Origin of the sequence: Thioalkalivibrio sp. ALgr1, from assembly GCF_000378285.1 — a bacterium.
Classification (GTDB): Bacteria; Pseudomonadota; Gammaproteobacteria; order Ectothiorhodospirales; family Ectothiorhodospiraceae; genus Thioalkalivibrio.
In genome coordinates, this window is record NZ_KB905135.1 from 1 (window position 1) to 111743 (window position 111743).

General features: G+C 67.3%; 114 protein-coding genes and 1 pseudogene (1 of these 115 running past the window's edge). 50 read left to right on the forward strand and 65 right to left on the reverse strand.

The window, feature by feature from the left end; genetic code table 11:
* From F466_RS0109365 to F466_RS0109395, 7 genes are all read right to left on the reverse strand, one after another.
* The coding region (locus tag F466_RS0109365; protein ID WP_018993975.1) for an IS3 family transposase at nt 1-297 on the reverse strand (297 nt) is incomplete at its 3' end.
* Entirely contained in the window at nt 297-587 is a 291-nt protein-coding gene (locus F466_RS0109370) for an IS3 family transposase (RefSeq protein WP_018993976.1), read from the reverse strand. The genes F466_RS0109365 and F466_RS0109370, both read right to left, overlap by 1 nt.
* A gap of 411 nt (nt 588-998) precedes the next feature.
* Nucleotides 999-1685: an SMC-Scp complex subunit ScpB gene (gene scpB / locus F466_RS0109375; protein WP_018993977.1), complete on the reverse strand. Its 687-nt coding sequence runs from the start codon at nt 1683-1685 to the stop codon at nt 999-1001.
* Nucleotides 1682-2539, reverse strand: coding sequence for a ScpA family protein (locus F466_RS0109380; RefSeq protein WP_012983092.1), 858 nt, complete (start codon nt 2537-2539; stop codon nt 1682-1684). The genes scpB and F466_RS0109380 overlap by 4 nt, the downstream gene beginning before the upstream one ends.
* A 32-nt stretch (nt 2540-2571) precedes the next feature.
* Nucleotides 2572-3792 (reverse strand): tryptophan--tRNA ligase, encoded by a 1221-nt coding sequence (locus F466_RS0109385; protein ID WP_018174099.1) that lies wholly within the window; start codon nt 3790-3792, stop codon nt 2572-2574.
* A gap of 44 nt (nt 3793-3836) precedes the next feature.
* Nucleotides 3837-5198 carry a DUF945 family protein gene (locus F466_RS0109390; RefSeq protein WP_018993978.1) on the reverse strand — a complete coding sequence of 454 codons (1362 nt, stop codon included), beginning with the start codon at nt 5196-5198 and terminating at the stop codon, nt 3837-3839.
* 30 nt (nt 5199-5228) lie between these two features.
* Nucleotides 5229-5843, reverse strand: a complete 615-nt coding sequence (locus F466_RS0109395) for an L-threonylcarbamoyladenylate synthase (protein ID WP_018174101.1) — start codon at nt 5841-5843, stop codon at nt 5229-5231.
* Nucleotides 5844-5954: 111 nt separating this feature from the next.
* On the opposite strand from F466_RS0109395, the gene F466_RS0109400 reads away from it, so the two are divergent.
* Nucleotides 5955-6251 carry a YciI family protein gene (locus tag F466_RS0109400; RefSeq protein ID WP_018174102.1) on the forward strand — a complete coding sequence of 99 codons (297 nt, stop codon included), beginning with the start codon at nt 5955-5957 and terminating at the stop codon, nt 6249-6251.
* Nucleotides 6252-6253: 2 nt separating this feature from the next.
* Nucleotides 6254-7123 carry a peptidylprolyl isomerase gene (locus F466_RS0109405; RefSeq protein ID WP_018993979.1) on the forward strand — a complete coding sequence of 290 codons (870 nt, stop codon included), beginning with the start codon at nt 6254-6256 and terminating at the stop codon, nt 7121-7123.
* 23 nt (nt 7124-7146) lie between these two features.
* Here F466_RS0109405 and F466_RS0109410 read toward each other — a convergent pair whose 3' ends face one another.
* Nucleotides 7147-7695, reverse strand: coding sequence for a copper chaperone PCu(A)C (locus F466_RS0109410; RefSeq protein WP_018993980.1), 549 nt, complete (start codon nt 7693-7695; stop codon nt 7147-7149).
* A gap of 167 nt (nt 7696-7862) precedes the next feature.
* Between F466_RS0109410 and F466_RS0109415 the strand changes: the two genes are divergently transcribed.
* The 5 genes from F466_RS0109415 (at nt 7863) to F466_RS0109435 (ending at nt 14066) form a co-directional block, all read left to right on the forward strand.
* Nucleotides 7863-9182 (forward strand): efflux RND transporter periplasmic adaptor subunit, encoded by a 1320-nt coding sequence (locus F466_RS0109415; RefSeq protein WP_018993981.1) that lies wholly within the window; start codon nt 7863-7865, stop codon nt 9180-9182.
* Nucleotides 9175-12369, forward strand: a complete 3195-nt coding sequence (locus F466_RS0109420) for an efflux RND transporter permease subunit (RefSeq protein ID WP_018993982.1) — start codon at nt 9175-9177, stop codon at nt 12367-12369. The genes F466_RS0109415 and F466_RS0109420 overlap by 8 nt, the downstream gene beginning before the upstream one ends.
* A 91-nt stretch (nt 12370-12460) precedes the next feature.
* On the forward strand, nt 12461-12898 hold the full coding sequence (locus tag F466_RS0109425; RefSeq protein WP_018993983.1) for a hypothetical protein: 438 nt from the start codon (nt 12461-12463) through the stop codon (nt 12896-12898).
* Nucleotides 12899-12965: 67 nt separating this feature from the next.
* On the forward strand, nt 12966-13613 hold the full coding sequence (nth, locus tag F466_RS0109430) for an endonuclease III (protein WP_018993984.1): 648 nt from the start codon (nt 12966-12968) through the stop codon (nt 13611-13613).
* 27 nt (nt 13614-13640) lie between these two features.
* Nucleotides 13641-14066 carry a DUF1841 family protein gene (locus F466_RS0109435; protein ID WP_018174105.1) on the forward strand — a complete coding sequence of 142 codons (426 nt, stop codon included), beginning with the start codon at nt 13641-13643 and terminating at the stop codon, nt 14064-14066.
* Between the two features lies 1 nt (nt 14067).
* Here the strand turns inward: F466_RS0109435 and F466_RS0109440 are convergent, their stop codons facing one another.
* From F466_RS0109440 to F466_RS0109450, 3 genes are read right to left on the reverse strand one after another with little or no spacing between them, the layout of a single operon-like run.
* A complete protein-coding gene (locus F466_RS0109440; RefSeq protein ID WP_018993985.1) occupies nt 14068-17208 on the reverse strand; it encodes an efflux RND transporter permease subunit in 3141 nt (1046 codons plus the stop codon).
* The gene (locus F466_RS0109445) at nt 17205-18332 is read right to left on the reverse strand and encodes an efflux RND transporter periplasmic adaptor subunit (RefSeq protein WP_018993986.1); all 1128 of its coding nucleotides are present in this window, start codon (nt 18330-18332) and stop codon (nt 17205-17207) included. The genes F466_RS0109440 and F466_RS0109445 overlap by 4 nt, the downstream gene beginning before the upstream one ends.
* A 30-nt stretch (nt 18333-18362) precedes the next feature.
* Nucleotides 18363-18815 (reverse strand): hypothetical protein, encoded by a 453-nt coding sequence (locus tag F466_RS0109450; RefSeq protein WP_018174108.1) that lies wholly within the window; start codon nt 18813-18815, stop codon nt 18363-18365.
* A 122-nt stretch (nt 18816-18937) separates the two neighbouring features.
* Between F466_RS0109450 and F466_RS0109455 the strand changes: the two genes are divergently transcribed.
* Complete coding sequence (locus F466_RS0109455; RefSeq protein ID WP_018137756.1) at nt 18938-19372, forward strand: SRPBCC family protein; 435 nt, start codon at nt 18938-18940, stop codon at nt 19370-19372.
* A gap of 18 nt (nt 19373-19390) precedes the next feature.
* On the opposite strand, the gene F466_RS0109460 is transcribed toward F466_RS0109455, so the two are convergent.
* Nucleotides 19391-20548 carry an MFS transporter gene (locus F466_RS0109460; RefSeq protein WP_018993987.1) on the reverse strand — a complete coding sequence of 386 codons (1158 nt, stop codon included), beginning with the start codon at nt 20546-20548 and terminating at the stop codon, nt 19391-19393.
* A 45-nt stretch (nt 20549-20593) separates the two neighbouring features.
* Nucleotides 20594-21700 (reverse strand): chorismate synthase, encoded by a 1107-nt coding sequence (gene aroC, locus F466_RS0109465; protein ID WP_018137754.1) that lies wholly within the window; start codon nt 21698-21700, stop codon nt 20594-20596.
* Nucleotides 21701-21824: 124 nt separating this feature from the next.
* Between aroC and F466_RS0109470 the strand changes: the two genes are divergently transcribed.
* Together F466_RS0109470 and F466_RS0109475 are read left to right on the forward strand one after the other, a co-directional pair.
* The gene (locus tag F466_RS0109470) at nt 21825-22331 is read left to right on the forward strand and encodes a heme-binding protein (RefSeq protein ID WP_018137753.1); all 507 of its coding nucleotides are present in this window, start codon (nt 21825-21827) and stop codon (nt 22329-22331) included.
* 68 nt (nt 22332-22399) lie between these two features.
* Nucleotides 22400-22855 carry a rhodanese-like domain-containing protein gene (locus F466_RS0109475; protein ID WP_018137752.1) on the forward strand — a complete coding sequence of 152 codons (456 nt, stop codon included), beginning with the start codon at nt 22400-22402 and terminating at the stop codon, nt 22853-22855.
* A gap of 30 nt (nt 22856-22885) precedes the next feature.
* Here the strand turns inward: F466_RS0109475 and rnk are convergent, their stop codons facing one another.
* The 5 genes from rnk to F466_RS0109500 all read right to left on the reverse strand — a co-directional run bounded on the left by rnk (nt 22886) and on the right by F466_RS0109500 (nt 25381).
* On the reverse strand, nt 22886-23296 hold the full coding sequence (rnk, locus tag F466_RS0109480; protein WP_018993988.1) for a nucleoside diphosphate kinase regulator: 411 nt from the start codon (nt 23294-23296) through the stop codon (nt 22886-22888).
* A 146-nt stretch (nt 23297-23442) separates the two neighbouring features.
* A complete protein-coding gene (locus F466_RS0109485; RefSeq protein ID WP_018993989.1) occupies nt 23443-23787 on the reverse strand; it encodes a rhodanese-like domain-containing protein in 345 nt (114 codons plus the stop codon).
* Nucleotides 23788-23849: 62 nt separating this feature from the next.
* A complete protein-coding gene (locus F466_RS0109490; protein ID WP_018993990.1) occupies nt 23850-24518 on the reverse strand; it encodes a thioredoxin family protein in 669 nt (222 codons plus the stop codon).
* A gap of 12 nt (nt 24519-24530) precedes the next feature.
* A complete protein-coding gene (locus F466_RS0109495; RefSeq protein WP_018993991.1) occupies nt 24531-24983 on the reverse strand; it encodes a glycine cleavage system protein H in 453 nt (150 codons plus the stop codon).
* Nucleotides 24983-25381 carry a hypothetical protein gene (locus tag F466_RS0109500; protein WP_018993992.1) on the reverse strand — a complete coding sequence of 133 codons (399 nt, stop codon included), beginning with the start codon at nt 25379-25381 and terminating at the stop codon, nt 24983-24985. Before F466_RS0109500 ends, F466_RS0109495 begins: the two co-directional genes overlap by 1 nt.
* A 167-nt stretch (nt 25382-25548) precedes the next feature.
* Here F466_RS0109500 and F466_RS0109505 point away from each other — a divergent pair, with 167 nt between their 5' ends.
* The 3 genes from F466_RS0109505 to F466_RS0109515 all read left to right on the forward strand — a co-directional run bounded on the left by F466_RS0109505 (nt 25549) and on the right by F466_RS0109515 (nt 29624).
* Nucleotides 25549-26106, forward strand: coding sequence for a hemerythrin domain-containing protein (locus F466_RS0109505; protein ID WP_018137747.1), 558 nt, complete (start codon nt 25549-25551; stop codon nt 26104-26106).
* A complete protein-coding gene (locus tag F466_RS0109510) occupies nt 26099-26815 on the forward strand; it encodes a hemerythrin domain-containing protein (RefSeq protein WP_018993993.1) in 717 nt (238 codons plus the stop codon). Before F466_RS0109505 ends, F466_RS0109510 begins: the two co-directional genes overlap by 8 nt.
* Before the next feature lie 154 nt (nt 26816-26969).
* Nucleotides 26970-29624 (forward strand): diguanylate cyclase, encoded by a 2655-nt coding sequence (locus tag F466_RS0109515; protein ID WP_018993994.1) that lies wholly within the window; start codon nt 26970-26972, stop codon nt 29622-29624.
* A gap of 24 nt (nt 29625-29648) precedes the next feature.
* Here F466_RS0109515 and F466_RS0109520 read toward each other — a convergent pair whose 3' ends face one another.
* The 3 genes from F466_RS0109520 to rluB are packed head-to-tail and all read right to left on the reverse strand — an operon-like array spanning nt 29649 to nt 32466.
* A complete protein-coding gene (locus tag F466_RS0109520) occupies nt 29649-30854 on the reverse strand; it encodes an MFS transporter (RefSeq protein ID WP_018993995.1) in 1206 nt (401 codons plus the stop codon).
* Nucleotides 30855-30859: 5 nt separating this feature from the next.
* Nucleotides 30860-31510 carry an endonuclease III domain-containing protein gene (locus tag F466_RS0109525; protein WP_018993996.1) on the reverse strand — a complete coding sequence of 217 codons (651 nt, stop codon included), beginning with the start codon at nt 31508-31510 and terminating at the stop codon, nt 30860-30862.
* Nucleotides 31510-32466 (reverse strand): 23S rRNA pseudouridine(2605) synthase RluB, encoded by a 957-nt coding sequence (gene rluB / locus F466_RS0109530; protein ID WP_018138420.1) that lies wholly within the window; start codon nt 32464-32466, stop codon nt 31510-31512. Before rluB ends, F466_RS0109525 begins: the two co-directional genes overlap by 1 nt.
* Before the next feature lie 98 nt (nt 32467-32564).
* Between rluB and moaB the strand changes: the two genes are divergently transcribed.
* Complete coding sequence (gene moaB, locus F466_RS0109535; protein WP_018993997.1) at nt 32565-33101, forward strand: molybdenum cofactor biosynthesis protein B; 537 nt, start codon at nt 32565-32567, stop codon at nt 33099-33101.
* 4 nt (nt 33102-33105) lie between these two features.
* Here moaB and F466_RS13175 read toward each other — a convergent pair.
* From F466_RS13175 to F466_RS0109555, 4 genes and pseudogenes are all read right to left on the reverse strand, one after another.
* Nucleotides 33106-33533 (reverse strand): annotated as a pseudogene (locus tag F466_RS13175) (DUF488 domain-containing protein).
* Between the two features lie 7 nt (nt 33534-33540).
* Nucleotides 33541-35325, reverse strand: coding sequence for an N-acetylglutaminylglutamine amidotransferase (locus tag F466_RS0109545; RefSeq protein ID WP_018993999.1), 1785 nt, complete (start codon nt 35323-35325; stop codon nt 33541-33543).
* Nucleotides 35326-35414: 89 nt separating this feature from the next.
* The gene (locus tag F466_RS0109550) at nt 35415-36317 is read right to left on the reverse strand and encodes a LysR family transcriptional regulator (protein ID WP_255349444.1); all 903 of its coding nucleotides are present in this window, start codon (nt 36315-36317) and stop codon (nt 35415-35417) included.
* Nucleotides 36318-36446: 129 nt separating this feature from the next.
* On the reverse strand, nt 36447-36836 hold the full coding sequence (locus tag F466_RS0109555; protein ID WP_018994001.1) for a hypothetical protein: 390 nt from the start codon (nt 36834-36836) through the stop codon (nt 36447-36449).
* 50 nt (nt 36837-36886) lie between these two features.
* On the opposite strand from F466_RS0109555, the gene sohB reads away from it, so the two are divergent.
* From sohB to F466_RS0109570, 3 genes are all read left to right on the forward strand, one after another.
* Nucleotides 36887-37969: a protease SohB gene (gene sohB / locus F466_RS0109560; protein ID WP_018994002.1), complete on the forward strand. Its 1083-nt coding sequence runs from the start codon at nt 36887-36889 to the stop codon at nt 37967-37969.
* Between the two features lie 62 nt (nt 37970-38031).
* On the forward strand, nt 38032-38532 hold the full coding sequence (locus tag F466_RS0109565) for a DsrE family protein (protein WP_018138414.1): 501 nt from the start codon (nt 38032-38034) through the stop codon (nt 38530-38532).
* A gap of 118 nt (nt 38533-38650) precedes the next feature.
* The gene (locus F466_RS0109570; RefSeq protein WP_018994003.1) at nt 38651-39982 is read left to right on the forward strand and encodes an ethylbenzene dehydrogenase-related protein; all 1332 of its coding nucleotides are present in this window, start codon (nt 38651-38653) and stop codon (nt 39980-39982) included.
* Between the two features lie 29 nt (nt 39983-40011).
* Here the strand turns inward: F466_RS0109570 and F466_RS0109575 are convergent, their stop codons facing one another.
* Nucleotides 40012-40986, reverse strand: coding sequence for an arsenic resistance protein (locus F466_RS0109575; RefSeq protein WP_018138412.1), 975 nt, complete (start codon nt 40984-40986; stop codon nt 40012-40014).
* A gap of 114 nt (nt 40987-41100) precedes the next feature.
* On the opposite strand from F466_RS0109575, the gene arsS reads away from it, so the two are divergent.
* From arsS to F466_RS0109605, 6 genes are all read left to right on the forward strand, one after another.
* On the forward strand, nt 41101-42060 hold the full coding sequence (arsS, locus tag F466_RS0109580) for an arsenosugar biosynthesis radical SAM (seleno)protein ArsS (RefSeq protein ID WP_018994004.1): 960 nt from the start codon (nt 41101-41103) through the stop codon (nt 42058-42060).
* A gap of 118 nt (nt 42061-42178) precedes the next feature.
* Nucleotides 42179-42574: a DUF302 domain-containing protein gene (locus F466_RS0109585; RefSeq protein WP_018994005.1), complete on the forward strand. Its 396-nt coding sequence runs from the start codon at nt 42179-42181 to the stop codon at nt 42572-42574.
* A gap of 62 nt (nt 42575-42636) precedes the next feature.
* Nucleotides 42637-43134, forward strand: a complete 498-nt coding sequence (locus F466_RS0109590; RefSeq protein ID WP_018994006.1) for an ATP-dependent zinc protease — start codon at nt 42637-42639, stop codon at nt 43132-43134.
* The gene (rimK, locus tag F466_RS0109595; RefSeq protein ID WP_018994007.1) at nt 43131-44036 is read left to right on the forward strand and encodes a 30S ribosomal protein S6--L-glutamate ligase; all 906 of its coding nucleotides are present in this window, start codon (nt 43131-43133) and stop codon (nt 44034-44036) included. The genes F466_RS0109590 and rimK overlap by 4 nt, the downstream gene beginning before the upstream one ends.
* Complete coding sequence (locus F466_RS0109600) at nt 44036-45106, forward strand: succinylglutamate desuccinylase/aspartoacylase family protein (protein ID WP_018994008.1); 1071 nt, start codon at nt 44036-44038, stop codon at nt 45104-45106. The genes rimK and F466_RS0109600 overlap by 1 nt, the downstream gene beginning before the upstream one ends.
* Nucleotides 45107-45182: 76 nt before the next feature.
* Nucleotides 45183-46523: a TlpA disulfide reductase family protein gene (locus tag F466_RS0109605; RefSeq protein WP_018994009.1), complete on the forward strand. Its 1341-nt coding sequence runs from the start codon at nt 45183-45185 to the stop codon at nt 46521-46523.
* On the opposite strand, the gene F466_RS0109610 is transcribed toward F466_RS0109605, so the two are convergent.
* Both F466_RS0109610 and F466_RS0109615 read right to left on the reverse strand, forming a co-directional pair.
* Nucleotides 46520-48115 (reverse strand): hypothetical protein, encoded by a 1596-nt coding sequence (locus F466_RS0109610; protein ID WP_019592698.1) that lies wholly within the window; start codon nt 48113-48115, stop codon nt 46520-46522. The genes F466_RS0109605 and F466_RS0109610 overlap by 4 nt on opposite strands.
* A 28-nt stretch (nt 48116-48143) precedes the next feature.
* Nucleotides 48144-48737 (reverse strand): cytochrome b, encoded by a 594-nt coding sequence (locus F466_RS0109615; protein ID WP_018994011.1) that lies wholly within the window; start codon nt 48735-48737, stop codon nt 48144-48146.
* A 113-nt stretch (nt 48738-48850) separates the two neighbouring features.
* Between F466_RS0109615 and F466_RS0109620 the strand changes: the two genes are divergently transcribed.
* Complete coding sequence (locus F466_RS0109620; protein WP_018994012.1) at nt 48851-49576, forward strand: HAD family hydrolase; 726 nt, start codon at nt 48851-48853, stop codon at nt 49574-49576.
* Nucleotides 49577-49602: 26 nt separating this feature from the next.
* On the opposite strand, the gene arfB is transcribed toward F466_RS0109620, so the two are convergent.
* From arfB to apbC, 15 genes are all read right to left on the reverse strand, one after another.
* On the reverse strand, nt 49603-50022 hold the full coding sequence (arfB, locus tag F466_RS0109625; RefSeq protein ID WP_018138403.1) for an alternative ribosome rescue aminoacyl-tRNA hydrolase ArfB: 420 nt from the start codon (nt 50020-50022) through the stop codon (nt 49603-49605).
* A 13-nt stretch (nt 50023-50035) separates the two neighbouring features.
* Complete coding sequence (locus F466_RS0109630) at nt 50036-50308, reverse strand: hypothetical protein (RefSeq protein ID WP_018138402.1); 273 nt, start codon at nt 50306-50308, stop codon at nt 50036-50038.
* Between the two features lie 204 nt (nt 50309-50512).
* On the reverse strand, nt 50513-52105 hold the full coding sequence (locus F466_RS0109635) for a peptide chain release factor 3 (RefSeq protein WP_018994013.1): 1593 nt from the start codon (nt 52103-52105) through the stop codon (nt 50513-50515).
* Between the two features lie 142 nt (nt 52106-52247).
* The gene (locus F466_RS0109640) at nt 52248-53051 is read right to left on the reverse strand and encodes a tetratricopeptide repeat protein (RefSeq protein ID WP_018994014.1); all 804 of its coding nucleotides are present in this window, start codon (nt 53049-53051) and stop codon (nt 52248-52250) included.
* 156 nt (nt 53052-53207) lie between these two features.
* On the reverse strand, nt 53208-53687 hold the full coding sequence (gene rimI, locus F466_RS0109645; RefSeq protein ID WP_026182202.1) for a ribosomal protein S18-alanine N-acetyltransferase: 480 nt from the start codon (nt 53685-53687) through the stop codon (nt 53208-53210).
* 94 nt (nt 53688-53781) lie between these two features.
* Complete coding sequence (locus F466_RS13180) at nt 53782-54585, reverse strand: uracil-DNA glycosylase family protein (protein ID WP_026296445.1); 804 nt, start codon at nt 54583-54585, stop codon at nt 53782-53784.
* A 3-nt stretch (nt 54586-54588) separates the two neighbouring features.
* A complete protein-coding gene (pssA, locus tag F466_RS0109655; protein ID WP_018138397.1) occupies nt 54589-55398 on the reverse strand; it encodes a CDP-diacylglycerol--serine O-phosphatidyltransferase in 810 nt (269 codons plus the stop codon).
* A complete protein-coding gene (locus F466_RS0109660) occupies nt 55395-56063 on the reverse strand; it encodes a phosphatidylserine decarboxylase (RefSeq protein ID WP_018138396.1) in 669 nt (222 codons plus the stop codon). The genes pssA and F466_RS0109660 overlap by 4 nt, the downstream gene beginning before the upstream one ends.
* 63 nt (nt 56064-56126) lie before the next feature.
* Entirely contained in the window at nt 56127-57143 is a 1017-nt protein-coding gene (gene ilvC, locus F466_RS0109665) for a ketol-acid reductoisomerase (RefSeq protein WP_018138395.1), read from the reverse strand.
* A gap of 91 nt (nt 57144-57234) precedes the next feature.
* Nucleotides 57235-57729, reverse strand: coding sequence for an acetolactate synthase small subunit (gene ilvN, locus F466_RS0109670; protein ID WP_018138394.1), 495 nt, complete (start codon nt 57727-57729; stop codon nt 57235-57237).
* A gap of 22 nt (nt 57730-57751) precedes the next feature.
* The gene (gene ilvB, locus F466_RS0109675) at nt 57752-59470 is read right to left on the reverse strand and encodes a biosynthetic-type acetolactate synthase large subunit (RefSeq protein WP_018138393.1); all 1719 of its coding nucleotides are present in this window, start codon (nt 59468-59470) and stop codon (nt 57752-57754) included.
* A 165-nt stretch (nt 59471-59635) separates the two neighbouring features.
* Complete coding sequence (locus F466_RS0109680; RefSeq protein WP_018138392.1) at nt 59636-59845, reverse strand: fimbrillin family protein; 210 nt, start codon at nt 59843-59845, stop codon at nt 59636-59638.
* A gap of 110 nt (nt 59846-59955) precedes the next feature.
* Complete coding sequence (locus tag F466_RS0109685) at nt 59956-60861, reverse strand: carbamate kinase (protein ID WP_018138391.1); 906 nt, start codon at nt 60859-60861, stop codon at nt 59956-59958.
* Between the two features lie 30 nt (nt 60862-60891).
* Nucleotides 60892-61458, reverse strand: coding sequence for a dCTP deaminase (gene dcd, locus F466_RS0109690; RefSeq protein ID WP_018138390.1), 567 nt, complete (start codon nt 61456-61458; stop codon nt 60892-60894).
* 29 nt (nt 61459-61487) lie between these two features.
* Nucleotides 61488-62579, reverse strand: a complete 1092-nt coding sequence (apbC, locus tag F466_RS0109695) for an iron-sulfur cluster carrier protein ApbC (protein ID WP_018138389.1) — start codon at nt 62577-62579, stop codon at nt 61488-61490.
* Nucleotides 62580-63040: 461 nt separating this feature from the next.
* On the opposite strand from apbC, the gene metG reads away from it, so the two are divergent.
* The 9 genes from metG to F466_RS0109740 all read left to right on the forward strand — a co-directional run bounded on the left by metG (nt 63041) and on the right by F466_RS0109740 (nt 71868).
* Nucleotides 63041-65077, forward strand: a complete 2037-nt coding sequence (gene metG / locus F466_RS0109700) for a methionine--tRNA ligase (protein ID WP_018994016.1) — start codon at nt 63041-63043, stop codon at nt 65075-65077.
* Nucleotides 65078-65146: 69 nt separating this feature from the next.
* Nucleotides 65147-65767, forward strand: coding sequence for a methylthioribulose 1-phosphate dehydratase (gene mtnB, locus F466_RS0109705; RefSeq protein ID WP_018174132.1), 621 nt, complete (start codon nt 65147-65149; stop codon nt 65765-65767).
* Nucleotides 65764-66459: a hypothetical protein gene (locus F466_RS0109710; RefSeq protein ID WP_018174133.1), complete on the forward strand. Its 696-nt coding sequence runs from the start codon at nt 65764-65766 to the stop codon at nt 66457-66459. Before mtnB ends, F466_RS0109710 begins: the two co-directional genes overlap by 4 nt.
* Before the next feature lie 171 nt (nt 66460-66630).
* Nucleotides 66631-67209 (forward strand): electron transport complex subunit RsxA, encoded by a 579-nt coding sequence (gene rsxA / locus F466_RS0109715; RefSeq protein ID WP_017925285.1) that lies wholly within the window; start codon nt 66631-66633, stop codon nt 67207-67209.
* Nucleotides 67206-67790: an electron transport complex subunit RsxB gene (rsxB, locus tag F466_RS0109720; protein ID WP_018138385.1), complete on the forward strand. Its 585-nt coding sequence runs from the start codon at nt 67206-67208 to the stop codon at nt 67788-67790. Before rsxA ends, rsxB begins: the two co-directional genes overlap by 4 nt.
* A gap of 32 nt (nt 67791-67822) precedes the next feature.
* Complete coding sequence (rsxC, locus tag F466_RS0109725) at nt 67823-69448, forward strand: electron transport complex subunit RsxC (RefSeq protein WP_018994017.1); 1626 nt, start codon at nt 67823-67825, stop codon at nt 69446-69448.
* Complete coding sequence (rsxD, locus tag F466_RS0109730; protein ID WP_018994018.1) at nt 69448-70509, forward strand: electron transport complex subunit RsxD; 1062 nt, start codon at nt 69448-69450, stop codon at nt 70507-70509. The genes rsxC and rsxD overlap by 1 nt, the downstream gene beginning before the upstream one ends.
* Nucleotides 70502-71179: an electron transport complex subunit RsxG gene (gene rsxG / locus F466_RS0109735; RefSeq protein WP_018994019.1), complete on the forward strand. Its 678-nt coding sequence runs from the start codon at nt 70502-70504 to the stop codon at nt 71177-71179. The genes rsxD and rsxG overlap by 8 nt, the downstream gene beginning before the upstream one ends.
* Nucleotides 71176-71868 (forward strand): electron transport complex subunit E, encoded by a 693-nt coding sequence (locus tag F466_RS0109740; protein ID WP_018174137.1) that lies wholly within the window; start codon nt 71176-71178, stop codon nt 71866-71868. Before rsxG ends, F466_RS0109740 begins: the two co-directional genes overlap by 4 nt.
* A 108-nt stretch (nt 71869-71976) precedes the next feature.
* Here the strand turns inward: F466_RS0109740 and F466_RS0109745 are convergent, their stop codons facing one another.
* Complete coding sequence (locus F466_RS0109745) at nt 71977-72189, reverse strand: YjfB family protein (protein ID WP_018174138.1); 213 nt, start codon at nt 72187-72189, stop codon at nt 71977-71979.
* 92 nt (nt 72190-72281) lie between these two features.
* The gene (locus F466_RS0109750; protein WP_018994020.1) at nt 72282-72890 is read right to left on the reverse strand and encodes a class I SAM-dependent methyltransferase; all 609 of its coding nucleotides are present in this window, start codon (nt 72888-72890) and stop codon (nt 72282-72284) included.
* A 325-nt stretch (nt 72891-73215) separates the two neighbouring features.
* Between F466_RS0109750 and F466_RS0109755 the strand changes: the two genes are divergently transcribed.
* On the forward strand, nt 73216-74958 hold the full coding sequence (locus tag F466_RS0109755) for a uracil-xanthine permease family protein (RefSeq protein WP_018138379.1): 1743 nt from the start codon (nt 73216-73218) through the stop codon (nt 74956-74958).
* Between the two features lie 45 nt (nt 74959-75003).
* Here the strand turns inward: F466_RS0109755 and folE are convergent, their stop codons facing one another.
* Together folE and F466_RS0109765 are read right to left on the reverse strand one after the other, a co-directional pair.
* A complete protein-coding gene (folE, locus tag F466_RS0109760; RefSeq protein WP_018138378.1) occupies nt 75004-75657 on the reverse strand; it encodes a GTP cyclohydrolase I FolE in 654 nt (217 codons plus the stop codon).
* Nucleotides 75658-75687: 30 nt separating this feature from the next.
* Nucleotides 75688-76503: a DUF3429 domain-containing protein gene (locus F466_RS0109765; protein ID WP_018174141.1), complete on the reverse strand. Its 816-nt coding sequence runs from the start codon at nt 76501-76503 to the stop codon at nt 75688-75690.
* Between the two features lie 230 nt (nt 76504-76733).
* Between F466_RS0109765 and F466_RS0109770 the strand changes: the two genes are divergently transcribed.
* The 6 genes from F466_RS0109770 to F466_RS0109795 all read left to right on the forward strand — a co-directional run bounded on the left by F466_RS0109770 (nt 76734) and on the right by F466_RS0109795 (nt 82274).
* Nucleotides 76734-78107 carry an NAD(P)/FAD-dependent oxidoreductase gene (locus tag F466_RS0109770; protein ID WP_018994022.1) on the forward strand — a complete coding sequence of 458 codons (1374 nt, stop codon included), beginning with the start codon at nt 76734-76736 and terminating at the stop codon, nt 78105-78107.
* Nucleotides 78108-78116: 9 nt separating this feature from the next.
* Nucleotides 78117-78887, forward strand: a complete 771-nt coding sequence (locus F466_RS0109775; protein WP_018994023.1) for a DUF1365 domain-containing protein — start codon at nt 78117-78119, stop codon at nt 78885-78887.
* The gene (locus F466_RS0109780; RefSeq protein ID WP_018994024.1) at nt 78887-80140 is read left to right on the forward strand and encodes a cyclopropane-fatty-acyl-phospholipid synthase family protein; all 1254 of its coding nucleotides are present in this window, start codon (nt 78887-78889) and stop codon (nt 80138-80140) included. Before F466_RS0109775 ends, F466_RS0109780 begins: the two co-directional genes overlap by 1 nt.
* A gap of 191 nt (nt 80141-80331) precedes the next feature.
* Entirely contained in the window at nt 80332-80784 is a 453-nt protein-coding gene (locus F466_RS0109785; RefSeq protein ID WP_018174145.1) for a GNAT family N-acetyltransferase, read from the forward strand.
* A gap of 205 nt (nt 80785-80989) precedes the next feature.
* Nucleotides 80990-81472 carry a hypothetical protein gene (locus tag F466_RS0109790; protein WP_018174146.1) on the forward strand — a complete coding sequence of 161 codons (483 nt, stop codon included), beginning with the start codon at nt 80990-80992 and terminating at the stop codon, nt 81470-81472.
* 61 nt (nt 81473-81533) lie between these two features.
* Nucleotides 81534-82274: a secretin N-terminal domain-containing protein gene (locus F466_RS0109795; RefSeq protein WP_018994025.1), complete on the forward strand. Its 741-nt coding sequence runs from the start codon at nt 81534-81536 to the stop codon at nt 82272-82274.
* Nucleotides 82275-82674: 400 nt separating this feature from the next.
* Here F466_RS0109795 and F466_RS0109800 read toward each other — a convergent pair whose 3' ends face one another.
* The 6 genes from F466_RS0109800 to F466_RS0109825 form a co-directional block, all read right to left on the reverse strand.
* Entirely contained in the window at nt 82675-83766 is a 1092-nt protein-coding gene (locus tag F466_RS0109800) for a porin (protein WP_018994026.1), read from the reverse strand.
* A 592-nt stretch (nt 83767-84358) separates the two neighbouring features.
* Nucleotides 84359-85549, reverse strand: a complete 1191-nt coding sequence (locus F466_RS0109805) for an FAD-dependent monooxygenase (protein ID WP_018994027.1) — start codon at nt 85547-85549, stop codon at nt 84359-84361.
* Nucleotides 85546-86805, reverse strand: a complete 1260-nt coding sequence (locus F466_RS0109810) for an FAD-dependent monooxygenase (protein ID WP_018994028.1) — start codon at nt 86803-86805, stop codon at nt 85546-85548. Before F466_RS0109810 ends, F466_RS0109805 begins: the two co-directional genes overlap by 4 nt.
* A gap of 204 nt (nt 86806-87009) precedes the next feature.
* A complete protein-coding gene (pepP, locus tag F466_RS0109815; protein ID WP_018994029.1) occupies nt 87010-88374 on the reverse strand; it encodes a Xaa-Pro aminopeptidase in 1365 nt (454 codons plus the stop codon).
* Nucleotides 88371-88973: a UPF0149 family protein gene (locus F466_RS0109820; protein ID WP_018994030.1), complete on the reverse strand. Its 603-nt coding sequence runs from the start codon at nt 88971-88973 to the stop codon at nt 88371-88373. Before F466_RS0109820 ends, pepP begins: the two co-directional genes overlap by 4 nt.
* The gene (locus F466_RS0109825) at nt 88973-89260 is read right to left on the reverse strand and encodes a hypothetical protein (protein ID WP_018175511.1); all 288 of its coding nucleotides are present in this window, start codon (nt 89258-89260) and stop codon (nt 88973-88975) included. The genes F466_RS0109820 and F466_RS0109825 overlap by 1 nt, the downstream gene beginning before the upstream one ends.
* A gap of 245 nt (nt 89261-89505) precedes the next feature.
* Here F466_RS0109825 and zapB point away from each other — a divergent pair, with 245 nt between their 5' ends.
* Both zapB and F466_RS0109835 read left to right on the forward strand, forming a co-directional pair.
* Nucleotides 89506-89730 carry a cell division protein ZapB gene (gene zapB / locus F466_RS0109830; protein ID WP_018138362.1) on the forward strand — a complete coding sequence of 75 codons (225 nt, stop codon included), beginning with the start codon at nt 89506-89508 and terminating at the stop codon, nt 89728-89730.
* On the forward strand, nt 89727-90029 hold the full coding sequence (locus F466_RS0109835) for a cell division protein ZapA (protein ID WP_018175510.1): 303 nt from the start codon (nt 89727-89729) through the stop codon (nt 90027-90029). Before zapB ends, F466_RS0109835 begins: the two co-directional genes overlap by 4 nt.
* Nucleotides 90030-90216: 187 nt before the next feature.
* Here F466_RS0109835 and lolA read toward each other — a convergent pair whose 3' ends face one another.
* The 4 genes from lolA to F466_RS0109855 form a co-directional block, all read right to left on the reverse strand.
* The gene (lolA, locus tag F466_RS0109840) at nt 90217-90876 is read right to left on the reverse strand and encodes an outer membrane lipoprotein chaperone LolA (RefSeq protein ID WP_018994031.1); all 660 of its coding nucleotides are present in this window, start codon (nt 90874-90876) and stop codon (nt 90217-90219) included.
* Between the two features lie 388 nt (nt 90877-91264).
* Nucleotides 91265-93634, reverse strand: a complete 2370-nt coding sequence (locus F466_RS0109845) for a DNA translocase FtsK (RefSeq protein WP_018994032.1) — start codon at nt 93632-93634, stop codon at nt 91265-91267.
* 25 nt (nt 93635-93659) lie between these two features.
* A complete protein-coding gene (locus tag F466_RS0109850) occupies nt 93660-94415 on the reverse strand; it encodes a DUF429 domain-containing protein (protein ID WP_026296446.1) in 756 nt (251 codons plus the stop codon).
* Complete coding sequence (locus F466_RS0109855; RefSeq protein ID WP_018994034.1) at nt 94412-95650, reverse strand: methyltransferase domain-containing protein; 1239 nt, start codon at nt 95648-95650, stop codon at nt 94412-94414. The genes F466_RS0109850 and F466_RS0109855 overlap by 4 nt, the downstream gene beginning before the upstream one ends.
* Before the next feature lie 63 nt (nt 95651-95713).
* Between F466_RS0109855 and F466_RS0109860 the strand changes: the two genes are divergently transcribed.
* From F466_RS0109860 to F466_RS0109885, 6 genes are all read left to right on the forward strand, one after another.
* A complete protein-coding gene (locus F466_RS0109860; protein WP_018994035.1) occupies nt 95714-96832 on the forward strand; it encodes a transporter substrate-binding domain-containing protein in 1119 nt (372 codons plus the stop codon).
* A 26-nt stretch (nt 96833-96858) separates the two neighbouring features.
* A complete protein-coding gene (locus F466_RS0109865) occupies nt 96859-97185 on the forward strand; it encodes a hypothetical protein (RefSeq protein ID WP_018994036.1) in 327 nt (108 codons plus the stop codon).
* A gap of 288 nt (nt 97186-97473) precedes the next feature.
* A complete protein-coding gene (locus tag F466_RS0109870; RefSeq protein WP_018994037.1) occupies nt 97474-97824 on the forward strand; it encodes a hypothetical protein in 351 nt (116 codons plus the stop codon).
* Nucleotides 97825-97918: 94 nt separating this feature from the next.
* Complete coding sequence (gene lexA / locus F466_RS0109875; RefSeq protein WP_018994038.1) at nt 97919-98536, forward strand: transcriptional repressor LexA; 618 nt, start codon at nt 97919-97921, stop codon at nt 98534-98536.
* A 4-nt stretch (nt 98537-98540) separates the two neighbouring features.
* The gene (imuA, locus tag F466_RS0109880; protein WP_018994039.1) at nt 98541-99164 is read left to right on the forward strand and encodes a translesion DNA synthesis-associated protein ImuA; all 624 of its coding nucleotides are present in this window, start codon (nt 98541-98543) and stop codon (nt 99162-99164) included.
* A gap of 169 nt (nt 99165-99333) precedes the next feature.
* Nucleotides 99334-100800: a DNA polymerase Y family protein gene (locus F466_RS0109885; RefSeq protein WP_018994040.1), complete on the forward strand. Its 1467-nt coding sequence runs from the start codon at nt 99334-99336 to the stop codon at nt 100798-100800.
* A gap of 30 nt (nt 100801-100830) precedes the next feature.
* Here the strand turns inward: F466_RS0109885 and F466_RS0109890 are convergent, their stop codons facing one another.
* From F466_RS0109890 to F466_RS0109920, 7 genes are all read right to left on the reverse strand, one after another.
* The gene (locus F466_RS0109890) at nt 100831-101838 is read right to left on the reverse strand and encodes an NAD-dependent epimerase (RefSeq protein WP_018994041.1); all 1008 of its coding nucleotides are present in this window, start codon (nt 101836-101838) and stop codon (nt 100831-100833) included.
* A 151-nt stretch (nt 101839-101989) separates the two neighbouring features.
* Nucleotides 101990-102247 carry a cell division topological specificity factor MinE gene (minE, locus tag F466_RS0109895; RefSeq protein WP_018994042.1) on the reverse strand — a complete coding sequence of 86 codons (258 nt, stop codon included), beginning with the start codon at nt 102245-102247 and terminating at the stop codon, nt 101990-101992.
* Between the two features lie 2 nt (nt 102248-102249).
* On the reverse strand, nt 102250-103059 hold the full coding sequence (minD, locus tag F466_RS0109900) for a septum site-determining protein MinD (RefSeq protein ID WP_018994043.1): 810 nt from the start codon (nt 103057-103059) through the stop codon (nt 102250-102252).
* A 68-nt stretch (nt 103060-103127) separates the two neighbouring features.
* Entirely contained in the window at nt 103128-103907 is a 780-nt protein-coding gene (minC, locus tag F466_RS0109905) for a septum site-determining protein MinC (RefSeq protein ID WP_051074786.1), read from the reverse strand.
* Between the two features lie 150 nt (nt 103908-104057).
* On the reverse strand, nt 104058-104831 hold the full coding sequence (locus F466_RS0109910) for a DUF1295 domain-containing protein (protein ID WP_018994044.1): 774 nt from the start codon (nt 104829-104831) through the stop codon (nt 104058-104060).
* A 5-nt stretch (nt 104832-104836) separates the two neighbouring features.
* Entirely contained in the window at nt 104837-105874 is a 1038-nt protein-coding gene (locus tag F466_RS0109915) for a cyclopropane-fatty-acyl-phospholipid synthase family protein (protein WP_018649316.1), read from the reverse strand.
* Nucleotides 105875-105939: 65 nt separating this feature from the next.
* Nucleotides 105940-109617 carry a hydantoinase B/oxoprolinase family protein gene (locus F466_RS0109920; RefSeq protein ID WP_026296447.1) on the reverse strand — a complete coding sequence of 1226 codons (3678 nt, stop codon included), beginning with the start codon at nt 109615-109617 and terminating at the stop codon, nt 105940-105942.
* A 93-nt stretch (nt 109618-109710) separates the two neighbouring features.
* On the opposite strand from F466_RS0109920, the gene F466_RS0109925 reads away from it, so the two are divergent.
* Together F466_RS0109925 and F466_RS0109930 are read left to right on the forward strand one after the other, a co-directional pair.
* Complete coding sequence (locus F466_RS0109925; protein ID WP_018994046.1) at nt 109711-110838, forward strand: metal-dependent hydrolase; 1128 nt, start codon at nt 109711-109713, stop codon at nt 110836-110838.
* Nucleotides 110839-110852: 14 nt separating this feature from the next.
* Nucleotides 110853-111170 carry a hypothetical protein gene (locus F466_RS0109930; protein ID WP_018175493.1) on the forward strand — a complete coding sequence of 106 codons (318 nt, stop codon included), beginning with the start codon at nt 110853-110855 and terminating at the stop codon, nt 111168-111170.
* Between the two features lie 296 nt (nt 111171-111466).
* Here the strand turns inward: F466_RS0109930 and dapB are convergent, their stop codons facing one another.
* Nucleotides 111467-111743: the 3' portion of a 4-hydroxy-tetrahydrodipicolinate reductase gene (gene dapB / locus F466_RS0109935; protein WP_018994048.1), read on the reverse strand. 518 nt of this gene lie beyond the right edge of the window; only the last 277 of its 795 coding nucleotides appear in the window; its start codon lies off the right edge, out of view; it ends in the stop codon at nt 111467-111469.

The window sequence follows — 111743 nt, forward strand, 5'->3', positions numbered from 1 at the left end:
GACCACGAACGCCCGCTTCCAGACCGGGCGCAGCCCCTGCTCCCGCATCAGACGGCGGACCCGGTAGCGGCCGACCTCAACGCCATCCGACCGCAGCGCCGCCTGCACACGGCGGCTGCCGTAGGTCCACTCCGACTGTTCGAACGCCTCCTTGACCCGCTGTCCCAGCGCACAAGGCCGGCGCAGTCGCCGGCCGCGCGTCTGCGCCGCGTAGTAGCCCGAACGGCTCGCCTCCAGCAGATCGCAGACCCGCTGCACCGAAGCCTTCTCCGTCAGGGTCGTGATGCAGCGATGCATCACTTCAGTTCCCGGGCGAAGAAGGCGGAGGCCTTTTTTAGGATGGCCTTGTCTTCCCGCAGCCGACGGTTCTCTTCCTCCAGCTCCCGGATTCGCCGCTGCTCCGGCGTCAGGGGCCGGCCGTCGCCGGCTTCTCCAGCGCGATCCGCCTTGAGCTGCTCGACCCAGCGTCGAACGGCCGTCTCGCCGACCCCGGTGTCCCGCACCACTTGCGGCACATTCTGGCCCTCATCCACCACCATCCGGGCCACCCGAAGCTTGTACTCCGGATCAAAATTCCTGCGTCCCATATCGTCTCCTCGATCAGATCCCAATCATTCCACCGATCGAGGTGTCCACGAAAATTAGACCAGCACACCATCCATAAGCACAATCGCCGGGACAGCTGTTGCCTTGACCTTCACCCCCGTTGTCGTCGCGCCGAGTGGAGAGGGTTTTCGCGGGAAGAGAGGCGCTGACTGTCTGAGCGGAGCGTAGCGCAGCGAGTTTCAGCGCCGCCCGCGAAAACCCTCGGAGCGAGGGAAACCCCGGCCCGCACAGCGGGCCGGGGTCGCGGCAGTCGGGCGTGTTTCTTGGGTACTTCTTTGCACGAGCAAAGAAGTACCTCGCGGCACGCTCGCGAGTGAGCGCACGGCAGTATGCGGACCGAAGGCACATAAACACCGGACGCCGAACCAGGGCCAGCCTTGAAGCGCCGACGGCTAGCGGGTGTCGTCGTCGGATTCGGGGGCGGGCTCGAGGCGGAGCTGGCCATTGGCGTCGTCCTCGGGCGGTGCCAGGGTGAAGCCCGCGTCGGAGGCGACGTCCGCCAGGTCGCGGATCGCGTCCAGCGGCGGCAGCTCCTCCAGCCGCTTCAGGCCCAGGTCGTCGAGGAACGTCCGCGTCGTCGCATACAGCGCAGGCCGACCGGGCACCTCCTTGTGCCCTACCACGCGTACCCATTCGCGCTCCTGCAGGGTACGCATGATGCCGGAGCTGACTGCCACGCCGCGTACCGCCTCGATCTCGGCGCGCGTCACCGGCTGGCGATAGGCAATGATCGCGAGCGTCTCCAGCAGCGCGCGCGACAGCCGCGCGGGGCGTTCGGGCTGCGCCGCCTGCACCGTGGCCGAGAAGCGGGCCCGCACCCGGAAGCGGTAGCCGCCAGCGGTGCGCACCAGCTCGATGGCGCGATCCGAATAGCGCTCCTGCAGCCGGCCAATCGCCTGGTCCAGGGTCGGCTGATCGATCTCGCCAAGGTCCTCGCAGGCGGCCTTCAGGTCGCGCGGCGCGACCGGCTCGGCGGCGGCAAACAGGACCGCCTCGATCGCGAGTTCGATGGCACCGAGCGTGTCGGTGTCGATCTCGGTAGCGGCTTGCGGGGCCTCAGGGCTGGTGACGTCGTTCATGCATCCTCCGTGTCCGGCCGGCCACCCCGACGGCGCAGGCGAATCGGGCTGTAGGGTTCGCTCTGGCCCCACTCCACCAGGCCGGACTTGGTCAGCTCCAGCACGGCGAGAAACGAAACCACCACGCCCTGGCGCCCTTCAGAGGCGAGCAGGAGCGTGACGAAGTCGGTAAAGCGCTCCGGGTGCAGGACCTCGAGGATACTGCTCATGCGCTCGCGCACCGACAACTGCTCGGTGGAGATGTGATGGTGTGCGGAGAGGCTGGCCCGATGCATCACGGCGGCCAGGGCCTCCATCAACTCGTCCATCGTGGGGGCCGGGGGTGGCGGCCCCTCCAGTGCCTCGACGCTGGCAGCGGCGGCGTACACGTCGCGGTCCATGCGCGGGATCTCGTCCAGCCGTTCGGCCGCGGTCTTGAACTGTTCGTATTCCTGCAGCTGCCGGATCAGCGCCATGCGCGGATCCGTGTCCTCGTCCGCGTCAGCCTGCACCGGGCGCGGGAGCAGCATGCGCGACTTGATCTCGGCAAGCAGCGCCGCCATCACCAGATACTCGCCGGCCAGCTCCAGGCGCAGCGCGCGCATGACCTCGATATACGCCATGTACTGACGGGTGATCTCGGCGATCGGGATGGCGAGGATGTCGAGGTTCTGCCGGCGGATCAGGTACAGCAACAGGTCCAGCGGACCTTCGAACGATTCGAGGAAGACCTCCAGTGCATCCGGGGGGATATACAGATCGGCCGGCAGCTCGGCCACCGGCTCGCCATGCACGCGATAGACAAACTCGCCTTCCGCTCCGGTCTCGACCGTCGCGGAGTTCTCCAGGTCCGTCAGCTCATCGCGCGGGTCCATGGCTCATCTCGGTGGGAGCTTCCCGAATGGGGTCATCGCAGGTAATCCAGGCCCATCACGCGGCGTACCTCTTCCAGGGTCTCGCGCGCCTCTTCGCGCGCGGCCTCGGAGCCCTCGACGATGATCGAGCGCACCAGGGCCGGGTCCTCGGCATACTCCTTGGCGCGCTGCTGGATCGGCTCCAGTTCCGCCTGCACCTCTTCGATCAGCGGGCGCTTGCAGTCGATGCAGCCGATCCCGGCCGAGGTGCAGCCCTCGTGCAGCTCGGCACGGCTGGCCTCGTCGGTATAGACCAGGTGCAGGTCCCAGACCGGACACTTCTCCGGCGTGCCGGGATCAGTACGGCGCACGCGCGCCGGGTCGGTCGGCATGGTGCGGATCAGTTTTTCCACCTCGGCCGGCTCGGTGCGCAGGCTGATGGTGTTGCCATAGCTCTTGGACATCTTGCGCCCGTCCAGCCCCGGCATCTTCGCAGTGGGCGTGAGCTTGGCCTGGGGCTCCGGCAGGATGATCTTGCCACCACCTTCAAGGTAGCCGAACAGGCGTTCACGATCCCCCAGCGAGATGTTCTGCTGCGACTCGAGCATGGCCCGGGCCACTTCCAGCGCCTCGTCCTCGCCGTGCTCCTGGAAACGCTTGCGCAGGTCGCGGTAACGCTTGGCGGCCTTTTTGCCCATCTTGTCGACCGCGGCCTCGGCCTTCTCCGCAAACCCCGGCTCGCGGCCATAGAGATGGTTGAAGCGGCGCGCGATCTCGCGCGTGACTTCCAGATGCGATACCTGATCCTCGCCAACCGGGACCATGCCGGCGCGGTAGGCGAGCACATCCGCGCTCTGCAGCACGGGGTACCCCAGAAAGCCGTAGGTCGCCAGATCCTTCTCGCGCAGCTGTTCCTGCTGGTCCTTGTACGTGGGCACGCGCTCCAGCCAGCCGAGCGGGGTAATCATCGACAGCAGCAGGTGCAGCTCCGCATGCTCCGGCACGCGCGACTGCACGAACAGCGTGGCGGAGCCGGGACTCACCCCGGCCGCCAGCCAGTCGATCACCATCTCGGTGACATGCTGTTGCAGATCACCCGGGTCTTCGTAGTGCGTGGTCAGCGCGTGCCAGTCGGCGACGAAGAAGAAGCACTCGTAGTTGTGCTGCAGCTCGATCCAGTTTTTCAGGACGCCGTGATAATGGCCCAGATGCAGGTGCCCGGTCGGGCGCATGCCCGAGATCACGCGCTGGTTCGTTCCCTGGTTGCTGGTCACGAGTGGTTCCTTCTCCGTTATTCGTGGGGTTCGTTGGGCACGATTCAGAACATACCGCCCGACAAGGCAAACAGCATGCCCAACAGGGCCGCCGTACGATCGCGTTCGTTCACGTACACCCGACCGTCTTCCATATTCAGGTGCCCGCGCCAGAGCTCGGCATCGGCGTCGCGCTGCAGCCAGCCCTGCGCCGCCAGGGCATGGAGACGCTCGTCCAGCTCCGCGTCGGGATAGGCCGCGTCGAACTCGCGGACCCATTCCAGCCCGAGCCGCAGCTCGCTGTCCAGTACCAGGGTCTCCAGTGGCCGGGTGCGGAAGCCGCGCGCATCACCGCGCAGGCCCAGTTCGGTCTCCAGGGCCACCTGATGCGCGGGGGATTCATTGAACGAGGCCTTCAGCTCGACCGCCGGCCGATGCTCGATCATGCGTTCGATCGCATCGGTGATCACCGACCCGCCGAGCGCCAGACGCTGCCCGCGTTCGAGGTCACGCTCCTGCAACACCTCCAGGTCCTGGATCATCTGCAGCAGTGCCGGGCGATCCCAGCGCAGCATCGCAAACTGGAGATCGACAGTCTCGAGTTCCAGCACGTCGGCGTCCGCCTCGCGCAGGCGGACCTCGTCGATCTCCAGGCGCAGGCGGCTGTCCAGGCGATCGTTATTGGTCTTCTGGAAGGCATTCACCCGCGGCCGGGTCAGCTCCATCTCGCCCTGCTCGTCGCGAAAGCGCAGCTGCGCGGCCGCCAGGCCGCCCTCGTAATCGGGCAGGCGGCCGTAGATGCCATCCTCGTCTGGTTCAAACACGGTCGCAAAACGGCCCTGCTCCACTCGCAGGTCCGCCTCGTCGTCATTCAGACGCAGTGCGGGCAGGTCCAGGCTCAGCAGCAGCTGCTCCGCCGACCAGGCAAAGCGCCCCTGGCCCGCATCCAGCTCGAGCCACAACGGCCCTTCGCCATCAACACGGTCGGCCACATCCGGGACCTCCATCAGGTCCAGCGTCAGGGGCTCGAACTGCACACGCGTAGTCAGACGACCACCCATGCCGGCGTGCGTCTGCACGACCAGATCGAGCTCGTGCAGCAGATGGGCCGCGAGCGAGCCCTCCGGGGCCTCGAGGGCACCCAGGTCCACGTTCGATTCGCCGCGGGCGCCGAGCACGCCGTGGCGTACCCGATGTTCCAGCGGAATGACCAGTTCGGTCTCGCCGTCATTGAGCGTCAGCTCGCTGCGAGCGGTCGCGGTGCGATAGCTGCGCCGGTATTCGACCATCTCGTGGCGCAGATCCACCTCGCCGATGCGTGCCTGCTGGGCCTCGGTCACGTTGCGCTCGACCTGCCCACCGACAAACACCGGCCAGGCGGCGACCACGATCAGCAACACCAGTACCAGCACGATCCATTTACGCATCACGCATCTCCCCGGGCCTCCATGCCCCTGCTATTCCTCAAGAAACGCCACGTCGCCGACACCGTGACGGATGATCTCCGGTACGTCACCGGTCAGGTCGATCACGCTCGTCGGCTCCAGGGTGCCGGCCCCGCCATCGACGACTTCGTCCACGACCTTTGACAGCCGCTCGTCGATCACCCAGGGCTCGCTCAGCGGCAGATCCTCGCCCGGCAGTTGCAGCGTCGCGGTCATCAGCGGCGATCCCAGTTCCTCCAGCAGCGCCGAGACGATGCGGCTGTCCGGAACGCGCAGGCCAATGGTGCGCCGCTTGGGGTGCTGCAGGCGGCGCGGCACCTCGCGCGTGGCCGGCAGGATGAAGGTATAGGGCCCGGGCGTCAGGCCTTTCATCAGGCGAAAGGCCGTGTTGTCGACCTTGGCATAGACGCCAAGCTCCGAGAGATCCCGGCACAGCAGCGTGAGGTGATGGGTCTCGTCGACCTGGCGAATGCGGCGGATACGGTCGGCGCCGGCCTTGTCGCCCGGCAAACAGGCCAGGGCATAGCAGGCATCGGTCGGGATCGCGATCACGGCGCCCTCGTGCAGCCGATCCAGGACCTGCCGGACCAACCGGGGCTGCGGGTTTTCGGGGTGTATCGCGATCATGAAGTCGGGCCACTGATGACAAGGCGCGCAGTGTAGCGCATGGTGGGCGCCGCTTATAAGGCGGTCTGGCTGCGTTAGAATTTACGTCCCAACCCACGGAGACGCCGATCAATGCTCTACATGATCCAGGGCCAGGACGCGCCCGACTCGCTGGATGCCCGCCTCGCCGCGCGGCCGGAACACGTCGCCCGCCTGCAGGCGCTGCACGACGCCGGTCGCCTGGTCCTGGCCGGTCCGCTGCCGGCGATTGACAGCAACGACCCGGGCCCCGCCGGGTTCACCGGCAGCCTGATCGTGGCCGAGTTTCCGTCGCTGGAGGCCGCCCACGACTGGGCCAACGCCGACCCCTATGTCGCCGCGGGGGTCTATACCTCGGTGGACGTTCGTCCTTTCAAGCAGGTGTTTTGATCATGCGTACCCGTCCCGCCGCGCTCGTTGCCACTCTCGCCCTCGCGGGCCTTCTGGCCGCCTGCGGGAATGGCGACGAGGGTCTGCCGCTGCCCGACGAAGAGGCTAGCGAGCTCGACACGGTCATCACCGATACCGATGACGAGGACACGGTGGCCATCGTTAACGATCGTGCGATCACCCGCGCCGACCTGTTCACCTATGCCGGCATGGACGAGGATCCGGGGTTGGCCACGCAGGGCGAAGGTGTGCTGGACGAGGTCATCAGCCTGGAGCTGCTACGCCAGGAGGCGTTGAAGCGCGGGCTGGGCGACGACCCCGAGATCCAGCGCATCCTGAAGATGGTCGAGACCAATCTGCTGGCTTCGATGCTGATGGAGCGCATCGCCGAGGAGCTCGAGATCAGCGAAGAGGACGTGGAAGCGGAATACGAGCGCCAGGTCGAATACCTGCGCGGCACGGAGTACCGCGCGCGTCACATCCTGGTCGAGGACGAAGACAGCGCGCGCGAGCTGCTGGCACAACTGGACGACGGGACGGATTTTGCGGAGCTGGCCGAGGAGCACTCCATCGACCCGGGATCCGCCGCTCGGGGCGGAGACCTGGGCTGGTTCACGCCCGATGGCATGGTGCCGGAATTCGCCGCCGCCACCGAGGCCCTGGAGCGCGGCGAGACCACCGATGCGCCCGTGCAGTCCCAGTTTGGCTGGCACCTGATCCGTCTGGACGACACCCGCGAGGTGGAAGTCCCGCCGCTGGACGAGGTGCGCGCCGAGATCATCGAGATCCTGGAAAGCCGCGCCATTCAGGAAAAGCTGGAGGCCCTGCGCGCCGAGGCGACGATCGAGATCCCGAACCGGCCGGAGAACTGATTCGGCCCGTTCGGGCGGGCGCGTCAGTGCCCGTGACCGCCGTGCCCGTGACCCGCGTCATCGTGTTCCATGTGATCGTGCCCGGCACCCCCCTCGGCCTCGCCGCGGCGGACCTGCATGTGCAGATCCATGGTCTCGCCGTCCTCAAAGGTCACACGTACGGCGACCCAGTCACCGGCCGTCAGCGGCTCGTGCAGACCGATGAACATCAGGTGCAGGCCGCCCGGCTCCAGCACCAGGGCCTCGCCCGCGGGCAGATCCAGGTGTTCGACCTCGCGCATGCGCATCACGCCATCCTCGTGGGTGTGCTCGTGCAATTCGGTAGTCTCGGCGATCGGCGACTCGGCGGCCACGATGCGGCGATCGGACCCGCCGGTATTGCGCAGCTCCAGGTAGCCGGCGGTGGTATCCCCCGGTACCAGGCGCACCCATGGCGTGCCTTCCATCTCCAGCCCTTCCAGGCATTCGCACGCCTCCGGGGCCTCCTCGGCCATCGTGGTACCACCGCCCACACCGAGGCCAAGGACCAGGGCGACGGCCCCGAGATTTCGTAATACGCCGAGTTTCATCATCGCGCTCTCCAGATTTGTGGCTGGCCGCATACTAACCCAGCGAGGATCATCGAGGAGGCGGGGTCGCGCACACAGACAATTCGCTTAGAATAACGCGCCGGGAAGGAACCCTCCGACCCTTTAGTGCCTCCAACCGACCGGCCCTGCCCCATCCGACCGAGAACACCATGCCGCGCCTTCTTCGACGTGCCCTGCCCCCCTTGCTGATCCTCGCCGCTGCGATCGTGGGCTTCCTCGTATTGCGTGCGACGGGCCCCGAGGCGCCTGCGCCGGAGGCCACCGAGCGCACCTGGCCGGTGCAGGGGCTGGTGGCCGAGTTGGGCGAACACCACCCAGGCATCCTGCTGAACGGGCGCAGCGCGTCGGCCCAGACGGCCACCCTGCGCGCAGCCGTGGAGGGCGAAATCGAAGCCGTCCCAGCCCGGATCGGGGCGCGCATGGAGGCTGGCGAAACCCTGTTGCGCATCGACCCGCGCGAGGCGGAACTGCTGCTCGTCCAGCGCACGGCCGAACGCCGTGAGCTCGAGGGCGCAAAAGAGAGCGAGGAGATCCGCGCCCGCTTCGATCGCGAGGCCCTGGTGCGCGAACGCGAACTCCTGGAGATCGCCGAGCGTGGGCTGCGCCGGGCGCAGAACCTGCGCGAACGCGATCTCGGCTCCGAGACCGACGTGGACACAGCCCGGGAGGCCCTGGAACAGGCCAGCCTGACGTTGGACAACCGCGAGCAGGCGATTGCCGATGCCCCGATGCGCATGGCCCAGGCAGAGGCCCGCCTGGAGCGCGCGCGGGCTGCCGAGGATCAGGCGCGCATCGATCTCGAGCGCACCACGATCACCGCACCCTTCGATGCCCGGATAGTCGAAGTCGAGGTGGCCGTCGGCGAGCGTGCACGCCCGGGCGACCCGCTGGTGCGCCTGTTCGCGCTCGACGACCTGGAGATTCGCGCCAGCATCCCGGCCTACATCCTGCCGCGCATCGAGGAACTGCTGGACGCGGGCGAGGAGCTGACTGCCCATGCCCGGGTGGGCGGGCGCACGGTGCGCACGGAACTGGCACGCCTGGAAGGCGAGACGCGCGCGGGCGAAGCCGGGACGCGCGGCGTCTTCGAGGTACGCGAGGGTCATTCGGCGCTGAACCTAAACCGCTTCGTCGAGCTGACGCTGCGGCTACCGGCCGAGGCCGACAGCGTGGCCGTGCCCTACGAGGCCCTGTATGGCCGAGACCAGGTCTTCCGCGTCGTCGATGGCCGCATGCAGTCGTTGCGGATCGAGCGCCTCGGCGAGTTCGTGACCGACGCCGGGGACGTCCGGGCGCTAATCCGTCACCCGGATCTGGAGACGGGCGACATCCTGGTCGCCACCCGCCTGCCAAATGCCGTGGACGGGCTGAAGGTCGAGGTCGAGGAGCCCGGCGAACGCCCGGACCGCGATGCCGCGATCCCGCGCGCCTCCGACAGCAACGGGGAACAGGACCCGAACGATGACTGACGCCGATCCCGGCCAGCGCGCCGGCGACGGCCCGAACGAGCGCCCGATGCCCGGCGGGGGATCGCGCGACAACGGCCAGCCACCGCGTGGTCCGATTCAGCTGTTCCTGGAACACCGCCTGGCCGCGAATCTGCTGATTGCGCTGATGCTGCTGGCCGGGGCGTTCGCACTGACCAAGCTGAACACCCAGTTCTTCCCGAACTTCGAACTGGACTTCATGGTCGTGGAAGTGGTCTGGAGCGGCGCCAGCGCGGAGGACGTGGAACAGGCGATCATCGATCCCCTGGAGCAGGACCTGCGCACCGTGGACGGCCTGCGCAACATGACCTCGACCTCTGCGCTGGGCGTTGGCGTGGTCACGCTGGAGTTCGAGGCGGGCACCGACATGACGCGGGCCGCCGAGCAGGTCAACGACCGCGTCGACCAGCAGCGCAATCTGCCGGAAGACGCGGAAACCCCGGTGGTCAAACGGATCATCCGCTACGAGCCCGTGGCGCGGCTGCTGATCACCGGCCCGGAAGACCCGCAGCAGCTGCGCCGGCTGGCCCGGCAGTTCGAACGTGAACTGCTAGATGCCGGGATCGCCCAGATCGAGTTCACCGGGCTGACTGAAGACGAGATGGCCATCCAGGTGCCGGCGCGCGAGCTCTATCGACTGGACATGACGCTGGACCAGATCGGTGCGCAGATCCGCGAGATGGCGCAGGACTTCCCCGCCGGCTCGGTCGGGCGCGACGATACCGCGCGCCAGATTCGCAGCCTGGAGCAGGCCCGCGATGTTGTCGGCTTCGAGCGGCTGATCCTGCGCGGCGACACCGATCTGGGGCGGATCAGGCTGGGCGATATCGCCGACATCGAACTGCGCCCGCGCGATGGCGAGGTACGCACCCGTGCCAACGGCAAGCCCGCTATCGAGATGCAGCTGCTGCGCTCGGAGACGGGTGACTCGCTGGAGGCCGCGCGCGTCCTCGAAGACTGGCTGGAGGAGACCAAACCCGCCCTGCCCCCGGGCGTGGATCTCCAGGTGATGGATGCCTTCTGGGAACTGCTGGCCGAGCGCATCAACCTGCTGCTGAAAAACGGCCTCGGCGGCCTGATGCTGGTGCTGGGGATTCTGTTTTTGTTCCTCAACCGGCATGTCGCGCTACGCGTGGCGCTGGGCATCCCCATCGCGTTCACCGCCGCGTTTGTCGTGCTGTGGCTGGTGGGCGGCTCGATCAACATGATCTCGCTGTTCGGCTTCATCATGTCGCTGGGGATCATCGTCGACAACGCGATCGTGGTCTCGGAGCATGCCTACAGCCTGCACCAGCGCGGGCTGGACGCGGGCCGGGCCGCACGCGACGGCGCCCGGCGCATGGTCGGTCCGGTGATCGCAGCCTCGCTGACCACGGTCGCCGCTTTCATGCCGCTGATGCTGATCGGCGGGGTAATCGGAAACATCCTGTTCGACATCCCGCTGGTGGTGATCTGCGTGATCGTGGCAACCCTGCTGATTGCGTTCCTGATCCTGCCGGCCCACCTGAAGGGTGTGATGCATCGGCTCAAGGAGCCCGCCCCGAACAGCCTGCGGGCACGCTTCGACGCCGGCTTCGAACGGCTGAGAAATGGCCCGTTCCGCCGCGCTGTTACGCACTCGGTGGACCACGCGGGCGTCACCCTGGCACTGGCCGTGGGCGCGCTGATCCTGGCCATTGGTCTGGCCGCCAGTGGCCGCATCGGCTTCACCTTCTTCCCCTCGCCCGAGGGCACCATCGTCAACGCCGGGGTGAACTTCGTCGCCGGCACCCCGCCGGAGCGGGTGGAGTCGTTCCTGATCCACGCCGAGCGCGCTCTTGAGGAGACCGAGGAGGCATTGGGCGGCAACCTCGTGCGCACCTCCGTGACCCGCCTCGGCAAGGGGATCGACCCGGGCGATGGCAATGCGCCCAAGGGGGAGCAGTTCGGCAACATCCAGGTGGAACTGGTCTCGCCGGAAGAACGGACCGTGCGCAATCGCGAGTTCATCCGCGAATGGGAGGACCGCATCCGCCAGGCCCCGGGAATCGAGAACTTCTCCATCGACGAGCGCCAGACCGGTCCGCCCGGGCGTGACCTCGATATCCGCCTGACCGGGGACGACCCGCATGTACTGAAGGAGGCGGCGCTGGAACTGGCCGACATGCTGGACGACTTCCCCGGGACGTTCGCCACCAGCGACGACACCCCGTTCGGGCGCGAGCAGTTCGTATTCCAGCTGAAGCCCGAGGGCCGCGCGGTCGGGCTGACGACCGAATCGGTCGGGTTGCAGCTGCGCAACGCCTTTGATGGCTACCTCGCCCAGCTCTATCAGGACGGGCTGGAGGAAGTGGAGGTGCGCGTACGACTGCCGGATGGCGAGCGCCACCGCAGCGAGAGCCTGGAGCGGCTGAACCTGCGCCTGCCGGACGGGGCCTTCGTGCCACTGGACGACGTCGTGGAACTGCGTTCACGCCAGGGGTTCGAGACCCTGCGCCACGCCGATACGCGGCTGGCCATTCAGGTCTCGACCGAGGTGGATCGGGCGGTGAACAACGCCGCCCGTATCCGGGCGGCACTCGAGGACGGGCCGCTGGACGAGCTGGCTGCCCGCTATGGCGTCGAGTACTCCTTCGAAGGGCGCGCGGCCGACCAGGAAGAGACCTTTGCCGACATGCGGATGGGCCTGCTGCTGGCGCTGGGGCTGATGTACATCGTGCTGGCCTGGGTGTTCGCCTCCTGGGGCTGGCCGCTGATCGTGATGGCAATCATCCCGTTCGGGATTCTCGGCGCACTGTTCGGGCACTGGGTGATGGGTGTGGAGCTCACCATCCTGTCACTGTTCGGCCTGTTTGGACTGACCGGGATCGTGGTCAACAACTCGATCATCCTGGTCAGCTTCTACCAGGGGCTGCGGGAGACCGGACTCGCTCTGCGCGAGGCGATCGTAGAGGCCGCCTGTCAGCGCCTGCGCGCGGTCATCCTGACCTCGGTCACCACGATCGCCGGGCTTACACCCCTGCTGTTCGAGCGCTCGGTGCAGGCCCAGTTCCTGATCCCGATGGCGATCTCGATCGTGTTCGGACTGGCCTTCGCGACCCTGCTGGTGCTGTTCGTGATCCCCGCCCTGCTGCGCCTGTACGAGGGGCGCTTCGGGCGCGCGGAGGCCACCGAGACACCTGTTTCTTGATTCTCGCTCGCCAGCGAGTAAACTTCCGGCGCCACGAATTCCGTTTCACCGGGGCCTGGCCCCGGCAATCCAAACGTCCCAGGAGATAGGCATGGCTGGACATTTCCCGTTTGCTGGTAAGCGCGGCACGCGCTACGGCCTCGCCCCGCGCGGCACCATCGCCGCCTTTTTCGAAAACCACGGGTTCAACGAGGACCTGCAGGAGAAGTACTACAAGTGGTGGTACGACTGGGCCAAGGACTTCGTCGAGAAGGACGCCGACCTCTCCTACACCATGATCACCAAGTTCGACAGCTATCCGATGGGCACCCATGCCCACCACGCGTTCCATCTGAACGGCAAGTACTGGCCGAGCTGCCTGGACGAGCTGGGCTCGTTCATTCGCGACGTCATCTTCCCGAAGATGGACGAAAAGGCGATGCACGATCTCGAAGAGAAGCACGCCAAGATGATCAAGGACCTGGAGAAGGAAGCCGAGTCCAACCCGCGCGAAGCGGCCCCGGACGTCGGTCTGTTCCGCCACGTCTGATCGGCAGCCTTGCCGCAGCATCCGGCCCCGCCCTGCGGGGCCGGTTTGTTTAGGGAAACACTGATTAATGAACGCCGCGAAGCGTGAAGCCATCTTCGAACGCCTGAAGGCGGCGAACCCCGAGCCGACCACCGAGCTCGAATACAACACGCCCTTCGAACTTTTGATCGCAGTCATCCTGTCGGCCCAGGCCACGGATGTCGGCGTGAACAAGGCCACCCGCCGCCTCTACCCCGCCGCCAACACGCCCGAGGCGATCCTCGCGCTGGGGCTGGACGGGTTAAAGGAACACATCAAGACCATCGGCCTGTACAACGCCAAGGCCGAGAACGTGATCAAGACCTGCCGCATCCTGGTCGACCAGCACGGCGGCGAGGTTCCGCGCGACCGCAAGTCGCTGGAGGCCCTGCCGGGGGTGGGCCGCAAGACCGCGAACGTCGTCCTGAATACCGCCTTCGGCGTACCCACCATCGCGGTGGACACCCACATCTTCCGGGTCGCCAACCGCACCGGACTGGCGCCCGGCAAGAACGTGCTGGAGGTCGAGAAGCGGCTGATGCGGCTGACGCCAAAGCCCTATTTGCAGGACGCCCACCACTGGCTGATCCTGCACGGACGCTATGTCTGCAAGGCGCGCAAGCCCGAATGCTGGCGTTGCCCGATCGAGGACCTGTGCGAGTACAAGGCGAAGACGCCACCCCCAGCCGGGGCCTGACCGCCCCCATACCTTCGAGGAACCCCCATGTACGGCAACCGCGACCAGATCCGCACCCAGTTCGTCGACGCCTGGCACAAGGCGCAGGCCGGCGAGACGCTGACCGACCTGGAACAGCAGCTGGTGGACGTGATCTCGGAACACCCCGAGTACCACGAATTCATCAAGGACCGCGAGACCGCGCTGACTGGCGAATTCCCGCCGGAGCTGGGCACCTCCAACCCGTTCCTGCACATGGCGATGCACCTGAGCCTGCGCGACCAGGCCCGCACCGACCGCCCAGAGGGTATCCACGCCCTGCACCAGGGCCTGTGCGCCCGCTTCGGGGTGATGGACGCCGAGCACCGGATGATGGAGTGCCTGGGCCAGGCCCTGTGGGAGGCGCAGCGCAACAACGTGGCGCCAGACCAGAACGCCTACATGGAGTGCCTGCGCCAGCTCGCCGGGCGCTGACTCAGGCGCGCTGCGGCTCTGGCGCGGGCCGCCGGTCCAGCCCCAGCCGATCCAGCAGCACCAGCATCGCAGGCGTGAACAGCAACGTCAGCGGCGTGGCGACAAACAGGCCACCGGCGATCGCGGTCGCGAGCTGCACCCAGAAGCCGGTCACCGGCGCCCCGACGTAGAAATCCCTTCCGGCGAAATCCACGGTCCAGGCCAGCACCATCGGCATCAGGCCGAGGATGGTGGTGATCGCGGTCAGCAGCACCGGCCGCATGCGCTGGGCCGCCGCGCGCAGGGCCGCCTCCAGGGCATCCAGCCCGCGTCGACGCTGCTCGTTGTAGGTGTCGATCAGCACGATGTTGTTGTTCACCACGATCCCGGCCAGTGCCAGCACCCCGATCCCGCTCATCACGATGCCGAATGGCTCGCCGCGCAGCAGCAGGGCCAGCAACACCCCGGCGGTGGAGAACACGATCGCCGACATCACCAGCAGCGCCTGCGAGAACCGGTTGAACTGGGTAACCATCATCGCGAGCATCAGGAACAGCGACAGCGCGAAGGCCGCGAGCAGGAAGCGCGCCGCCTCGGCCTGCTCCTCGGCCTGGCCGCGAAACCGCAGCTGCACGTCCGGGTCCAGGTCCATCCCGGCGATGCGCGCCTCCAGCGCGCGCTGACGCTCGTCCACCAGAAAGCCGCTGGCCGCATCCGCCTCCAGGGTGTAGGCGCGGTCACCGTCGCGGCGCTTGATCAGGCCGGTGGCCGGAACCGGCACCAGTTCCGCGAAATGCGCCAGCGGCACCAGCCCGGTCGCGCCGGGAAGGTTCAGGGTGGCCAGCTGCTGCAGGTGGCGCTGCTCCGCCGGCAGGCGCAGGCGGATATCGACCTCCTCGTCGCTGTAGTCCGGGCGGTAGCTGCCGAGCTGGATGCCGCGGGTCAGCAACTGCACGCCCTCGCCCAGCAACGGCACGTCCACGCCGAAGCGCGCCGCCTGCGTGCGATCGAAGCGCACCTCCAGTTCCACCCCGGGCAGCGGCAGGTCGTCGGTCACGTCCTCGAAGCCGCCCAGCTCGTCCATCGCACTGCGGATCTCGCGGATCACCGGCGCAATGCGATCGGCGTGGCGACTGGAGGCCTCGACCACGATCGGCCGACCCTCTCGTGGCCCTCGTTCCTGGGCACGAAACTGCAGGCGGATGCCCGGCAGGTCGGCGGTACGCTGGCGCAGGTCCTCGATGATCGCGGCCGCCGGCGGGCGCTCGCGCCAGGCGATCAATTCCAGCTGGATCAGCCCGACCAGGTCTTCCGGGTAGTCGCCCTGCAGCCGCCCGAGCTGGGTACCGATGGTCCGCGCATAGACATGCTGGATCTGCGGCACCCCCTGCAGGCGCCCCTCCACCTGCCGCACCAGTGCGTCCGCCTCCCACACCGACAGGTCGCCGCGCGCCTGTACCTGCACCTGCACGAAGTCTGGTTCCACCTGCGGGAAGAACTCCACCCCGCGCCCCTGCTGGGCGTACAGCGCATAGGCGGCGGCCACCAGCGCCAGCGTGGCCGCGAGCGTCCAGACGGGGCGGCGCACCAGCGGCTGCAGCAGGCGGATGTAGGCGCGGGTCAGGCCCTGCAGTTCGTCATAGCGGCCGTCCTCGGCCGCGCGCACGTAGCGCGTCTGGGCCGCGTTGATCGGCCGGCTCTGGCCGATCACGGCCCCCAGCGCCGGGATAAACACCAGCGCCATCGCCAGCGAGGCGATCAGGGTCACGATCACCGTGGCCGGCAGATAGACGATGAACTCGCCGACCATACCGGGCCACAGCAGCATCGGCGCGAACACCGCCAGCGTGGTCCCGATCGCGGTGGTGATCGGCCAGGACATACGCTGCGCCGCGGCGCGGAAGGCATCCCGCCGCGGCATGCCTTCGGCCACATAGCGGTCGGCCAGCTCCACCACCACGACCGCACCGTCCACCAGCATGCCGACCACCAGGATCAGCCCGAACAGCACCACCACATTGAGCGTGAAGCCCATCAGATAGATCGCCAGGATGCCACCGAGGAAGGCCCCGGGGATGGCCACCCCCACCAGCAGCGCCGCGCGCGCCCCCATCATCGCCAGGATCACCAGCGCCACGATCAGCACCGCAGCGATCACGCTGTTCTCGAGATCGCCCAGCAAGTCGTCGACATCGCGCGCCATGTCCTGCAGGTAGGTGACCTCGACCGTCTCCGGCCAGTCGGCACGCGCCGCCTCGATGGTCGCGCGCGCGGCCGCCACCACCTCCAGGATGTTGGCCTCCGAGGCCTTGCGGATCTCCAGCGACACCGAGGGCTGGCCGTCGATGCGGGTGAAGCCTTCCGGGTCCAGATAGCTCTGGCGGACCTCGGCGACATCGCGCACCCGCACCACCGCGTCGCCCTCCACCCGGATCGCGGTATCCAGCACGTCGTCGACATCGTCGATGGTGCCCGGCACCCGCAGCGGGATGCGCCCGGCCCCGGTGTCCAGCGCCCCAGCCGCGACCAGACGGTTATTGCGTTCGATCGCCCGGGTCAGCTCGTCGAACGACAGCTCGAAGGTCTCCAGCACCAGCGGATCGACCAGCACCTCCATCTGCTCCTCGCGGTCGCCGCCGACATCCGCCTCCAGCACCCCGGGGATCGCCTCCACGCGGTCGCGCAGGTCGCGCGCCAGACGCACCAGCGTGCGCTCGTCCAGCGGCCCGGACAGGTTCAGCGTGAGCACCGGGAACAGCGACAGGTCGACCTCGGAGACGCTCGGGTCCTCGGCCCCGGCGGGCAGTTCCGGGCGCACCTGGTCGACCTCCTCGCGCAGGTCCGACAGGGCCCGGCGGTTGTCCCAGCCGGGCTCGAAGTCCAGCCGCACCAGGGCAAAGCCCTCGCCGGCCCAGGACTGCATCTCGTCCACCCCGGGCAGGGTCTGCAGTTCGCGCTCCAGCGGGCGCAGCATCAGGCGCTCGGCATCCTCCGGACTGACCCCCGGATACGGCACGGACACGAAGAAGATGGGGATGTCGATCTCGGGGGCCGCCTCCTTGGGCACCACCTGGTAGGCGGTCGCGCCCAGTACCAGGATCAGCAGCAGGAACAGCAGCACCGTCCGGGCGTGTTCTACCGCCCAGGCGATCAGGGCCTTCACGGCAGCGCCCCGCCCACCGGTTCCGGCCCGGCCGCGCCCGTCGATGCCTCGGTGGACCGGGGCCGGACGGTCTCGCCCGGGGTCACGAAGCCGTGGCCGATGGTGATCACCCGTGCGCGCTCCGGCAACCCGGTGACCCAGACGCCATCGGTGGCGGCGCGGATCACCTCGACTGCGTGGAAGACCACCCGGTCGTCGTCATCCACTGTCTTCACCCCGACCCGGCCGTTGTCGTCCAGTCCCATCCAGGCCGGCGAGAGCTTGTGCGCCGCGACCGTCTCGGTCGGGATCTCAACCCCGGCGCTGATCCCGGAGGGCAGCGCCTCGTCGGCATTCGGGACCTCGACCTCCACGCGGAAGGTCTGGGTGCCGACCTCGGCCACCCGCGAGACGAACCGGACCTCGCCCTCGGCGCGGCGCCCGTCCAGGAAGCGGATGCGCGCCGCCTGGCCCGGCTCCACGCGCCCGATCTGGTGCTGCGGCACATGCACCACCGCCAGCAGCGGGTCGTTGTCCACGATCTCCGCCACCGGGTCGCCACGTGCCACGAAGTCGCCCCGCTCCGCCAGGCGCTGATTCACCACCCCGTCCACCGGGGCGATAATGCGCGTGTTGCGGATATCCAGCTCGATCGCCTCCAGCTCCGCCCGGGCGGCCTCGCGCTCGGCCTCGCGGGCCTCCAGCTGGGTGCGAGATACATGGCCCTGATCGTGCAGCCGCTGGGCGGCCTCGTATTCGCTCTCGGCCCCGCGCAGCCGCGCGATCGCCTGGCGCCGGCGCGCCTCGCGGTCGTCCATGCGCAGTCGCGCCAGGGGTACGTCGGCGGCCACGCGTGCCCCGCGGGCCACCTCCCACTCGGCCACCTGGCCGGCGGTCTCGGCGCGCACCATCACGCGCAAATCCGGCTCTACTCGCCCCTGCAGCACCAGCAGGCGCTCCACCGGGTCCGCCTCCAGCGTGGTCACGGCCACCGCCATCGGCTGCGGCTCGGCCGCCCGTGGCGCCTCGTCGGCCTCGCGCCCGAACATCCCGGAGGCGATCCAGACGATCACCAGCAGCAGGATGCCCAGCGCGAACAGCACGCGCCCCTGCCCGCGCAGGCGCTGCCACCAGGAATCAGCCATCGCCCCGTCTCCCCTGTGTGCCGGCTGTACTCATTTTGCCCCACCGAACAGGCGCTGCCACCAGCGCCGGCGGCTGCCGGTCGGCGGCATCGCTGCCTGCAGATCCACGGGCGGGACCCGCGAGAGTACCCAGCCGGGCAGTATCCTCAGCCCCGAGGACCCGCAACTGGCCCCCAAGTGGTTCGGGTCGAAGATCTTCACGAAGCTTGGGGCATCACGATCGTCGACATAGACGATGCCGCAGTAATCTTCGTCGTGGTCCTGCCGCAGCAAGTGATCGACCTCCTCCAGGAAGCGCCGGAAATCATCCGCCGGCACTGGCGCCTGGGGCACTGCATCGCCCACGGCATAGATATACCAGTGGTCGTCCGCCCGTTCGCGCAGCCGCGCCCACAAGGCTTCCAGGTCAGTCCAGTGCAGCACGCCGGTGCTGCCCGCCTGGAAGCGCTTGAGAAACTCGGGTTCGGCGGACGGGGCGGACATCGCGGTAACCGGTGGGGGGTGAACCGTCATCGTAGCCCGCCGCAGACTCGCTTGCATGGAACCCACGGCCTGCGCGAGCCTCTGATCAGCAAGTACCGCTCAACCTTCCCGGCAGCCGGACGATGCGTCAGCTCACCCACAACACCTCTCTCCACGCGGAACCGGAGCAGGTCTTCGACCTGTTGAGCCATGTGCCCAACTTTGTCGATCTGTGCGACAACGTCGAGCATATCGAGCCGCTGGGGGGCGCGCGCTACCGCTGGACCATCCGCGCGGCGGGGATGAAGCTGCACTTCGATGTGGAGGTCTGCGAGGCGGCGCGCCCGGAGTATTTTGCCTGGCGCTCGATCCGCGGTATCCAGAATCGGGGCAGCTACCGGCTGAGTCCGGGCGAACCCGGCCACACGCAGGTGGAGTTCGAGCTGCAATACCGCCTGGGCAGCCCGCTGCTGGAGGCCGCGGTGCGCCGTGCCGCGAACTCGCTGGTCGAACGCGTCTCCGGTCAGTTGATGACCCGTGTGCAACGCCGGCTCGATGCCGAGAACGGGCGCGCCTGACGCTTCAAGCGGCGCGGCCTATGGCGTGCGTACTGGCGTCTTGTGTCGCCACTCCCCGTATACCGAGGCCAGCACGCCAGCCGCCGCCAGAAACGCCGCGAACACATAGACCGAGGCGGGGCTGATGCCATCCCAGAGGTAGCCCGCGACCAGGCTTCCGCTGGCACCACCCATCCCGAATGCCAGGGAAGAGTACAGGGCCTGCCCGCGCCCTTGTAGGCGCCCGGGAAAGAAGTAATGGATCAGCGAGATGGCGGCCGCGTGATAAACGCCATAACTCGCCGCATGCAGGGCCTGGATAAACAGCAGCATGGGCAGCGAGTCAGGTATGGCGGCCAGAAGCCCCCAGCGCAGGGTGGTCAGCACCAGTGCCACCGACACCAGGAACCAGGCGCCGAAGCGCAGGATCAGCCTCGGCATCAGCAGGAACAGGACCACCTCCGCCGCGACCCCGAGCGCCCACAGCTGGCCGGCCACCGCGCGCGAGAACCCGGCCTCCTCCAGATACAGCGTGAAAAACGCGTAGTACGGGCCGTGGCTCGCCTGCATGAAAAAACAGGCCACAAACAGCGCGATCACCTCGGGCCGCTTGAGTACTGCCACCAGCGCCGGGACGTTGTTGTCCTGATCCAGGTCGCGCACCGGCTCGCGCACCCAGAGGGTCGTCAGCCAGAGGGTGGCGAAGATCCCGAGGACGATCCAGGGCAGCCAGGCGATGTCGATCTGGTCGAACGCCCAGCCCAGCAGCGCGACCGCCACGATAAACCCGACCGACCCCCACAACCGGACCAGCGCGTAGCGATGGGCATCGCGACCCAGCGTACGCATGGTGGTCGCCTCGAACTGCGGGAGGATCGCATTCCAGAAAAAACTGAAGGCGGCCATTACCACGGCCAGCCACCAGTAGCCGGTGTACAGCAGCACCCCGGCAAAGGCGACCACACCGCCAAAGGCCCCCCAGCGGGTGATCGGCATGTGCGCGCCGGCGCGATCCGCGAGCCAGCCCCAGACGTTGGGTGCAATGATCTTGGTGGCGAGCACGATCGCCATCAACTCGCCGATCTGCGATCCGCTAAAGCCGGCCTCGGACAGATACGGGCCCCAGAACGGCATGAACGCGCCGAGGCTCGCGAAATAGAAGAAGTAGACCGTGGACAGGCGTGCGCTGGGGATCACCGGAGCGGACCCCCGGCGATGCGGGCACGACGGAGCGCGCCCATATCAGTCGTGCGGCAGGTCGCGCAGTTCCGGCAGACCGGTGTCACCGACGTCGGCGTTTTGTCCGCGATGGCGCAGGGCATGGTCCATCAGCACGAGTGCCATCATCGCCTCCGCGATCGGGGTCGCGCGGATGCCTACGCAGGGGTCATGGCGGCCCTTGGTGACCACCTCCACCGGTTCGCCGGCGGTGTTGATGCTGCGTCCGGGCAGACGGATGCTCGAGGTCGGCTTGAGCGCGATGCTCGCACGCACGGCCTGGCCGGTGCTGATCCCGCCCAGCACGCCGCCGGCGTGGTTCGACAGGAAGCCGTCGGGGGTGATTTCGTCACGGTGCTCGGTACCCCGCTGGGTCACCGACTCGAAGCCGGCCCCGATCTCCACACCCTTGACCGCATTGATGCTCATCAGCGCATGCGCCAGTTCCGCATCCAGGCGATCGAACACCGGCTCGCCCCAGCCTGCCGGCACACCGACAGCCTCGACGGTCACCCGCGCGCCAATCGAATCGCCGGACTTGCGCAGGGCATCCATGTATTCCTCCAGCTCTGCGACCTTGTCCGGGTCGGGGCAGAAGAACGGATTGTCGTTGACGATCTCCGGCTGCTTCGCCTCCAGCTCGATCGGGCCCAGCTGTGACAGCCAGCCACGGATCTCGATCCCGTAGCGCTGCTGGAGGTAGCGCCGGGCGATGCCACCCGCCGCGACACGCAGCGCGGTCTCGCGCGCGGAGCTGCGCCCGCCGCCGCGGTAATCGCGCGAGCCGTATTTGCGGTGATAGGTGTAGTCCGCATGCCCCGGGCGGAAGCGATCCATGATCTCGCTGTAGTCCTTGGAGCGCTGATCGACGTTCTCGATCAGCAGGCCGATCGGGGTGCCGGTCGTTCGGCCCTCGAACACCCCGGACAGAATGCGCACCTGGTCCGGCTCGCGGCGCTGGGTGGTGTGGCGCGACTGTCCCGGCCGGCGGCGATCCAGATCAAACTGCAGGTCCGCCTCGCAAAGCTCCAGACCAGGCGGACAGCCGTCCACCACCGCGCCCAGGGCCGGCCCGTGACTCTCACCAAAGGTACTGACGACGAACAGTCGCCCAAAGCTGTTTCCCGACATGCGCGATAGTGTATCCGCGCCGCGCGGTGCTGTCGCCTGTCGCGAGCCCGACCGGGCAGCAAAGCCAAGATGTTTCTGCCATGATCGGCAGCGCAGCACCCATAACAAAAGACAGGAGATGGATATGTCGCGTTCGATCAAGCGTCTGGCCGCCGGTACCGCCGCCGCGGCCTGTCTGGGACTGGCCAGCGTGGCCCAGGCCGACGTGTTCAACCAGCGCATGATGAGCATGGAACTGGCCAACGACATCGCCGAGGCCGCGGTGCTGGCCTGCCGCGAGAAGGGACACCAGACCAGCGCCGTGGTCGTTGACCGCGCCGGGAACGATCGCTCCGTAATGCGCGACAATCTGGCGGCCGTGCAGACTATCCAGATTGCCGGCGACAAGGCCCGCGCCACAGTCATGTCCGGCACCAGTTCCGGCAGCTTCCGCGACAACCGCGAAGAAATCCGCATGGAGATGAACCACGTGGACGGCATCATCATGCTGGCCGGCGGGCTGCCGATCGAGGTGGCCGGCAGCATGATCGGCGCGGTGGGCGTGTCCGGTGCTCCCGGTGGTGATCTGGATGAAGAATGTGCCCAGGCCGCGCTAGACTCGGTCCAGGAACGACTCGACTTCGCGATGTAATGCCATTGCAACCCCAGGGATCGGGGCGCGCGGCCAGGGATGGCCGCCCACCCGCGTCCGGAGCTTGAATGGAAGACCCTCTCGCCAATCAGAAGACGGTTCCCGCGCCCGGCGTACGCCGGATCCGCCCGCAGGAGGCGCATCAGCGGCTGCAGGAGCGCCCGCGCGACCTGCTGATCGACATCCGCTCCACGATGGAATTCCTGTTCGTCGGGCACCCGCAGGGCGCCATCCATATCCCGTGGATCGACGAACCGGACTGGACCGTGAATCCTCACTTCGTGCCCCAGGTACGCAAGCTGCTGCTGGGCGGGGCCGAGGATCACAGCGAGGATGCCCCCGCGCTCTACCTGATCTGCCGCAGCGGCAAGCGCACGCTGGCCGCTGGCCAGGCCCTGGTCGATGCCGGTATCGAGAACGTGTACTCGGTGGAAGAAGGTTTTGAAGGACCGCTGGACGAACACCACCAGCGTTCCACCCGCGGCGGCTGGCGCTACCACGGGCTGCCCTGGGAACAGTGCTGAGCGAGTCAGCGCCTGACGCAACTGAACTCGCTAGCGGTGATACTCGCCGGCGCGCTCCGGCTGGTACTCGACGGCCTCGATGCGCACATGCATCTTCCCGCCACCCGGGCGCGGCCATTCGATCTCGTCCCCCTCGGACAGCCCCAGCAGCGCACTGCCCACCGGCGCCAGAATCGACAACGTGCCGCCGCTCTCGTCCACGTCACGCGGATAGACCAGCGTCAGCGAGAACTCCTCGCCGGACTCGATCACCCGGAAACGGACCCTGGAATTCATCGTGACCACCGAACCCGGGATCTGGCGCGAATCAACGACATCCGCGCGGTCCAGCTCGGCCTCCAGGTCGGCCTTGCCGGGAAAGCTGTCGTCCGGCAGCGATTCCAGCAGCTTGTCCAGGCGCTCCATGTCCGTGTTGGAGACGACGATCTTCGGATTACTCACCTTTACACACTCCAATAAAGCAGAACGCGCCCCCACCGGAGGCGCGCTGAATAAAACGGGGACAAATCCCAAATCGGAGAATCAGACCCGAGAGTAGCCAAGCCCCGGCCAAAAAGCCATATCAGCCGCGACTGGCATTCCTGCGATCAAGTCTGCGTGTCACGCCACGCCGAGTAGCCACCACGCAGGACCCGGGCATCCATTCCCATCGCGCGCAGACTGTCCGCCACCAGCTGGGACCGGCCACGGCCCCCGCAGAACACCACGACGGGCTGCTGGGGGTCCTGCATGTGGGATTCGATGCTGGCCTCCAGCTTGGGCCGGGGGATATTCACCGCGCCTTCAATACTGCCTTCGGCCGCCTCCTCCTGCTGGCGCACATCCACTAGCAGAAAGGACCGCCCAGTTTGGCGCCAGTCGACCAGTTCCGCGGGGTCCAGATGCGGCAGCTCTTCTTCCAGTTCGGCGATGCGTTTGTCGAAAAGACTCACTGTCAGCGGCTCCGTTGAAGGCCCATGTGCAGCATTCTACCGCCTCGGCAGAAGCAGGACCCTCACAGGGACGGGCGCAGCAGGAGCGGCGCGATGCGCAGCGTAAACAGCAGTAGCGCGACGAACGCGGCTAGCGCACCGACCGCGGTCAGCATTGGCACGCCCAGCAGCCAGCCGAAGCCCATACCCAGCACAGCCAGATGTACCAGAATCTGCGGTGTCCAGGCCCACAGCCAGCCACCCGCAATCGGGTGCCCGGTAAAGCGCGGCAGCATGTGCTCGCCCAGCCCCATGATCAGCAGCAGCAGGAACCCGAGGGTAAAGCCGTGCAATGCGGCGGGACGCGCGGCCCCATCCAGAAAGAAGCCGCCCAGCGGCAAGGCGGCACCCGCGATCAGCAGCCAGATCATGGCGCCCAGTACCGAGGCACGGCTGGAGGCCGAAAGCCCCAGCCCGACATGACGTGCAGCCTTCTGCGTGCGCTCCGGCGCCTCGGCGACCAGCGCGGTCGCGGCCGTGCGGTCCAGCAGCCCGATGTGCTTGAGTTCGCCGTCCACGACCACGGCCGGGATGGAACGTATGCGCAACCGGGTCGCCAGTTGACGCCCCTCCGGCTGCCCCATGTCGACGACTGCGAAATCGATCTGTTTCTTCTCCGCCACCTCGCGCCAGATGCGCTCGGCATCGTGACAGGAGGCACACCATTCGGACACCAGCAGTTCCACCTTCATGAGTCCGTCTCCTCAGTCCGCGCAGCGCATGCAGTGGATGTCGTAGCGGTCGATCCACTGCTTGAGCCCGTCGACGGCTTCGGGCCCTGTATGCAGCCGCTCCAGCGCCTTTTGCGGGTCGTCCGGGCGCATCACCACCACCCAGGCATCGGTATAGGGGGCCACATTCACCAGCCCGGGGTCGGCCTCCACGGCCGGGTTGATGCGCTCAATGGTGCCGTCGAAGGGCGTGGGGATGCCCCCCGCCCACTTGCCGGACTCCAGCCGCGCGACCGGCTTGCCCGCGGCCCGATGCGAACCGGGCTTGCGAAAGCGGAAGTACTGTACGCGGCCCGCCATGGTCTGGGCGGGATCGGTGATCCCCAGGGTGAAGGTCCCGTCGCCCTCCGGGCGGACCCAGACATAGTCGAGGTCGTAGAACAGGTCGTCCGGCAACTCGCAGCCGTTGTATTCGGTATGGCTCATCACGCCCCCTTCGGGCCGTAGTGGCGCACGGTGAGTGCGATATTCAGCGCGAACAGGATCATCGCCCCCCAGGCCATCGCCCCGCCGACCGCAACAGTCGGGTTATGGAACATCATCCAGCCGGCGATCATCACCCAGAGACCGAGATTGGCCAGCACGAACTGCGCATGCCCCAGCCGTTCCGAGAACAGCGAACGCCCGGAGAAGCGCGGTAGTACGTGGAGCCCTACGCCGTAGATCATCATGGTGACAAAGCCGAGCAGCATCAGGTGACCATGGATGCGTGGCACATTGCCGGGGATCAGCCCCGGATGGGCCAGCCAGACGATGCTGATGAGTCCACCCAGCAGCGCATAGGCCAGCGCGGCCAGGATGAACATCCGGTTGCGTGGATGCATGTCGCGTTTGCTCCCTTTTTTGTTTGTTCTGCAGCGAGGCTAGACTACGATAAGATACATCGTAAATGCATTGATCGAGATCAACACGGACGCTTGCGCATTCAGTGACAGTACGCCCCACATGTGCGCTGAGCACACGCCGATTGCCCCGCCATCCGAGCCTATTGATGAAACTGCACCTCCAAGAACCCGCGCCCGGCTTCCACCGCCCGATCGAGCTCCTGCGGGCCTGTCATCGGCGGATCACGAACTGCCTCGACACAATGGAGCGGCTGTCGGGACACATCGAGCAGCACGGGGCCGACGCGGAGGCCCAATCCGCGGCTCGCCGTGTGCTGGCCTATTTCGAGCAGGCCGCCCCGCAACATCACGCCGACGAGGACCAGGATCTGTTCCCGATCCTGCAGGCGTACCGCGACCACCCCGAGGCCCATCCACAACTGGGTGAGTGGATGGATCGCCTGAGCGCGGAGCACCCCCAGCTAGAGGCTGGCTGGGACGCCCTGGAGCCTGCGCTGCAAAACATTGCGGCCGGGCACGCAGATCCGCTGGAAGGCGCGACTGACTGGATCCAGCGCTACCGGGCCCACCTCGAGCTGGAGGAACAAGCCGTACTGCCGCTGGCTGAACACCTGCTCAACGCCGAGGAACGCGCCCGTATCGGACGCTCCATGGCGCACCGGCGCGGCATCCCGGATGCGTACACGGAACCCGCCGATGAGTGACTTCCTGCTGGACCTGCGGGGGCTGGCCGACCACGCGCACACCCGCGCCTACTACACGCTGCGCGAACTGCAACCGGGTCAGGTCTTCGACGTCTGGCTGGATCAGGAGCCACAGCTGCTGATGGATGCGGTCAGCCTGCAGTTGCGCCACGCCATCCACTGGCAGGTGCAGGAGAACGGCCCGCCCCTGTGGAAGCTGCGCGTCCAGCGGCGCGAGGACGTCGCGCCCGTGGACCTTGTCGATCTGCTGCAGCGCGACCACCTGCGCATCGACCGGCTGTTCGCCAGCGCCCTGCACAAGGTCAATGCCGGCGATCTCGAGGGTGCAGCACCCGACTTCCAGGCCTACGTGGGAGGCCTGCGCCGGCACGTTCATGTGGAGAACGAACTGATCGTCCCGACACTGGAAATTTCGCGCGGGGCCGGCAGCCAGGACCCGGTCACGATCATGCTGCGCGAACATGACGAGATCCTGGAACAAACCGCGCTGCTGGAACACGAGTTCCAGGAAGGCGTCGAGGAGGCCTGGATGGTAGCCCCCTTCTTCGCCCTGATCTCCGGGGCCCTCGCCAAGCACGAAAGTCGCGAGGAGCAAAACGTCTTCCCGAACTGGGGACGCCGCCTGCGCCACGAACCCGACCTGGCGGCCGAACTCCTGGAGAAGGCCCGTCAGCACCTGGGGGATGACGCCATGACGCCCAATCGATAGGGGTCGGCAATACGCAAGGACTGTGTCACGATAGCTCATCGACACGGCCCGAAACGACGTGACACCACTCCACCCCGCTACCGGCTTCCCCCGCCTTTTCCAATGGCTTCGCGAGTGCCGCCGGCTCGTCGCATCGCCCGCCAGTGTTCTGGCAATGGGCCTCCTGCTCCTTTGCGGCGCCAGCGTTCAGGCCGACGAACCGACACAACCGCTGATCGTCTCCCAGGACCATGCCTGGCCACCCTTCGCCTTCGCGGACAACGGCGGCGAGCCACGGGGTTTGCTGGTCGATCTGTGGCAGGAACTCGCAAACGAGCTCGACCGCCCGGTGGAGTTCCGGCTGGTCGACTGGCCGCGCACCCTGGATCTTGTCCGCGACGGCGAGGCCAATGTCCACGGCGGGCTCATCCGGTCTCCCGAACGCGAAGAAACACTGGCCTTCAGCGACGTGCTGTTCCCCCTGCGCACCTTCGCCTTTGTGCGCACCGGCGCGCCCGTGGCCCGACTGGACGAACTCGCGCACAAGCCGGCGGGCGTGGTGTCGGGCAGCTTCGAACTCGAGTTCATGCGGCGCGAACGACCCGAACACCCGCTGCAGGTCTTCGACAACAACGAGCAAATGGTGCGCGCCGCGGTGGAAGGCACGATCGATGTCTTCGTGGGCGACTACCCGGTCGCGATGTATCTGCTGGACCGTCATGGCGAGCCGGGCATGTTTCACCCCCTGGAGCTGCTCTACGAGCAGCCCCTGCGCGCAGCGGTGACTCACGGTAACGAGGAACTGCTGGACGAAATCAACACGGCCATCGCCCAGCTGGATGACGAACTGCTGCGCCAGATCACGCAGCGCTGGATCCACTCGGATACGGTCGAGGTGATCCCCACCTGGCTGCTCCCAACCGTCATTGGCCTGGGCCTGCTGGCGGTGTTGCTGTATGCCGCATTACTGCTTCGCCAGCGGCGCGCGCTCGAGACACGCGTTCGCCAGCGCACTGCCGAACTCGAGGACGAGCGCGAGCTGTTCCGTACCCTGACCGAACACGCCGCGGCCGGGGTATTCATCCTCCAGGACGACCATTTCCAGACCGTCAATCCGGCCCTTTCCCGTATCCTTCAGCGCCCCGAATCCTGGCTGCTGAACCAGCCCTTCTACGAGATCATCCACCCGGAACAGCGCGAGGCCGTGACCCAGCGGGCCCGCGACCGGATCGCGGGCAAAAAGGTGCCGGATCACTACGAGATGAAGGTCATCACCGGCGAGGGCGAGACCCGCTGGGTCGACCTGACCGCCGGCCGCGTGGAGCTGCAAAGCGGCCCGGCCAGCATTGGCACGATATACGACATCACCGAACGGCGACTGCTGGAGGATCAGCTGCGCACCAGCGAGGCCCAGTACCGCCAGCTGGTCGAGAACATCGGCGACATCATCTACACCCTCACGCCGGCCGGCGTCATCACCTATGTCTCGCCGCAATGGACACGAGTGCTGGGTTATGCCGCCGAAGAGGCGACCGGAACCCCCATCACCGACTACGTCCATCGGGACGACCGCGAGGAATTCGGCCGCTTCCTCCAGCGCACCATCCGCTCCGAGAAAAACGAGCAGGAAATCGAGTACCGCATCCGGCATCAAGAAGGGGAATGGCGCTGGCACGTCTCGAGCGGCGCCCCGATCCGCAGCGCGACGGGCGAGATCACGGGCTATGTGGGTGTCGCCCGAGACATTACCGATCGCCGCCGCATGCACGACGAGCTTCAGTATCAGGCGCGTTTCAATGCGATGCTGGCACACCTGTCCTCGGACTTTGTAACCGCCAGCGCCGACTTGATGGACGAGCGCCTGGATGCCGCGCTGGCCGATATCGGGCGCTTTTTCGCGGGCGACCGCTGTTACCTGTTCGAGTTGTCGGCGGATGGCGAGAATATGGACAACACCCACGAATGGTGTGCCCCCGGCGTGTTCTCCGTAATGGATCAGCTGCGGGATGTAGACCTCAAGGAACTGCCCTGGTGGCGTGCACGCATGCTGGAGATGCTCGAACAGCGCACACCCGTGGTCATCCCCTCTGTGGACGACCTCCCGAAGGAGGCGGCCACCGAGCGCGGGCTGTTCCGGCAACAAGGGGTCAAGACCCTGATCTGCGTACCCATTCTGACTGGGCAGCAGGTCACCGGCTTCGTCGGGATGGACATGCTGCGCCCACGCACCTGGCGCAAGGATCAGGATGAACTGCTGCTGGTGCTCGGCAACCTGATCTCGGAGGCACTGCAGCGCAACCACCTGGAGATCCAGCTACGCGATCTGGGGATCACCGACCCGTTGACCGGCCTGTACAACCGCCGCTACCTGATGGAGCGCCTGCGCGAACAGATCGAGGCCTGGCGCCGCCACGGCGAACACTTTGCCCTGGCGATCCTGGATCTGGACCATTTCAAGGCCCTCAATGACACCCATGGGCACCTGGCCGGCGACGAGGTGCTGCGCAACTTCGGCGATCTGCTGCGGCGCCAGCATCGGGTCTTCGACATTGTCGCTCGATTTGGCGGCGAGGAATTCATCGTGGTGCTCAGCCATGTCGATCACGAGGCCGCCATCACCGCGATCGAGCGCCTGCTGCAGGCCACCCGCGAACTCGACACACGGTTCGAGGGCGAATCGCTGGCCTTCACGGTCAGCGCCGGCCTGGCCTGGTCCGACGAGTGTGACCCGGAGCACCTCACGCCCGAAGCCCTGATCGATCGGGCCGATGACCGTCTGTATCGCGCGAAGGCCCAGGGGCGCGACCGGCTTGTGGCCGGGGACACATAACCCATCCGGGCGGCGCTGAAAGCGTCAGCCTCTCCCGGCGCCCCGTGGGCCCGACAGCCGGCTGAGCGCCCACAAGCCGAGCGCGGGGCCGGGCAACAACAGCCACACCACCCACAGCCCCAGGTCATCCCACAGCCAGGCGGTCCCCAGGATCGAAGGCAGGGTGAGCGCAAAGCCGATGGCATTCATCACGCTCAGGGCGGAACCCACCGCATCCTGTGGCGCACTCTCCGCGGCCAGCGCGGAGAACTGGGGCGAATCCGCGATCACCGTCAGCCCCCAGAGGGCCAACAGACCCAGAAGCAGCCACGGCGCCAGCCCCGCCAGCAACGGATACAACAGGCACACCAGCCCGGATGTGGCGAGCGCCACCCGCGCGACACGCAGGCTCCCCAGTCGGCGGCTCAGCCGGCCACCCCAGACACAGCCCACCGCGCCCAGCCCGATCACCGCGAAGGCCAGCCAGGGTACCAGCCCCGCCGGGGCATCCAGACGGGTCAGCTCATGCGCCACCAGCAGAGGGACCAGGGTCCAGAAGGCATACAGCTCCCAGCAATGGCCGAAGTAACCGCCGGCCACCGCACGAAAATCACGCCCGCCCAATGCACGAAAGCCCTTGCCCAGCCCCGGTGTGCGCCCCGGCGGCGGCAGATGCGGGCCGTCACCCAGGCGCGCGATCATCCAGGCGGCCGCCACCGCCAGCACGGAGGCCAGCATCATCGGCACCGGCCAGACCAGATCGAGGGTCACGCCCCGCAGGAGATGAGGAAGCGCCGTTCCCAGCGTGAGCATCCCGAGCAGCCAGGACAGGGCCCAGCCCTTGTGCTGCGGCGTCCAGCTGATCACCAGCTTCATGCCCAGCGGATACACCCCGGCCAGACACAGCCCGACGACAAAGCGCACCACCAGCGCCATCTCCCAGACGCCGGCCAACAGGACAAACCCGGCATTGACCAGCGCCCCCAATAGCGCGGACACCATGAACAGGCGACTGGCACGCACCCGGTCGGCCAGGCCGGTCGCGGCCGCCACCAGGGTGCCGATGATGAACCCCAGCTGCGTCGCCATCGTCAGCCAGCCGATCTCGGTCGCCGTCCAGCCCAGTTCCTGCTGCAGGGACAGCCCGACCCCGTTCACGCTGAACCACAGCGAGGTCGCAAAGAGCTGAGCGATCACGATCACCGCCAGGGGATGGCGGTGCAGCAGCCCCGCGAAGCGGCCTGCCTGCACGAGTTCTAATCCACCACGCGGCCGGGACAGGCGTCGCTCAGGGGGCATCCCTGACAAAGCGGTTTCGGACGGCAGCGCTGCTTGCCGTGTTCCACAATCAAGGCGTGCAGATCATTGAAGGCCTGCGCATCCGGCCCCAGCTCCGACTCCACCCAGGCCCGCAGGTCGTCGTAGGCGCCACGCGCATGCGGCAGGCCCAGCCGTTCGAACAGCCGCCGGGTGTAGGCATCGACCACGAACACCGGCCGTTCGAAGGCGTACAGCACGATGTCGTCCGCCGTCTCCGGCCCGACGCCCTTGACGCCCAGAAGGGCCGAGCGCAAGGCCTCGGTCTCCATGCGGGCCAGGGCTTCCACCCCGCCGTGCTGTTCCAGAAAGCGCAGCAGGTGCCGCAGACGGTCGGCCTTCACGTTGAAGTAGCCGCTCGGGCGGATGTGTTCGGCCAGGGTCTCGTGCGGGAGCTCCAGCAGGGCTTCCGGGTCCAGCACATCGGCCTCGCGCAGATTCGCGATTGCGCGTTCGACATTGGTCCAGCTGGTGTTCTGCGTGAGCACCGCGCCCACCATGACCTCGAACGCCGACTCCGCCGGCCACCACTGCAGGTCGCCGTAGGCGCCCTGCAGGCGCTGCCGCACTTCGGCCACCCGCAACGACATCAGGAACGCGCCCGACCACCCGGCTTGCGCGGCCCACCCTTGCGCCCGGAACCTCCTGGCCCCGAACGTCCGGTCTTGCCGCCCTTGCCGGGGCCGCTCCCCGGCTTGGTGGAGCTCCAGCGATCCGCTTCACGTACGCGCCCGCCCGACTTGCCCCGCTTGCCGCGCGCGGGCCGGGTGTTGCGGCCCGGCCCGCGGCGCCGACCCCGCTCGCGAATGGACTCCGGCACGGGCAGCTCGACTGCCTCGTACAGGGCCTCGACCTCGCGCACCTCCAGATCCCGCGACGCACCCGTCTTCAGACCGCGCCCGAGCACCACCGGTCCGTAGCGCACCCGGATCAGCCGGCTCACGGTCACACCTACGGCGTCCCACAGGCGGCGCACCAGACGGTTGCGACCCTCACTGACCACGACATGAAACCAGTGGTTGGCGCCGTCGCCGCCACGCTCTTCCAGGACATCGAAGCGCGCGGGACCATCCTCCAGCTCGACCCCTTCCAGCAGCATGCGCCGCGTATCGTCGGGGACCTCGCCCAGCACCCGCACCGCATACTCGCGCTCCAGCGAATGACTGGGGTGCATCAGGCGGTTCGCCAGTTCGCCATCGGTGGTGAACAGCAGCAGTCCCGAGGTATTCAGGTCGAGACGCCCGACCGCGACCCAGCGCTGCCCCTTCAGGCGCGGCAGGCTGGCGAACACCGGCTTGCGGCCCTCGGGGTCGCTGCGACTGCAGATCTCGCCGACCGGCTTGTGATACACGAGCCAGCGATGCGCATGCTCCGCCATGTGGATCACGCGGCCGCGCACGCGGATCACGTCATTCGGCCCGACCTGATCGCCCAGCTTCGCCGTGCGCTGGTTGACCTTCACCTCGCCGCGCTCGATCCAGCCCTCGATCTCGCGCCGCGAGCCGAGGCCGCGCGCCGCCAGGACCTTTTGTACCCGCTCCGACATTCCTGCTGACTCCAGACGTCTCGATCCGGCCGCATTGCCGCGACCGGACCCGCATTCATTATGATGGGCGCTCACGATACACCAACAGGACGTTGCCCATGACCGCCAAGTGCCCGGAAACCTCCCCCGTCCAGACTCCGCTGAACATCGCCGTCCTCACGGTATCCGACAGCCGAACGCTGGCCGAGGACCGCTCCGGCGATGCCCTGGTGGAACGGCTGGAGGGCGCAGGGCACCGCCTGGCCGAGCGCCGCGTAGTCCGGGACGACATCTATGCGATCCGCGCCGAACTCTCACGCTGGATTGCCGATCCGGAGATCGACGCGGTGCTAACCACCGGCGGCACCGGCATCACGGGCCGCGACGGCACCCCGGAGGCCGCCTCGGTGCTACTGGACAAGACCATCGAGGGCTTCGGCGAGCTGTTCCGCATGCTCTCCTTTGAGGAGATCGGCACCTCCAGCCTGCAGTCCCGCGCGCTGTCGGGCGTGGCTAACGGCACCTATGTCTTCGTGCTGCCGGGCTCCACCGGCGCCTGCCGCACCGCCTGGGACCGCATCATCCAGGCCCAGCTGGACGACCGCACCATGCCCTGCAACCTGACCATGCTGATGCCGCGCCTGAAGGAGTCCTGAGCGATCAATCCGGATCTGCCGCGGGCTCGTCGGGCGCGAAGCACACCGGCGAAGCACGTTCGCCGGGTCGCTCCTCCTCAGCCCGCTCGGCAGCAAGGAGATCGCGCAACACCACCGCGTGGCTATGCTCCACATCCCGCGTGGCCGTCAGCAGCGTCAGGCAGCCGCGGCGGGCGTACCCCAATAGCCGGCCCCAGGCCTCGGCGCCGCCTCCAGTTCTGTTTGATAACGGCGGCAGAAATCACGCCAGCGCCCCGGGTCATGGCCGAACCAGCGGCGCAGCTCCGGGGACGGCGCGATGGCCTTTTCCCAGGCATCCAGTGCGAGTGTGGATTTCTTTATCCCCCGCGGCCAGAGGCGATCAACCAGCACACGACACCTGTCGTCGGGCCCGACCGGATCGTAGACGCGCCGGATCCGCACCCGTTCCATGCGGCGCTTACCGATCCACGTGGGTCTGCAGCCAGTATTCGAGCAGGGCCGCATGCCACAGCTTGGAACCCTGGATGCGGGTGAAGTACTGATCCGGGGCGTCCAGCAGCTTGTCGATGTAGGCCGGCTGGTACAGCCCGCGCTCGCGCGAGGCGCGCGAGGTCAGGATGTCGCGCATGAATTCGAGGAAGTCGCCGCGCACGTATTTGAGTGCCGGCACCGGGAAGTAGCCCTTGGGCCGGTCCAGCACCGCGTCCGGCAGGCGCCCGCGGGCGATGCGGCGCAGCACGTCCTTGCCGCCGTCGCCCAGCTTCAGGTGCGGCGGCATCGCGGCGGCGGTCTCCACCAGCTCGTGATCCAGGAACGGGACCCGCGCCTCCAGGCCGAAGGCCATGGTCATGTTGTCCACGCGCTTGACCGGGTCGTCCACGATCAGCGTGGTCACATCCAGCGCCAGCACCGCGTCGATGAAGGAATCCGCGCGGTCGGTCTCGAGTTCGGCGAACTGCTCGCGCAGCCAGTCGCCGGTCACGTCATTCGACGGCGGGTGGCGCAGCATCTCGGCCATCTCGGGGTGGTCGCGGTCGAAGTAGTGGCGACGGAAACGTTCCACCCAGTCGCCGTGACGGTCCTCGGCCATCTGCGGGTACCAGAAGTAGCCACCGAAGACCTCGTCCGCGCCCTGGCCGGACTGCACCACCTTCACATGCTGCGAGACCTGTTCCGAGAGCAGGTAGAAGGCCACCGCATCCTGGCCGAACATCGGCTCGGCCATCGCCCCCACCGCCTCCGGCAGGCGGGCCAGCACCTGGTCGTTGGGGATCAGCGTGGCCTGATGGTCGGTGGCGTAGCGCTCGGCGACCGGATCGGAGTACTCGAACTCCGATCCCTTCTCCTCCGGCTGGTCCTCGAAGCCGACGGTGAAGGTACGCAGGTCCTGCGCCCCCTCCTCCATCGCCAGCGCGACCAACAGCGACGAGTCAAGCCCGCCGGAGAGCAGCACGCCCACCGGCACGTCGGCCACCTCCAGGCGCTTGCGCACGGCGCTGCGCAGACTGTGCTCGATACGCTCCTGCCATTCGGCGTCGGACACGGCCTCGGCCGGGCGGTGGGCATACAGCGTCCAGTAACGTTGCAGTCGCTCCTGCCCACGCGCATCGATACTGAGGTAATGCCCCGGCTCCAGCTTGCGGATACCGCGCAGCACGGTACGCGGCGCGGGCACCACCGCGTGCAGCGAGAACAGCATGTGCAACGCCTCGGCATCCAGCTCGGTGTCCACGTCGCCCGCCGCCAGCAGCGCCTGGGTGTTGGAGGCGAAGCGGATGCCGTCGCCACCGCGCGCCAGATACAGCGGCTTGATGCCCATGCGGTCGCGCGCCAGCAGCAAGCGCTGGGCGTGGCCGTCATACAGCGCAAAGGCAAACATGCCGTGCAGCCGGGCGACGATGCCCTCGCCCCACTCGGCATAGCCGCGCAGGATGACCTCGGTATCGCCGGTGGAGAAGAAGCGATGGCCGCGGCCCTCCAGCTCGCTGCGCAGGGCACGGAAGTTGTAGATCGCGCCGTTGAACACCAGCGCGAGCCCGGTCTCCGGGTCGAACATCGGCTGGTGCGCGCGCTGCGACAGGTCCAGGATCGACAGGCGCCGGTGCCCCAGGGCCACCCGCCCGGAGGCCCACAGCCCGTCGGCATCCGGCCCGCGCCGTTCCAGGCAGGGCAGCATGCGCGCCACGGCCTCGCCACTGGCGCGCCGTTCACCCCAGACGAATTCTCCCGCGATCCCGCACATCGATTCTTTCCTTGCTGGTTGGGTGGCTTGGTTTTGGAGCCGGCTTGTTCCTCTCCGGCGCAGGCAGGGCTTCGCCTGCAGGCAGGCTCCTACCGTTCAGGGGGCTCTGACGAGCTTCCGCCGAAGGCGGCCTCCAGGGCCTCCATCAGGGCCTGGCTGGCGGCCCCGGCGCGGTCGCGATCCGCGTGCGCCATGTAGAACGGCACCTCGTGGCGCGTGCCTGCCTCCAGGTTCAATTCGACCAGACACCCCTGCTCAAGATCCTCCGCGATACGATCCAGCGGCAGCCAGGCGAAGCCGATCCCGGAGCACAGGATCGCGCGCGCGGTACTCATGTGCGAGACCGTCCAGCGCTGGTCGGCCTCGAGCCAGCCACCCTCCCCGGCCTGCTGCTCGCCGGAATCACGAACCACGATCTGGCGCTGCGCCTGCAGGTCCCGCCGTGTCAGCCGCTGGCCGTCGGCCAGCGGATGTCCCGGGTGTGCCACGCAGACCATGATCTGATCCGCCAGCCAGGCGCCCAGATAGCCGCCCGGCAACTCCGGCGCGATCAGGATATCCACCCGGCCTTCGCGCAGGAGTTCCGGGCCGCCGCTCAGGACGACCTCCTCCAGCTGGACACGCGTGGCCGGATAGGCACGGGAAAAGCGCTCCAGCGCCTGGATCACCGGGCCCCGCGGCAGGATCTGGTCCACCGCCAGCCGCACCTCGGACTCCACACCGGCGGCGAGCGCACCGGCCAGGGCCTCGATCTCGGCGGCCTCCTCCAGCAGGTGCTCGGCACGGCGCAGCAGCGCCTCGCCCGCCGGGGTCAGCACCGCCTTGCGGCCCTGGACTTCGAAGACCTCGACGCCCAGGCGCTCTTCCAGCTTCTGCACCGCATGATTCACACTGGAGGGGCTCTTGTGAACTTGTTCCGCGGCACGAGCAAAACCGCCGGCGGCCACCACCGCCTGCAACATGCGCCATTGCTCCAGGGAGACGCGGATCAATGGACCCGCCTACGTCGACATCCAGGAGTCCACGCCAGGACGCGGCGGCCCCGTTCTGGTGACAGGCTGCACCGCCACTGCCGCGGCTTCTCAGCACACAGCATCGAACCAAACGCCGCCCGATTCATCCTAGTGTTCCTCGGGGCACCCGCAGCCGGTCTTGTGGATACGCCGATGCCATTCCTCGCGCATCCGCGCGTAGGCGGTCGTGGTCATCAGCAGCAGATGGACCGTGGAGGGGTAGATTCGGCCGTCCATGCGCAGGGTCTCGGTCAGCTCCGGGTCCTTGCCCTCGGGGATGTAGAAAAAGTCCTGCCCCTCGCGCAGCTGATCCTTTTGCGCCTTGAACAGACGAAAGGCCGTGCCCTTGGGCACACCGTTCCATTCGTCGATCTGACGCAGGCTCAGGGTGGCGTATCCCTTATGGATGACCGGGTCCGGCGGGGTGTCGCTGGCGGAACCCTCGCGCCCCGGAAACAGTCCTGCACTACGGGGGTCTTCGTCGCTTTCGATCCTCATGCTGGCATTATGGCATGCCGACAGCCGCCCGACGGAACAGGACGACACGGATGGAATTGCTACAGGAATACGGGCTGTTCTTCGCCAAACTCGTAACCGCCCTCGTGGTGGTGCTGATCTTCGTGAGTGCCGTGGCGGGGGTGGTCGCCAAGAGCCGCGAGAGGCGTCCGGACCGCCTGACGGTGCGCAAGCTGAACGATCGCTATCGCCGCATGGAGAAGACCATCCGCCACGCGGTCGAGGGAAGCGCGACCTGGCGAGCGCGGCTGCGCAAGAAGCTGGGGTGGCGCCGCGGCGATTCCTCGTCCGGCGAAGGTGAATCCACCGAGGCCCCAAAACCGGATACCCCGAGCGAACACCCCGGCCCGGATTCCGGCGACCAGGAACGGCCCAGGGTGTATGTGCTGCACTTCACCGGCGATATCCGCGCCTCCAGCGTCGACAGCCTGCGCGAGGAGGTGACCGCGATCCTGACCCTCGCCCGCCCCGAACAGGACCGGGTGATCGTATGCCTGGAAAGCCCCGGGGGGCTTGTCCCGTCGTACGGCCTGGCGGCCTCGCAACTGGCCCGCCTGCGCGACCAGGGGCTGGACCTGACCGTCGCGGTGGACCGGGTTGCCGCCAGCGGCGGGTACATGATGGCCGCCGTGGCGCACCGGATCGTGGCTGCGCCCTTCGCGGTGCTGGGGTCGATCGGGGTCGTGGCCCAGATTCCGAATCTGCACCGCTGGCTGGAACGTCATGACATCGATGTCGAACTGCTGACCGCCGGCGAATACAAGCGCACCCTGACCGTACTCGGGGAGAACACCGACGAGGGCCGGCGCAAGTTCCGCGAGCAGCTGGACGAGGCGCACGACCAGTTCAAGACGTTTCTTTCCCGCTACCGCCCATCCCTGGACCTGGAGAAAGTGGCAACCGGCGAGCACTGGTACGGCGAACAGGCACACGACCTGGGCCTGGCCGATGAACTGCGAACCAGCGATGATCTGCTGCTGGAGACCAGCCGCGAGGCCGACCTGTTCGAGATTACCTATACGCGCCCGCAGCGCCTGAGCCGACGCGTCACGCTGGCGATGGAATCCATCGTCGAGCGTGCGCTGCGCGGCAGCGCTCCTCATGAACGGCTATAACCGGGGAAGAAGCGCCCACCCCCAGTCGTCCAACATCAAGAACCGACCCGGAGGACACGACCATGCAACATCGCTCCCGCACCCCTGCTTTTTTGCTCTGCCTGCTTGCCGGCATTGCCCTGTTCGCGTTGCCGCTGGCGGGCAGTGCGGACGACAAGATGCCCTGGGGCTCGGCCGAGATGATGGACCGCGAATACGAGCCACGTAAGGTGGTCTACGACGTCTATGTGGATACCGAAGACGAGCTGAACATGGTGCTCGATCGCGTCAGCATGCTGAACAACGTCTACGAGTCCGATCCGTTCGAGGCCCACATCGTGCTGGTTTTGCATGGCCGCGAGGTCCCGTTCTTCACGCGCGACCAGTTCGAGGAGCGCGAGGAAACCATGCGTCGCGCCAAGTCCCTCAGTGAAGGCGGCGTCATCGAGTTCCGCATGTGTGAGGCCTCCGCCCGGCTGCGCGGCATCGACCACGAAGACGTCCACGGCTTTGTGAACCTGGTGCCCATGGCCGACGCCGAGATCATCGAACTGCAGCACGAGGGCTACCTGCTGATGCAGTGAGGCCCCGCCTGCAGGCAGACGCCAGAACCCTGGTGTCTGCCTGTTAACGCCCCTTCAATGGCTGCCCCGAGCAAGCCTCCCTACGCCCCATCGATAGCACCCCAAGGAATCCCCGCTCATGAAACGACGCCTGCTTGCCCTCCTGATCGCAGCCACCGGCCCCACCCTGGTTCTGGCCGACGAACCGCGGAAGAGCGACCCTGATCAGAATGTCTACATCCCAGGGGCCGAGGACAGCCAGGGCGTGTTGCGCGTGGCAGCAGTCTACAACGGGGACCGCATCCGGATTCACTACGAGTACGAAACCAACAGCCCCAGCTGGTATCACCAGTACTGGCGCTACGAGGATGGCGAATGGGTGCGCTACGGCTCCGGCGGCCCGGAGCCGGACGAGCACGGCCTGTACGAAGACCGCATCTCGATGATGCTGGACGACGGCTCGGTCGACGACTTCATGCGCCTTGGTGGCTGGATGACGGCACACGAAGGCATGCGCAGCCTGAGCTCGGAGGTGGATCGCGACGACGTGCGCGAACACCCCAAGCTGGGCGAAGCGATGGGCCGCAGCGATGTGCGCAAATACCTGCCGCAGACCCGCGAAACCGATGACCCGGAAGATGTCTCCTGGGACGCCATCCGCGATGATGACGAGCTCGAGGCGATGCGCGAGAACGGCGAATTCCTCGACCTGTGGCAATGGCGGGCCCACCGCAGCCACCCGATGGGGTACGCGGATAACGGCTATGTGCTGCACTACCGCCTCGCCTCCGAGGGCGACAGCATGTTCACCACCAACTGGGACGACGACACCGAGCAGCCCGCCTATATGTTCGACCCCGACCAGGTGGGCGCCCCGGCCCTCGACTGGGAGCGCCTGGTCGCGGGCGAATATGGCCAGAACGACCCCTACTTCCTGTCGGAAAATAACTCGGTCGCGTTTGACCCCGACTATGACTGGCAGGAGGGCGACACCCTGCCCCAGCGCTTCCTGCGCGAGCCCGGTGGCAGCCGCGGCGCGATCGAGGCCTCGGGCGGCTACCAGGACGGGGCCTGGCGCATCGCGTTGACCCGCTCGCTCGACGCCCCGGACTCACGCGACAGCAAGGCACTTGAACAGGGCAATACCTACAACGTCGCCTTCGCCGTGCACAACGGCACCGGGGCCCGCTGGCATCTGGTCTCGCTGCCCCTGACGCTGGGGCTGGACAATGGCGAGGCCGACATCGAAGCCCAGTACACGGACGGACACCTGGACGACGCCGACCTCGAATGGACCGAGGTCCCGGTGTTCTATCCCGGACAGATGACCTACCAGAAGCTGCACAGCGACGCGCACGGGGCCGGCGGCCCGCTCGTGCGTGATGGCGACCTGGGCGTGCTTGACGCCCACGATCCGGAGGGCCTCGCGGACCTGATCATCGAGCACGAACTGCGTCAGCTGGAGAACTAGGGGGGCCAATGTCTCCCCAGGACTGATCGTCAGCTCGACCCGGATGGTTCCGAGGGTGCCTGCGGGGCGGGGAACAGGCGCGGCATCCAGCGCAGGTAGCCGAGCATCCCGAACAGCTCGACCAGCGACTGCAGCACGATGACCATGACGGCCGCGTGCAGGGCCTCCGGCAGTGCCAGCGCCACCGGCAGCACGACAAACGAGTTGCGCGTACCCAGGCTGAACGCCAGTGTGCGCCCCTGCTCAATGGGCAGGGCGAATACCCGGGCCAGGGCCCATGCCAGTGCGGCCGCCCCGACCAGAAACAGCAGGTACACCGGGATCACCCCCAGCAGCTCCCGCCCGCCCTCGAACACCACCGGGGCCTCCGCCAGCGCGATCAGCCCCACCACCAGCGCCAGCAGCGGAACGGTGGCGACCCCGAAGCGGTTCTGCCAGACCTGCACACGCCCCCGCACCCTGAGCGCCTGCTCCAGCAGAACGGCCGCCGACAGCGGCAGCCCGATCAGCAGCGCCGCCGCGGCGAACACGGTCGGCGACATAAGGCCCACGGTCTCGCCCGGCCCCAGGATGAGGGCCAGGTACACCGGCAGCATCAGGAATTGCGCCGCAAGACTCACCGGCGCAAAGGCCGCGGCACGCGCACTATCGCCCCCGCCCTGGCGGGCAAAGGCAATGAACCAGTCGGTGCAGGGCATCAGCAGCACGAGCAGGATGCCCAGCCGTATCGCCGGGTCGTCCGGGGCCAACGGCAGCAGGGCGATCAGCAACAGCGGCACCAGCACGAAGTTCCCCACCAGTGCGGCCACCAGGAAGCGGCGATCGTTAAAGGCGAGCCGGATCGCCTCCCAGGGGATCTGCGCAAAGGTGACAAACAGCAACAGCCCGAGCGCGATCCATACCCAGGCGGTCAGCCCCTCGCCAAGCCCCGGCCAGAGGCTGGCCAGGACGAGCCCCAGCACAATCGCGGCGAGATAGACCCAGACCTGAAGACGTTCCAGCATCCCGCTACGGTATCAGAACCCCACCCGCCGTCCGGCTTCGTTGTCGGCGGCGCCGCGACCGGTCAGGCTTAGGGTGTTGCTTTGCGTACGTATCCGCACCGTGCAGGGGATGTGATGATCCAGCAGGAGCCTTTGGTGGCCTACCACGATTTCCCGCCCCTGACCCGGGCGCGGCTGGAGACCCTGCAGGCCAACCTCGGCTATGTCTGCAACCAGACCTGCTTTCACTGCCATGTGAACGCCGGGCCGAACCGGCGCGAGATCATGCCGCCAGAGGTGATCGACGAACTGCTCGCCTGCTGCGATCGCTGCGACGTCCAGACCCTGGACCTGACCGGTGGCGCCCCGGAACTGAATCCCGGCTTTCGCGACCTGGTCCGCGCCGCCCGCCAGCGCGGGATACACGTGATGGATCGCTGCAACCTGACCATCCTCGGTGAACCCGGGCAGGAGGACCTGGCAGCGTTCCTGGCCGAACAGGGCATCGAGATCGTGGCCTCGCTGCCCTGCTATCTGGAAGAGAACGTCGATGCCCAGCGTGGCGACGGTGTGTTCGAACGCAGCATTGCAGGTCTGAAGCAGCTCAATGCCCTGGGTTACGGCCAGCCCGACAGCGGGCTCGGTCTCAACCTGGTCTACAACCCGCAAGGGCCGAGTCTGCCGCCCCCGCAGGCCGAACTGGAGGCCGCCTACCACGAGCACCTCGAGCGCGAGTACGGCATCCTTTTCAACGCGCTGTTCACGATCACCAACATGCCCATTCACCGCTTCGCCAAGACGCTAGCGCGTGAGGGCCGTTACAACGCCTACATGCAGACGCTGCGAAACGCCCATCAGTCGTCTAACCTCGCGAGCGTCATGTGTCGGACACTCGTCTCGGTCGACTGGCAGGGATACGTGCACGACTGTGACTTCAACCAGATGCTGGGGTTACCCCTGGGGGCCGGTCGCGGCCACCGCGTCCACATCGGCGAGCTGACGCCCGAGTACCTGGCGCAGGCACCGATCGCGGTCGGCGACCACTGCTACGGATGCACGGCCGGCCAGGGTTCCAGCTGCGGCGGGGCGCTTTGATCCCCCCGCGACCATTCAAGTCCTCAACCACGATGAAAAGGAATTCGTCACGAAAAAAACCCTTCTGGCCACCACACTGTCGCTCGCCCTCGCCGCCACGTCCGCGCAGGCGTTCGATGTGGACGGCATGATCACCAAGGCCAGCCCGCACTCGGCCGCGGAAACCCTGGACCGCTTCGAGTCCGCCCTGCAGGCGAACGATGTCAACGTCGCCCTGCGCTGGGATCACGCCAGCAAGGCCGCGGGCGAGGACATTGATCTTGGCCCGACCGAGCTGCTGCTGTTCGGCAATCCGGCCCTGGGCAGCCACATGTTCACCAGCCGCCAGCACGCGGGCATCGACCTGCCGATGAAGGCGCTGGCCTGGACCGATGCGGAAGGACAGACCTGGCTGGCCTACAACGATCCCGAGTGGCTGGCCGAACGCCACGGGATCGACGATCGCGAGGATATTGTCGAGCAGATGAGCAACGCGCTCGACAACCTCTCAGGTGCGGCGATCGCCGACGACTGAGCACCAGCAACCGGCGGGCGATTCGTTATAGTGGGGGCCAGACCCAATGTCCCGGGAGACTCATGGATCGCCCGCCTCATTACAATCCATCGGCGCGTGCCGAAGATGTGCTCGGCTGGCGCGAGTGGGTCGGCCTACCGGATCTCGGCCTCGGAGCCATCAAGTGCAAGGTGGATACCGGCGCGCGCAGCTCCGCGCTGCATGCCTTCTATATCGAGAGTTTTACCCGCGACGGGCATGAATGGGTGCGCTTCGGGATCCATCCGTACCAGCAGGATGACCAGACCGAGGCCTGGTGCGAGGCCCCGGTACTGGATGTTCGCAACGTCACCGACTCCGGCGGCCATAGCGGCGAGCGTTACTTCATCGCCACCCGCGCTAAAATCGGTGATCGAGTGATCCCTCTGGAACTCTCCCTGACCAGTCGCGATACCATGCGGTTTCGTATGCTGCTCGGGCGCGAGGCCATGCGGGGGCGGTTTCTGGTGGACCCCCGCGCCTCGTTTCTGCTCGGGCGACCCGCTCCACATCCTGCAACGCCGGAATCCATGCCCGAATGAAGCTCGGAATCCTCTCGCGCAACAGCAAGCTCTACTCCACCCGGCGCCTGGTCGAGGCCGCCCAGGAACGCGGTCACGAGATCCGCGTGGTGGACCCGCTACGCTGCTACATGAACATCACCGCGCACAAGCCCCAGATCCACTACAAGGGCGATGTGCTCGACCAGTTCAACGCGGTGATCCCGCGTATCGGCGCCTCCATCACCTTCTACGGCAGCGCCGTGCTGCGCCAGTTCGAGATGATGAACGTCTACCCCCTGAACGAGTCAGTGGCCATCTCGCGCTCGCGCGACAAGCTGCGCAGCCTGCAACTCCTGTCACGCCGCGGCATCGGGCTGCCGGTAACCGGCTTTGCCCACTCCCCCGATGACATCGACGACCTGCTGGCCACTGTCGGCGGCGCACCCGCCGTGATCAAACTGCTGGAGGGAACCCAGGGGCTTGGGGTCGTGCTGGCCGAGACCAAACAGGCGGCGGAAAGCGTGATCCAGGCCTTCATGGGTCTGAAGCAGCACATCCTGGTGCAGGAGTACATCAAGGAGGCCAAGGGCTCGGATATCCGCTGCCTGGTGATCGGCGACAAGGTCGTCGCCTCGATGAAGCGCCAGGCAAAGGAAGGCGAGTTTCGTTCCAACCTGCATCGCGGTGGCAGCGCGAGCCTGTGCCGCATCACCCCCGAGGAACGGGCTACGGCGGTGCGCGCGGCCAAGGTGATGGGCCTGAATGTCTGCGGCGTCGACCTCCTGCGCTCCAACCACGGCGCGGTGGTGATGGAGGTGAACTCCTCACCGGGCCTGGAAGGAATCGAAAACGCCTCCGGCAAGGACGTGGCCGGCATGATCATCGACTTCATCCAGAAGAACGCCAAGCCGAACCGCACCAAGACCAAGGGCCGTGGCTGATGGCCACACCCCGGGGCGACCGTAACGCCCCCATCACCATCGGCGGGACAACCGTGCGCCCGGGTGAACGGCGAACGGTGGAGCTGCAGCTCGGTGCCCTGTACACCCACACCCCGACCAACATGCCCGTACAGGTGCTGTGCGGCCGGCGCAAGGGACCGGTGCTGTTCGTCAGCGCCGCCATCCATGGCGACGAGATCAACGGCGTGGAGATCATCCGCCGTCTGCTGAAGGTCCCGGCGCTGCGGCGCATGCGGGGCACGCTGCTGGCGATCCCCGTGGTCAACATGCACGGCTTCATCAACCAGAGCCGCTACCTGCCCGACCGCCGCGACCTGAATCGCTGTTTCCCCGGATCACCCAAGGGCTCGCTGGGGGCCCGGGTCGCGCGGCTGTTCATGCGCGAGATCGTCCACCGCAGCACCCACGGGATCGACCTGCACACCGGGGCGATCCACCGCTCCAACCTGCCGCAGATCCGCGCCAACCTCGACCACGCGGAAACACAGGAACTGGCGCGCGCCTTCGGCGCACCGGTGGTCCTGAATTCCGCACTGCGCGACGGCTCCCTGCGCGAGGCCGCGGCGGAGCGGGATACGCCGATCCTGCTGTACGAGGCCGGCGAGGCACTGCGCTTCGACGAGCTGTCCATCCGCGGCGGTGTACACGGGATCATCGAGGTGATGCGGCATCTTGGCATGCTGCCGGCGAGCCGGCGCCGCAGCCCGCGCGAGCCCATCATGGCCCGCACCAGCGGCTGGGTACGCGCCCCCCAAAGCGGCATCCTGCGCAGCTTCGTGCGCCAAGGCGATCGCGTGGTCCGCGACCAGACGCGCCTGGCAATCGTCTCCGATCCCTTCGGCGAGACCGAGACCGAGGTCCTCGCCCCGGCCTCGGGGATCATCATCGGTCAGCTCAACCTGCCCCTGATCAACGAGGGCGACGCCCTGTACCATATCGCCCAGTTCAACCGGACCGACCTGGCGGTGGAACGCCTGGAGACCTTCCAGGAAAACCTCGAGGCCAGCGACTACCCCTACGCCGACGCCCCGCGCCCGGAAACGCCCTGACGTTCACACTGGCGGGGGATCAAAACCCGCTGTCACCACGTCTACGGCTTGAACTCATTCAACCAGACCTCTGTCCATGATCCGTTTGCCCTTGTGGCTCCATGCCCTGCTCCTGACTGGCGCCCTGTGTACGAGCCCCGCCCTGGCGCAAGAGATTGCCGAAGAGACCTCGGACGATGCCCGGACCGGCACGGTCTCCGCCGCCACCAGCATCGACGCGGGCGGGGCCGAGATCCCGGTCGAGCGCTACCCCACCGATGGCGAGGCCGTGCTGCTGTGGTTCCCGTCCGAGCACGGGCTGCTGGACGGCCACCGGCAGCAGGCCCTGGCGCTACAGGCCGCCGGCGTCGAGGTCTGGCTGACGGACCCGTTCGCCGGGCATTTCCTGCCGGAGGCCGCCTCCAGCTTCGACGAGATGCCGACCGACACCGTGGGCGACCTGATCGAGGCCGCGCACGCGGAAGACGAACGCGCGGTGTTCGTGTTCGGCAATGACCGCGCCCTGCCCTGGCTGCTCACGGGCCTGTACCACTGGCAGGAAGAACATCCGGAAGCAGAGCACCTGGCGGGGCTGATCATGATGAGCCCGTACCTGCATACCGGGGTGGACACCGACGAGGCCGAGATGCAACCCATCGTCGGCGTCACCAACCTGCCCGTCTACATCATCCAGCCGATGCTGTCTCCGCAGTTCCAGCACCTGGGGCTGATCCGCTCGACCCTCAGTGACGGGGGCAGCACCGTCGGGGCGCGCCTGCTCCCCGAGTTGCGTGACCGCTTCTTCTTCCGCCCCGATGCGATGGAGACCGAGCTCCTGGCGCGCGAGGTCTTCCACCAGGAACTCGTCTACGGCATGGACCTGCTACGCCGCCTGTCGGCCGCGCGCACCGCCACCGCATCCGACGACCTGGACCTGAGCGTGAACACGCCCACCGGCGGCGACGTCCAGCTGGATACGCTGGACGAACCCATCGCGGCCCCCGAACTGGTCCGCCCGGACCTGGCCGGCGAGGAACACCGGCTGGAGGACTATCGTGGCGAGGTCGTGCTGATCAACTTCTGGGCCAGCTGGTGCCCGCCCTGCGTGCACGAAATGCCGTCCATGCAGCTGCTGGAAGACGAGCTGCGCGAACAGGGCTTTCGCATCCTCGCGGTCAATCTTGGCGAGGACGAAGAGACCATCCGCGACTTCATCGAGAACGAGGTGCAAACCGAGTTCACCATCCTGCTCGACCCGGACCAGGAGTCGCTGAACGACTGGCGCGCGATGGCCTACCCCACCAGCTATGTCGTCGACCGCGAGGGCAACCTGCGCTACTACCTGTTCGGCGCCATCGAGTGGACCGAACCCGGCGTCGTCGACCAGATGCGCGAACTGCTCGAGGAAGACTACGAAGCCTCGGAAGGCGACGACTAGTCCGAACCCGGTGGCGTCCCGAACGCCTCGCGCAGCCACTCGCGCAGGGCGTCAAAGCCATGCTCCGCCCGCTCCGAGGGCGGCTGCATGCCCGGGACGAACCCGTATTCGCGAAATGGCTCCAGCAAGGCCGGATCGCCGCTGATGATATGCACGGGCACGGCCCAGCTGGCGTCCTGACCAGTCACCAGGGCGGCCGGCTGGTGATCACCCAGCATGAAAAATAGCGTGTCCTCGTCCGCATACCGCGCCGCGTAGCCGCCGGTCACCTCCAGCGAATAGCGCACCGACTCCGCGTAGTACTCGCGCACGCGATCGAAGTCCCGCCACAGCGACTCCGGGGTCGGGCCCTTGCCCGCCCACTCGTCGAAGACCGCGCCGTCCCCGATCGACTCCCAGTCCTCCAGCACCGGCAGGATCGGCGTCCACGGTGCATGCGAGCTGATCAGGGCCAGCATCGCGAATACCGGGCGCTCCGAGGGCCCGCGGATCTCGCGTTCGAAGAACGACCAGGTGTACTGGTCCGGCATGGTCACCCAGAAAAACGGCGGCCCGGCGTAGTCGAACCCGTGCTTGTCGACGATCCGGTCCCAGCGAAACCACTGTCCCTCCGGCCAGTCGAGCTGGATCGCCGGGGCCAGCATGGCCGTGTCGTGCCCGGTCGCCTGAAAGTCCTGCACCAGGGTGTCGCGGGTCTGCGCCTGCAGGGCGTCATAATGCCCGGCGTAACGCACCTGCAGGCCCGCCAGCAGCGAGGCCTGCGCCAGCCAGGACTGCCCCCCGGCGATCGGGGCCTCCAGTACACCGGTCACCACATGCAGGTCCGCGGCGTCGAGCTGCTCGCCAATGGATTCGAGACTCGGCACGATGACCGGGGCATAGCGCTCGTCGAACACCGCCGAGACCCCGTAGGACTCCACCAGCCCCAGGATCACGTCGACGTCAGCCAGACCCGTCAGGGGACGCCCCTCGGCCTGCTCGCGGGTCTGTTCCAGGCGCTCGCGAAATACACGGTTCTCCGCCAACGCCCCCTGCCCGGCCACGATCTGCTTTTGGACCGAAACGAGCCCGGGCGCGGCCGTACCCGGCGGTGCCGCGCCCCGGCCGGAGACGACCGCCCCCACCAGCCCGAGTGTTAGCAGCCCGACCGCTACGGACAGGGGTATCCGGCGCCCTTGCGTCGGCTGAACGGTCAGCGCGAACAGGCCGCGCCCCGCGCCCGCGATCACCGCGATCAGCCCCGTGATCAGTACGACCACCAGTGCCACCGTGACCCAGAGATCCAGATTGCCGGTCACCAGCCGGTAGACCGCGTCCAGCAGGATCCAGTCCTGCATCACATTCAGGGGGCGTACCAGGCTGACGCGGGTCAGGGCATCGAACAGGGCCAGCACCACCAGCGCCAACAGCACGCATCCGGCCAGCCAGGCCAGCGCACGCGCCAGCCGCCCGGCGGGCAACAGCGCGAACAGCCCGACCAGCAGGACCGCCTCCCAGGCCAGCCAGTACGGGCCAATTCCCGCGTGGCGGGGCACGTCCAGCCCCAGCAGCACGACGTTGAGTGCCGCGAGGGTCAGCAGCAGTCGAATCACGGGCAGACGGACATTAGGGAAACACTGATCAATGTACACGCTCGCGCTGCGGGGAACCGAACGTCATCCGCTGCAGGACACCATCCCGTCGCACACGCCAGTGGTACAGGGCCGCCGAGATATGACCCAGTGCCAGCACCAGAAGGGTGATCCCCAGGATCTGGTGCCAGGCGAACAGGGTCTCCGACAGCGCCTCGTTTTCCGGGAACAGGCCCGGCAGGATCAGCGGACCCAGCTGCACCGGGTAGCCGCCGGCGGCCGTGGCCCACCAGCCGATTACCGGCATCACGATCAACAGCAGATACAGCAGGCCGTGGACCGACTCGGCGGCAATGCGCTGGGCCGGCGGCAACGCGACCGCGTAGGGCGGCTTGCCATGCCGCAGACGCATGCCCACACGCACCAGCATCAGCAGCAGCACCAGCACGCCGAAGCTCTTGTGCCAGGTGTAGATGGTGTCGGTCGTGCCTTCGCCAAAGCGCTCCTGGAGACCCTCGAAGCCATACCAGCCAATGGTCCCGCCCAGCGCCAGCGCACCCAGCACCAGCACGGCGACCGCCCAGTGCACGATCCGCTGGCTCAGGGCGTAACGCGGCCACACTCCGGTATTGTCCGTCTCCATCCCGCACTCCCGTTCGTGTATGCCCCCAACATGCCGCCCCCACAGCATGCCCGCAACCCCAGCCCGGCTGACGATATCCCCCATTGGCCGTACCGGGCCATTATGCTTTGAGGATGCGATCCTCCATCCCCAACCCCACGCCGCTGACCGGCGTACGCTGCCTGACGTTCGACCTCGACGACACGCTGTGGCCGGTGATGCCGGTGATCCACCATGCGGAGGCGCGCTTCTACGCCTGGCTGCGCGAGCACGCGCCGGTGGTCTGCGAACGCTTTGATCCGCAGGCCCTGATTGCTGAACGGGCCGCCTTCATGCGCGCGGCCCCGCAGAGCGAGCGCCACGACCTGACCGGCCTGCGCAAGCGCTGGCTGCGCCGGCTGGCCACGGATTGCGGCTGCTGTCCCGATCTGCTCTCGGGCGAGGGATTCGCGGTGTTCTGGCATGCGCGCAACGAGGTGACGCCCTTCCCCGAGGCGGATGGCGTGCTCGCCACGCTGTCGCGTCACTTCCGGCTGGGCGCGATCAGCAACGGCAATGCCGATGTCTTTCGCACCCCCCTGGGGCGCCACTTCGACTTTGCGATCGCGGCGGGCGAGGCCGGCGCGGCCAAGCCCGACCCGGTGATCTTCGCCCAGGCCCGCGAGCAGGCCAGCGTCGAGGCCGAGCAGATCCTGCATGTGGGGGATGACAGCACCAGCGACGTCCTGGGAGCCCTGAACGCGGGGTTTCAGGCCGCCTGGTTCAATCCCGACGCGCTGCCCTGGGAACACGGGCGCCCCCGACCAATACTGACACTGGGCCGCCTGGGCCAGCTGCCGCGGCATCTCGGGATCGACTAGGCGTCTATCGCCGCAGCCCCACCCTCTCAGTCGGGATCGACGCGGCCGCGCAGGGCCTTCTTGCGGCCACGGTGGGTCTTGCCCTCTAGCCGACGCAGCTTGGAGGCACGTGTGGGCCGGGTCGGCTTGCGCGTCTTGATCGGGCGGCCCGCCTCGCGCAGGAGCTCGGCCAGGCGCTCCAGCGCATCCTCGCGATTGGCCTCCTGGGCACGGTACTGCTGCGCCTTGATCACCACCACGCCGTCCTTGCTGATGCGCTGATCACGGCGGCGCAGCAGGCGCTGCTTGTAGACCTCCGGGAGACTGGAGGCATGGATATCGAAACGAAGATGGATGGCCGAGGCCACCTTGTTCACATTCTGCCCGCCCGCGCCCTGGGCCCGGATCGCGGTCAGCTCGATCTCGTCGTCCGGCACCGTAACGCTGTTGGAGATACGCAGGGTCATGGCAGCGTATTCGCTAGCGAAAGTCGCCGTCCTGGATTCGACCCTCGTCATCCAGCTCGGCGAAGAAGCGCGAGTTGTCCTGGCGGTACTCGTGGGTCGCGATCTCGCCCGGCAGCACCAGCGTCACGTCCGGGTAGACGCGCTCGAACTCCTCGGGGCTCGGCCGGGTTTCCAGGAAGTGCAGAAACGGGTTCATCTGCTTGACCGTCCCCGGACGCGGCTCCGGCCCGTCGGGCCGCGTCTCGGTCTTGTGGACCGCGCAGCCGCTAACCCCAAGCGCCAGCATCACTGCCACTACGGACATCCATCGAAGTACTCGTGACATGCATCCCTCCGGCGTCAGTCGTATGCAACTTTATTGCGAGGCACCGCAGGCGCCGCAGCAGTCGCAAACTGGCATCAAGCCACGAACCACTGGTTTCGGATGGAGGTCCCCAGGTCGCTACGCTCCTCGCGATGACGGTGCCAACGCAGGGCTCCGGGGTCGCCCCTACTCGGTTGGCTGGCCGTGCTCGCGGGTGGCCTCGAAGCGGACCTCCGGCCATTTCTCCTGCGCCATCTGCAGGTTCACCCGTGTCGGGGCGATATAGACCAGATCGCCGCCGTGGTCGATCGCCAGGTTGACCGCGGCCTTCTCCTTGAACTCCTCGAGTTTCTTCGGATCGTCACATTCGACCCAGCGTGCCGTCTGGACGTTCACGTTCTCGAACTGCGCCTCGACCTTGTACTCGGTGCGCAGGCGCTCGGCGACCACATCGAACTGCAGCACGCCAACCGCGCCCAGGATCAGGTCGTTATTGGTCAGCGGGCGGTAGAGCTGGGTCGCCCCTTCCTCGCACAGCTCCTGCAGGCCCTTGGCCAGCTGCTTCATCTTCAGCGGGTCCTTCAGCTGTGCGCGACGGAACAGCTCCGGCGCGAAGTTCGGCACGCCGGTAAAGGTCAGGTCCTCGCCCTCGGTGAAGGTATCCCCGATGCGGATGGTGCCGTGGTTGTGGATGCCGATGATGTCGCCCGGATAGGCGGTCTCCACATGCTCGCGGTCCGAGGCCATGAAGGTCAGCGCATCGGGGATCTTCACGTCGCGCCCGATGCGCACATGGCGCAGTTTCGCGCCCTTGTCGAAGGTGCCGGAGCAGATGCGCATGAAGGCGATGCGGTCGCGATGTTTCGGGTCCATGTTCGCCTGGATCTTGAACACGAAGCCGCTGAACTTCTCCTCGGTGGGCTCGACCTTGCGCGAATGGGTCGGCCGCGGCAGCGGACCCGGGGCGTATTCTACGAAGTCGTCCAGCAGTTCCTCGATGCCGAAGTTGTTGATCGCGGAGCCGAAGAACACCGGGGTCTGTTCGCCACGCAGGTAGCCGTCGGAATCGAACTCATGTGAGGCGCCCCGCACCAGCTCCATCTCGTCACGCAGCTCCTGTGCCTGATCGCCGAGCACCTCGTCCAGGCGCGGATTGTCCAGCCCTTCGATGATCTCGCCGGTGGACTTCTTGCCACCCTCTTCCGGGTCGTACAGGTGCACCGCATCGCGGCGGATATGGTAGACGCCGCGGAAACGCTTGCCGGACCCGATCGGCCAGGTGATCGGGGCACACTGGATTTTCAGCACCTCTTCGACCTCGTCGAGCAGCTCGATCGGGTCGCGGCCCTCGCGGTCCATCTTGTTGACGAAGGTCATGATTGGCGTATCGCGCAGCCGGCAGACCTCCATCAGCTTGATGGTGCGCTCCTCAACACCCTTGGCCGCGTCGATCACCATCAGCGCGGAGTCCACCGCGGTCAGCGTGCGGTAGGTGTCCTCGGAGAAGTCTGCATGCCCGGGGGTGTCCAGCAGGTTCACGATGCGGCCCTTGTAGGGATACTGCATCACCGAGGAGGTCACCGAGATCCCGCGCTGCTTTTCCATCTCCATCCAGTCGGAGGTGGCATGGCGCGACGCCTTGCGCCCCTTGACCGTACCGGCGAGCTGGATCGCACCACCGTACAGCAGGAGCTTTTCGGTCATGGTGGTCTTGCCCGCGTCCGGGTGCGAGATGATCGCAAACGTCCGGCGCCGGGCGGTTTCCTCGAGAAAAGACATGGTCTTGGGCCGCCTGAGTGAAGCGCGGGAGTTTAACGCGAAAACGGGGCAGGCGTTGCGTTTCCCGGTGCCCGCAATGCAAACGGCCCCGGATCAAGATCCGGGGCCGTTTGCAGCAGGCCCTGAACAATAATGGCTCGCGCTAGCGTGCAGAGGCTCGCTGGATCGCGGAGGACTGTTCGTCCAGCCGGCTCTGGGCCAGGTCCAGATCACGCTGGCTCATGCGCGTCTTCACGGCCTCCATGCGCTCGCTGTCCTCGGCCAGGGAATACCAGACATAGGCCTCGACCAGATCACGCTCCACGCCCTGTCCGTTCTGGTGCAGGCGCCCGAGACCGATCTGCGCATTACGATCGCCTCGCTCCGCAGCCTTGGTGTACCAGCGGGCGGCCTCACCGGGATTCCGGTTCGTCCCGCGACCCGTCTCGTGCAGGAAGCCGTAGTAGTACTTGGCCGAAACCTGGCCCTGCTCGGCCGCCTTGCCCAGCCACTCCAGGGCCTCGCCATTCGACTGCTCGTTACGGGCATAGTGGCTGCCCAGCCAGTACTGCGCATTGGCGTAGCCGAGTTCGGCCGAGCGGGTGTAGTGCTCGAGGGCCTTGTCTTCATCGGCAGCCGTGCCACGGCCGGCGGCAAACATGAATCCAAGGTAGTAGTGGGCGCCCGCATGGTCGTCGTCCGCCGCACGCGCGAACCAGTGCAGCGCCGCGTCGTAATCCACGTCAGTGCCACGGCCGACATAGTTGGCCATACCCACGTCGAACATGGCGCGGGTGTCACCGCGCTGGGCGTTGCCTTCACGAATCTCGTACCAGACGCCGAGCAACTCCTGTTGCCGCTCGACTTCGTCGTAGCCGAAATCCTGGGCCTGAGCCGCACCGACCCCAAAGGCCAGGGGCAATGTCAGGGGAAGAGAGAAAAACAACGCACGCAGGGATCGGGACATGGGGCAGCCTCGCAGGGAATTCCGGCATCAATGCCGGTTACGATCATAGACCGCCCCCCATCCGCGCGCAAAACCCGTCCACGGGTACGAGAACCGCTGGCCGCAAAACGCCCTCCGAACGCCGAAAAAACGTGGCAGACGTCACACTGTGTCGCGTCACGCCCCGGCCGGGGCGTCGCAACGGCAACTCAGCACCCAGGCATCCTCGCGGCCGCTGTGCAACGGGTAGTAGCGCGGCCGGGTGCCGATGTGCTCGAAGCCCTCCGAACGATAAAGCTGGACCGCCGCGACATTGGAGGGACGCACCTCCAGAAGCAGGGCCTCGGCCCTCTGGTCGCAGGCATAGTCGAGCAGGCGGCGCAGCATGAAGCGACCCAGCCCGTAGCCCTGCCAGCGTCGGTCCACGGTCAGATTCAGAAGATGCGCCTCGCCGGCCGCCACGGTCAGCACGGCGTGTCCCACCTGGCGTTCATCCACCTCCAGCACCCAGCAGTCGTATCCGACCCGGATGCAGTCCTCGAAGATGCGCGCGGTCCACGGATAGTGATACGCCTCGCGCTCGATGCCCATCACACACTCGACATCCTCGGCCAGCATGCGGCGCATCCGGGGTTGTACTTGCGGCTCGGCACTCATGGCGTCGGGCTGGATCTCCTGAGTTTATTACCTGGGCTGAACATATAGGCGAGTCCGCGTTCGCTGCGTTCCCTAACACCTACAGTCTGCAGGGTTACCCTCCGGGCGCACTCGTCAGACAGGCCCGCGCGCGCTGCAGATCCTGCCAGGCCCTGGCCTTGTCCTGCGGCTTCCGCAAAAGGTAGGCCGGATGATAGGTCACGACCAGCGGGACCTCACGATACCGGTGCAGGCTGCCCCGCAGGGATCCCAGCGGCTGGTCGGTCTCCAGCAGTTGCTGGGCGGCGACACGCCCCAGCGCCACGATCACCTCCGGCTGCACCAGTGCGATCTGCCGGTCCAGGAAGCCACGGCAGGCCCGGGATTCCTCCGGACTGGGGTCGCGGTTGTTCGGCGGACGACACTTGAGGACATTCGCGATAAAGACATCCTGCCGTCGATCGAGTCCCAGCGCGGCGAGCATGCTGTCCAGCAACTGGCCGGCACGCCCGACAAACGGCTCGCCTCGGCGGTCTTCCTCGACCCCGGGTGCCTCGCCCACGAACAGCCACCGGGCACGGCGGTCGCCCACGCCAAACACGGTCTGCGTACGCTGGGCCGCCAGTTCGGCGCAGGCCGTGCAGTCGCGCACACGGGCTTCGAGCTCGGGCCAGTCCAGAGCCGCAACTTCGACTTCCAGCGGCCCGCTCGCGGGGGACACGAGCGGCTCGGGTATCTCGGGTGTCTCGGGGGGTGCACTGGTCGCTTGAGCCGACGCGGCCTCGGGCATTAGCGGGGCAGTGGGAGGCTCGACGGTCGGGGCTGCGGCCGGCACGCCAGGAAAGGCGCCGTCCCGGGCACGCCAAACGGGGATCCCCATATCGGCCAGGATACGGCGTTTGCGCGCCGACAGGTCCACGCCTCAATCTCCCGAGGGCGTACGGCGACGGTGACGGCGCCAGCGCTCCAGCGTCAGCAGGGGTCCGGACAGGGCGTAAATCACGAAGCCCGCCCAAAGGACCTTGGGCGGATCCAGCGCCAGCAGCATCAGTGCGCCCACCACCCCGACGATCGCCAGGAAGGGCACCCGATGCTTGAAGTCCATGTCCTTGAAGCTGAAGTAGGTCAGATTGCTGACCATCGCCGCACCTGCCAGAACCGTCACGATCAGGATCGCCACCACGTACGGATCGGCCAGATCCGCCGGAATGCCAAGATCCTCGAGCACCCAGACCATCCCCACCACCAGCGCGGCGGCGGCAGGGCTCGGCAGCCCCTGGAAGAAACGTTTGTCGACCACGGCCAGTCGGCTGTTGAAGCGCGCGAGACGCAATGCCGCGGCCGTGGCAAAGAAGAAGGCCGCCACCCAGCCAAGATTGCCCAGATCCTGCAGCTGCCACAGGTACACGACGAGGGCCGGGGCCACGCCGAAGGAGACCAGGTCGGAGAGCGAGTCATACTGCGCCCCGAACTCGCTTTGCGTGTCCGTCATACGCGCCACGCGGCCATCGAGGGTATCCAGGACCATGGCCACGAACACCGCGATCGCGGCGGTCGTAAATTCGCCATTGATCGCGGAGACAATCGCGAAGAAGCCGGAGAACAGCACCCCGGTCGTGAACAGGTTGGGCAGCAGAAAGATCCCGCGGCGACGCCGGGAACGGCCCTCGTGCCGCTCGTCGGCCCCGTTCATCTCGTCGATATCGCTTGATCTCTCGTCATCCGGCGTCACTCCAGCACCTCCACGGTCGCTTCCTCGTCGCCACTGGCCTCCGGCAGCCCACCGATCACGGTGGAGCCCGCCAGCACCTTCTGGCCGACCTGGGCCATGACCTGCGACCCGGCCGGCAGCCAGACCTCGAAGGTAGCACCGAACCCGGCAAAACCCATGCGTTTGCCGCGCCCGAGTCGATTCCCGGGCACCACATTCTGCAGGCGGATCATGCGCGGCCAGTGATTGACCGACAGCGCGAGCGTCAGGCGCGTGCCCTCGTCGGTCGCCAGCGCAAATGCCAGGCGGTGATCGAGCTGCCCGTCCGGCGGGCTATCCGTCTCCTTACCCGGCCAGACCCGCTCCACCACCTTCGATTCCTGCGGGGCATGGACGTTGTATTCCCCCAGGCGTCGCTGACGAATGCGAATCCGCAGGGCTGACTTGCCCGTGAACGGATCGGTCGTCTCGTCGATCGCCTCCACCGTGCCATCGGCCGGGGCAATCACGCCCAGCGCGGGGGCCGCCGCCTTGCGCCGAAGGTCGCGGAAAAGCCCCATCAGCGCCACGGTCAGCAGCACCATGAACAGGCCCAGCTCCGCCTCCCCGACTAGCAGCGAGATCACCGCCATCCAGGCGGAGATGATCACGAACAGACGGCCTTCGGGGGCAAGCGGAAACAGCATGGGGTTCTCGGAGGGGGTGCGGGTGCGCGACCCGGGGTCTGTGCCCCGGGTCGCCCCGACGGATCAGTTGCGGGACTTGTCGACCAGCTGGTTGGCCTTGATCCACGGCATCATCGCACGCAGGCGTTCGCCCACCTGCTCGATCTCGTGGGCCGCGTTCAGGCGGCGGTTGGCGGTCATCGACGGGTAATTCATCGCGCCTTCCAGGATGAACTGCTTGGCGTACTCGCCGTTCTGGATGTTCTTCAGCGCCTCGCGCATCGCCCAGCGCGACTCCTCGTTGATCACCTGCGGGCCGGTCACGTACTCGCCGTACTCGGCATTGTTGGAGATCGAGTAGTTCATGTTGGCGATGCCACCCTCGTACATCAGGTCGACGATCAGCTTGAGCTCGTGCAGGCACTCGAAGTAGGCCATCTCCGGGGCGTAGCCGGCCTCGGTCAGGGTCTCGAAGCCGGCCTTGACCAGTTCCACCGCACCGCCGCAGAGCACGGCCTGTTCGCCGAACAGGTCGGTCTCGGTCTCGTCCTTGAAGGTGGTCTCGATGATGCCGGTGCGGCCGCCGCCGATCGCGGAGGCGTAGGACATCGCGATGTCACGGGCCTTGCCGGAGGCGTCCTGCTGGATCGCGATCAGGTCGGGGATGCCGCCGCCACGCACGAACTCGGAGCGCACGGTGTGGCCCGGGGCCTTCGGCGCGATCATGATCACGTCCAGGTCCTTGCGCGGCACGATCTGGTTGTAGTGGATCGCGAAGCCGTGGGCGAACGCCAGGGTCGCACCCTCCTTCAGGTTCGGCTCCAGCACGTCGCGGTACAGGGCGGCCTGGTATTCGTCCGGGGCCAGCACCATAATCAGGTCGGCGCCGGCGGTCGCGGCGTCGACATCGGCGACCTTCAGGCCAGCTTCTTCGGCCTTGGCGCGCGAGGCGGAGCCGTCGCGCAGGCCCACGGTCACGTCCACACCGGAATCCTTCAGGTTGTTCGCATGGGCGTGGCCCTGCGAGCCGTAGCCGATGATCGCGACCTTCATGCCCTGGATGATGGAGAGGTCGGCGTCTTTGTCGTAATACAGATTCATGGCAGTCATTTCCTTGGCAACAGGCCCCGCCAGGGGGCCGATGACGAATAAAAAGCCCGTGCCTGGCCGGCACGGACGAAAACGAAGACGATTACAGCTGCAGCGCGACGTCGCCGCGGGCGATGCCCATCACACCCGAGCGCACGACTTCCAGCACCGGGAACGGCGAGACAGCCTCGAGGAAGGCATCCAGCTTGGAGCCCTCGCCGGTGATCTCGATCACGTAGGTCTGTTGGGTCACGTCGATGATGCGACCGCGGAAGATATCGGTCAGGCGCTTGACCTCTTCACGGTCGGCGGCCTCGCCGACGCGTACCTTGACCAGTGCCATCTCGCGCTCGATGTGCGGATGCGCGGTCATGTCCAGCAGCTTGATCACGTCGACCAGCTTGTTCAGCTGCTTGGTGATCTGCTCGACGATCTCGTCGGAGCCACTGGTGACGATGGTCATGCGCGACAGCGACGGGTCGTCGGTCGGCGCGACGGTCAGCGATTCGATGTTGTAGCCACGCGCGGAGAACAGGCCGGCCACCCTTGAGAGGGCACCGGATTCGTTTTCCAGCAGGACACTGATGATATGACGCATACGGCTCTTCCCTGTACCCGGTTCAGACCAGGATCATTTCGTTCTGGCCGGCGCCGGCCGGGATCATCGGATAGACGTTCTCGGACTGGTCGGTGAGGAAGTCCAGGAACACCAGGCGCTCCTTCTGCGCGAGGGCCTCCTTGATCGCGCCCTCGACGTCGCCCGGCTTGTCGATACGCATGCCCACATGGCCATACGCCTCGGCCAGCTTCACGAAGTCCGGCAGCGCGTCCATGTAGGACATCGCGTAACGGCCCTGGTAGAAGAATTCCTGCCACTGCCGGACCATGCCCAGGTAGCGGTTGTTCAGGTTCAGGATCTTGATCGGGAGCTGGTACTGGTAGCAGGTCGACAGCTCCTGGATGCACATCTGGATGCTGGCCTCGCCGGTGATGCAGCCGACCGTCGCGTCCGGGTGCGCGAACTGCACGCCCATCGCAAACGGCAGGCCCACGCCCATCGTCCCCAGGCCACCCGAGTTGATCCATCGGTTGGGCTTGTCGAAGCCGTAGAACTGCGCGGCCCACATCTGGTGCTGGCCGACGTCGGAGGTCACGAAGGCATCGCCCTGCGTCAGCTCCCAGAACTTCTGCACCACGTACTGCGGCTTGATCAGTTCGGACTCGCGGTCGTATTTCAGGCAGTCCTGCGACTGCCACTCGCGGATCTGCTTCCACCAGGCATCCAGCGCCGCCGGGTCCGGCTTCGCGTTGGCGGCGTCCAGCGCCTTGATCAGCTCGCGCAGCACCGGCTCCACCTCGCCAACGATGGGCACGTCGACCTTCACGTTCTTGGAAATCGAGGATGGGTCGACATCGACATGCACGATCTTCGCGTGCGGGCAGAACTTCTCGATGTTGCCGGTCACGCGGTCGTCGAAGCGCGCGCCGATCGCAATCAGCACGTCGGCGTGGTGCATGGCCATGTTGGCCTCGTAGGTCCCGTGCATGCCCAGCATGCCGAGGAACTGCTTGTCCGACGCCGGATAGCCACCCAGCCCCATCAGGGTGTTGGTGATCGGGTAGCCCAGCTTGCGGGTGAACTCGGTCAGTGCCTCGGAACCCCTGCCCAGGATCACGCCCCCACCGGTGTAGATCATCGGCTGCTTCGCCGACAGGATCAGGTCCACCGCCTTGTCGATCTGGCCTGTATAGCCGCCAAAGGTCGGGTTGTACGAGCGCATGTGGATGGACTCGGGATATTCGAACTCGCAGCTCGCCGCGGTCACATCCTTCGGGATATCCACGACCACGGGGCCGGGGCGGCCGGTGGTCGCCACGTAGAAGGCCTTCTTGATCGTGGTCGCCAGGTCCTTCACGTCCTTGACCAGGAAGTTGTGCTTCACGCAGGGGCGGGTAATCCCCACGGTATCCACTTCCTGGAAGGCATCGTTGCCGATCAGGCTGGTCGGCACCTGGCCGGTGAACACCACCAGCGGCACCGAATCCATGTAGGCATCGGCGATCCCGGTAATCGCATTGGTCGCACCGGGGCCGGAGGTGACCAGCGCGACACCCGGCTTGTCGGAGGACTTGGCATAGCCCTCGGCCGCGTGCACCGCACCCTGCTCGTGACGCACCAGTACGTGCGAGACTTTGTCCTGGCGATACAGCGCATCATAGATGTGCAGTACCGCCCCGCCGGGATACCCGAATACGACATCGACACCCTCGGCCTGCAGGCTGCGGCAGAAGATTTCGGCGCCGGTGATGGCGGTGGAGGAACTTGAGGTCTCGGACATGGTGGTCGACTTCCTTACCTAAGGGCTCGTGCGTGATCGTGACGGGATCACCCAGCAGGAATCAAAATAGCCCAACATCCTAATATGAAATGACGATTTTTCCCAGCACCGGGGTGCGGAAAAGCCATCCCGGGAGGCGGCCCAGCATTGTGCAGACAGCCGGCTTCAGTCGTCCGACTTCTTCACGTCCGCCGCGGGCAGACCGGGATTGGTCGGGCGGCGGGCATCGTCGCTGGACATGTCCTGCGGCGCCATCTGCTGTTCCAGCCCTTGCGGCGGGTTCACCTCTTCTTCCTCGCCTCCGCAACCGGCCAGCACAAGCGTGGCGGCAACCGACAGAACGAGGAATCCAGTGATTCGGGCATGGCGGTACATAGCATTCTTCCTTGCAAGACAGGGGCGTGAACTGGCGAGCTTGCCGTGGCGCCAATGGCTTGGCAACAATCCACCACGGCGAGACGCTGATTCCCGCGCGGGCCCGGACCCTACGACATCCCAACCGGCAGTATCCGCGTCCCGGCCCGCCCCGCAATAATCGCGGCAGCGTCCTCGAGCGCCCCGATCCCGGCACGGGCACCGTATTCCGCGACGCGCCGCGCGGCCTCCATCTTCGGGCCCATCGAACCGGCCGGGAACGACGCGGGGTCGACCGCGCTCACCAGCAATGCCTTCAAGCGCGTGGCGTCAGGCTCGCCCCAGTTCCAGTAGACGCCGTCGACGTCCGTCAGCATCAACAGCCAGTCCGCGCCCAGTTCCACTGCGAGGCGTGCGGCGGTCAGGTCCTTGTCCACCACCGCCTCGATACCGTACAGCCTTCCCTCAGCGTCTCGCGCGACCGGCACACCGCCGCCGCCCGCGCAGATCGCGAGGGACCCGCCGTCGACCAGGGTCCGTACGGCCTCCACGCCCAGCACCTTCTGCGGCTCCGGCGAGGCCACCACGCGCCGCCAGCCGTCACCGTCGCGGGCGATATCCCAGCCGCGTGCCTCGGCCAGTGCACGCGCCCGGGATTCACCCCAGACCGGGCCGATGAATTTCTCGGGGCGGGCGAACGCCGGATCGTCCGGGTCGACCTCGGTCTGCGTCAGGAGGCTGGCAACCCGGTCATGGCCCAGGGCGTTGTGCAGTTCCTGCGCAAGGATGTAGCCGATCATCCCGTGGCTCTCGGCGCCGACCACATCCAGTGGCCAGTGGATGGAGTCGGCCTCCGCCTGGCTGGCGAGCAGGCCCACCTGCGGGCCATTGCCGTGGGTCACAACGACCTCGTGCTCGTTTGCGACTGCGGCGACAGCCCGCGCCGCGGCACGGGCGTTGCGCCGCTGGGCCTCGGCCGACGGCGTCTCGCCGCGTTGCAGCAGGGCGTTTCCGCCCAGCGCGATCACGATGCGCATGGCGGCCTCCTGGGTAGAAGGGTGAGTGCGTCAGGTACGGGGCAGTGTTACGCCGCGCTGGCCCTGATACTTGCCGCCGCGGTCCTTGTAGGACGTCTCGCAGACCTCGTCGGACTGCAGGAACAGCATCTGCGCCACACCCTCGTTGGCGTAGATCTTGGCTGGCAGCGGCGTGGTGTTGGAGAACTCCAGGGTCACGTGGCCTTCCCACTCGGGTTCCAGCGGGGTCACGTTCACGATGATGCCGCAGCGCGCGTAGGTCGATTTGCCGAGGCAGATGGTCAGCACGTCACGCGGGATGCGGAAGTACTCGACGGTATGCGCCAGCGCAAACGAGTTGGGCGGGATGATGCAGACATCGGAATGCACGTCCACAAAGCTGCCCTCGTCGAAGCCCTTGGGGTCGACGATGCTCGAGTTGATGTTGGTGAAGATCTTGAAGTGCTCCGAGCAGCGCACGTCATAGCCATAGCTGGACGTGCCGTAGGAGACGATGCGCTGCTCGTCGCGATAGCGGACCTGACCGGGCTCGAAGGGCTCGATCATGCCCTTCGTCTCGGCCATCTCCCGGATCCAGCGGTCCGACTTGATGCTCATCTGCCCTGTCCCTGGTTGTGATCGCCGGATCAGTTGTTCTGGATGACGATATTGGGGAATTTGCTGCTGTAGTCCTTCGCCTGCTCCGCGAGCTTGGCGCCGGTACGGCGGGCGATCTCGCGATAGATCTCTGTGATGCGGCCGTCCGGATCGGCGATCACGGTCGGTTCACCACCGTCGGCCTGCTCGCGAATGCGAATATCCAGCGGCAGCGCGCCGAGCATGTCCACGCCATACTCTTCGGCCATGCCCTGGGCACCGCCCTGGCCGAAGATGTGCTCCTCGTGGCCACAGCTCGAGCAGATATGAATGCTCATGTTCTCGATGATGCCCAGTACCGGCACCTCCACCTTCTCGAACATGCGCAGGCCCTTGCGCGCATCCAGAAGTGCGATGTCCTGCGGGGTGGTGACGATCACCGCGCCGGAGACCGGGATCTTCTGCGACAGGGTCAGCTGGATATCACCGGTGCCCGGCGGCAGGTCGATCACCAGGTAGTCGAGATCCTTCCAGTTGGTCTCGTTCAGCAGCTGCTCAAGGGCCTGGGTGACCATCGGGCCACGCCAGATCATCGGCGTGTCCTCGTCGATCAGGAAGCCGATGGACATCGCCTGCACGCCGTGGCGTTCCAGCGGCTCCATGGACTTGCCGTCTTTCGACTCCGGGCGGTCCTTGATGCCCAGCATGCGCGGCTGGCTGGGGCCATAGATATCCGCATCCAGGATGCCGACCTGCGCGCCTTCGGCCGCCAGGCCCAAGGCCAGGTTGACCGCGGTGGTGGACTTGCCCACCCCGCCCTTGCCGGAGGCCACAGCGATGATGTTCTTGATGCCGGGCATCGGCTTCAGGCTCTTCTGCACCGCGTGGGCGGTCACCCTGGTGGTGATCGTCACTTCGGAGGACTCCAGCCCGGCGACGCCGGCCAGCGCCCCCTGGATCGCGGCGCGCAGCTCGTCGTGATAGCCGCTCGCGGAGTAGCCCATCTCGAGGGTGATGGCCGCCCGTGCGCCCTCCACACGGATGTCCTTGACCGCACCGGCGGCCACCAAGTCCTGCTCCAGGTACTTGTCCTGAACGGTCTTCAGGGCGTTTTCGATCTGCTCGCGCGAGAGTTCGGCCATGGCGTTCGTTCCATCCGGCAGTTGGGAGTGATCGCGCGATTCTACTGGGCCGCAATCAGCACGCCAATGGCACCACCACACGCCAGCCCTTTACCCATGCCGCAAGAGGCGCCACAGATGATCTGTCAACCCCTATTCGCGACTTTTATACACATGAATCTTCGCTGCCCCTGAAAACGCCCCAGATAGCAGCCAAAACACCGAAAGCACTACACAAAGAACCTTCATGTATTTGTTTTTTCGGTATAAAAAGAAATTGAACGTTTTTTGACCAATCTGTACAAGGCCCTTGCGTGACAAGGCCTGACGATGAATTCCACTGGGTTGCCCACAGAGTTATCCACAGCTTCTGTGGAAAAGCCCGTGGCGGACTTTTCCACGCCTCGACAACCCGGCTGGCAGCCCCGACAATAGCGCCCCTGCATGCCACCGCCCGCCGCTACCGACGCACGAGTCCGACGATGACTGACACGCCGCGCAAGATCCTGGTCACCAGCGCCCTGCCCTACGCCAACGGGCCGATCCATCTGGGGCACCTGGTCGAGTACATCCAGACCGATATCTGGGTGCGCTTCCAGCGTGCGCGCGGCCACGAGGTGATCTACGTCTGCGCGGATGACGCCCACGGCACGCCGATCATGCTGAAGGCCCGCGCCGAGGGCATCGAACCCGAAGAGTTGATCACGCGCGTACGCCAGGAGCACGAGGCCGACTTCAGCGAGTTCCTGGTGGATTTCGACCACTACCACTCGACCCACTCGGACGAAAACCGCGAACTGGCCGCCCACATCTACACCGCGCTGCGCGACGCCGGGCACATCGAGACGCGCACCATCGACCAGGCCTACGACCCCGAGGCCGGGATGTTCCTGCCCGACCGCTTCATCAAGGGCACCTGCCCCAACTGCGGCGCCGAGGAGCAGTACGGCGATTCCTGCGAGGCCTGCGGAGCCACCTACAGCCCGCTGGACCTGAAAGACCCGGTTTCCGCGATCAGCGGCGCCCGTCCCGAGTCGCGCCAGTCCGAGCACTACTTCTTCAAACTCGGCGACTTCGAGGCCTTCCTGCGCGAATGGACCGGCTCCGGCCGCCTGCAGGACGCGATCCGCAACAAGCTCGACGAGTGGTTCGATGCGGGCCTGACCGACTGGGACATCTCGCGCGATGCCCCCTACTTCGGCTTCGAGATCCCCGACGCCCCGGGCAAGTACTTCTACGTCTGGCTGGACGCGCCGATCGGCTACATGGCGAGCTTTCGCGCCTACGCCGAGAAGCAGGGCCTGAACTTTGATGCCTGGTGGGGCGCGGATTCCGATGCCGAGCTGTATCACTTCATCGGCAAGGACATCGCGTATTTCCATACGCTGTTCTGGCCGGCGATGCTGCACGGCGCGGGCTTTCGCACGCCCAGCGCGGTGTTCTGCCACGGCTTCCTGACCGTCAACGGGCAGAAGATGTCCAAATCGCGCGGGACCTTCATCCGCGCGCGCGACTACCTGGACCACCTGAACCCCGAATCCCTGCGCTACTACCTCGCCGCCAAGCTGGGTGCCGGGGTCGACGACCTCGACCTCAACCTGGACGACTTCGTCCAGCGTGTGAACTCCGATCTGGTCGGCAAGCTGGTCAACATCGCCAGCCGCTGCGCCGGCTTCATTACCAAGCGCTCGAACGGCGAGCTGGCGGCCGAGCTGCCACGTCCGGACCTGCACGAGGCCTTCGTCGCCGAGGGCGACGCCATCGCGGCCGCGTTCGAGAACCGCGAATACGCCCAGGCCATCCGCCGCATCATGGCGCTGGCCGATCAGGCCAACCAGTACATCGACGAGGCCCAGCCCTGGGTGCTGGCGAAACAGGAAGGCCGCGAGGCCGAGGTACAGGCCATCTCCACCCAGGGCCTGGACCTGTTCCGCATCCTGATCGTCTACCTCGCCCCGGTGCTGCCGCGACTGGCGGCCGACGCTGCGGCCTTCCTCCGGCTGGACAGCCTGGCCTGGGACACGCGCGCGCCGCTGGTCGGGCGCTCGATCGAGAAGTTCAAGCCGCTGATGACCCGCATCGAAGGCGAGACCGTCGACAAGCTGCTGGAGGCCTCGAAGGCCACCCTGGCCGCGACCGCGCAAACGCCCAGCCCCAACCCCGAAGCGGAGCCCGACGTGGACCCCATCGCCGAGACCATCGACTTCGACACCTTTGCAAAGGTGGACCTGCGCATCGCCCGCATCGCCAGTGCCGAGCACGTGGAAGGTGCCGACAAGCTGCTGAAGCTCACCCTCGATATCGGCTCGGAGACGCGCCAGGTGTTTGCCGGGATCAAGTCGGCCTACGCGCCGGAGGACCTGGTCGGCCGGCACACTGTGATGGTCGCCAACCTCGCGCCGCGCAAGATGCGCTTTGGCGTATCCGAGGGCATGGTCCTGGCGGCCGGCCCCGGCGGCTCGGAGCTGTACATCCTGAACCCGGACGACGGCGCCCAAGCCGGGATGCGGGTCAAATAGGCCGCCCGCGTCATGGATTTGCACCCACGGCTCGCGTAAGCTGCCGCTCTTTTGTCGATACCCGGACGCATGGACCAAAGCCCCGAATTCCTGGCGCAGGTACGCCTGCTGGCCGAAGCAGGCCGCGATCTCTCGGCGCGCGGCTGGTTGCCCGCGCGCACCGGCCACTTCTCCGCGCGCCTGGACGACCGGCATATCGCCGTCACCGCGCCCAATCGCGAGAAGAGCTTTCTCGACCGCCACGACTTCCTGGTGGTCGATCTCGACGGCCACGTGGTCGCCGGCAGCGAAGAGCCGGCCCCGGAGACCTTCCTGCACATCATCATGTACCGCCACGATGCCCAGCTGGGCGCCGTGCTGCACACGCATTCCGTACATGCGACCGTACTGTCGCGCCAGTTCCCCGGCACGCTTGCCCTGCGCGACTACGAGGTCCTGCGCGAACTGCCCGGCGTGAAGAATCCCGCGCGGGGCCTGGACCTGCCCGTGTTCGCGAACGACCCCGACGTACAGCAACTGGCCGCGCGGGTCGACGCCGCCATGACCCGCGAGCCGAATCTCGCCGGGTTCCTGATCGGCGGCCACGGCCTCTATACCTGGGGCGCGAGCGTGGAGCTGGCACTGCACCGGGTCGAGGCCTTCGAATTCATGTTCCAGTGCGAGACGCTTGCACACCAGATGAGCCGATGAACATGTCACCGAATCCCGCGCCCCAGGCCCTGATCCTCGCGTTCGAGGGGGTGCTGGCGCCGCCCGGCGTACTGCGCGACACGCTCGAGCCCTATTCCCTGGAGGCCTTGCCGGGCTTTCTCGAGCGCCACGCGGAGAGTACCGCGGTGCAACGCGTGCTCGCGGATATCCTCGCCTATTCCGGCCGCGAGCTGGACGTCGACGGGCTGCTCGCGCAGATCCGCGCCTGGATTCGCGGCGGACAGGACATCACGCCCCTGCGCCAGCTACAGGGGCTGATCTGGGCCGACGCCCTGGAGGCCTCGATGCTGCGCCCTGAGCTGTCGGACGACACGGCCCGCGCCCTGATGGCGCTGGACGATGCCGGCGTGGCCCTGTACAGCTTTGGTGCGAGCCCGGCCCCGGTCCAGCGCGACTGGCTGCGTCACGGCCCGTATCCGGAGGTGGAGCAGCGTCTGACCGGACTGTTCGACACCCGCATCGGCGGTCGCCGCGATGCCGGCAGCTACCGCCGTCTGGCCGACGAGATCGGCATCGCGCCGGAGGCGATCATGCTGCTGTCGGTGCGCGGCGAGGAGCTGGATGCCGCACACCAGGCCTGGCTGCAGACCGCCCGCCCGTTCACCGACCCGGCGGCTACCGACCAACACCCACTGCGCAGCCTGGAATCGCTCATCCCGGCAGGCGACTAGACTCTATCCTGCAGGGGCAAGCCTGTCCGCGAATGCCGCCCGCCAAGGTCCGGCTATTGCAGGGGCTTCGCGGGCAGGCCCGCTCCCACGCAAAACCAGCGCCCCGGAAGGGTTGAGTCGGGATAAGCAGTCCCTGATACTATTTTGTTGACCTGACGACTCGGAATTAACGTGGAATACGTCCTGATCCTCATCAGTACGATCCTCGTGAACAACTTCGTACTGGTGAAGTTTCTGGGCCTGTGCCCGTTCATGGGGGTCTCGCGCAAGGTCGAGACGGCCACCGGCATGGGCCTGGCCACGACCTTCGTGCTGACGTTGTCCGCGGTCAGTTCCTACGTGATCAACGAATACCTGCTGACCCCACTGGGGCTCGAGTACCTGCGCACCATCGCGTTCATCCTCGTGATCGCCGCCGTGGTCCAGTTCACCGAGCTGGTGGTGCGCAAGACCAGCCCGCTGCTCTACAACGTGCTGGGCATCTTCCTGCCGCTGATCACCACCAACTGCGCGGTGCTGGGCGTGGCCCTGCTGAACGTCCAGGAGGCACACAACTTCGTCGAATCCGCGCTCTACGGCTTCGGCGCCGCGGTCGGCTTCTCCCTGGTGCTGATCCTGTTCTCCGCCATTCGTGAACGCATCGCGGTGGCCGATGTGCCCGTGGTCTTTCGCGGCAGCGCGGTCGCCATGGTCACCGCGGGCCTGATGTCGCTGGCGTTCATGGGCTTCTCCGGGCTGGTGCGGCTGTGAGTGTCGTCTACGCCATCCTCGCGATCGGCGGTCTGGCCGCCGCGTTCGGACTGATCCTCGGCTTTGCCGCACAGCGCTTTCGCGTCGAGGCGGATCCGGTCGTCGACCAGATCGACGCCCTGCTGCCACAGACCCAGTGCGGCCAGTGCTCCTACCCTGGCTGCCGCCCTTATGCCGAGGCGATCGCTGCAGGCGAAGCCGACATCAACCGCTGCCCGCCCGGTGGCCAGGCCACGGTCCAGGCGCTGGCGGACCTGCTGGACCGCGAGCCGACCCCGCTGGAAGAAGAGGAACAGGAAAAGGCCGTCGCGGTGATCGACGAAAACATCTGCATCGGCTGCACCCTGTGCATCCAGGCCTGCCCGGTGGACGCCATCCTGGGCGCAGCCAAGCAGATGCATACCGTGATCGAGGAGGAATGCACCGGCTGCGAACTGTGCATCGAACCCTGTCCAGTCGACTGCATCGACATGGTGCCGGTCCAGACCGATATCACCGAGTGGCGCTGGGCGGAGCCGGAACCCTCGCCCATCGAGCGGCCCATTTACGCGATTGCGGACGTCTCGCGCAGCGGGCACTAAGCCCCGCACCCGCGAAACGTTAGAATACGCCGATGCAGCTGCACCGCTTCCATGGAGGCCTGAAACTGGCCGACGAGACCGACGCCAGTACCGCCAATCCGGTGCTGGTGATGGGCGTGCCCGCGAAACTGACCGTACCGCTTGGCCAGCATATCGGCGAGGCGACCGAAGCCTGCGTCCAGGTCGGCGACCACGTGACCAAGGGCCAGCGCATCGGCCAGTCCAAGGGCTACATCGCGGCGCACGTGCATGCACCCACCTCCGGCGAGGTGGTCGATATCGACCTCTACCCCGTACCCCACCCCTCGGGCCTCAATGCCCCCTGCGTGGTCATCGAGCCCGATGGGCGCGACGACTGGGGCGAGGCCCGCATGGAACCCTGGCTGGACTGGGATACCCGCGACCTGCGCGCGCTGCGCCAGCGCCTGCGCGCCGGGGGGATCGTCGGGCTGGGCGGCGCGGCCTTCCCCACAGCGGTCAAGCTGAACCCGCGCGCCGGCCAGCGCATCCACACACTGATCGTCAACGGGGCAGAGTGCGAGCCCTACATCAGCGCGGACGACATGCTGCTGCGCACCGCCCCCGAGGCGGTGTTCGAAGGGATTCGCATTACCGCCCGCCTGCTGGGCGTGGAGCGGGTGCTGTTCGCGGTCGAGGACAATATGCCGGAGGCGATGCGCTCGCTGACCGAGACCCTGCCCCCCGAGCTGCGCGATCTGATCGAGCTGGTATCGGTCCCCTCGATCTATCCCACCGGGGGCGAGCGCCAGCTGATCAAGGTACTGACCGGCCAGGAGGTCCCGAGCGGCGGCCTGCCTGCGGATCTCGGGATGGTCTGCCACAATCCAGGCACCTTCAAGGCGATCTGCGACACGGTGATCCAGGGCCGCCCGCTGCTGTCCCGCATCGTCACGGTCACCGGCCCCGGCGTGAAACACCCACGCAACGTGGAGGCCCTGCTCGGCACCCCGTTCGCCGACGTGATCGAGGCGGCCGGAGGCTATGCCGAAGGCGTCGACCGGCTGGTGATGGGCGGCCCGATGATGGGTTTCGCGGTCCACGACGACTCCATGCCAGTGATCAAGGCCACCAACTGCCTGCTCGCCACGCGCCCCCAGGACACGCCCGCGCCCGGCCCGGTCATGCCCTGCATCCGCTGCGCCGAGTGCGCGGCCGTCTGCCCGGCCCAGCTGCTGCCGCAACAGCTGTACTGGCAGGCAAAGGCGAAGGACTTCGACGCGATCCAGGACTACGGGCTGTTCGACTGCATCGAATGCGGCTGCTGCGCCTATGTCTGCCCCAGCAACATCCCGCTGGTGCAGTACTACCGCTATGCCAAGAACGAGATCTGGGCGCGGGAGAAGGAGCGCCAGAAGTCGGACATCGCGCGCGAGCGCTACGAGTTCCGCCAGGAGCGCATCGAGCGCGAGGAGCGCGAGAAGGCCGAACGCCTGGCGAAGAAGAAGGCCGCGCTCAAGAACAAGGAAAGTGACGGCGACAAGCAGGCCGCGATCCAGGCGGCACTGGAACGCGCCCAGAAGAAAAAGGCCGCCCGCGCGGAAGAGCCCGCGAAGGACAGCGATCAGGCGTCCGGCTCGGAGACGACCGGCGAGGAAACCTCCACGACAGACAACACCCGGGACGGGGACGGCCGCTGATGCGCTTTCGTACGCAATCCTCCCCCCATGTGATCCCGGCGCACTCCGTGGGCGGAGTGATGCAGCAGGTGCTGATGGCGCTGGTGCCCGGCACCCTGGCCATGACCTGGTTCTTCGGCTGGGGCGTGCTGGTCAACGTGCTGCTGGGCGTGCTGTTCGCGGTGGCCTTCGAGGCGGCGATGGTCGCCGCGCGCAAGCGGCCCGTCATGGCCACGCTGGCGGACAACTCCGCGATCGTTACCGGCTGGCTGTTCGCGCTGGCGATCCCGCCACTGGCGCCGTTCTGGGTCACGCTGATCGGGATCGCGTTCGCGATCATCGTCGCCAAACACCTGTACGGCGGGCTGGGCTACAACCCGTTCAACCCCGCGATGGTCGGCTATGTCGTCGTGCTGGTCTCGTTCCCGCGCGAAATGGCGCTCTGGCCGGCCCCCAGCACGCTGCCGGAATCCCCGCTGAGCCTGCTGCAGACCCTGCAGACCGTCCTGACCGGCAGCCTCCCCGGCGCCCAGGCGTGGGACGCGGTCACGCGCGCGACACCACTCGATGCGATGCGTGAGGGGCTGGTCTCCGGGCGAACCGTGGGCGAGATCACCGCCAGCCCGCTGTTCGGCACCTTCACCGAGACGGGCTGGGAATGGGTCGGCAACTTCTTCCTGCTCGGCGGGCTGTACCTGCTGTTCCGCCGTATCATCCACTGGCACATCCCGGTGGCGGTCATCCTGGGCGTGGCCATCCCGGCCGGCTTCTTCTGGCTGCTGGACCCGGACTCGTTCGCCTCGCCCGCCTTCCACGTGTTCTCCGGGGCGGTCATCATCGGCGCGTTCTTCATCGCCACCGATCCGGTCTCCGCTTCCACCACCCCGCTCGGCCGCATCCTCTACGGGGCCGGGATCGGCGTGCTGATCTTCGTGATCCGGACCTGGGGCGGCTACCCGGACGCGGTCGCCTTTGCCGTGCTGCTGATGAACATGGTCGCCCCGACGCTCGACCACCTGACGCGACCCCGAGTCTTCGGGCGCAGCCGCGGCGGGCCGCCGCCAGGCGACGGTCATGCTTAACCTGAAACCGCGCGACATCCTGATCGCCACCGTCCTGCTGGCCGGCTTTGCAGCGGCCGGCGCCGGGCTGGTCGCGCTGGTGCAGGAAGGCACCGAGGCGCGCATCGCGGACAACCGCATGGAGGTCAACCGCAACCGCATCGCGGAGCTCACCGGCGATCTCGATTACGCCAATGACCCGGTGCACGACACGATGGCCCTGAGCGACGAGCGTCTGGGAGGCGACAACCTGCCGGCGTGGTTCGCCCGCGACGCAGACGACAATGTCATGGGCATCGTGTTCTCGGCGGTCGCGCGCGACGGCTACAGCGGCAACATCCATCTGCTGATCGGCGTGGACCGCGACGGTGAGCTGCTCGGCGTGCGCGTCTCCAGCCATCGCGAGACGCCGGGGCTGGGCGATGCCATCGAGGCCGAGCGCTCCGACTGGATCCATGGCTTCGAAGGCCGCTCCCTGGGCGACCCCGAGCCTGACGAGTGGGCGGTGCGCCGCGATGGCGGCGTGTTCGACCAGTTCACCGGCGCCACCATTACCCCGCGTGCGGTGGTTCGCGCCGTCCGCCGCACACTGGAATACTTCGACGACTACCGCGACGACCTGCTCTCGACCGCGCCGAAGGAAGAGGAAGGCGCGGTGGTCGAGCCGCTCACGGAACAGGACGACCGATGAACCCGACCCTGACCGACATCATTCGTGACGGCCTGTGGAACAACAACCCGGGCCTGGTCCAGCTACTCGGCCTGTGCCCGCTGCTGGCAATCTCCGGCACCATGGTCAACGCCATCGGGCTGGGCATCGCGACCACCCTGACGCTGCTGTTGTCGAACGTCCTGGTCTCGATGATCCGCCGCCACGCCCGCCCGGAGATCCGTATCCCGGTCTACGTGCTGATCATCGCCTCCATCGTGACCGCGATCGAGCTGGCGATGAACGCCTGGTTCCACGGCCTGTTCCTGATCCTCGGCATCTTCATCCCGCTGATTGTCACCAACTGCGCGATCATCGGCCGCGCCGAGGCATTCGCCTCGCGCAACTCGGTCCCGCGCGCCGCGCTGGACGGGCTGATGATGGGGCTGGGCTTTACCGGCGTACTGATTGCGCTGGGCGCACTGCGCGAGGTCCTGGGCCAGGGCACGCTGATGGACAACGCCCACCTGCTGTTCGGCGAGTGGGGCCACGCGATGACCATCCAGATCTTCCCGTCCGAGCACGGCTTCCTGCTGGCCCTGCTGCCGCCTGGCGCGTTCATGGCCATGGGCCTGCTGATCGCCGCCAAGAACTGGATCGACCAGCACACGGCGACCGAGCCGGAGCCCGCTGCCGACGAATCCCGCGCCGAGGCTTCCGAGACCACCTGATCAGACGGACCGTACAGGCCCCATCAACGAAAACGCCCCACCGGGGCGCTGCGGCGGGGCGTTAAGGGAACCACTGATCAGTGTTCCCCTGAGTGACCGTATGGGCAATCAGGCGGTCGTGTCGACGTTATTGCCCACGTGGTCGGGCAGGCCCTGGGAGGTCGCCTGCATCTCGCTGATGTTCGGCATGGCCTGCAACAGGCCCTGTGCCGCCATCTCTTCCGATTCCATGGCCTTCTTCTGCACCGCCACATCCTTTTGCGCTGCGATACTCTGCTGGCTCATCTGCGTGGCCTGGCTGGCAATCGCACTGGCGTCCATCGTTCACTCCTGATTCGAATGTAGAGCCAGCCCGCCGGGTGTAATTAACACCAACTCGGACCTGGCTCTCCCGGGGTGACGACCACGCATGCTCAGACTTTAGAGTTCGCCTCGAATTTTTTTGGATGGGCCACGAAGCGCCGCATGACCCCGCGCGACTCGCGATCCTCTGCCTCGATCGCGAACCCGGCGCGCTCCACCGCGGCCTCGGTATCACGGTTCGGGTGGCAGCCCCCGGTCACACAGGTCCAGGTCGGCTGCACGCGATCCTGTACCCAGGCCAGGCTCGGGCGCCGGTGCCGCACGTGCTCGAGCATGCGCAACTGGCCCTCGGCGCCCAGCACACGGAGGATCTCCCCCAGCCCCCGCTCCGGGTCCTGAACCGAACAGAACACCAGCCCCGAGACGACCGTGTCGAACTGTCCATCGGCAAATGGCAATGCCTCGGCCCGGGCGACCACAAAAAGCGCCCCGGGCGCGCGATCGCGCGCCCGATGCAGGGCCGCCAGATCTGGATCGAGCGCGACGAGCTGCGTCGGGTCGGAATACAGAGGAAGATTGCGGCCCGTGCCGCAGCCCAGCTCGAGGACGCGACCCCGTGCCCTCACGACGAGACGCCGGCGCCAGCCACGGAAACCAAGCGCGTCCGCCAGCCCCATCAGGGCGTCATAAAGCCAGGGAATCTGTTCCACTCCGCGCATGGAAACCATTCTACGCGCCGCAAAATGTGAACGCGTTCGCGTGATGCCCGAATCCGGAAGGAACCTGTGGGCAACACCCCTGTCCACCGAGGCAAGAGCGGAAAAATCGGCGCCTGGCAACGGCCGCCGCAGTTCCGCCGTTCAGACTAGAAGACTCCATCACACGGTTGTCTGAACGTTCGGCCCGGACTCCCACCGGGCCATTTTTTTGTCCGGGCCCACGACCGGGGTCGGCGCGGGCCAACGCCTGACTCACGCCTGCGCGGTCACTCCCCCCTTACCCTGATACGATTCGGCGCTTTCGTGCTCCCCACGCGGTGATGCAATGACCGAACCCTCGCAATCGAAGATTCTCTACGAGGTGGATGACCATCCGCCGGTCGGGAAATGCGCGCTCAGCGCCCTTCAGAGTCTGATCCTGGTCGCCCCGACCATTATCCTCGCGCCCCTGATTCTGGCGCGCACCATCGGCCTCGACCTGGCCGCCACCCAGTGGACCGTCTTTGCCGCACTCATCGGCAGTGCGCTCGCCACGCTGGTCCAGGTTCGTCGCGTCGGGCCGGTCGGTTCGGGCTACCTGATCTTCATGGGCACCTCGACCGCGTATCTGGCCGTCGGCATCGAGGCGGCCATGGTCGGCGGCATGGCGCTGGTCGCGACGCTGGCCATCCTGTCCGCACCCGCACAGTTACTGTTCGCCCGCTACCTGGGCCTGTTCCGGCGCATCATAACGCCGACCGTCAGCGGGGTCGTGATCATGCTGCTGGTGCTGACCGTGATCCCGTCCACGGCCGACATGATGCATGGAGAAGGCGAGTACGAGGGCACCTGGCGCGCCCTGGTCGTCGCCCTGTTTACGCTCGGGTTCACCATCCTGCTGGCGATCTTCGGCGGTCGCATGCTGCGCCTTTGGGCACCCATCATCGGGCTCGGGGTTGGCGTCGCGGTGGCGGTTGCATTCAACATCACGGACTTTTCCAGGGTGGCGGACGCCGCCTGGCTGGGTCTGCCGCCACTGGAATGGCCGGGCTTCAACTTCGAGTTCTCGACCGCCTGGTTCACACTACTTCTGACCTTCATCATCGTCACCCTGGTCGGATCGGTCGAGTCGGTGGGCGACACCATGGTCGCGCAACGCAACTCCCACCGGACCCCGCGCAAGGTTGATTACGACCGCGTGCGCGGCGGCCTCTATGCGGACGGGGTCGGCAACATGATCGCCGGCGGCCTGGGTACGCTGCCGAACACCACCTACGGGATCGGCGTGTCCTCGATCGAGCTGACCGGCATGGCTGCGCGGCGCGTCGGCTACTACTTCGCCGGCTTCCTCGCCCTGGTCGCACTCATCCCCAAACTCAACATGGTGATGATCTCGCTCCCTGGCCCGGTCTTCGGAGCCTTCCTGCTGATCCTTCTGGCGCTGCTGTTCGTGGCCGGCATTCGCCTGTGCGCACAGGACGGCCTGAGCTACCAGAGCGGGCTGATCATCGGCGTGGCGTTCTCCACCGGCTTCCTGTTCCAGAACCAGTTGTTCTTCCATCACTTGATCCCGGACGCGCTGGGGCCGTTCATGAACAACAGCGTGACCACCGGCGGCACCGTCGCGGTCGCCATCAGCCTGATCTTCAACCTGCGCCCGCGCCCACGACGCCGCAGCACCTTCGCGCCCGAGGCCGAATCCCTGCCGCAGATCCAGGCCATGGCGCGGGAGTTCGGCGAGAGCCTGAGTCTGCCGGAGAAGCAGTCCGTCAAGCTGCAGGTGGCCTTGGAAGAGGTGTTCATGCACCTGTCCGAACAGGCCGCCAGCGAGCCGGGGCGCAGCCGCCCGGTGGATGTCCGTCTGGAACGCGAGGGCGAACACCTCGCGGTGGAGATGATCGACCGAAGTGCGGCGGCCGAAGTCGACGAGGCCTCGCTGCGCAAGGCCCGGCAATGGGGTCACAACGACGAGCAGTCCCTGCGCGAACTGGGGCTGTACCTGCTGAATAGCCTCGCGCAGGATGTGCGACACCTGCGCATGGCCGGGGTCAACTACATCTCGTTCAGTATCCCGCTGCGCCCGATGTAGTCACTCGACGCCGGTTCGCCGGTTCAGGGCCCCGCCGCCAGCGGTTCAGTCGCGGGAGCCGTGGATCAGGTTGAGGAACTCGCGACGGGTACGCGCATCTTCGCGGAAGGCACCCAGCATCACCGACGTCGCCATCGAGGAGTGCTGCTTCTCCACCCCGCGCATGGTCATGCACATGTGCTTGGCGTCCACGACCACGCCCACGCCCTTGGCATTGGTGACCTGCTTCAGGGCCTCGGCGATCTGCCGCGTCATGTTTTCCTGGATCTGCAGGCGCGCGGCGAACATATCGACAATCCGCGCGATCTTGGAGAGGCCGATCACCTTGCCATTCGGCAGGTAGGCGACATGCACCTTGCCGATAATCGGCAGCAGGTGGTGCTCGCACAGCGAGTACAGCTCGATATCGCGCAGCAGCACCATCTCGTCGTTGTCGGAGCTGAACAGCGCGCCGTTGACGATCGTGTCGAGGTCCTGGTGATAGCCCCGGGTCAGGTACTGCATCGCCTTGGCCGCCCGCATCGGCGTATCCAGCAAACCCTCGCGGTTCGGGTCTTCATTCAGGCCGGCGAGGATCTCGCGATAATGACGGGCCAGGGCCTCGGGGGCCGGCAGCGGCCGCCCATCGGCTGCGCTGGTCACGGGTTCGTCCGCGGTACGGGCATCTGCTTGCATCGATAGGTCCTTGTTCTGTGCCATCTTCGGCATTCCTAGGGGCGTGCGGGCGCGTCAGCGCACCATGATAACGGCCAGCCCGGAGGCCAGCGAAACGATAGCCCCCGCAGTCAGCGCCATGCGCAGTCCCAGGTACCCGCGCGGCAACGGCCGCCCACGCAGGCTCAACCGGTCCACCCACAGCGCCCCCAAAAACAGCGCGGCCAGGGTCATCAGCGCCTCGGGCAGCGGTTGCAGCAACGCCAGCCAGGCGAGGATCGCCGGGACCACCGCCCACACGGGTGCCGACAGCGGGCCCACCCGGTGCTCACGATCCGCCAGGTAAAGGCCCCAGTGGATCGCTCCGAGAAACGACAGGATGACGGCACCATAAAACGCCAGGGCCTCCAGCGCGAAAACCTGCCATTCCGGCTGGGCCATCCAGGCCCCGAAGCCCAGGACCACAAAGGGGATCAAACCTCCGTATCCCAGCACCTGAAGCATCGGTGCCGAGGCTTCCTGGGACTGTTGCGTCTGCCCTGCCCGTTCCGCGACGTCACGCGGACCTCGGTTGGCCCCGGCCGCGACAGCCCGCGCACCGAGGTACTCACGCAATTCGGGGAGCCCCCCGATTGCACCGTCCCGCGCAACGAAATAGGGCAATACATCGGCCCCGGTCGCCTGCTGCAGGGCATGAAACTGCTCGCGGTTGTGAGCAGAGCCCATGCCCCACTCCAGGCGCACCCATCGACCGGGCAGCATTGCATCCAGCAGGGCCACGGCATCACGCACATCGGACAGCCCGGAGGTGATCGCAACGACCTCGTGCTCGACCAGTGCCTGGCGCACCTCGGCAGGCCAGCCGCTCATGGCCTGGGCGGTGTCGTTCATAACGCGGCCTCGATCGCGGCGCGCAAACGCCGGTCCTCGGACGTCAGGCCTGCCCACAACAGCTCTATCACCACAAGCAACCGACTACCCCTACGCATCGCTGCACCCTCCGCGCCCCGGGCTGTGCGGGGCTCACTGTGCGCCGTATTCTGGACGACGACCATTTGCAGGCATTGTACAGGTATTGTATAAGATGTACATCACCCTTTGATGGAATCGGAACCGTCATCATGAGCACCTCTCGCATCGCCGTCATCGGCGGCGGCATCGCCGGGCTGGCCAGCGGCTGGATCCTGCAGTCGCGTCACCAGGTGCGCCTGTTCGAGGCGGCGCCCGAACTGGGCGGTCACGCCCACACCATCGAGGTATCCGACCCGGAGGGCCCCACGCACCTCGATACCGGCTTCGTGGTGTACAACGAGCGCAACTACCCGCTGCTGACCCGCCTTTTTCGCGACCTGAGCGTGCCGACCCAGCCGACTGAAATGTCGTTCTCCTGTTCCCGGCATCCCCACGGCGTGGAATACGCCGGCAGCGACCTGAACACCCTGTTCGCGCAGCGGCGCAACCTGCTCAGCCCGCGCTTTCTGCGTATGGGCGCCGACATCCTGCGCTTCAACCGCCTGGGGCATCGACTGTTCGAGCGCGGCGAGACGCCGCAGGGCACCTTGGGCCATTTTCTGTCGCGGCACCGCTTTGGCCAGGGTTTCATCGAGGACTACCTGTTGCCGATGGCCGCCGCGATCTGGTCCGCGCCGCCGGAGTCCATCCGCGAGTTCCCGTCCGCGAGTTTCCTGCGGTTCTTTCGCAACCACGGGCTGCTGGACCTGCGCGACCGCCCGCAGTGGCGCACCGTGCGCGGTGGCAGCCGCGAATATGTGCAGCGCCTCGCCGCGCGGCTCGAGCCGCGTAGCGTCATCCACGAGGCCGTCCGCGCCGTGATCCCCGAAGGCGGCCAGTGGCGTGTGCTGACCGCGGAGCGCTCCGAGGGATTCGATCGAGTCGTGTTCGCCTGTCATGCGAACGACGCCCGCCGCCTCCTGGGGCGAACCATGCCCGCGCTCGACGGCCTGCTGGCGGACTGCCGCTTCCAGGAAAACCGCGCCATCGTGCATACCGACGCCACCCTGATGCCCCGCTCACGCCGCGTCTGGTCCTCGTGGAACTACCTGAGCGGACGCACCACGCAGCCTGGTGAACGGGTTTCGGTCTCCTACTGGATGAACCGCCTGCACAACCTGGAGCGTCGCCGCGACTACGTGATCAGCCTGAACCCCTGGCGCGAGCCCCACCCCACCGCAGTGCTTGGCGAGCACCTTTGGGAACATCCCGTAATGGATGCCCCCGCCGAGATCGCACGCCAGCGCCTGATGGACCGCCAGGGCCAGGACGGACTCCATTTCGCCGGGGCCTGGATGGGCGACGGCTTCCACGAGGACGGGCTGCGCTCCGCCGTCGCGATCGGCGAGGCGATGGGCATCGCGCCCCCTTGGGACTCCAGGCCGAGTGCTACACCCGCGCCGGTGGCGGTGGATTCGGAGCCGGTCAACGGCGGTGGCGCGACGCCGACCGCGGCACCGGCTGCGCGCCCCGAGGATGCCTGAGGCGCTGGCATGGACGCGGCCCTCGTCTACACATCGGTTGTGCACCAGCGCATTGCGGCGCCGGCGTACCGCTTTCGCTATCCGGTGATCGCCGCGCTGTTCGACATTGATCGCCTGGAGGCCACCGCGGCCCGCTGCCGCGCTTTCTCCCTGAATCGTTTCAACCTGTTCAGCCTGCATACCCGCGACCACGGCCCCCGCGACGGTCGCCCCTGGCGGCCCTGGATCGAGTCCCGTCTCGCGGAGCACGGCATTGAGCTCGCGGGCGGCGCGATCCACCTGCTCGCGATGCCGCGCGTATTCGGGCACGCGTTCAACCCGCTCAGCGCCTGGTTCGCCTATCACGCGGATGGCGGGTTGCGTGGCGTGTTGCTGGAAGTCCGCAACACCTTCGGCGAGCACCACCACTACCTGCTGCACGAAGGCGGGTGCGCCATGACCACGCCGGTACGCCAGGAGAAGGACAAGGCCTTTCATGTATCCCCGTTCATCGACATGGATGCGCGCTACGCCTTCACCATCTCGCCCGCACGGCTGGAACGCGGGGCCACCGTGCGGTTGGCAATCCGCGAGACCCAGGCGGGTTCACCATTCCTGGTCGCAACCCAGCACGGCCGCCTGCGCGACTTTGCCGACCGAACGCTGCTGGCCGCATTGATGCACCAGCCCTGGATGACCCTCAAGGTCCTGCCACTGATTCACTGGCAGGCACTCAAGATCTGGCTGCGCGGCGGACACTACCACCCGCGCCCTGCGCCGCCGCAAAAGGAGATGCACTGATGTCCGTCGAACAAGGAAGCGCGACGACCGGGTTCGCGACCCGCCGGCACTGGGCCCTGCAACTGATCGCCCGGGCCCTGCGCGGTCTCGAGCAGGGACAATTGACGCTGGTCGGCCCACGCGGGGAACGGGAGGTCGTACAGGGCGAGCAACCCGGACGTGAAGTGATCTGGCACCTCAAGCGGCCCTGGCGGACGCTGCTGCGCATCCTGCGCCACGGCGATCTCGGCTTTGCCGAGGGCTATATTGCGGGGGACTGGAATACGCCGGACCTGAAGGGCCTGCTGCACCTCGCCACCGACAACGAGGCGGCGCTGGCCGATCTTGCGGCTCGCCCCGTGGTCCAGCGTCAATTCGACGCCCTGCGCCACTGGTGGCACCGCAACAGCCGCCGCGGCAGTCGTGCCAACATCCGCTTCCACTACGATCTAGGCAACGACTTCTATCGCATGTGGCTGGATCCGAGCATGAGCTACTCCGCGGCCCTGTTCAGCCGCGGCGACGAGGCACTGGAAAGTGCCCAGCAGCGCAAGTACGAGCGCCTGCTGGATCAACTCGACGCCGCCCCCGGGTCCCACATCCTCGAGATCGGGTGCGGCTGGGGCGGCTTTGCCGAACTCGCCGCGCGTCGCGGCCATCAGGTCACGGCCATTACCCTGTCGCAAGAGCAGCTCGACTACGCTCGCGAGCGGATCGAGCGGGCCGGTCTCTCCGACCGTGTCGAACTGCGCCTGCAGGATTACCGGGATCTGCACGGCCAGTTCGATCACGTCGTCTCGATCGAGATGTTCGAGGCGGTCGGACAGCAATGGTGGCCCAGCTTCTTCGAGACCTTGCGTGCCTGCCTGCGCCCAGGCGGGCGCGCCGCACTGCAGGTCATCACCATCGACGAAGCCGCGTTCGAGTATTACCGCAACAACGCCGATTTCATCCAGATGTATGTCTTCCCGGGCGGGATGCTGCCGTCCGTCCACCGCTTCAACGCCGCCGCCCGCCAGGCGGGCCTCGCGATCGGCGATCAGCAGTTCTTTGGGCAGGACTACGCCGAAACCCTGCGTCGCTGGGATCGCGAGGTGCGTCATGCCGAACCCGTCATCGAGGCCCTGGGATACTCGCCCGAGTTCCTCCGCATGTGGCGCTACTACCTCGCCTACTGCGAAGTCGGTTTCGAGCACCAGCGTGTCGACCTGATGCAGGTAGTCCTGGAGCCCCACGACCGGGACGAGCGCGCGCCCCACATGACTTCCCAATAATCCAAGATTCTCAAGACCCCTCCCCACCGATGAGCACAAACTAGTACCCAATCACCAGTTTATTGGGAAACGAGTCACAGGACGGTTCTGGATTCGTCGACTAGAATGCAAATTTCCGGGCTCATGGAAAGCGGGACTCGTCCACCACCCGCCCCGTGTGGTCGAGCCCCGATTGGTCGAGGACCCCAGCCATGCAACAACGCATTCAGTTCCGCGAGGCCAGCTGGCCCGCCGACGCCGAAGCCATCTCCGCCGTCCGACGCGAGGTCTTCATCGACGAACAGGGCGTCCCCGAGCCACTGGAATTCGACGGTCTGGATGTGACCGCATTGCACTGGCTGGCCATCGGCCCCGGCGACGAACCCATCGGTACCCTGCGCATGCTGCCCTCCGGTCAGATCGGGCGCATGGCCGTGCGCGAACCCTGGCGCGGCCACGGAATCGGCTCGCGGCTGCTCGACTACGCCGTCGAGGCCGCCATCCGCCATGGCTGGCGCGAGGTCTGGCTAAACGCCCAGAACACCCGCCTGGGCTTTTACGCCCAGCACGATTTCTTCATCATCTCCGACACCTTCGAGGACGCCGGCATCCCCCACCGCCGCATGCTCCGCCGCATCCGCCAGCCCCTGGCGCAGGCCAGGTAACCAACACCTGCTCGCGAGTTGCGAGTCCTCCGAAAATACTCGGGCCGCACACCACGCTGTGGGTGACCGCGATTGTTGGTACGGCCCCTTCCCGGCACAGCCGCTCGAACCGAATCATCCATCTCCATTGACTGCGCATGCGCGTAGATGCGCGATGGGCGGGAGTTGCCTATGCTGAGTAGAGACCCTGCCCGGAGGCGACTGCATGGCCGAACCGACGACCGACCCCGTGATGGAAGATGCCGCCGTGCTTCTCGGGGAGCTGCTGGACCAAACCCGGCGGCGCTTCTGGCTGCATGCGCGCGTGGGACTCCTGGCGGAGTTTCGCGGGCTGGAGCTGGGCTCGTATCTGGCCAACATCGCGCGCCGCCACCGGCATACGGACATCCGCATTCTGGTGGACGACGATCTGGCGCTGCGGGATCGCATCCCTGGACTGGTCGAAACCATCAAGCGTCTGCCCACCGCCGTCACCGTGCGCCGGCTCGATGCCGCCGAGGAGAGCCCCCTGACGCTGACCGCAATCGCTGACCACAGCGGCTGGATGCAGCTGACGCAGGCTGGAGGGCAACGAATCCTTCGGGGGGATGTCGATGATCGTGGGGGCACCCAGCGGGCCGCCCTGGATTTCGAGGCGAACTGGAGTCTCAGCGATGAAGCGATCGAACTGCGCCGGCTCATGGTCTAGGCGCCGCACCCTGCGCATCCTGGCGGGGAGCCTGCTACTGCCCGGACTCTCGACACCCGCGTTGGCCCGCGACCCACAGGCCGAGGTCGCCGTGCTCCCGCTGCAAAATCGCCCGGCCGCCGAGATCCTGCCGGAGCTACAGGGCCTGTTCGGGAATGCCGCCACGCTGCGCGCCGATGGCTTCCGCCTCCTGGTACGCGCCGACGCCCAGACCCTCGAACAGATCCGTAACGTCGTAGCCGAGCTCGACCACGCATCCCGGGACCTGATCCTCTCGGTACGCCGCAGCAGCGAGCGCCCCCGTCAGGACACGGGTGCGGGGATCGACATCGAATACGGCCCGGATGGCACCCAGGCCCGCGGTACCGCCCGGCGCTGGACCACCACCCGCCACGACGACCAGACCCAGCAGATCCGCCTGCGCGAAGGCACCGAGGCCATCATCCTGGTCGGCGAGACCGAGGCCCACGGCTTCCGCGTATTCGCCGGCCGCGCCGGATTCGGCATGGAACCCGTCTTTCGCGACACCGCCCGCGGCTTCCGAGTGCAACCCCACACACAGCCCGACGGCCGCATCCGCGTGGATATTTATCAACTCCACGAACAGCCACCCGCCACCACCATGGGCCGCGTGGAACGCCAGTCCGTCGAATCATCCATCACCATCGAGCCCGGCGCTTGGGCCGACCTTGCCGGAGTGGGCCGCACCACCAACCTTGACGAACGCCGCATTGCCTCCCGGCGCACCACCCGCGAACGAGATGCACTGTCGCTTCAGATCCGAGTCGACCCGATCGACTGATCGTCCACCAAGGGACAAAGGCACTTCGATACCGTACGGGCTCCCGCCCGCTACCAGCAGCACACATCGACCGTCATCCCGGAAACCGCGCAGCGGTTATCCGGGATCTCCTACCTGGCTCGTAACCCACCCCTTGCCAGCCCCAAAGCCGTGGATCCCGGCTCTCCGCTTCGCTGCGGCCGGGATGACGAAGGCGGGCCGTCCCCGAAGCAATGACAGGGAGCCGATCCGCTAACCAAAATGCAAGCATCCACCCCGGAACGGGTACAACACCCCAGACCGCCAGGCACAAAAAAGCCCCGAACGGGGCCGAAGGTCGTGCATAAAAAACGGGGCCCCTGGGGGCCCCGTAAAACAAGCTAGTGCTTGTTGTTATACCGCTTGTAGGCAGTGCTTGGGCTTAGAAGGACACCCGCATACCGCCACCAACACCGGTGAACGAGGTAGAACCGCTGGTGCCTGCCTGGTTGGCAAACTGCCCATTATCCGAGCTGTTGTACGAAACACCAGCGAACGCCATCACGCGGTTGGTGAAGTTGTGCTTCACAGCGAACGCGGCGTAGTCGATGTTGTCGTTATCGCCCTCAGAGAGCCCGTCTTTGACTCGCGTGTGACCCAGGTTCAGCACGAAGTCGTTACGGCCCATGGTGTAGGTACCCGAGACGAAATACGTGTTACCACGCTCACGTACACCGAGGTCGACACGGTCGACCTTGACGTCTTCAATTTCACCCACGACGCGGAACGGACCGTGACTCCAGTCCGCACCGATCTTGTAGAGGCGTGCATCTTCGATCAACCAGCCCGGACCATCGAGGCCACTGCCTGCAACGCCGCTTACGTCAGCGTCATCCGCCCAAGTAGCTGCACCGTAGACCTCCACGGGACCCACATCGAAGCCCAACTTGGCGGACCAGATGCTGTTGCTATCGTCGCTGTTGTCGATAAACGTGGCCACATCCAGGCTGACCGGACCGAAATCGTTGCTGTACGCCAGACCGTTGTTCAGGTAGCTGCCATTACCCAGACCACCGCTCGGGCCGATACGGCCGCCGTTGGTACGAGCCTGCATGAAGGTCGCATTCAGCGGGTCCTTGCCAGCCGTATTGTACGGGGTGCTCATACGACCAAGGGTGACACGACCGAAGTTGCCATCCAGGCCCACGTAGACGTCACGCGCACTGGAATCGAACCCATCACGGCTGGTTACGTTCTGCTCGATCTTGGCCAGACCAGTCAGCCCGTTGCCCAGGTCGTGGTTGATCATTACACCGATGCGATTCGGGTTAGCGCCGTCATTCGGAGCGCCAGCAGCGCCGGCATCATGCACCCGGAAACCGCTTTCGAAGTCACGCGCGAAGTCGCCACTTCCAGAATGGTGGACGACCTGCGTCTGCAGCTGACCGAACAGAGTGACGTTGGTGTCGGCGGCGGCGAAGGCCGGGACTGCGAAGGCGCCGGCAACGGCGACTGCGAGAATCTGTTTTTTCATGTTGCGTATCTCCCAGGAGAGGTGTTTGGTTCGTTATCTACGCCTGCATCCACGGTCGATGCCGCGAATGACAGGTGTTTTATATACACCACGGTGTCGTATTTCAACCCTTTGTGGCGAAAAAATGTCGATTGTGTTGGAAGTTTGCGCCTCGGTAACCGGGAGGAACGCATGGATACGGGTGAAAGACAGTGCAGAACTGCATCGCAAGGCACTGAATAAGCGCAATAATGGCAACTGCCGAGGACGCACGGTAGTTGTGATGGAGCACCCATATAAGGATGATCTTATTTTGTAGAAAAGTGCGCTTTCAGGCGGGTTAGAGGATGGAATACGGCCGCCCTGAAGCTGTTGCATATGTGCAACGAAGCGGTACAGGGCAGGCGTTCGAGAGTATTTGTTGCGGGAAGGCGACAATTGAGCCGACGGCGCGAAGGCTGGAGTGATGCGTTTCGCTTGGTTCAACGCATCCTACGGCGTGCAAGGCGGAAGATGGAGTTGTAGGAGGCCAGCCCTCTGGCCGATTGGGAGTCGCCCAATGCCCCATCGGCCAGAGGGCTGGCCTCCTACAGGGGGTGTGGCAGCGATTGCGCTAGTCGAGGCCGAAGGCGCGGCGGGCGAGGCGGCGCTTGACGGGGTCGGCCTGGTCGACCAGGCGCAGGCCGAGGCCGCGCAGCTCCGGGAGGCCGGCCGCCTGGGTGCCGAACAGGAGCTTGAAGCCGTCCATGGCGCGTTGCATGAAGGCGTTTTCCGGGCGGCGGGCGCGGGTGTAGGCGCGCAGGACGGTCTCGGCGCCCGGGTCGTGGCGGGCGGGGCCGCGCAGCCCGTCGACCAGGGTACGGGCGTCAGCCAGACCCAGGTTCAGGCCCTGCCCGGCCAGCGGGTGGATGGTGTGGGCGGCGTCGCCGGCCAGTACCACGCGGCCCGCATGGTAGGTTTTGGCGTGCCACGCGGTGAGCGGGAAGCTGGCGCGCGGGGACGTGGCGGTAATCGCGCCCAGGCAGCCGTCGGTCTCCTGCTCCAGTGCCGCACAAAACGCCGCGTCGTCCAGGGCCAGCGTGTCTTCGGCGGCGGGCCATTCCGGCTGTGACCAGACGATGGAACAGCGCCCGTCCGCCAGCGGCAGGAGCGCGATGATCCGGTCCTCGACGAAGCGCTGCCAGGCGGTGTCCTGGTGCGGGTGCTCGGTGGTGATGGTGGCGACAACGCCGCTCGCGTCGTAGTCGTGCCCGGTAAACGGGATACCGACGTAGTCGCGGACACGCGAGCGCGCCCCGTCGGTCGCGACCAGCAGACGGGCCGAGGCGATCGGCTGTCGGTGGCCACCGTACACATCGACCCGGTCCGGGCGGCGGTCGAGGGACTTCCATTCGGTCTGCGGGTACAAGGCAACGCCGGCGGCCTCAAGTTCGCTCCAGAGCACCGACTCGAGTGCGGCGAGCTCGGCCGTCCAGCCAAGCGCCGGGACACCCAGCGCGTCCGCATCGAAGCGGATATGGCCGGGACCGTTCGCATCCCATACGTACATGCCGGAGAACGCATGGGCGCGGCGCTGCTCCAGCGCCTTGCGCACGCCCAGCTCGTCGAGAAAGGCCATGGAGGCGGAGTTGAGCGTGGCAACCCGCGTGACCGGTGTCGTCTCCGGATCGAACTGGGGCGCGGCGTTGCGTTCCAGCACGCCAACCCGCAGGCCCTGCCGCGCGGCGCCCAGGGCGATCGCCCCGCCGACGGCGCCCGCGCCCACGACCAAGACGTCCAGCGTTTCGTGGGTGCCTTTCGTCATGGCGTGCCCTGCCCGGCTGCGGGTAGATGGGCGAGCGTATGGCGCGGCAGCGGACCCAGCCCCATTGCGGAGCGGGCCAGCGCATCGCGCGCCGGGCGCAGGCGATCGACCGCCATCATGCCGGCCCCCAGCCCGTGGCCGCGCAGCCCGGCGGCATGCAGCAGGCCCCGGGCGAGGAAATCGGTGGCCGCGACCACGCTGCCCACATCCTGTCGCCGCTCTTTCGCATAAGCCTCCAGCACGGCCGCCGCACCCGGGTCAGCGGCAAACGTCGGGGTTCCATCCGCCTGCCGCCCGGTGCGCAGCGCCCCAAGCAGGCCCGCCACATCGCGCAGCGACAGGTTGAGCCCCTGCCCCGCGACCGGATGCACGGAATGTGCGGCATTGCCCAGCAGCAACGCACGATCGGCGACCGGGTCCGGGGCGTGGACGCGTTCCAGTGGGAAGCGCACGACCGGCCCCGCCGGGCGCAGGCGCCCGAGGGTCCAGCCGAAACGGGCCTGCAACTCGCGCAGGCGTTCGGCCTCGCCCTGCTCCAGGCGCTGTTCGCAGGTCCGCGGCGGCGCCACCCAGACGACATTCATGCGGCCATCGGCCTGCGGCAGCAGGGCCAGTGGCCCCTCGTCGGTGAAGCGCTCGAAGGCCTGGCCGTTGTGCGGGCGATCCGGGCGTACGTCGAACACCAGGGCATCGGCGTCGTAGCGCAGACGCTGCACCGGGAGGCCCAGGGCCTTGCGGGTCGGGGAGCTCACGCCGTCCGCCGCGAGGATCAGACGGGCGGACCAGGCCGACTCACCCTTTGCTCCCTGGATGTGCAGCGTCCGCCGGTCGCCCTCGGCCGGATCGAGGCCGTCCAGGGTCGAGTCGTAGTACAGGTCCACGCCAGCCGCGCGACAGGCCTCGTTCAGCATCGGATCCAGGGCGGCGGCCGGAACGACCTGGCCGAGCGCGGCGCGGCCGTGGTCGCGCGCGTTCAGGTGGACCCGCCCCAGCCCGCCGCGACGGCTGACCACGATGGATCGGATGGGGGTGGCCTGTTCGGCCACGGAGGACCAGTAGCCGAGGTCGTCCAGCAGCTGGACGGAGCCAGCGGCCAGGGCGTAGCCGCGGGTGTCGGGGCGGGTGGTGTCCGGCTTCGGCGCGGCTCCGCGCTCGAACAGGGCCACGGAATAGCCGGCCCGGGAGAGGGTCGCGGCCGCCAGACTGCCGACCGGGCCGCCACCGATGATGGCGATGTCGGGGGTTTGGGTGCTCATGTCAGACCGGAAAGCCTTCGTGGGCGGCCGTTCGCGGGCAAGCCCGCTCCCACAAGGGCCGTTCCCGCAGCGCCGTCGTAGGATGCGGATGAGCGCAGCGAATCGCATCGGGGGCGTGGCCACACCCCAGCGATCGGTGCGTTTCGCGGGGCTCAACGCACCCTACGGTTTGGGGGTTGGCCGGGTTTGGGCGGGTGCGCATGGTCAGGTCCAGCCCGGGAGGTCGCCGGCCATGCAGGCTTCGATGTCGGCGGGGGTCTTGGGGCAGGCGGCGGTGAGGACTTCGTGTCCGTCGCGGGTGACGGCGACGTCGTCCTCGATGCGGATGCCGATGCCGCGCAGGGCCTTCGGGGCCTCGGAGTACGGGCCGAAATAGAGGCCCGGCTCCACGGTGGTCACCATGCCCGGCTCGAGCAGGCGCCAGGCGTCGCCGACGCGGTAGTCGCCGACGTCGTGCACATCCAGCCCCAGCCAGTGGCCGGTGCGGTGCATATAGAAAGGCCGGTAGGCATGGTCCTTGAGCAGCTTGTCGAGCCGGCCCTTGAGCACACCGAGGTCCTTGAGCCCGCGGGTCAGTTCGCGCACGGCGGCGTCGTGCGGGTCGTTCCAGTGGTTGCCAGGGCGGGTCTGCTCGATGGCCGCGTGCTGGGCGGCCAGTACGCACTCGTAGACCTCGCGCTGGGTGTCGCTGAAGCGCCCGGAGACCGGGAAGGTGCGGGTGATATCGGAGGCGTAGCCCTGCACCTCGCAGCCGGCATCGATCAGCAGCAGGTCGCCGTCGTTCAGGACATCGCGGTTCTCGATGTAGTGCAGGATGCAGCCGTTCTCGCCACCGCCGACGATGGAGGGATACGCCGGCTCGGTGCCATGGCGGTGAAACTCGTGCAGCAGCTCGGCCTCGACCATGAACTCGGTCACGCCCGGTCGCGCCGCCTGCATCGCGCGGATATGGGCCTGGCACGAGATCGCCGCCGCGTGGCGCATCATGCGCAGTTCCGGGGCCTTCTTGAACAGGCGCTGTTCGTGCACGTAGTGCTCGACCGCGACGTATTCATGCGGGGCCCGTACGCCGTTGCGCGCCTTCGCGCGGACCCGATTGACCCAGCCGAACAGCCGCTGGTCCAGCGCCTCGTCACGCCCGAACGGGGCACACAGCACGCGCCGATTCTCCATCAGGCCCGGCAGGATCTCGTCGATGTCCTCGATCGGGAACGCGCACTCCGCGCCGTAGTGTTCCATCGCCCCGTCCGGTCCGGCGCGCCGCCCCTGCCAGGTCTCCTGCGTGGGGTCGCGGTCGCGGCAGAACAGGATGTACTCCCCGGCCTCGCGTCCGGGGACGAACACGGCAACCGCATCCGGCTCCGGGAAGCCCGTCAGATAGAGGAAGTCGCTGTTCTGTCGAAACGGGTAGTCGACATCGCGATTGCGCACCTGCTCGTGCGCCGCGGGCACCACGATGATCGAGTCGCCACCCACGCCGCGCACCAGGCGCTGACGCCGCCGGGCGAACTCGGCCAGGGTGATGGTCGGGGTCTTGCCGGGCAGCGGGGGGCGCGTGGGGGCATTCATTGCATCGGGATCCGTTTCGGGTCGTCCGGGGCGAGCTCGTCGGCGATTAGCAATACACCGACGCGCACATATTCGTTGAGTTCCTCGAAGGCGGCGGCGTTGTCTTCGTCGTCCTCCGGCTCCAGTTCGATGCGCGCAATCTCGGCAAAGTCGCGCAGGATTTCGCTGGCCTCGGCCGAGGGCTTCATCTGCTGTAGCCGGGGCATCTGCCCGAAACCCGAGATAAAGCCGTCGACCCACTCGGACAGGGCCTGGGCACGCGCCTCGATCGGCTCGCCCTCCGGCAGCAGGGGCCCGAAGCCGAGCTCGACGTCGTACAGCTGCGCCAGCAGTGCCCGGCGGATCGCCTCCACCGTCGCGCGGAAGTCGTCCGGCGCGGCATCGGTCAGCGGCAGCGCCTCGCCCAGGCTTTGTTCCAGCGCCTCGACATCCGCGCCGGGGTCCGCGACCACACAGCCGGTGAACAGCCCGTGGGCGGAGGCCGGCGTTTGCGCGAAGCCCATGCGGCGCAGGCCATGCGCGAGCTGCTCGGCCAGGGCCGCCGGGTCGGATTCAAGGCCGTCGCGCGCCTTGGGCGATTCGCCAGTGGGGGCGGCCATCAGAAGGACTCCAGGCGGGCTTCGTACGGAAACAGCAGGAAGCGGTAGAGGTCGTCACCGACCTGCAGATGGGTGAACTGCGGCTCGCCCAGCTTGATCGCGCTGGACCCGGTGGCCGACAGCGCATTCAGACCAAAGCGCTTCTCCGCGATCAGGTCCGCCAGCAGCTGCTCCAGATCCGCGCGCGGGATCGCCCCGGTATTGTCCACGATGCGGCAGGGCTTGCCGTTGTGGGCGGTGCCCTCGATTACGGTGGCCTGCGGGTCGGGTTCGGGGGGCTGGGTCATGGGCGAGGCGGTTCCTGAGAAACGATATGCCGCCTATTGTGACCAGCCCACCATAGGAGTCGCAACAAAGCGCCGTGTCCGCGCGCGTTTGGCCCTGTCGCCGCCGGCAGTCGCGGATGGCAATAGTGAAGGCGCTCCCGCAAAAAGGTCACACAAGTTGACGATTTGCGGGGGGGCCTCCTAGACTCCATGGACTGCGTCGCGCGCCGTGCGCGGTCGCCTTCACCGAACCGGGGCCTGTCGCCATGTCGTCCGAGGATTCCAGCCACGATCCCGTCGAGCGCCTCGAGACCGCGATTACGCGGCTGCTCGATGAACATGCCGCCCTGCGCGAGGAGAACAATCTGCTGCACGAGCAGATTCGTCAGCTCAAAAGCGAGCGCGCGGCCTTCAAGGAACGCAACGAACAGGCCCGCCACCGGGTCGAGACGATGATCGCCCGCCTGCGGTCGATGGAGCACAGCGAATGAGCCAGTCCGAACCCGTACGCGTCTCGATCCTGGGCAAGGAATACCAGATCGCCTGCCCGCCCGAGGAACGCGCCGACCTGTTTGCCTCCGCCTCCCTGGTCGACGAGCGCATGCGCGAACTGCGCGACACCGGCCGCGTGGTCGGCGCCGAGCGCATTGCCGTGATGGTGGCGTTGAACCTCGCTCACGAGATGCTCGACTGTCAGGAGCAGCTCAAACGTGCCGAGCAGACCGGCCCGGCCCGCATCACCGCCATCGCCGACCGCATCGAACAGTCACTGGGCACGCCCCGCTCCTGAATCCCCCCACCCCCGCGCCGTAGGATGGGATGAGCCAAGCGAATCCCATCAAGGGTTCCCACGGCGCACGGCACGGTGCGTTTCGCGGTGCTCAACCGCACCCTACTCCTGCCCCCACCCCGCACCGTAGGATGGGATGAGCCAGGCGAATCCCATCAAGGGTTCCCACGGCGCGGCGAATGGTGCGTTACGGCCGGTAGATATCCACCCCGGATGGCGGATCAAAGGTGAACACGGACTCGTCGACCGGCGCATTGCGCTCGCTTCGCTCGAAGTGAATCTCGGTCTCCTGACCAAAGATGTCGCGAAAGGCCATGCGGGTCAGGTCACCATCCGGCGTCAGGTCCAGCTCGAGATGCGTAAAGTCCGCCTGTTCGTTGCGCGGGATCAGCAGCAGGCGCAGGGCCGAGGCATCACCTACCGGCAGCACATCCATGCGGAAGTGTTCGTCCAGCCGCTCCGGCTGGGTGATCGCCGCGATCGGTGTCGCATCGAAGGCATCCCCCAGCGGGCGCACGGTCGCCTGCGCCAGGTCCGGGTCATAGGTCCACAGGTCCTCGCCATCGGACACGATCGTCTGCGGGAAGGGCTCGGTCACCTCCCAGCGCAGTCGATTCGGCATGCCCAGCTGCATCGAGCCGTCGGACTCCTGCAGCACATAGCCCGTCTCGTCGCGTACCGTCTGCGTGAACTCGGCCGTAAAGGTCTCCAGTCCCTCGACAAAACGGTCCAGCGCCGCGCGCGCATCCGGCGCCGGGCCGCGCTCGGCCGCCAGCGGCCCGGCGAACAGGAACATCGTCGTCGCGGCCAGGGCGAGCAACAGACGGGGGACAAGACGAACGATCATGCGGACTCCGGTTGGGTGTTTACGATGATCCTGCGCCCGGTCGCTTAACCGGACGTGAATACCACAACAGAAAGGTCGAGCCGGATCACAGGATCCGGTACATGGACCCGGCCGAGCGTTAGGGAAACACTGATTAATGTACACACTCGCGTTGGCACCCCAGGTTTTCCGAGACAAGGCGCGTCGCGCAGCGGGTAGTGGTTCTACCTGCAAGCGGCGCAACGCAGGATCGGGGAACCTGGGGTGCCAACCCCGAAGGGGCTCGGCCGCTTTTGCGCGCGCACGGCGTTGCGGCTCCCTTGTGCAGAATGACTGCACGGCAGTCACCGCGCCTTGTTCGCACGCAAAAGCGACTCGAGCGCGAGCGTGTACATTGATCAGTGTTTCCCTAGTCGTTCGGCCCCGGGACCAGGACCTCGCGATTGCCATTGGACTGCACCGGGCTGACCAGCCCGGCGGCCTCCATGTCCTCGACCATGCGCGCGGCACGGTTGTAGCCGATCTTCAGGCGGCGCTGGATGAACGAGATCGAGGCCTTGCGCGTCTCGATCACGATCTGCACGGCCTGGTCGTAAAGCGGGTCGGTCTCCGCCTCGCCATCGCCCGGTGCCTCCAGCCCCGGGATCGCGGCGGCCCCGGCCTCCGGCTCGTCGAGGATTGCCTCGTTGTAGTTCGGCTCGCCGGTAGATTTCAGGTACTCCACCACCTGATGGACCTCGTTGTCGCCGACGAAGGCACCATGTACGCGCTCCGGCATCGCCTTGCCCGGCGGCAGGTAGAGCATGTCGCCGTGGCCCAGCAGGTGCTCGGCCCCCATCTGGTCGAGGATGGTGCGCGAGTCCACGCGCGAGGAGACCTGGAAGGCGATACGGCTGGGGATGTTCGCCTTGATCAGGCCGGTGATCACGTCCACCGACGGGCGCTGGGTGGCCAGGATCAGGTGGATACCGGCGGCGCGCGCCTTCTGCGCCAGGCGTGCGATCAGCTCCTCCACCTTCTTGCCCACCACCATCATCATGTCGGCGAACTCGTCGACCACGATCACGATGAACGGCAACGGCTCCAGCTCCGGCGCCTCGGTCTCGGTCAGCGCCTCCTCCGGCTTGAACAGTGGGTCCTTCAACGGCTCGCCGGCGGCCTCGGCATCGCGCACCTTCTTGTTGAAGCCGCCGATATTGCGCACGCCCATCGCCGACATCAGCTTGTAGCGCCGCTCCATCTCCGCCACCGCCCAGCGCAGGGCGTTGGAGGCATCCTTCATGTCGGTCACGACCTCGCACAGAAGGTGCGGGATGCCGTCGTACACCGACAGCTCCAGCATCTTCGGGTCGATCAGGATCAGGCGCACGTCGTCCGGCGTGGACTTGTACAGCAGCGACAGCAGCATCGCGTTCACGCCGACCGACTTACCCGAGCCGGTCGTCCCGGCCACCAGCAGGTGCGGCATCTTCGCCAGATCCGCCATCACCGGGCCACCGCCGATGTCCTTGCCGAGCGCCATGGTCAGCGGCGACTTGTTCGCGTCGAACAGCTCCGAGCGCAGGATCTCCGAGAGCGCCACGATCTCGCGGTTCTCGTTGGGGATCTCCAGGCCCACGGTGGACTTGCCCGGGATCACCTCGACGATGCGCACCGCCATCACCGACAGCGAGCGCGCCAGATCGGTGGACAGCCCCGAGATGCGCGAGGCCTTGACCCCGGCGGCCGGCTGCAGCTCGAAGCGCGTGATCACCGGGCCCGGCTGCACCGCGACCACCTCGACCTCCACGCCAAAGTCCTTCAGCTTCAGCTCGACCAGGCGCGAGAGTGCCTGCAGCGACTCCTCCGAGAAGCCATCCGGCGGGGGTGGCGCCTCGTCCAGCAGGGACAGCGGCGGACGCGGATCGGCCCCGGACCCTTCGGTGAACAGCGGGACCTGCTTTTCCTTCTGTACGCGCGGGCTGGGCGCGGGCGCCTCGATGCGCGGCTCCACGCGCGAGGGCGCGCGCTTCTCGGTGCGCTTGCGCTCCTTTTCCACCCGCGTCTCGCGCTCGGCCCGCTCGCGCGCGCCGATGCGGCGATCCCGGGCCGAATCCAGCTGAGCGCGAAGCCGCTCGAAGCCACGGATGGTCAACTGACCCAGCCGGTCCATCAGCAGGAACCAGGACAGGCCCGTGAACAGCGTCACCCCGGCCAGGAACAGCGCCAGCAGCACCAGCGTCGCCCCGACCAGGCTCAGCCCGGCCACGGCCCAGCCGGCAAACAAGTCTCCGAGGATGCCGCCCGCGTGCACCGGCATCCCGCCCGGGAGCAGGTGCAACGCGGCCAGCGCCGCGCCCGAGATCAGTGCCACAATCAGCGCGACCCCGCGCACGGTCAGTTCCATCGGGCTGGCGATCCGCGCCTCGCGGCGATGCCGGAACAGCCACCAGCCGATGCCGCCGACCGCCAGCGGAATCAGGTAGGCCAGATAGCCCAGCAGGTGAAACGCGATGTCCGCAAACCAGGCGCCGGTGGTGCCACCCAGGTTGCGCAGGCTCTCGCCATCGCCGGTGGTGGACCAGGCCGCATCGCCCGGGTGATAGCTCACCAGGGCGACCAGCAGATAAAGCGCCAGCATGCCGAAGATCAGCAGCGCACCCTCGCGCAGCCCGCGCAGCAACTGCCCGCTCAGGCTGGGTGCCGCAGCCGGCTCTGCCGTCTTCCTGCCCTTGCCCCCGGATTTGGCCTTGCTTGCGGCCATGCGCTCCCCATTGTGTTCGGCCCGCGACACGGGCATTGCGAATCATCGCGCAGTTTACCGATTAAGACGTCGTTCGTGGGGGCCGATCTCCCTCCCTGCGAAACGGGTCCGGATCGGCCGACCAGATCCAGCCCTCGCGGCCCGCCAGCGCCGCCTCATCCGCGGTCGGCGCGACTGCGTGTCCGGCCAGGAAATCGACCCCGGCCAGCACGCACAGCACCGCATCCAGCGTATCGTCGGTGGCGACACTCAGGTCTGGCACGGGCCCCTCGAAGGCCTCGGGCAGCCGGGCCCGGACATCGACACGGGTATCCCAGCCACGGACCCTGCGCAGGGCGGCCGGATACACCTCGATCGCAGCTGAATCGGCAACCGGCCCAGCAACCCGGGGCAGCGGAAGCGCCCGTCCGCTCTGGTCGCGCAGCGCTTGCAGCAGATTGACCGCCGCCAGCGCAGTGCGCGCGATGAAGTTCGCCCCCACCTCCAGCGGGCGCTTGCCGAGGCGCTCCCGAATCACCCGGTCGGTATGGCGGTGGAACATCGCATCCGCGTCCGCCGTAATGCCCGCACCGGCCTGGTGCCCCGACAGTTCCCGCGCCAGGGCGCTGGGCCAGCCGAGCGGGGCATCCAGGCACAGCAGAACGGGTCCCGGCGTATCCATCCAGCCGGCCACGATCGCGGCCGCCGGCTCGCTCGGGTGCGCGCGGCGGGCTTCCTCCAGGCGCAAGTCGTCGCCGGACCAGCGGGCACAGGCCAGCCCGGTCTTGCGCGGCTGGGTGGCACAGTCGACGCCGATGATGCGGATGGGGTTGCTCACGGACACCGGCCCCAGACCGCGAACACCGGGTCGGCATAATCCAGGCGCCCGGCATAAGGGTCGTCCGGCGGGCGCGGCAGGCCGCGCAGCGAGAGCGTGGAAAGGTCGTCGAACCCTGCGCGCAGGAACAAATCGAGCACCAGCCCCATGCGCTCGAAGTCGTACAACTGCTCCCAGACCGCGATCGCCTTGGTCGGGAAGCAGCGATCGGAGAACGCCACCGCCAACACCCCACCCGGGCGCAGCAACTCGCGCACCGAGGCGAATACTGCCTGTGGGCGCGTCAGATACTCCACCGAGGCGGTACACACGACCGCGTCGAAACTCGCGGGCGGCAGAGGAATCGTCGGCTGTCGATTCAGATCGTGCACCAGAGCCTGATCCAGGGCCTCGTTGGCGGCCAGCTCCTCGTGGTTCATGCCCAGCCCGACAACCGCCTCGGGAGACTGCAGGCGATCCAGATGCGATGCCCAACTGCTCATCAGGTCCAGCACCCGTGCACCCTGCGGGATCAGCGTGGCGTAAAGCGCCGCGATCCGGGCACGGGCCGTGGCATCCAGGTGATGCACCATGCGTGGCCCGGCGTAGAACTCGCGATCGGGCGCGGGATCCTCGCGCTCACAGGCCTCCCCAGACCAGAAGTCCGTCGGCCGCCCGTGCCAGCGCGCCTGCATCCCCGGGCCGCGCGCCGTCAGCATCCGGGTAACAGCCACCGCCCGATCGTCTTCGCGTCCCTGCTCGTGAAACGCCATTACCCGGGCGCGCAGCTGCAGGTCGTCCATGCCCGCCAGCGGATGGTTCAGGTCCGCGACGAGCCGCGCGTCTTCCAGCTTGCCGATGCGGAACAGCTCGCGGTCGCCGGCCTCGATGCCGGCATGGCCGGCGATGAACGCACGCGGATAGAAACGCCCGGCCCGGGGTTCCACCACCCGATGCCGGCGCAGGCGGCGATTGAACGCCGCCGGCGGCAGTTCGACCTCCCCGGCCGGGTCCCACCCCGGGACCAAAGGTGCCCCCGGAACGTCTACTGCCTCGCCGACATCCACGCCGGCCAGCTGCGACCCGATGGCGCCCGGCCAGACGTCGTGCGCCGGCATCAGCCACGGCAGGAACAGGCACTCGCGATGCCGCGCCTCGGCACTGCTCCAGTCCAGGGTAAAACCGACATCCAGCGCCGGGCGCGGCGTACCCATGGCCGTTGGCGCGCGTTCCGGGCAGGCAAAGGGGTCGTACATCCGTTGGTGTTTCCCTGTGGGCATTCCCGGTATGGTACGGCGAATCACCTTGAGGATATGCCCATGCCCCGTAGCGGTCGCGCTCTGTTGTACCTGATCGTTCTGACTGTGCTCGCGGGGCTGCTGGCTGCCCCTGCCGCGGCCCAGGCCCCCGGGGCCACGGCAGGCTCCGATCTCGGTGAGACGGAAACACTGCGGGTCGGCACCCGCTTCGTACCTCCGTTCGTGATCCCGCCGGACGATGCCGAGGGCCACCCCACCGGCATCGCGATCGAACTGTGGGAGCGGGTCGCGGAGCGCCTGGAGCTGGACTACGAGTACCGCGAGACCAGTCTCGAGGGGCTGATCGACGGGCTGGGGGACGGGCGTATCGATGTCTCGGTCGCCGCCCTGACCGCCACCTCGGACCGCGCCGAGCGGGTCGATTTCACTCACCCCTATTACACTACCGGGCTGTCCATCGCCGTGCCTCAGCAGGGCAACCCGGTGGCCGGGGCGCTGCGGGCCTTCATCTCCGTTCCCTTTCTGATGGTGGTACTGGCCCTGGCCGGACTGCTCCTGCTGGTGGGCGCGCTGCTGTGGCTGTTCGAGCGTCGGCGCAACGCCGACGAGTTCGGTGGCAACGCCGCCCAGGGGCTCGGCTCCGCGTTCTGGTGGGCCGCAGTCACCATGACCACGGTCGGCTATGGCGACAAGGCCCCGCGCACCCTGCCAGGACGCATGATCGCGCTGGTCTGGATGTTCGCCGCGCTGATCCTCGTGTCTACATTTACTGCCGCGATCGCGACCACGCTGACGGTCAGCTCGCTGGATACCGGCATCCAGAATGTCTCCGACCTGGAGGGTCAGCGTATCGCCACCATCGGCGGCTCCAGTGCTGCCGCCTGGCTGAACGATCAGGGCTTTGCCTACCGCGACCACCAGGACCTGACGTCCGCCCTCACGGCGGTGGCCGAGGGACGCGCCGATGCGATGGTCTACGACGCCCCGCTGCTGCGCTACCAGACGCGCGAACACTTCGCCGGCGAACTGGAGGTCCTGCCAGTGGAGTTTTTGCGCCAGGACTACGCCCTCGCCCTGCCCCAGGGCTCGCCCCTGCGCGCCCCGATGAACGTTGCCATACTGGAGATTCTGGAATCCGACGACTGGCAGCGCGTGCTGCGCCGCTATCTCGGCAACTGACCAGCCGGGCGGGGAGTAAAGACATCATGGCTGAAACATTTCTGGTGGCCATCGTCGATCAGGATCGCGAGGACCTGGCGCTGGCGATCGCGGCCGAGGAAGGCGGCGCGGACGGCACGGTGATGCACGGCGCGGGGCTCGGCTTTCCGGACCACATGACCTTTCTCGGCGTGACCTACCAGGGCCGGGAGTCGGTCTGCATCTGGGAGCTGGACGAGCAACGCGCCGAGCGCATCGCCCGCCGCCTGAACCTGGAACTGGACCTGCTGCAGCCGTACAACGGCCTGGCCTTCACACTGGATGCCCAGGCCCTGGCGGGCATGCAGTTCGCGGGTACCCCCGCCCAACCCTAAGGAAACACTGATCAATGTACACGCTCGCGTTGGTACCCCAGGTTTTCCGAGACAAGGCGCGGTGCGCAGCCGGTAGTGGTTCTACCGGCAAGGGCCGCAACGCAGGATCGGGGAACCTGGGGTACCAACCCCAAGGGGCTCGGCCGCTTTTGCGCGCGCACCGCGTTGCGGCTCCCTTGTGCAGAATGACTGCACGGCAGTCACCGCGCCTTGTTCGCACGCAAAAGCGACTCGAGCGCGAGCGTGTACATTGATCAGTGTTTCCTAATCTTCTGCGCGAGGAACGCCATGCAATTCGTACTGCTCGCCGCCGTGGTCCCGCGCAACCGGGCCGACCGTGCCATCGAGACCGTGCGCCGCGAGGGCGCCGCCGGCCTGACGCTGCTGGAGGGCCAGGGCATTGCCCAGCTGCGCCGCACACCGATCATGGATCTGAAGGACTCCGCGGCCCGCAACGTGCTGCTAATGGTCCTGGAGGCCAGCCTCGCCGAACGGCTGCTGAAACGCCTGGACGAAGAACTCGCTTTGAGCGAGGTCGGCAACGGCTTCGCGTTCACCCTGCCGATCAAGGACATCGCCGGCATCAAGCCGGAACAGATCGAGCACCTGCGCCAGACACTGGAGCAGGGCTCGCCTTAGGGAAACACCGATCACGAAGGCACTTGCCGCTACTTGCCTCGGACTTCGCCACGGAATACTGTATTTATAACCAGTAACCCGTGGAGCACCCGCCGTGTCCCTGACCGCGCGCCAGCAGGCCATCCTCGACTACATCAGCGAGACCGTCGCCACCCAGGGCACGGCCCCGACGCGCAGCGAGATCGCCCGTGCCTTTGGTTTCCGCTCGCCCTATGCGGCCGAATGCCACCTGAAGGCCCTGGAGAAAAAGGGCGCGATCGAGCTGGTGGGCGGGGCCGCGCGCGGTATCCGCCTGGCCGGTGCGCATGCGGCCCGCCCGGCCGAACTACCTCTGGTCGGGCGCGTGGCGGCCGGCTCGCCGATCCTCGCCACCGAGCATATCGAACGCCACTACCGAATCGACGACAGCCTGTTCCGGGCCCGCCCGGACTACCTGCTGCGCGTGCACGGCGAGAGCATGCGCGACGCCGGCATCCTCGATGGCGACCTGCTGGCCGTCCGCCAGACCCCGGAGGCCCGCCCCGGCCAGATCGTCGTGGCCCGCATCGAGGACGAGGTGACGGTCAAGCGCTTCGAGCGGGACGGTGCCCGCGTGCGCCTGCTGCCGGAGAACCCCGACTTCGCCCCGATCGAGATCAACCTGGAGCGTCAGGAGCTGGCGATCGAAGGCATCGGGGTCGGCGTACTGCGCGATCTTGAAGCGCAGGGCTAAGCCCGTGCCTTCCATTGATGCCCTGCTCGATCATCCGGCGCTGTGGCGCGGGCGCAGCGCCGCCCCTGCCGCGAATGCCCCGGTCTGGCCGAGTGGTCACCCGGCGCTGGACCGGGCCCTCGGGGGCGGCTGGCCGCGCGGCCAGCTGATCGAACTCCTGGGCGCCCCCTTTGGCTGTGGCGAGACCCGTCTGCTGGTCCCCATGCTCGCGGCCTGCGGCCGCGAAGGCTACTGGATCGCGCTGCTGGCGCCGCCCGCCACGCCCTGGCTGCCCGGCTGGCAGCCGCTCGGCATCCCGCCGGAACGGGTGCTGATGATCCGCACCGAACACAACCGCGACACCCTCTGGGCCGGCGAACAATGCCTGCGCGACCCGGCCTTCGGGGTCCTGCTGGCCTGGCTGGGCGGCCCGGTGGAAACCGCGTTGTTGCGTCGGCTGCGCCTGGCCGCGGCCGAAAGCCAGGCCTGCGCCATCCTGTACCGCCCGCCGCGCGCCGCGGAGCAGCCCTCCCCGGCCCATCAGCGCCTGCGCTGGCAGCCCGCCACCGACGGCCTCGAACTGCACTGCCTGAAGGGCATCGGCGACTGGGCCCGTTCCGGCCAGGCCCTGCACATCCCGGTGCCCTGAGATGGGCCATCCGGAGCGACCACAAGCCGTCCCACACCCGCGGGCCTCTCGCCCGGTCCGCGCATGGCGCCAGCCAGCCCTTATTCCGCCCTCGGTTGCGCCCTCGGAGCACCCAGCGGAGTCCGGCCCTGCCCCACGGATCGGACCACGCTCAGCAAACGAACAGTGGATGGCGGTCGAGCTGCCGCACCTGGCGCTGGAGACCCTGGCGCGTGCCGAGGCGGGCCGTTCACGGCTGACCGAACGCCCCCTGCTGGTGGTCGAGGCCGGCGCCGCTCCACGCGTGCATGCCGCTAATCGCGCCGCGCGCCGCACCGGGGCCCGACCGGGCATGGCGCTGGCCGATGCCCTTGCCATCCTCGACACGCCGGAACTCGTCGAGCACGACCCGCAGGCCCAGACCGCGCAGATCGCCATGCTGGCCGGCGTGCTGCTGCAGTTCTCCGATCACGTGCACCCGGAGCCGGACGCCCGGCGCATCCTGCTGGAGGTCGGCCGCAGCCGGCGCCTGTTCGGCGGACTCGCCGCCCTGCGGGAACGGGTGCGGGGCACCCTGGAGGGACTGGGCTTCCACCCGCGCATCGGCGTGGCACGCAGTCCGGCCGCCGCTCGCCTGCTGGCCACCCTGCGTAATCCCGCGATCCCCGAAGATAGCGAGGCCCTGCGCCGCACCCTGTCACCGGTCCCACTGGAGGCCCTGCCGCTCTCCGCCGCGACCCGGGAGGGCCTGCGGGCCATCGGCCTGCGCCAGCTCGGCGACCTGCTGCGCCTGGCGCGCCCCGAACTCGCGCGCCGCCACGGCCCGGAGTTGCTGACACTGCTGGATCGGCTGCTGGGGCGGCGCACGGAGACCCTGCCGCGCTTCGACCCGCCCCCGGAACTGGACCTGTCGCTGCGCCTGGAACACGAGATTCATGCGACCGGGGCCCTGGCCTTCCCGCTCAAGCGCCTGCTGCGCCAGGCCGAGGCCCAGCTGCGCGGCCTGAACCGCAGCCTGCAGGGGATGACGCTGGAGCTGAAACACCGTGAGGCGCATGCGCGGATTACCGCTACCCGAATGGCCCCTACCCGAATAACGCTGGAACGCGGCGATCCCGGTATCCGTGCGGAGGACTGGCTGCCCCTGTGGCAGACCCGGCTGGAACGCGAGGTCCTGCCCGCCCCGGTCATCGGCCTGCGCCTGCGGGCCACGCGGCTGCTCGACCCGCCCGCGCAGGGCGCCAGCCTGCTGGCCGAGACACCGGGCCACCCGCCGCCAGACGCGCAGCTGCCGGCCGTGCTGGCCCGCCTGAGCGCGCGTCTGGGCGAGCAGGCGATCGTCCGGCTGACCGCCAGCGGCATCCCGCGCCCCGAGGCCGCCCAGGACGCGCGACACGATCTCGACGCGGCAGCCTCACCCCCGCCGCCGACACCCGCGCAAATGATCTGCGGCACGGCGCTGTGGCTACAGGACCCACAGCCGACCCCACCCCCGCTGCAAGCACACGGGCTGGGCCGGCTGGAGGATGGCTGGTGGGACCGCGGGCAGGATGTACGCCGCGATTACGCGGTCACGCGCGACCGGCAGGGTCGCAGGCTGTGGCTGTACCGCTGCCTGCGCAGCGGCCAGTGGTTCCGGCAGGGGTACTGGGGGTAGCGCGCCAGTACGGCGCGCCCGGGTTACTGATCAGACGCGGTAGTACTCGCGATACCACTCGACAAAGCGGGCGATACCGTCTTCCACCGCGGTCGCGGGGGCATAGCCCACGTCCTCGCGCAGGGCCTCGACATCGGCGTAGGTGTCCGGCACATCGCCCGGCTGCAGGGGCAGGAGGTTTTTCTCGGCCTTCTTGCCCAGGCAGTCTTCCAGCACCTCGATGTAGCGCATCAGCTCCACCGGCTCGTGGTTGCCGATGTTGTACAGCCGGTAGGGTGCCGCACTCGTCGCCGAATCGGGCTCGGCCCCGGTCCACGCAGGATTGGCCCGTGCCGGACGATCCAGCGCGCGGATCACGCCCTCGACGATGTCGTCGATGTAGGTGAAGTCACGGCGGTGGTGGCCGTAGTTGAAGACGTCGATCGGCTCGCCCGCCAGGATCTTCTTCGTGAACAGGAACAGCGCCATGTCCGGTCGGCCCCAGGGGCCGTAGACGGTAAAGAAGCGCAGGCCCGTCACCGGGAGCTGGTAGAGGTGCGCATAGGTATGCGCCATCAGCTCGTTGGCCTTCTTGCTCGCCGCGTAGAGGCTCAGCGGGTGGTCGACGTTGTCGTGTACCGAGAACGGCATCGTGGTGTTGGCGCCGTAGACGGAGCTGGAGCTGGCGTAGACCAGGTGCTCCACACCGTTGTGCCGGCAGCCCTCCAGGATGTTGCCGAAGCCGACCAGGTTGGTGTCGACATAGGCCGCCGGGTTCTCCAGCGAGTAGCGCACCCCGGCCTGAGCCGCCAGGTTGACCACCCGCTCCGGGCGATGCTCGCGAAACACCCGCTCCATCGCCGCGCGGTCGGCGATGTCCTCGCGGACCTCGGTATAGCTCGGGTGGTCCTGCGTGCGCGCCAGGCGTGCCTCTTTCAGCGAGACATCGTAGTAGTCGTTGAGGTTGTCGACGCCGATGACCTCGTCGCCCCGCTCCAGCAGGCGCAGGGAGAGGGCGCTGCCAATAAAACCGGCGCTGCCGGTGACCAGGATTCTCATGGACGGATCATGTGCCTTATGCCGATGTTAAGCCGATGGGGCCGGGGCAACCCACCGTAGGAGGCCAGCCCTCTGGCCGATGGGGGCCGGGCCTGGCTCCCCATCGCTCAGGGGGCTGAGCTCCTACAGCGAGAGACGGGCTGAACATATGCTAGCCCCGATCGTCGGGCAGGATGATGTTCAACTCCAGCACCTCGCAGTCGCCCTCGCGGTCGACGTTCATCTGCACGGCGTCGTCGTTGACCTTCACGTACTTGCGGATGACCTGCAGCAGTTCCTGCTGCATCGCGGGCAGATAATCCGGCCCGCCCCGGGCCGCACGTTCGCGCGCCACGATGATCTGCAGGCGTTCCTTGGCAACACTGGCGCTTTTCTGCCGCGGCTGGCGGAAGTAGTCGAAGATGCCCATGGTCAGCCCCCGAACAGGCGTCCGAAGAAGCCCTTCTTCGGTACATCGACAAAGCGAAGCGGGCGCTCCTCGCCCAGGAAGCGATCCACTGCATCCTGGTAGGCCTGACCGGCGTCGGATTCCTCGTCCAGCACCACGGGCTGGCCGGCATTCGAGGCGTTCAGCACGGCCTGCGATTCGGGGATCACACCCAGCAGGTCGATGGCCAGGATCTCACCCACGTCCTCGATACTGAGCATCTCGCCGCGCGCGGCGCGCTCCGCGGCATAGCGGGTCAGCAGCAGGCGCCCCTGGATCGGCTCGCCGCCCTGTTCCACCTGCCGGGTCTTGCTGGCGAGGATGCCGAGGATGCGGTCGGAGTCGCGCACCGAGGAGACCTCGGGGTTGGTGACCACGATGGCCTCGTCAGCAAAGTAGGCCGCCATCAGCGCGCCCCGCTCGATCCCCGCCGGGCTGTCGCAGATGATGTACTCGAAGTCCTCGGACAGCTCGTTCAGCACGCGCTCCACACCGTCCTGCGTCAGGGCGTCCTTGTCGCGCGTCTGCGAGGCCGGGAGGATGTACAGGTTGTCTGCGCGCTTGTCGCGGATCAGCGCCTGTTTCAGGTTGGCGTCGCCATTGATCACGTTGACAAAGTCATACACCACGCGGCGCTCGCAGCCCATGATCAGATCCAGGTTGCGCAGGCCGACGTCAAAATCGATCACGGCCGTCTTGTGGCCGCGCAGGGCCAGACCGGTGGCGATCGCGGCAGAGGTGGTGGTCTTGCCGACCCCGCCCTTGCCCGAGGTAATCACTACGATGCGTGCCATGGTGGCTGCTTCTCCTTGGTCGTCGCGCGATGACGTATACAGGACCGAGCGCCCTCTACGCCGCTCGCTCAGATTTCAGCGATCTTGAGGCTTTCGCCCGCGAGTGTCACCAGCCGGTTCTCGCCACGCTCGGACTCGGCGATATCCTCGGCCACCCGGTAATGTCCCGCGATAGACAAAAGCTCTGCATCCAGTCGCCGGCAGAAGATCCGAGCCGTCTCCAGGCCCCGCACGCCGGCGAGTGCCCGCCCGCGCAGAGGACCCAGCACATGGATGTGGCCATCCGCGAGCAGTTCAGCACCGGCGGACACCGCCCCGGTCACCAGCAGGTCGCCGCCGCGGGCGTAGATCTGCTGCCCGGAACGGACAGGACGATCCACCACGCGGGTCGCGCTGTGGACCGCGGGGGCGGCCTCGGCCAACCTGTCCGCGGATTTCTTGCCCTTCTTGCTCGGCGCCGGCTCCGGGGGCTCGCCTTCATCCAGGGGCACCTCGCCACTGGGCGCGCCACCGCGGCCACCCAGTTGCAGCACGGGCAACACATCGAATAGCTCGGAATAGCTCTGCAGACGCTCGGCGACCTCGCCGGCATGCAGGCCGATCAGCTTGAAGCCCTCGGCGCGCACCTGCTCGATGGTCGCCTGCAGGTCGCTCTCGGGCGCCTCGGCCACCGGCTCGAGGTCCAGCACGATGGGCATGTCGCGCATCAGGTCCGGGGCCTGTTCGCGGTGCGCGACCAGCTGCTCGCCAAGCTGCCGGGGGTCGGTCTGGAACACCCGCAGCACCGACACCAGCATCATGCGCCCTTTCAGTTCAATGGTCTGGACGGGACTCGGCGTAGCGCTCATGCGTGCGTAGGGCCCTGCTGTGAGATCGGCGATCGGGAAACTCGGCCTCCAACGCGCGTCGGAAGACCGGAAAGATGCGCGCTTTATAGCGCGGACGGGGAAAGCACAGCAAGGGAGTGCCACCGAAATCGGCGACGGATCGGTGTTTCCTTAAGATCGTGGCGGACCCGGGATCAGCGTATTGGTGCGCCGCGCATAGTCCGCATAGCCCGGCCGCGAGGCATGCAGACGTTTTTCCAGTAACGTGACGCCCGACACACGCAGGATCAGCACGATCATCAGGATCGCCGAGGGCACCGCCCACCAGCCCCCGGCGGCCAGCGCGAGCAAGCCGTAGCCCACCCAGACGACGATCTCGCCGAAGTAGTTCGGGTGCCGACTGTAGCGCCATAAACCCTGGTCCATGACCTTGCCCCGCCTTGCAGGATCGCCCCGGAAGCGCGCCATCTGCGCGTCCGCGACCGATTCATACAGCGTGCCCAGCACCCAGACCGACGCGCCCAGCGCCGCCAGCGGCCACCAGATGCTTGCGGCATTCGTCACCGCCAACATCGGCAGGCCGATTACGGCCACCAGCGCACCCTGCAGCCAGAAGATCGTGACCAGGCTGCGCGCGGCGAAGGCCCGGTCCGACAGCCCCTCGCGCATGTCGGTATAGCGCCCGTCCTCGCCGTGACCCCAGTTGCGCCAGGTAATGAACAGCGACAGCCGCAGACCCCACACCAGCACCGGGATCGCGATCCAGAGGCCCTGCGACGGCCAGCCCGCAAGCCCCCACCAGACCAGCGTCACGACCACGAAGCCCAGGCCCCAGAAACGGTCGACCAGGCTGGCGTCGTGGCGCCATACGCTGCCGGCCCAGACCAGGGTCATCAGGCCCATGCTGGCCAGAAGCCCCCAGAGAAACGCCATCAGTGTCTCCATCGCGATCAGTCTCCCGGCCGTTCGAACAGCACATGGGAGACGAACCACTCGTCGCCGCCGCCGTAGTCGAACAGCTCCGCGCAGGCCATGTAGAAGATCCGCCAGCGCTGGAACCAGAGTGCCGCCTGCTGTGCGCCATAGGCCGTCTCGAACAGGGGCATCAGCGTGTCGCGGGCACGATCCTGGCGGGCCAGCCACCCATTGAGCGTGCGGGCATAGTGCTGCCCACCGACGCGCCACTGGCGGATCACACGCAGGTCCTCCTGAAAGTGCCGCGCGAGGTCGTCCGACGGCATCAGGCCGTCGCGGAAGAAGTACCGCCCCATCCAGTCATGCTCGCCCTCGGACTCGAACACATAGGCGTGCTCTCGATGGGCGAACACATGCATGAAGAAGCGCCCGCCGGGATTGAGCCACCCGGCAATGCGCCGCAGCAGTTCCGGCCAGTTGCGCATATGCTCGAACATCTCGATCGAGACCGCCCGGTCAAAGCCCGGCGACGGCGGGGCGAACGTGTTCATGTCCGCGGTCAGGACCTCGAGATTGGCGAGCCCGAGGTCATCGCGGCGGGCCTCGATAAAGGCCCGCTGGGTATTGGAGTTCGAGACGGCCGTAATCTCTGCGCCAGGGTACTGCTCGGCCATCCACAGCGACAGCGACCCCCAGCCGCAGCCCAGTTCCAGCACCCGCTGGCCATCGGCAATCCCGGCGCGCTCGCAGGTCAGGTGCAGCATCGCCTCTTCGGCCGCATCGAGGCTGTCGACGCCCTCCGGCCACCAGGCGCTGGAGTACTTGAGGCGCGGGCCCAGGCAATGCTCGAAGTAAGCGGTGGGGATCTCGTAGTGCTGCTCGTTGGCAATATCGGTGGACAGGGCAACGGGAGAAGCGCGCATGGATTCGATCAGGGCGTAGCGCCGCTCCATGGTCTCCTCGGCCGTGCCGGAGACCTCTGCCAGGCGCTCCGCCAGCAGCAGGCGGATCCCCGCACGCACCAGCATATCCGGCACGCGTCCCTGCTCCGCCCATTTCATCATCTGCTGCATGCCGCATCTCCCCCTGAGTCCCAGATGGACCCCGGGAAATGTGCCCGGTTCCCGCGATTCAACGCCTACGCATCGCTGCGACGGTCTCCGTAGCCACCGCCGCCGGGTGTGCGTATCTCGATCGCATCCCCTGGCTCTACATGGCGGCGATCGCAGGCGGACATCGGTTCGCGCGTGCCGTCGGCGCGCAGGATCGCATCCTCCCCCGGCGCACCCGGCCCGCCACCGGCGATCCCGAACGGCGGCACCCGGCGACGGTTGGACAACAGCACGACCTCCATCGCCTGGTCGAACCCGAGCCGGCGGATCACTCCATCACCGCCCGGATAATGCCCCTGCCCCCCTGAGCCGCGGCGGTAGGCGAAGCGCTCCACCCGCACCGGGAAGCGGCTCTCCAGCACCTCGGGGTCGGTCAGCCGCGAGTTGGTCATGTGGGTCTGCACCGCGCTGGCCCCGGCGTAACCCGGCCCCGCGCCGGCCCCTCCGGCGATCGTCTCGTAGTACTGGTAGTCGGCATTGCCGAAGGTCAGGTTGTTCATCGTGCCCTGGGCCGCCGCCTGCACCCCCAGCGCCCCGAACAGGGCATCGGTGACCACCTGCGAGGTCTCGACATTGCCGGCCACCACCGCGGCGGGCGGCGCCGGGTTCAGCAGGCCGTCCTCCGGAATGACCAGGTCGACCGGCGTCAGGCAGCCATCGTTCAGCGGGATCGCATCCTCCAGCAGGGTACGCAGTACATACAGCACCGCCGCGCGCACGATGGAGCTCGGCGCGTTGAAGTTGTCCCCGCGTACCGCGCTGGTACCGGTGAAGTCGATGCGCAGGCGCCGGTCGGCGGGATCGGGGGCGACCTGTACCCGCACCTCGGCGCCGTTGTCCATCGCATACGCGAACGTGCCGGCCTCGAGCTGCGGGATCAGCCGTTCCACCGCCTCGGCCGCGTTGTCCAGCACGTGGCCCATATAGGCTGTCACCATGGCCGCGCCGTACTCATCCAGGAGCCGGCCCAGCTCCTCCAGTCCCTTGCGGTTGGCCGCGACCTGGGCCTCCAGGTCGGCGAGGTTCTGATCGGGGTTGCGCGTCGGCCACACGCCCTCTCCGAGCAGTGCACGCAGGTGGTCGCTGTCGAACACCCCGTCGCGCACCAGCCGGGTGGGCGGGATCAGCACACCCTCCTCCTCAAGACGGGTGGAGAACGCGGGCATGGAGCCCGGGGTAATGCCGCCGACATCGGCGTGATGCCCGCGCGAGGCGACGAAGAACGCGGGGGCACCGGCCGCTGCAGACGGGTCTTCGGTCACCTGTTCACCCCCATCCAGGAACACGGGCGTGACCACGGTGATGTCCGGCAGGTGGGTGCCGCCGTTGTAGGGGTCGTTCAGCACGAAGGCATCGCCCGGGCGCAGGTCGCCGGCGAACGCCTCCACCACCGCGCGCACGCTGGCCCCCATGGAGCCGAGATGAACGGGCATGTGCGGGGCATTGGCGACCAGACGGCCCTCGGTGTCGAACAGTGCACAGGAGAAATCCAGGCGCTCCTTGATGTTCACCGAGTGCGCGGTGTTGCGCAGGGTGAAGCCCATCTGGTCGGCGATCGCCATGAAGCGGTTGTTGAACACCTCCAGCAGGATCGGATCGCGCGGGACGGCCTCGGGGTTTGCTGGCGCCGTACCCGGACGCCGCGCGCTGCCCCGCTCGCGATCCAGCCGCAGGGTCCCGTCCGCCTCGATGCACCCGGCCCAGCCGGGCTCCAGCACCAGCGTCGCGGTCGACTCGATCACGATGGCCGGGCCGGCCAGGGTCATGCCGGGCTGCAGGGACTCGCGCCGGTACAGCGGCACATGGCGGTGTTCGCCGTCGATGACCATCGCGACCGTATCCGCCTCCGGCGCAGGACCCCGGGCCGCCGCTGCCGCCATGCGCTCCGATGCGGTCTCCCTCGGGGCGGCGATCGCCTCGGCCGTCGCGATCGCCACCACCAGCTCACGATCCGGCGGGGCAAAGCCGTAGCGCGCGCGGTAGGCCTCGGCAAAGGCCGCCATCAACGCCGCGGGCTCGCCCGCCGGGACCTCCAGCGCGGTGTCCGAACCGGCCAGGCGCAGATGCAGCCGCCGCTCGATGCGCATGTCCTCCGCCGCCACACCCTGCTCCGCCAGCGCGGCGCGGGCGGCCTCGGCCTGTTCCGCCAGGGCGGACTCGATCGCCCCGGCATGCGGCTCGTCCAGCGGCCACTCCAGGCTGCGTTCGCGCAGGGCGCGCAACTCGCCCAGCCCCATGCCGTAGGCGGACAGCACGCCACCGAGCGGATGAAACAGGATATGCCGCATGCCCAGCTGCTCCGCCACGCGGCAGGCGTGCTGCCCCCCGGCGCCACCAAAACAGACCAGCGCATAACGCGAGACGTCATGCCCGCGCTGCACCGAGATGGTCTTGATCGCCTGGGCCATATGCTCCACCGCGATCTGCAGCGCCCCCTCGGCCAGACTCTCCGAGGTCGCGGGTTCCCCGGTCGCGGCCGCCACCGCGGCGGCCAGCTCCGCGAACTGTCGGCGCACCGGTTCCGGATCCAGCGGGCGGTCGCGATCCGGCCCGAACACCGCCGGGAAGTACTCCGGGCGCAGCCGCCCCAGCAGCAGGTTGCAGTCGGTCACGGTCAGCGGCCCGCCCTGGCCGTAGCAGGCAGGTCCGGGCTGGGCGCCGGCGGACTCCGGTCCCACGCGCAGACGGATGCCATCGAAGCGGCAGATCGATCCGCCCCCGGCCGCGACCGTATGGATATCGAGCATGGGCACACGCAGCCGCGCACCGGCCACCTCGCTCTCCTGGCGGCGCTCCAGCGCCCCCGCCAGATGCGCGACATCGGTAGAGGTGCCCCCCATGTCGAAGGTGATCAGGCGTTCGAAGCCGAGCGGACCGGCGGTCTTGAGTGCCCCGACGATCCCTCCGGCCGGCCCCGACAGGATCGCGTCGCGCCCGCGAAACCGGGCCGCGTCCACCAGCCCGCCATGCGACTGCATGAACCGCAGGGGTACACGGCCCAGCTCACCCGCCACCTGTTCGACATAACGGCGCAGCACCGGCGAGAGATAGGCGTCGACCACCGTGGTTTCGCCGCGCGGGATCAGCTTGATCAGCGGGCTGGTCGCGTGGCTGGTCGCGACCTCGGTGAACCCCAGTTCGCGCGCCAGCGAGGCGATCGCCTGCTCGTGTGCCGGGTAGCGATAGCCATGCAGACAGACGATGGCCACGCAGTGGATGCCGTCTGCCAGCGCCGCCTGCAGCCGCGGCCTCAGCGCGTCCAGATCGACCGGGATGAGGACCTCGCCGGCCGCATTCACCCGTTCGTGCACCGGCTCCACCCGTGCGTAGACCGGGGACGGCAGGTGGATCTCGCGGGCGAAAAGATCGGGGCGCGCCTGATGGCCGATCGCCAGCGCATCCTCCAGCCCCTCAGTGATCACCAGGAGTGTGGGCTCCCCCTTGCGCTCGAGCAGGGCGTTGGTGGCCACGGTCGTGCCCATGCGCACCTCGTGTACCACGCCCTCCGGAATGGGTGCTTCGGCCGGGAGCTCCAGCAGATCGCGAATCCCCTGCACGGCCGCATCGCGGTAGGCCTCCGGGTTCTCCGACAGCAGTTTGCGGGTGTGCAGGCGCCCCGCCGGATCACGTGCGACCAGGTCGGTGAACGTCCCGCCCCGGTCCACCCAGAAATGCCAGTCTTTCGCCGCTGTGGCTTGAGTCATGTCCACCGCTCTGGTTTGATCGCCCGAACTCGCGCCCCGTGACCCGGTCGCAGGCTCGTAATTCACGGGCCTTAAACAAAGGAATTATCGCGCATGGACCCCATTACCCACGCCAGTCTCGGCGCCGTGATCGGCGGCCTCACCCTCGGCTCCCGCCTGGGGCGCAAGGCCGTGGTACTGGGCGCCGGTGTCGCGCTGCTGCCCGACCTGGACGCGTTCATAGCTTACGGGGACGCGGTATCGGAGTTCATCCACCACCGGGGCTTTACGCACTCCTGGCTGGTGCAGTTGCTGGTGGCCACCGGCGTCGCGGGGCTGCTCGCCAAGGTCCCGGCAACGCGGGAAATCGGCTTTGGCCGCTGGTGGCTGTTCTTCTTCCTGATCTGGGCCACCCACTCGCTGAACGACCTGCTGACCACCTACGGCACCCAGGTACTCTGGCCATTGCCAGTCGGCCCCCTGTCCACGGGCTCGATCTTCGTGATCGACCCGTTCTACACCCTGCCGCTGCTGGTCGCGGCGATCGGCGCGCTGTTCTACCGCTTCGCCCCGCGCCTGCTGGTCGCCGGGCTCGTACTCTCGACCGTCTATGCCGGCTCCGGCCTGGCATTGAAGGCCTGGATCGACCACCGCATCCAGCCCGTGCTGGCGGCGATGGAGCTGGAAGAGCAACCGCGAATGGTCCAGCCGACCCCGTTCAACCTGCTGCTGTGGCGTGTCACCGTGATCAACGGCGACGAGTTCCTGGATGCCTGGGTCGGCATCTTCGACGACCCGATCCGACCCGACTTCGAACGCTTCGAGCGCGGTGACCCGGAACTGCGCGAGGCCGCGCTGGCGCTGGAAGACGGGCAGCGCCTGCAGTGGTTCTCCGGCGACTTCCTGCGCTTTCATCGCACCGCGCATGACGAGGGCCCCGACCGGCTCGTGGTCACCGACATCCGCCTGGGGGTCCCCGGCTTCTTCCCGTTCGGCTTCGAGATCGCGGAGGAGCGCAACGGCGACTGGGAGCCCATCACCTCGCGCCAGGTCGGCGAACTCCCCCGGCGCGACAGCCTCGACGCCCTCGGCGGCATGCTGCAGCGGATTGTCGATCCCGAGGGTGCGCCCTGCATTATGGACCTGGGCGATCCGGCCTACGCGATCACCGAGCCGCCCCCGCGCTGCCGCATGGGTGGCCGCACATCGCCTCCCGCCGGGGGCGCGCACGACATGCCGTGAGCCAGGACGAAGCCATGACGCCCGGGGTGCCCGGCCCGCCACCGGCCTGCGGGCTGTGCGGCCGGTCGATGGACGACCTGACGCGGCATCACCTGATCCCGCGCAAGCAGCACCGCCGCAAGCGCATCCGGCGCCTGTTCAGTCGGAGCGAGCGCGAACAGCGAATCCTCTGGGTCTGCCGCCCCTGCCACGACCACATCCACAAGCACTTTGACGAGCAGACCCTGGCCGAGCGCCTGAACACCGCGGAGGCACTGCTCGCCGAGCCGGTCGTGCAGGACTTCGTCGTCTGGATCGCGCGCCACCCGCCCGGCTTCAAGCCGCGCAGCTAGGGAGACGCTGACTTAATCGCACGTCCGCGCTCGAGTCGCTTTTGCGTGCGAACAAGGCGCGGTGACTGCCGTGCAGTCATTCTGCACAAAGGAGCCGCAACGCTGTGCGCGCGCAAAAGCGGCCGAGCCCCTGCGTTCAATGGCTTGTGGGGTTGGTGCCCCCTGTTCCCCGATCCTTCGTTGCGCCGCTTGCGGGTAGAACCACTACCCGCTGCGCGACGCGCCTTGTCTCGGAAAACAGGGGGCACCAACGCGGACGTGCGATTAAATCAGCGTCTCCCTAAAGCAGCTGGATCTTAGAGCTCCCGCAGCCCCAGTACGTCCTGCATGTCGTACAGGCCGTGTTCGGCACCAGCCAGCCATACCGCCGCACGCACCGCCCCCGAGGCGAAAATCCCGCGGTTGGAGGCCTTGTGGGTGATCTCGATGCGTTCCCCCTCGCCGGCGAACAGCGCGGTGTGTTCGCCCACGATGTCGCCGGCACGCACGGTCGCGAACCCGATGGTGCGCCGGTCACGCGCCCCGGTCTGGCCCTCGCGGCCGTAGACGGCGTCGTGCTCCAGGTCGCGCCCC

Excerpts from the sequence above, each read along its gene's own strand:
- F466_RS0109370 (WP_018993976.1), bottom strand. The coding sequence starts at position 587 with ATGGGACGCAGGAATTTTGATCCGGAGTACAAGCTTCGGGTGGCCCGG.
- scpB (WP_018993977.1), bottom strand. The coding sequence starts at position 1,685 with ATGAACGACGTCACCAGCCCTGAGGCCCCGCAAGCCGCTACCGAGATC.
- F466_RS0109380 (WP_012983092.1), bottom strand. The coding sequence starts at position 2,539 with ATGGACCCGCGCGATGAGCTGACGGACCTGGAGAACTCCGCGACGGTC.
- F466_RS0109390 (WP_018993978.1), bottom strand. The coding sequence starts at position 5,198 with ATGCGTAAATGGATCGTGCTGGTACTGGTGTTGCTGATCGTGGTCGCC.
- F466_RS0109395 (WP_018174101.1), bottom strand. The coding sequence starts at position 5,843 with ATGATCGCGATACACCCCGAAAACCCGCAGCCCCGGTTGGTCCGGCAG.
- F466_RS0109400 (WP_018174102.1), top strand. The coding sequence starts at position 5,955 with ATGCTCTACATGATCCAGGGCCAGGACGCGCCCGACTCGCTGGATGCC.
- F466_RS0109405 (WP_018993979.1), top strand. The coding sequence starts at position 6,254 with ATGCGTACCCGTCCCGCCGCGCTCGTTGCCACTCTCGCCCTCGCGGGC.
- F466_RS0109410 (WP_018993980.1), bottom strand. The coding sequence starts at position 7,695 with ATGATGAAACTCGGCGTATTACGAAATCTCGGGGCCGTCGCCCTGGTC.
- F466_RS0109415 (WP_018993981.1), top strand. The coding sequence starts at position 7,863 with ATGCCGCGCCTTCTTCGACGTGCCCTGCCCCCCTTGCTGATCCTCGCC.
- F466_RS0109420 (WP_018993982.1), top strand. The coding sequence starts at position 9,175 with ATGACTGACGCCGATCCCGGCCAGCGCGCCGGCGACGGCCCGAACGAG.
- F466_RS0109425 (WP_018993983.1), top strand. The coding sequence starts at position 12,461 with ATGGCTGGACATTTCCCGTTTGCTGGTAAGCGCGGCACGCGCTACGGC.
- nth (WP_018993984.1), top strand. The coding sequence starts at position 12,966 with ATGAACGCCGCGAAGCGTGAAGCCATCTTCGAACGCCTGAAGGCGGCG.
- F466_RS0109435 (WP_018174105.1), top strand. The coding sequence starts at position 13,641 with ATGTACGGCAACCGCGACCAGATCCGCACCCAGTTCGTCGACGCCTGG.
- F466_RS0109445 (WP_018993986.1), bottom strand. The coding sequence starts at position 18,332 with ATGGCTGATTCCTGGTGGCAGCGCCTGCGCGGGCAGGGGCGCGTGCTG.
- F466_RS0109450 (WP_018174108.1), bottom strand. The coding sequence starts at position 18,815 with ATGTCCGCCCCGTCCGCCGAACCCGAGTTTCTCAAGCGCTTCCAGGCG.
- F466_RS0109455 (WP_018137756.1), top strand. The coding sequence starts at position 18,938 with ATGCGTCAGCTCACCCACAACACCTCTCTCCACGCGGAACCGGAGCAG.
- aroC (WP_018137754.1), bottom strand. The coding sequence starts at position 21,700 with ATGTCGGGAAACAGCTTTGGGCGACTGTTCGTCGTCAGTACCTTTGGT.
- F466_RS0109470 (WP_018137753.1), top strand. The coding sequence starts at position 21,825 with ATGTCGCGTTCGATCAAGCGTCTGGCCGCCGGTACCGCCGCCGCGGCC.
- F466_RS0109475 (WP_018137752.1), top strand. The coding sequence starts at position 22,400 with ATGGAAGACCCTCTCGCCAATCAGAAGACGGTTCCCGCGCCCGGCGTA.
- F466_RS0109490 (WP_018993990.1), bottom strand. The coding sequence starts at position 24,518 with ATGAAGGTGGAACTGCTGGTGTCCGAATGGTGTGCCTCCTGTCACGAT.
- F466_RS0109495 (WP_018993991.1), bottom strand. The coding sequence starts at position 24,983 with ATGAGCCATACCGAATACAACGGCTGCGAGTTGCCGGACGACCTGTTC.
- F466_RS0109500 (WP_018993992.1), bottom strand. The coding sequence starts at position 25,381 with ATGCATCCACGCAACCGGATGTTCATCCTGGCCGCGCTGGCCTATGCG.
- F466_RS0109505 (WP_018137747.1), top strand. The coding sequence starts at position 25,549 with ATGAAACTGCACCTCCAAGAACCCGCGCCCGGCTTCCACCGCCCGATC.
- F466_RS0109510 (WP_018993993.1), top strand. The coding sequence starts at position 26,099 with ATGAGTGACTTCCTGCTGGACCTGCGGGGGCTGGCCGACCACGCGCAC.
- F466_RS0109515 (WP_018993994.1), top strand. The coding sequence starts at position 26,970 with ATGGGCCTCCTGCTCCTTTGCGGCGCCAGCGTTCAGGCCGACGAACCG.
- F466_RS0109525 (WP_018993996.1), bottom strand. The coding sequence starts at position 31,510 with ATGTCGTTGCGGGTGGCCGAAGTGCGGCAGCGCCTGCAGGGCGCCTAC.
- rluB (WP_018138420.1), bottom strand. The coding sequence starts at position 32,466 with ATGTCGGAGCGGGTACAAAAGGTCCTGGCGGCGCGCGGCCTCGGCTCG.
- moaB (WP_018993997.1), top strand. The coding sequence starts at position 32,565 with ATGACCGCCAAGTGCCCGGAAACCTCCCCCGTCCAGACTCCGCTGAAC.
- F466_RS0109545 (WP_018993999.1), bottom strand. The coding sequence starts at position 35,325 with ATGTGCGGGATCGCGGGAGAATTCGTCTGGGGTGAACGGCGCGCCAGT.
- F466_RS0109555 (WP_018994001.1), bottom strand. The coding sequence starts at position 36,836 with ATGAGGATCGAAAGCGACGAAGACCCCCGTAGTGCAGGACTGTTTCCG.
- sohB (WP_018994002.1), top strand. The coding sequence starts at position 36,887 with ATGGAATTGCTACAGGAATACGGGCTGTTCTTCGCCAAACTCGTAACC.
- F466_RS0109565 (WP_018138414.1), top strand. The coding sequence starts at position 38,032 with ATGCAACATCGCTCCCGCACCCCTGCTTTTTTGCTCTGCCTGCTTGCC.
- F466_RS0109570 (WP_018994003.1), top strand. The coding sequence starts at position 38,651 with ATGAAACGACGCCTGCTTGCCCTCCTGATCGCAGCCACCGGCCCCACC.
- F466_RS0109575 (WP_018138412.1), bottom strand. The coding sequence starts at position 40,986 with ATGCTGGAACGTCTTCAGGTCTGGGTCTATCTCGCCGCGATTGTGCTG.
- arsS (WP_018994004.1), top strand. The coding sequence starts at position 41,101 with ATGATCCAGCAGGAGCCTTTGGTGGCCTACCACGATTTCCCGCCCCTG.
- F466_RS0109590 (WP_018994006.1), top strand. The coding sequence starts at position 42,637 with ATGGATCGCCCGCCTCATTACAATCCATCGGCGCGTGCCGAAGATGTG.
- rimK (WP_018994007.1), top strand. The coding sequence starts at position 43,131 with ATGAAGCTCGGAATCCTCTCGCGCAACAGCAAGCTCTACTCCACCCGG.
- F466_RS0109600 (WP_018994008.1), top strand. The coding sequence starts at position 44,036 with ATGGCCACACCCCGGGGCGACCGTAACGCCCCCATCACCATCGGCGGG.
- F466_RS0109605 (WP_018994009.1), top strand. The coding sequence starts at position 45,183 with ATGATCCGTTTGCCCTTGTGGCTCCATGCCCTGCTCCTGACTGGCGCC.
- F466_RS0109615 (WP_018994011.1), bottom strand. The coding sequence starts at position 48,737 with ATGGAGACGGACAATACCGGAGTGTGGCCGCGTTACGCCCTGAGCCAG.
- F466_RS0109620 (WP_018994012.1), top strand. The coding sequence starts at position 48,851 with ATGCGATCCTCCATCCCCAACCCCACGCCGCTGACCGGCGTACGCTGC.
- arfB (WP_018138403.1), bottom strand. The coding sequence starts at position 50,022 with ATGACCCTGCGTATCTCCAACAGCGTTACGGTGCCGGACGACGAGATC.
- F466_RS0109630 (WP_018138402.1), bottom strand. The coding sequence starts at position 50,308 with ATGCTGGCGCTTGGGGTTAGCGGCTGCGCGGTCCACAAGACCGAGACG.
- F466_RS0109635 (WP_018994013.1), bottom strand. The coding sequence starts at position 52,105 with ATGTCTTTTCTCGAGGAAACCGCCCGGCGCCGGACGTTTGCGATCATC.
- F466_RS0109640 (WP_018994014.1), bottom strand. The coding sequence starts at position 53,051 with ATGTCCCGATCCCTGCGTGCGTTGTTTTTCTCTCTTCCCCTGACATTG.
- rimI (WP_026182202.1), bottom strand. The coding sequence starts at position 53,687 with ATGAGTGCCGAGCCGCAAGTACAACCCCGGATGCGCCGCATGCTGGCC.
- F466_RS0109660 (WP_018138396.1), bottom strand. The coding sequence starts at position 56,063 with ATGCTGTTTCCGCTTGCCCCCGAAGGCCGTCTGTTCGTGATCATCTCC.
- ilvC (WP_018138395.1), bottom strand. The coding sequence starts at position 57,143 with ATGAATCTGTATTACGACAAAGACGCCGACCTCTCCATCATCCAGGGC.
- ilvN (WP_018138394.1), bottom strand. The coding sequence starts at position 57,729 with ATGCGTCATATCATCAGTGTCCTGCTGGAAAACGAATCCGGTGCCCTC.
- ilvB (WP_018138393.1), bottom strand. The coding sequence starts at position 59,470 with ATGTCCGAGACCTCAAGTTCCTCCACCGCCATCACCGGCGCCGAAATC.
- F466_RS0109680 (WP_018138392.1), bottom strand. The coding sequence starts at position 59,845 with ATGTACCGCCATGCCCGAATCACTGGATTCCTCGTTCTGTCGGTTGCC.
- F466_RS0109685 (WP_018138391.1), bottom strand. The coding sequence starts at position 60,861 with ATGCGCATCGTGATCGCGCTGGGCGGAAACGCCCTGCTGCAACGCGGC.
- dcd (WP_018138390.1), bottom strand. The coding sequence starts at position 61,458 with ATGAGCATCAAGTCGGACCGCTGGATCCGGGAGATGGCCGAGACGAAG.
- apbC (WP_018138389.1), bottom strand. The coding sequence starts at position 62,579 with ATGGCCGAACTCTCGCGCGAGCAGATCGAAAACGCCCTGAAGACCGTT.
- metG (WP_018994016.1), top strand. The coding sequence starts at position 63,041 with ATGACTGACACGCCGCGCAAGATCCTGGTCACCAGCGCCCTGCCCTAC.
- mtnB (WP_018174132.1), top strand. The coding sequence starts at position 65,147 with ATGGACCAAAGCCCCGAATTCCTGGCGCAGGTACGCCTGCTGGCCGAA.
- F466_RS0109710 (WP_018174133.1), top strand. The coding sequence starts at position 65,764 with ATGAACATGTCACCGAATCCCGCGCCCCAGGCCCTGATCCTCGCGTTC.
- rsxC (WP_018994017.1), top strand. The coding sequence starts at position 67,823 with ATGCAGCTGCACCGCTTCCATGGAGGCCTGAAACTGGCCGACGAGACC.
- rsxD (WP_018994018.1), top strand. The coding sequence starts at position 69,448 with ATGCGCTTTCGTACGCAATCCTCCCCCCATGTGATCCCGGCGCACTCC.
- rsxG (WP_018994019.1), top strand. The coding sequence starts at position 70,502 with ATGCTTAACCTGAAACCGCGCGACATCCTGATCGCCACCGTCCTGCTG.
- F466_RS0109740 (WP_018174137.1), top strand. The coding sequence starts at position 71,176 with ATGAACCCGACCCTGACCGACATCATTCGTGACGGCCTGTGGAACAAC.
- F466_RS0109745 (WP_018174138.1), bottom strand. The coding sequence starts at position 72,189 with ATGGACGCCAGTGCGATTGCCAGCCAGGCCACGCAGATGAGCCAGCAG.
- F466_RS0109750 (WP_018994020.1), bottom strand. The coding sequence starts at position 72,890 with ATGCGCGGAGTGGAACAGATTCCCTGGCTTTATGACGCCCTGATGGGG.
- F466_RS0109755 (WP_018138379.1), top strand. The coding sequence starts at position 73,216 with ATGACCGAACCCTCGCAATCGAAGATTCTCTACGAGGTGGATGACCAT.
- folE (WP_018138378.1), bottom strand. The coding sequence starts at position 75,657 with ATGGCACAGAACAAGGACCTATCGATGCAAGCAGATGCCCGTACCGCG.
- F466_RS0109765 (WP_018174141.1), bottom strand. The coding sequence starts at position 76,503 with ATGAACGACACCGCCCAGGCCATGAGCGGCTGGCCTGCCGAGGTGCGC.
- F466_RS0109770 (WP_018994022.1), top strand. The coding sequence starts at position 76,734 with ATGAGCACCTCTCGCATCGCCGTCATCGGCGGCGGCATCGCCGGGCTG.
- F466_RS0109775 (WP_018994023.1), top strand. The coding sequence starts at position 78,117 with ATGGACGCGGCCCTCGTCTACACATCGGTTGTGCACCAGCGCATTGCG.
- F466_RS0109780 (WP_018994024.1), top strand. The coding sequence starts at position 78,887 with ATGTCCGTCGAACAAGGAAGCGCGACGACCGGGTTCGCGACCCGCCGG.
- F466_RS0109785 (WP_018174145.1), top strand. The coding sequence starts at position 80,332 with ATGCAACAACGCATTCAGTTCCGCGAGGCCAGCTGGCCCGCCGACGCC.
- F466_RS0109790 (WP_018174146.1), top strand. The coding sequence starts at position 80,990 with ATGGCCGAACCGACGACCGACCCCGTGATGGAAGATGCCGCCGTGCTT.
- F466_RS0109800 (WP_018994026.1), bottom strand. The coding sequence starts at position 83,766 with ATGAAAAAACAGATTCTCGCAGTCGCCGTTGCCGGCGCCTTCGCAGTC.
- F466_RS0109805 (WP_018994027.1), bottom strand. The coding sequence starts at position 85,549 with ATGACGAAAGGCACCCACGAAACGCTGGACGTCTTGGTCGTGGGCGCG.
- F466_RS0109810 (WP_018994028.1), bottom strand. The coding sequence starts at position 86,805 with ATGAGCACCCAAACCCCCGACATCGCCATCATCGGTGGCGGCCCGGTC.
- pepP (WP_018994029.1), bottom strand. The coding sequence starts at position 88,374 with ATGAATGCCCCCACGCGCCCCCCGCTGCCCGGCAAGACCCCGACCATC.
- F466_RS0109820 (WP_018994030.1), bottom strand. The coding sequence starts at position 88,973 with ATGGCCGCCCCCACTGGCGAATCGCCCAAGGCGCGCGACGGCCTTGAA.
- F466_RS0109825 (WP_018175511.1), bottom strand. The coding sequence starts at position 89,260 with ATGACCCAGCCCCCCGAACCCGACCCGCAGGCCACCGTAATCGAGGGC.
- zapB (WP_018138362.1), top strand. The coding sequence starts at position 89,506 with ATGTCGTCCGAGGATTCCAGCCACGATCCCGTCGAGCGCCTCGAGACC.
- F466_RS0109835 (WP_018175510.1), top strand. The coding sequence starts at position 89,727 with ATGAGCCAGTCCGAACCCGTACGCGTCTCGATCCTGGGCAAGGAATAC.
- lolA (WP_018994031.1), bottom strand. The coding sequence starts at position 90,876 with ATGATCGTTCGTCTTGTCCCCCGTCTGTTGCTCGCCCTGGCCGCGACG.
- F466_RS0109845 (WP_018994032.1), bottom strand. The coding sequence starts at position 93,634 with ATGCCCGTGTCGCGGGCCGAACACAATGGGGAGCGCATGGCCGCAAGC.
- F466_RS0109855 (WP_018994034.1), bottom strand. The coding sequence starts at position 95,650 with ATGTACGACCCCTTTGCCTGCCCGGAACGCGCGCCAACGGCCATGGGT.
- F466_RS0109860 (WP_018994035.1), top strand. The coding sequence starts at position 95,714 with ATGCCCCGTAGCGGTCGCGCTCTGTTGTACCTGATCGTTCTGACTGTG.
- F466_RS0109865 (WP_018994036.1), top strand. The coding sequence starts at position 96,859 with ATGGCTGAAACATTTCTGGTGGCCATCGTCGATCAGGATCGCGAGGAC.
- F466_RS0109870 (WP_018994037.1), top strand. The coding sequence starts at position 97,474 with ATGCAATTCGTACTGCTCGCCGCCGTGGTCCCGCGCAACCGGGCCGAC.
- F466_RS0109885 (WP_018994040.1), top strand. The coding sequence starts at position 99,334 with ATGGCGGTCGAGCTGCCGCACCTGGCGCTGGAGACCCTGGCGCGTGCC.
- F466_RS0109890 (WP_018994041.1), bottom strand. The coding sequence starts at position 101,838 with ATGAGAATCCTGGTCACCGGCAGCGCCGGTTTTATTGGCAGCGCCCTC.
- minE (WP_018994042.1), bottom strand. The coding sequence starts at position 102,247 with ATGGGCATCTTCGACTACTTCCGCCAGCCGCGGCAGAAAAGCGCCAGT.
- minD (WP_018994043.1), bottom strand. The coding sequence starts at position 103,059 with ATGGCACGCATCGTAGTGATTACCTCGGGCAAGGGCGGGGTCGGCAAG.
- minC (WP_051074786.1), bottom strand. The coding sequence starts at position 103,907 with ATGAGCGCTACGCCGAGTCCCGTCCAGACCATTGAACTGAAAGGGCGC.
- F466_RS0109910 (WP_018994044.1), bottom strand. The coding sequence starts at position 104,831 with ATGGAGACACTGATGGCGTTTCTCTGGGGGCTTCTGGCCAGCATGGGC.
- F466_RS0109915 (WP_018649316.1), bottom strand. The coding sequence starts at position 105,874 with ATGCAGCAGATGATGAAATGGGCGGAGCAGGGACGCGTGCCGGATATG.
- F466_RS0109920 (WP_026296447.1), bottom strand. The coding sequence starts at position 109,617 with ATGACTCAAGCCACAGCGGCGAAAGACTGGCATTTCTGGGTGGACCGG.
- F466_RS0109925 (WP_018994046.1), top strand. The coding sequence starts at position 109,711 with ATGGACCCCATTACCCACGCCAGTCTCGGCGCCGTGATCGGCGGCCTC.
- F466_RS0109930 (WP_018175493.1), top strand. The coding sequence starts at position 110,853 with ATGACGCCCGGGGTGCCCGGCCCGCCACCGGCCTGCGGGCTGTGCGGC.